The organism is Haloarchaeobius baliensis (assembly GCF_052060055.1).
Lineage (GTDB): Archaea > Halobacteriota > Halobacteria > Halobacteriales > Natrialbaceae > Haloarchaeobius > Haloarchaeobius baliensis.
The window spans coordinates 385,774-495,661 of record NZ_JBPPFR010000002.1 but is presented as its reverse complement, the minus strand read 5'-3'; the positions used below and the strand labels follow the sequence as shown (position 1 = coordinate 495,661).

Below are 109,888 nucleotides of genomic sequence, written 5' to 3'. Positions count from 1 at the left end.
AACCGATCCCCGGCGAACTGAACTCGCCGACCGCGAAGCTGGTCTACCTCTATCTCGATACCACCGGCCGGTCCACCGTCGACGAGATGCAGCAGTCGCTGAACGTCCCGAAGCTCGCGCTCTTCTCGGTCCTGGGCTCGCTCTCCGAGTCCGGCCTGGTCGAGTGCGACGGTGACTGCTACGCCGCCAGCTGAGGCCACCCACACCCCGCTGACGCGACTCCGCTTCGAAGCCTTTATTCGCGCGCTCGGCCTCAGTTGCCCGTAATAACCATGTCCGACAAACCGGCGTCGATGTACCGGGAGATCTCCAAGCCCGCGTACACCCGACGCGAGTACATCACCGGTATCCCCGGCTCGAAGATCGCACAGCACAAGATGGGCGACACCGCGAGCGACCCCGACGACTGGCCGGTCCAGATCAGCCTCGTGCTCGAGGAGGAGTGCCAGCTGCGTCACGGCTCGCTGGAGGCCTCGCGCCTCTCGGCGAACCGTCACCTCATCAAGACCCTCGGCGAGGGCAACTACTACATGATCCTGCGCAAGTTCCCGCACCACGTCATCCGCGAGAACAAGCAGGCGACCGGCGCGGGTGCCGACCGTGTTTCGGACGGTATGCGCCAGGCCTTCGGCAAGATCGTCGGTACAGCAGCACGAGTTCAGAAGGGCGAGCGCCTGTTCACCTGCTGGTGCACCGTCGACCAGGCCCCCGAGGTCAAGGACGCCTTCCGCCGCGCCTACAACAAGATCTCCCCGCCGTGTCGCGTCGTCGTCGAGCGTGGCGAGGAGAAGCTCATCGCGTAGGCTTTTCTTCCCGGGGTCGAACCCACTCGCATGGTCGACCTCGCAGTCGTCAACCGCGCCGAGACGTTCGAGCGGATGCGCGCGCCGCTCGCCGAGCGCGGGATCTCCGTCCACCACGTCCAGGTGAAAGAGCGCACGCTCGCGCTCTCGCCCGATGCAGCACCGTTCTCCCGCGGACAGTTCGACGCCGGCTTCGTCTATCCCGGCCGGATGATGGAGGGTGGCGTCGCCGACGCGCTGCTCGACGTGCCCTGGCTCAACGGCCGCGACGCGGTGCTCACCTCGCGGAACAAGGCCGCAGTCCTCGCACGACTCGAGCGTGCCGGGATTTCCGTCCCTCGGTCGGTGTACGTCTCGAACCCGGCCGACGAGTCTGCCGTCGCGGAGGCCGTCGAATCGCTCGACCCACCCGTGGTCCTCAAGCCGAACTCCACGACCCGGGGCATCGGTGTCGCGAAGGTACCCGACCTCGACTCGGTGCTCGGGGTCACGGACTACCTGAACCTCGTCCACGACTTCCGGGCCACGGGCGACCGCTCCTACCTCGTCCAGGAGTTCGTCCCCGAGGCGCGTGACTACCGGGTGATGGTGCTCGACGGCGAGTACGTCGGCGCGGTCGAACGCCGGCTCTCCGAGGCCGACCGCGAGGCCGGGCGCTGGAAGCACAACGTCCACCGCGGGGCCGAGGCGACGCCGGTCGACCTCGACGCCGAGTACCGGCGGCTCGCAGAACGTGTCGCCGACGAGCTCGGGGTTCGATTCCTCGGCGTCGACCTGCTCGTCGGGCCGGACGGCGTCGTCGTCAACGAGACGAACGCCCGCCCGACCATCGACGACGCGGGGAAGTACGAGGACGGCTTCTGGGACCGGCTCGCCGACGCGATCCGGGAGACGGCCGGCGCGTAGCCGCGGCTCGCGGCGTGAAAAGTGGGGGAAGTGGGGGTCGCTACTTCAGGTCGATGCCCGCGGAGGTGTCCAGTCGCTCGAAGACGACCTCGAGGACGCCGTTGTTGTAGGTCGCTGTCGCGTTGTGCTCGTCGACCCTGCTGGGGAGTTCGACGCGCTCGTGGTACTGTCGGTGCTCGCTCTCGGCACCGATGGTGAGTGCCTCGCCGTCGCACTCCAGCTTGATGTTCTCTTTCTCGACACCAGGAAGATCCGCCACCACACGGATCTCGTCGTCGGTCTCGTGGATGTCGACGTGCGTGTCCGAGCCGAAGCCTGCGTCGCCCTCGAACTGCATGTCGACCGACCGATCGCCCATCATCTCGTTCATCATCCGCTCGATCTCCTTGAAGAAGTCGTCGAACGGCTCGTCACGGTCGTCACGACGCATGGGACAGCCTTGCAGCCGTCGGGTCAAAAGCCTTCTGTCCCGGTCAACTTCACCGAAAACTTCGAAAACAGCCGGCGCGGGCGCCGGTGCTACAGCCCCATCCCCATGGCCTCGTTCGTCGTCTCGATGCTCTCCGCGGCGTCGCTCTCGCCGAGGATGGCCCGCACCGCGTCGACGTTCTCCGGCACCACGTCGGACTCCTGGTGGATGGCCTGGAACAGGTACAGGTCGTTGTCCTCCATCGTGACCGACTCGCCCCAGATGCAGTTCTCCCAGATGTCGGCGCGGGGCCGGCCCACGTCCTGTGCGTACTCCTTGAGCTTGCCCGCGCCGTCGATGGCCATGTGCTCGTCGATGACGAACGTGCGCGACTGGGATTCGAGCAGCTCGCGGACCTCCTCGGCGTCGGGTTCGGCTTCGAGCTCGACGTTGACGCTGTGGGTGTGCATCAGCGTCGCGGGCACCTTCAGCCCGAGCGTGTCGATGGCGAGGTCGGGGAAGATGGTGTTCACGTCGGGGCCGTGGTGGCTCGGCAGGCTGACCGGGTTCGGCAGGATGTCGTTTATCGGTCCGCGACCGGTCTGGGCAGGGTCGCCGCCGCGGCGAACCAGCGTCGCGCGCACCTTCTCGATGCCGTACTCCTCCTGCAGGGGCGCGACGAGGCGGGAGAGCCCGGTCGTGTTGCAGGAGACGACGCGGGCGACGTCCGCGCCGGTCGTCTCGTCGTAGTTCGCGCGGGCGTTGAAGCTCACGTCGGCGGCGTCGGCGTCCTCGCCGCCCTGGAGGAGCGCGGGCGTGTCGTGCTCGCGGTACATGGAGACGTTGTCCGCGCCGATGCCCGAGGGGCAGGCGTCGACGACCACGTCGGCGGCCGCGACGAGCTCGTCGACCGTTCCGGCGAGCTCGATGTCGGCGTCGTCGAACAGCGGGATGCGGTCCTCGATGGCGGCGTACAGCGGGTAGCCCTTGTCGACGGCCGTCTCGGCCTCGAAGTTCGGGCGCGTCTTCGCGACGCCGACGACCTCCATATCTGGCTGGGCGCGCACGGCGTCCGCGACGCGCTTGCCGATGGTACCGTAGCCGTTGATGGCCACCTGGATCATACCCGAACCTCGATAGCCCCGCGAGATAATCGTTTCGAGGCTCCTCCCTACTTCGGCGGCGAGTAAGTCCTCCCGCGGCGACGCCACGGCCCGGTGCCGTCCGACGCTAATCGGTCGTTAGGTGGGGAGTACTGATTTCCTTGATAGGTGTAACAGTTCATTTCTGCCGATATACGATGAAAGAACTTTTGTCGAGCGTCGTCGTACCCGGAATCGACCATGCTCTCCGCGGGACTGTTCGTCGCCGGGCTGGTGCTGTTCGTCGGCGGCGTGAGTGCCATCCGGACCACGCCCGGCGGCACCGAGCCCGCGGACACCTTCCTCACCGGGCGCGCCCGCCGCCACCACCGCGACGGCCCGATGGACTACGTGCAGGTCGACGGTGCCGTCCTCGGCGTCATCGGGCTGCTCGTCATGCTCGGGACGACACTCCTGTGACCGCAGACGGCAAGCCCTAACACGGCTCCCGCCGACCGGTCGGGTATGACCGACCTCCGCGAACCAGCCGAGACCGCCGTCCGACAGTGTCTGAACCTCGCCAGCGACGAGTCCTGCGTCGTCGTCACCGACGACAAGCGCCGCCCCATCGGCGAGGCGCTGTACGAGGTCGCCAGCGAGATCACCGACGACGCGACCCTCTGTTGCTACCCGCCGGGGAACCAGCACGGCGAGGAGCCACCCGAACCGGTCGCGGCGGCGATGGCCGCCAGCGACGTGTTCCTCGCGCCGACGACGAAGAGCATCAGCCACACCCGCGCCCGCGGCGACGCCTGCGACGCCGGCGCTCGGGGGTCGACCCTCCCCGGCATCACCGAGGAGGTGTTCCTGACCGGGCTCGACGCCGACTACGCGAACATCGCAGCCGAGTGCGAGGCGATGCTCGAACAGGTCGAAGACGCCGACGAGATCCGCGTCACCACCGAGCTCGGCACCGACATCACGTTCGAGCCGGGCGACCGCGAGTGGCGCTCGGACACCGGCATGGTCCACGAGCCCGGCGAGTTCTCCAACCTCCCCGCCGGCGAGGTGTTCGTCTCGCCCGAGAACGCGAACGGCGTCTACGTCGTCGACGGCACCATCGACCCCCACGGCCTGCTCGACGAGGGCGAGACGGTGACCATCGAGGTCGAGGACGGCTACGTCACCGCCACCGACTCCGACGAGATCGACTCGATGCTCGAGACCGCCGCCGAGGAGGTCGGGCAAGACGCCTACAACCTCGCCGAACTCGGCATCGGCACCAACGTCGCCGTCACCGAACTCGTCGGGAGCGTCCTCCTCGACGAGAAGGCCGGCGGCACCGTCCACATCGCCTTCGGCGACGACGCCGGCATCGGCGGCGACACCAGCGCGCCCCTCCACCAGGACGGCATCATCCGCGACCCGACAGTGTACGCCGACGGGGAGGAAATCGAACTGCCGACCGTGGAGTGACCCCGACGACGTGACAGTTCTGCCGACTTTTCACCACCGGCGTGCGCTGGCGAGCGTGTCGAACGAAGTGAGACCGCGAGCCGCCAGCGCGCGAGGGATGAGAAGCGCAGGGAGCGTGCGACCGAGCATCGGTCACGAAACGCTCGCGTTTCGTGAGCCCGCCAGAAATCTCTGATTTCCGGAGATGCAAGCGGGTGTGGAGGCCTGAGGGCGGTTGCGGTCGCGGTCGGGGTGGGACTGAAAGGGGCGACTCTCTCGGCGACCCCCGACGAAACAAGGACCGCAACGGAGTGAGGACCGCAGAGAGTCGTGGGAGCCGAGAGAGTCGGGGCTTTCTGGCTGGGGTCGTCTCCAGCGGTTCACACGACTGACGAAGCCGATCCACGGTCCACAGGTGCTTCAAATCGGAGCACGCCAGTCGTCCACAATTCTCAGTTCGACGGCCAAAGCTAGTAGTAGCAAGTCCGCGAATCACCGGCCATGGAGCGAATCAACCCAGCGACCGGTGAGCACGTCGAGACGGTCGCAGAGCACGACGACGCGGCGGTCGAGGAGCGGCTCGCGACGGCGGCGGACACGTACGAGTCCTGGCGCGAGGTGCCGATGAACGAGCGGCGGCAGCTGCTGGAGGAGGCGGCGGACGTCCTCCGGGAGAACGAGGACCGGTACGCGGAGCTGATGACGGTTGAGATGGGGAAACCCATCTCGCAGGCGAAGGGCGAGGTCCGCAAGTGCGCGTGGGTCTGCGAGCACTACGCGGAGAAGGCCCCGGAGTACCTGCAGGACGAGGTCATCGGCGGGGCGTCGCACGCGAAGACGTACGTGCGCCACGAGCCCATCGGGCCGGTGCTGGCGGTGATGCCGTGGAACTTCCCGTTCTGGCAGGTGTTCCGGTTCGCCGCGCCGAGCCTGGCGGCGGGCAACGTCGGCCTGCTGAAACACGCCTCGAACGTGCCGGAGTGTGCGCTGGCCATCGAGGAGGTGTTCCGCGAGGCGGGCTTCCCGGAGGGCGCGTTCCAGACGCTGCTCGTGGGGGGCTCGAAGGCGAACGACGTCATCCGCGACGACCGGGTGCGGGCGGTGACGCTGACCGGGAGCGAGTTCGCGGGCAAGCAGGTCGCGAAGACGGCGGGCGAGGAGCTGAAGAAGACGGTGCTGGAGCTCGGCGGCTCGGACCCGTTCGTGGTGCTCGACGACGCGAACCTCGACGAGGCCGTGGAGACGGCGGCGATGGCCCGGCTCCAGAACAGCGGGCAGTCCTGCATCGCGGCGAAGCGGTTCATCGTCCACGACGACGTGTACGACGAGTTCGTCGAGGCGTTCGTCGACGAGATGGACTCGTGGACGGTCGGTGACCCGATGGAGGAGTCGACGGAGGTCGGCCCGCAGGCCCGCGAGGACCTGATGGAGGACCTGCACGACCAGGTCGAGCGCAGCCTCGCGGACGGTGCCGAGTGCCTGCTCGGCGGCGAGCCGCTCGAGGGCGACGGCTACTACTACCCCCCGACGGTGCTGGCCGACCTCGAACCCGACATGGCGGTCGCCTGCGAGGAGACGTTCGGCCCGGTCGCCGCGGTGTTCCGCGTCGAGAGCGAGGACGAGGCCGTCGAGATTGCGAACGACTCGCCGTACGGCCTGGGGGCGTCGGTGTGGACCGACGACCTCGACCGCGGCGAGCGCGTCGCCCACCGCATCGAGGCGGGTGCGACGTTCGTCAACGAGATGACGAAGTCCGACCCGCGCCTGCCGTTCGGCGGCGTCGGCATCTCGGGCTACGGCCGCGAGCTGGCGGCCGACGGCATCCGCGAGTTCGTCAACCGGAAGACGGTGTGGGTGCAGGCGGCGGACGACGAGTAGGGAGCCGCGACGACGCTTCGGCAGGGCTAAATCGCCGGGGCGTCACGCCCGGGACATGAGCAGGCAAGAGCAGTTCGACCGCGCGAAGTGGCACCTCGCGGGCGTCATCGTCGCCTTCGTCGTGCTGGTGGTCGTGGTCGTCGCGACCGGCGCATCGGTGCCCGTGCTGGGGCTGGACGCCCCCTCGACGCGGTTCGCGGCCATCGGCGCGTTCCTCGCCGCCGTCGGCGGTGTGTACACGGTCCACGCGAAGATCGTGACCATCTGGCTGACCGCCCGGACGCAGGGTATCGACGACCTCGAAGCGGTCGAGGTGACCGACGAGGACGTGTCACAGCGCCGCAACGGTGCGCTGCTGATGTTCGTCGGCGGGCTGGTCGTCCTCCTCGTCGGGTTCCTGTAGCGGCCCGTTATCGACCGTCGATTTATGCCGCCACCGCCCCCAGCCATGGGTATGAACGTCGTCACGCTGCTGCCCTCCGCCACGGAGGTCGTCTTCGCGCTCGGGGTCGAGCCCGTCGGGGTGTCCCACGAGTGCGACCACCCGCCCGCCGCGGCCGACCTGCCGGCCGTCGAGTACAGCCGGGTCGACGCCGACGCGTCGACCGCCGAGATCGACCGACAGGTGCAGGAGGCCGAGGCCGCGGGCGGCGTCTACGGCATCGACGTCGACCTGCTGGACGAGCTGGACCCGGACCTCGTCGTCACGCAGGGCGTCTGCGACGTCTGTGCGGTCGACGAGGTGCTCGTCCACGACGCCGTCGAGCGCATCGACGCCAACCCCGCGGTGCTGACGACCGACCCCCACAGCGTCGGCGACGTGTTCGACGACATCCGGCACGTGGGCGCGGCGCTCGACCGCGAGGCTGCAGCGGCGGACCTGGTGGCATCGCTCGAAGAACGCGTGGCGGCGGTCCTCGAACGTGCGGCCGACTGCGAGCGCAGGCGCGTGGCGGTGCTCGACTGGACCGACCCCGTGATGGTCGCGGGCCACTGGGTGCCCGAACTCGTCGAGGCCGCGAACTGCGAGTACGGGATGGCCGACGTCCGCGACCCCTCCACGCCGCGGGAGTGGGCCGACCTGCGCGAGTACGACCCCGAGGCGCTGGTCGTCGCCCCCTGTGGCTACGACCTGGAACAGACCCGCGCGAACCTGTCGGACCTGACCGACCGGCCGGGCTGGGACGAGCTGACCGCCGTCGAGGACGGCGACGTGTGGGCCATCGACGGCAACCACTTCCTGAACCGGCCGGGGCCGCGCGTGGTGGACTCGCTGGAGCACCTCGCGGGCGTGCTCCACGAGGAGTTCGAGACGCCGTCGCGCGAGGTGGCCGCGCCGCTGTCGGAACTGGCGGCTGCGCGCTGAGGAGCCAGCCGGTCGCAGTCCGGTGACAACCCGGACCGGACGTGGCGGGCATCCCGCGGGTGAACCAGCGCCACGTCTCGGTGGTCCGTAACCAACGCCACCCCGCCTGTGTCAAAATTTAACAGCCCACACGACATGTGATGGTCCATGGACGACGAGACGGGGCGAGAGGCGACATCGGGGGAGCGACCGGGCGAAGACGTGGCGCTACCGCCGAAGGCGGTGCTGACGCTGGACCACGTCTTCGACGCCCTCGGGCACCCACGGCGGCGGTACATCTGCTACACGCTGCCGGCCGAGGACGAGTGGACGCTGACCGATCTCGCGACGAAGCTCGCCGCCTGGGAGCACGACGTGGCAGAGGTCGAGGTCACCCCGGAGCAGCGCGACCGCGTCTACGTCTCGCTGTACCACGCACACATCCCGAAGCTGGTCGACGACGGCATCGTCACGTTAGACGAGGTGACCGAGACCGTCGAGCCGGCCGAGAACGCAGCGCAGGTGCTGCAGGCACTGGCCGGCATCGGGAGCAGCGTCGACGCGGCACAGGAGGAACACGCACGGGGTGAGATAGATGCCGAGGAAGACTGACGGCCCGGAGGAACCGACGGTCGCGGAGGACCCATCCGTCGATGGCGGGACGGAGTGGAGGGAGGTCGCACAGCGACACTACGACCGCGACACGGACGCGGAGCTGACGACGGCCATCGTGTACGCCATCGCCGACGCGATGGACGTCGAACCGCGCACGGTGCGCTCGCCGCCGCTGTACGACTGCGTCGACGCCGCCGCGCTCGACGAGGCGTTCTTCGGCCCCAGCGTGGGCGACAGCCGCCGGAACAGCGTCGGGAGCGTCGAGTTCGAGTACCGACGGTACCGCGTCACGGTCCGGAGCGACGGCTGGATACAGGTGGCCGAGCCGGTCGAGCAGACCGGGGTGTAGCGGCGCGTCCCGTCGCTCCGGCTCCACGACCGAGGCCACACCGACCGGCAGCACCGGGAGTTACGACCCTCCCCTCCCAACTTCCACGCGATGACACGACGCGCGGCCATCGTCGACCTCGACGGGACCGTCTGGCGCGGCGAGGCGGTGATTCCGGGTGCGGCCGAGGGCATCGCCACCCTCCGCGGGGCCGGCCTCGCCATCCAGTTCGTCACGAACAGCACGAGCGTCGACCGCGAGGCGTTCCCCGGGACGCTCGAAGCCATGGGCATCCCGGGCGACGTCGGCGGCCTCTCGACGGCGGCGTCGGCGACCGCGACCTACCTCGCCGAGCACCACCCGGACGCCGACGTGTACGTCGTCGGCTCCGACGTGCTCTACGACGAGGTACGAGCAGCTGGACTCACCATCGTCTCCGACCCTGACCCGTCGTCGCGACCGCGTGATGTCGCACCGGCCGACGTCGTCGCCGCCGGGAAGGCCTACGACATCGACTTCGACCTGCTCACAGAGACGCTCTGGGCGTTCGACCAGGGCACGCTGTTCGTCGCGACCAACACCGACCGGACGTTCCCGACCGAGGCGGGGCTCAAACCCGGCGCGGGCTGCACCGTCGGCGCCATCGAGGGCATGACCGGCCGCGACCCGCTCGTCGTCGGCAAGCCCTCGGAGCACATGGCCGACGCCGTCACCGAGCGGCTGGGCGTCGCCCCCGGCGAGTGCCTCGTCGTCGGCGACAACCTCCACACGGACATCCTGATGGGCGAACGCGCCGGGATGGAGACGGCGCTCGTGCTCACCGGCACCACCCGGCGCGAGGAGATCGGCGGTGCGGGCGTCGAACCCGACCACGTCATCGACTCGCTCGGCGACGTGGGCGAGCTGCTCTGAGCTACTGCTTGTGCGTGAAGATGACCGCTTGGTCGTCGACGGTGCCGACACAGAGGTCGAGCTGCATCGTCAGGTCGAGGCTCGTCGGGTTCTCCTTGCAGACCACGAGGTCGTCGAAGGGCTCCTCGCAGGCCGGACAGGCGACCGCGACCGTGTTCTGGTAGCTCTTCACCGACCGGTTCTCCTCGCGCAGCGTCAGCGACGCCACGAGCTCGTCGAAGTCGACATCCTCCATACGGCTCCCTACCGAGCGACGGCACATAAAATCAGACGCGTTGCCAGTCGGACCGAGCCGGCTCAGTAGCCGAGGTCGTCGCGCACGAGCACGACCGTCGTCCGGCCCGCCTCGGTCTCCTGCCGGTAGATGAGCTGCTTGGCGACGACCGAGCCGGCGCCGTAGGCGTCCTGTGCGCGGGCGTCCTCCAGCGGGAAGACGAACTCCTCGAGCCTGTCGAGGGCGGCGTCGAGGTCGTCGACGATCTTGTTCACGCCGGAGACGAGCAGCAGGTTCCCGGCGGCGAACGGGTACGCGCCGATGCGGCTGCCCGAGGCGTCGGCGGCGACGAGCTCGCCGGTCTCCGCGATGGCGTTGACGCTGCCGAGGAAGTAGTCGGCGGTCTGGGCCTCGCGCCGGAACTGCTGGCGCTCCGCGTCGTCGTCTATCTCCCAGACCTGCCCGGCGAGGTTCTCCCAGCCGTGGTCGTCGCCGTTCAGGTACTCCACGAAGCCGATCTCCTCGAGCGTCGTCGAGTGGCCGTTCATCACCGACGCATCGGACGGGATGGCGTCGACGAGCACGTCGAGGGCCTCCTCGGCCGTATCGACGACGACGACGTCGAAGCCACGTGTTTCGAGGTTCTCGACCGTCTCTTCGATTGTCTCCTCGTCGGGGAGCTGGTCGTACGATTCGTCCGCAGATACCGTCGTGAGATACTCCGCTTTCTCGGACATGATGAGGTGTGGGTCTCGCGGCGATGGGTGTCGCCGCGCGTCGACTCACACTCGGGCCGCGACGCCCATAACTGCTCTCGGACGCCGGTGTAAGCAGGTTACAGCGGTGTTACGACACGTGTTCACGCGGGCCCCGACTCCCCCGTTCAGGCCTCGCTCTCTCCGCCCGACTCGACGAACCGGACCATCCGGTCGGTCTCGACGAAGCCGTCGGCCAGCGTCGCGACCTGCTCGCCGTCGCGGAAGAGGACGAACGTCGGCGTGCTCCGCACCTCGAACCGGTCGAGCAGCGTCATGTCGTCGCCGGGATTCGCCATCGCGACCGCCGCGTCGGTGACCCGGGCGACGGTACCGATGACCGGCTCCATCGCCTGACACTTGCCACAGCCCTTGGTGTACAGTTCGAGGAGGACCAGCGGTTCGTCGGCGAGGAGGTCGTCGAGTTCGTCCGCGTCGGCGAGCCGGACGGGTTTGCCGTCGCTTCGTGTGCTCATACCGCCAGTACCCGGTCGAGCAACGTAACGGCACCGCCGGTGGGTGCGGCCTGCGCATCACCGCCAGGGGGCACATCGACCGGGACTCACCGACTGGCCAGCACGGCCGTCGCGAGGTCGTCCCACGCGTCGGCCGCCCCCGGCACCGTATCCGCCAGCGAGAGGAAGCCGTGTGGTGCGTCCGGATAGTGGAGATGCTCGACCGACACCCCCGCATCGTCGAGCGCGTCGGCGTACCGCGCGCCGTCGTCCCGAAGGGGGTCCACTCCGGCGGTGACGACGACCGTCGGCGGCGAGTCGGCGAACGGCCGCGCCTCCCCGCCCACGGTCGAGAGCGGCGAGAGCCGCGGGTCGTCGACCGGTATCGCGCCGTCGTCGCGGTACAGCCGCCAGAACCAGTCGAGGTCGGCACGGGTGAGCAGGGGCGCGTCGGCGTGCTCCTCGTGGGAGGCCGAGCCGAGCGTCGGGTCGACCATCGGGTAGAACAGCACCGCGAGCGAGACGGACACCTCGGCCCGCCGGGCGGCCAGCGCGGCCAGGTTCGCGCCCGCACTGGAGCCCGCGACGCCGACCCGACCCGGGTCGACGCCGAGCTCGTCTGCCGACCCGACCGTCCACTCGACCACCACCGTCACGTCGTCCAGGCCCGCCGGACACGGGTGCTCGGGAGCGAGCCGGTAGTCGACCGAGACGACCACGCTGCCGGTGTTCGCCGCCAACCGACGGGCGAGGTCGTCCGCCGAGTCGAGGGTGCCGAGGACGAACCCGCCGCCGTGGGCGAACACCAGCGCGGGTGCCGGCTCCTCGAGGCCGGACGGTCGGTACACGCGAATCGGAATCGAGCCATCCCCGTCGAGACGGGCGACCGTCAGTTCGGTCGTCTCGGCCGGGCCGCCGCTCCCCCGCGAGAACAGCTCCGCCTCCAGCTCTCGTGCGCCCTCGACGCCGAGTTCGTGCCACTCGGGAACGTCGGGGAAGTCGTCGATAGCGCGTTCGTACGCGGGGTCGAGCTCGGTCACTGCGACGACGTACGCGTCGCCGTGCGTTAATCGTCCGGGTTCCGGCCACCCGCAGCCGGGCCTTTATCAGCGATGCCGGGGCCAGACGTGGCGTGACATGAGCCCCACCGCACACGGGCCAGCGGGTGCGCGACGCGTCCGTGTGCGACGACACCGCCGGTGAGTCCCCCGCCACGGCGGCTCACGCGTCGCCTGCTCGCCACACCACCGCCAGCGACGGCGCCCGGCGGCAGTTTTATCGCAGATACTGCCTTGTTTCCAGCTAGCTTGGCATGTCTCTGGGCATCACGACCGACGATGACGACGTTCACCGGGTGCTCGACGTCGACGGATCGCTCGTCGACGGGGCGTCCATCCCGCTCTCCGACGGCGAGCTCCGGGACCTGTACGAGGACCTCAAACTCGCCCGCCGGTTCGACCGCAAGGCCGTCTCGCTCCAGCGGCAGGGCCGGATGGGAACCTACCCACCCATCTACGGACAGGAGGGCGCACAGGTCGCGAGCGTCCACGCGCTCGACGACGAGGACTGGCTGTTCCCCTCCTATCGGGAGAACGGCGCGATGCTGGCCCGGGGCGCGCCCATGGCGGCGAACCTCGAGTACTGGATGGGCTCCGAGTCGGGCAACGCGAGCCTCGCCGACCGGAACGTGTTCCCGGTCGCGAACCCCATCGCGACGCAGGTCCCGCACGCCGTCGGCCACGGCTGGGCCTCCCGCCTCGACGGCGACACGCGCGTCTCGCTCGTCCACTTCGGCGACGGCGCGACGAGCGAGGGCGACTTCCACGAGGGGATGAACTTCGCGGGCGTGTTCGACGCCCCCGTCGTCTTCTTCTGCAACAACAACCAGTGGGCCATCTCGGTGCCCAGGGAACGGCAGACCGCCAGCGAGACCATCGCCCAGAAGGCCACCGCCTACGGCTTCGACGGCGTCCGCGTCGACGGGATGGACCCGCTCGCGGTGTACGAGGTGACCCGGGACGCCGTCGACGGGGCACGCGACCCACTCGACGGCGAGACGCGCCCGACGCTCATCGAGGCCATCCAGTACCGTCTCGGCGCGCACTCGACCTCCGACGATCCCGGCGTCTACCGCGACGAGGAGCGCACCGAGGAGTGGAAACGGTACGATCCCGTGCCGCGGCTGGAGTCGTTCATGCTGGAGAGCGGCCGCATCGACGAGGCGGGCGTCGACGCCGTCGAGGCCGACATCGACGAACGCATCGAGGCGGCTGTACGGGAGGCCGAGTCGTTCGAGCCGGACCCGGACAACATCTTCGAACACACCTACGCCGGGCGGCCGCCGAAGCTCGATCGCCAGCGCGAGCATCTCCGCCAGCTGCGCGAGCAGTTCGGCGACGACGAGCTGCTGGAGGATTAGAAGGGGTCAGTCGTCTGCGGCGGTCGCTTCAGCCTCGTCCTCGCCTGCGGGCTCGTACTTCTTGAACGCTTCAGCGACCAACAGTGGCGTGACGAGCGTCGCCTCGGCCTTCACCTCGACGTGGTTCGTCACCTCCTCCTTGATCTTGCCCCACGAGACGGCCTCGTCCGGCGGCGCACCGGAGAGCGAGCCGTCGCCCTCGACGCCGGTCGAGATGTAGACCGCGTAGTCCGCGCCGCCGCGGAACAGGTTCGTCATGATGGCGTGGTGCTTCGGGAGCCCGCCCCCGATGACGATGAGGCCGGTCTTGTCCGCGAGCAGGCCCTCCTCGATGAGGTCGTCGTAGTCCTGGAGGATCTCGATGCCCACGTCGGAGTCGTAGCCCTGCTTGTAGTAGTAGAGGAAGTTGCCGACCTCGGCGTCGGTGAGCGCGGGGCAGAAGATGGGGATGTCGTTGTCGGCGGCGTTCGCGAGGATCGAGTCGTCGTCGTCGATGGTCGCGCCGAGCTCGCGGGAGAACTCGACCGGCGTGCGGACCTTCTCCTCGGCGAAGAACTCGGGGAAGAAGTCGTTGAGGTACTCCTCCAGCCAGACGTAGCGGTCCGAGGGGACGAAGATGTTGCCGAGCCGGTTGATGCCGCGCTCGCGCATCTTGGCCTCGTCGACGTCCCACTCGCCCATCTTGAACGGCTTCTCGGTCTTGATGACGTCCTCGGTGATGGAGCCGGAGGTGGTTATCATCACGTCGACGAGGTCCTCGCGGGCGAGGTACGCGAGCGTCTCGCGCAGGCCCGAGGAGACGATGTTCGAGGTGTAGGTGCAGTAGATCGTCGCGCCGTCGTCGCGCATCCGCTTCACGATGTCGATGGCCTCGGCGAGGTGGGTCGCCTGGAAGCCCGTCGTCTCGTAGCTCGCCAGCAGCTCGGCGAGGTCGAACTCGCCGGTGAAGTCGTACCCACGGACGTCGGGTGTCGTGAGCTCCTCCTCGGAGCCCGGGATGACGTTCTCCTTGGTGTCGTCGTCGGTCATGGCCGGAAAATCGTCCCCGACAGATAAGAGCGTTACACTTGTAGGTGACCCATGAACGTCGCTATCGTGCTGTACGACGGGTTCGACGAGCTGGACGCCATCGGCCCCTACGAGGTGTTCCAGACTGCCGGCGACCTCGGCTGCGAGATGGAGGCGTCGCTCGTAACAGTCCGCGAGCCGACGACCGTGACCGCCAGCCACGGGCTCCGCGTGGAGCCCGACGCCGCGCTCGAGGACGTGGACCCCGACCTGATCCTCGTCCCCGGTGGGGGCTGGAGCGACCGCGACGCCCCCGGCGCGCGCCGGGAGTTCGACGACGGCACCATCCCCGACGTGCTCCGCACGCTCGCGCCGACGACACAGCTTGCGAGCGTCTGCACCGGTGCGATGCTGCTCGCGGCCGCCGGGGTGCTGACGAACCGCCCGGCGACGACCCACCACAGCGCGATGGACGACCTCTCGGTGTTCGCCGACGTACGCGAGGAGCGCATCGTCGACGACGGCGACGTGCTCACCTGTGGCGGCATCACGTCGGGGCTCGACCTGGCGCTCTACATCGTCCGCCGGGAGTGCGGCGACGAACTGGGCGACGCCGTCGCGACCGAGATGGAGTACGTCCCGCGGGTGTAGCGCCGACGGTCAGGGGTCGACAGCAGTGGCATCGGTACCGAAGTCCGTCATCGCGCCGTAGCCCTCGGTGTACCACGTCGCGCCGAGGAAGGCGACGACGCCGGTCAGCGCGAACCCGCCGCCGGTGAGGAACACCCAGTGCATCCCCGGGCCGGTCATGAGGAAGCCGCCGAGCATCGGTGCGAGCACGCTGCCGGGTCGCCAGACCAGCTCTCGCACCCCGAAGCTGGAGGCGACGCCCTTGCCGTCGCTGCCCTCGTCGGCGAACAGCGCCATGCTCGCCGGCTCGCGGAAGGAGTCGGCCACGCCGAGCAGCATGTTGAGGCCGACGACGACGGGGAACGCCGCCGAGAGCGTCCCGACGACGGGGTACGAGCCCGGGAGTCCGAGCCAGTCGCCGAGGAACGGCGAGAACGGGACGAGCACGGCGACGGTCGCGTACATCGCGCCGCCGAAGAAGACGAAGAACGAGCGGTTGAACCGGTCCGAGAGCCGGCCGGTGTGGGGCTGGAGCAGCATGTTCGTCGCCTTCTCGCTCGTGAGCACGATGCCGACGGCGAACACGGACTCGTAGCCGAGCCCGCCCTGTGCGACCGTGACGCCGGCGTAGATGGGGACCCACGTCCGGACGAGCGTGACCGCGAAGGCGTACTGCGCGCGGAAGCTGGTCAGCGTGAGGATGCGCTCGTTCAGCGCGAGGTCGGAGAAGGGAAAGCCCTCGATGCGCGTCTCGTCGGGTTCGAGGTCGAGCCAGAGCCACACCGACACGACCGCGAGCAGCACGACGATGGTGGTGTAGATAGGCGTGAAACCGAACGCGTCGTAGACGACACCCGCGGAGAGGCCGCCGACGATGGCCGCGGCGAACCGGGCCGCGTTGGCGGTGCCGATGCGGGTCGCGCGCTCGTCGTAGGCGGAGCGCTCGCCGACGAGCGAGAGCGTCATCAGGCCGGAGCCGGTGACGGCGATGCCCTGAACCGCCCGGGCGGCGATGAACGAGAGGCTCGCCCCGTCGAACAGCGCGATGGCGCCGAAGCCGGCGTAGGCGACGAGGCCGACGAGCAGGCTCGCGACGAGCACCGTGCGCTTGTCGTAGCGGTCGCCCGCCCACGCCAGCGGGACGACAGAGACGGTCTGTGCCAGCGTGAACCCGGTCGTGAACAGGCCGATCACCAGCCCGGACGGCTGGAACAGCCTGATGTAGGTCGGGAGCAGGGTCGCCAGCGTGACGAAGCCGAAGCCGGTGGCGAACCGGGCGAGGTAGAGCGCGTAGAACTGCCTGGCGTCGTCGGACACGACCGGGACTCGGGAGGACGCCCGTGAAACCGTTTCGATTCAGAACGTCTCCTCGAGCAGGGAGCCGACGGCCCGCCGGAGGCGCTCGGAGGCTGCCTGCCGTGAGATGTCGAGCTCGTCGGCGAGGTCGCCGAGGGTCATCTCCCGCGGGACCGCGAAGTAGCCGCCCTCGTTCGCCAGCCGGAGCGCCTCGGCCTGGCCATCCGTGAGGCTGCGCGGGGCCGGTGTATCCGACCCGGGGACCCGGTAGATGCGTTCGAGCTCGAACGCGATACCGACCTCCTGGCAGTAGTCGAAGAAGGCGGTGAGCACGGTCCGGTCCGGGCCCTGGACGCGGTAGCGCCAGTCACCGTCGTCGCTGGTGACGTCGAGGACGCGGAAGCCGAGGTCGCCGAGGACGCCCGAGACGCGCAGGCCGTCGACGATTCGGACCCGGTAGACCCGGTGGTCCGCGGTCGCCGTCAGGGCGGTCGGGTCGGCGACTGTCGGGTCCTCCCGGAGCGCCTCTTCGAGCTGTGCGGCCCCGTCCCCCGTGGCTGTGAGGAACACCATCCAGTCACCGTCGACGGTCGGTGCCTGTGCGGTCAGCTGTACGCTCAGGTCGGGGTGGGCGGCGATGGTGTTGTCGAGGAGGAACCGGTCGTGCGACAGGCGGAGCTCCGCGACGGTCTCCATCCCGTCCGGTCCGCCGGCGTCGGGTGACACAACTTGTCACATGAGCAGACGGAGAGGGGGACTATCGGTCTTCCGGAGGCGTCGTGGTCTCAGTTCGGCGTCGCGAGACGATCCTCGAGCACCGCGAACCCGCGCTCGAGGTCGGCCACGAGGTCCTCGACGTGTTCGACGCCGACGGAGACGCGGATGAGCGTGTCGGTGATGCCGAGCGCCTCGCGCTCCTCGCGCGGGACCGGCTCGTGGGTCATCGCAGCGGGGTGCTCGACGAGGGACTCGACACCGCCGAGCGAGACGGCGAGGGTGAACGTCTCGAGCTGCTCGAGGAACGCCTTCGCGTCCTCGAGGCCGCCGACGAGTTCGAAGCTGAGGACGCCGCCGTAGCCCGCCATCTGCTCGCTCGCGAGCTCGTGCTGCGGGTGGCTCGGGAGCCCGGGGTAGTAGACGGAATCGACGAGCTCGTGCTCCTCAAGGTACTCCGCGATGACGGTGGCGTTGGCCTCGTGCTGGCGCATCCGCATCGGGAGCGTCTTCGTCCCGCGGAGGACGAGGTAGCTGTCGAACGGCGAGAGCATGTCCCCGATACCGACCTGCTGGAGGAACACGACCTCGTCGGCGATGGCGTCGTCGTTCGTGACGACGGCACCCCCGATGGAGTCGGAGTGACCGTTGATGAACTTCGTCGTGGAGTGGGCGACGAGGTCCGCACCGAGCTCGAGCGGCGCCTGGAAGTACGGGCTCATGAACGTGTTGTCGACGCCGAACACCGCGTCGTGGGCGTCGGCGAGCTCGGCGATGGCCCCGAGGTTACAGAGCTTCATGCGGGGGTTCGTCGGGGTCTCCATCCAGACGAGTGCGGTCTCGTCGGTCATCGCCGCCCGGACGTTGTCGGTGTCGGTCGCGTCGACGAACGAGACGTCGACGTTGAGCCGTTTCTGGAACACGTTCTCGAACATCCGGCGGGTGCCGGCGTACAGGTCGTCGAAGGCGACGACGTGGTCGCCCGGCTCGACGACCGCGAGGACGCTCGTGAAGATGGCCGCGGTGCCCGAGGAGAACGCGTAGGCGTGCTCGCCGCCCTCGAGCGCCGCGAGGCGCTCCTCGAGCGCGTGTCGCGTCGGGTTCGAGAGGCGTGAGTAGAGGAACTCGCCCTTCGACGGATCGACGTCCTCGAGGCTCAGCTCCGTGTCCAGCCCCGGGAGTGCGAACGTCGAGGAGAGGTGGATCGGCGAGACCACGTCCCCGACGTCGGGCGCGCCGGGGGTCGCCTCCTCGCCGTGTGCGACTGCGAGCGTCTCGAACCGCTTCGGTGACCGTTCGTCGTCCATGCTTCACGAAAACGAGACGCCCGGGCTAATAACTTACCAATCCTTAGTAATTTGTCCGCAGGGATTTATTCCTCCGAGGTATCCCCACCGTCACTCGCGGATGTGGAGGGAGTACGCGATGCACGACAGGCCGACCAGCTGCAGGACCCGCACCCCGAGCCGGAAGTAGTCCATCCTCGACTTGCGGAAGCCGCGCCCGACGTGACCCCGGTCGACCGAGTCGCTGCCGGTCCGCCGAGGGGTCGTGTACAGCAGGTCGTGCCAGAGCGGGTGGTCCGTGTCGACGGGTCGGACCCAGCGTCGGTAGACGGGGTCGTCCGCCGGGGGACGTCGACGCGTCCGGAGCGTATCCCCTGTCCCAGCGGTGGCGTCGTCGTGGTACAGCCCGACAACGACGTGGTGGCGACCGTCGCCAGCGCTCCAGCAACGTCGGTGCTCGCCACGTTCACGACCGCCGCCTGCGCGGTCCCGTCACGGGCCGGTCCAGTGACTGACCCGGTCGCGCAGTACGAGCAACGACGGCAGGACCGTGAGGCAGCTGACGAACGCGAAGACGATGCTCAGCCCGGTGACGAGGCCGAAGCGGTGGAGCGGCGGGGAGAGCGCCAGGGCGAGCACCCCGAACCCTGCCGCCGTCGTCGCCGCGCTGCCGAGCAACGCACCACCGGTCCCCGTGGCGGCCGTCGCCAGCGTCGAACCGAGCGAGGGCTGCCGCTCGCGCTCCTCGACGAACCGCTCCGTGAGGTGGATGCTGTAGTCGACCCCGAGGCCGATCGCCAGCCCGGTGATGACCACCGTCTCGCTGTTGAACGGGATGTCGAGGAGCGCCATCGCCCCGAGGAGCCACGCGAGCGCCACGATGACGGGCAGCACCACGACGAACGCGAGCCCCGGTGTGCGGTGTCGCCACCAGTACAGGCCGAGGAGGAACGTCAGGATGACACCCAGCGTCACGACGAACCCCTGGGCGAGCGTCTTGAACAGCGCGCTCTGGACGACCGCCGTGATGACGGGGGCGCCCGTCGCGACGGCCGTGACAGGTGCCGTCGCCTCGACACCGTCTGCGATCCGACGTCCGTCGCGGGCGACAGACTGGGACGAGACGTCGCCCCGGACGCCGACGGTCATCCGGGCAGACGAGTACGAGCCGTCCGCCGTTCGGTGGAGGACCGACGACGCCTGTTCGGGGGCGGCGGCGTAGACGAGGTCGTAGATCTCGCCGACGTCGCTGTCCGGCAGTCCGTCGCCGTCGGAGTCGCGGTCCGCTACCGCCGCGGCGACCGTCTCGTTCCGCGCGGCGACCGCCCGCACGACCGACGCCGGACTCTCGACCGCGGGAGTGCCGTCCGGTTCCAACGTGACCGTCGTGTACCGACCACCCCGCAGGGAGCCGCCGTCGGTCGCCTCCAGCACCGATGGCTCCGTGAGGTTCCCGTGCAGCAGAACCTGCACCGTCGACCCCTCACCACGCTGGCGGAAGTTCTCGCTCAGGTACGAGAGGTCCTCACGGACGTCGTACTCGGCGGGGGCGAACGGTTCCGGGAGCGACTCCATCCACTCGGGGGCGTCCTCCGGGAGGAAGTCGGCCTGGTTGAACTCCGTGTCCAGCGCCGTCGCCCCGTAGGCACCGCCGGCAGCCATGAGCAGGGCGACGGCGAGGACGACCGCGGGCAGCCGTCGCGAGAGCGCCGCACTGCCGGAGAGGAGCCGGTTGACCGGTCCCGAGTCGACCCCGAACGCGCGCTGCTCGCGGTCCCGTCCGAGCCGGACGAGTAACCGTTCGACCTCGACCTTGACGGCCGGCACCAGCGCGGCGAAGACGACGAACATCGCGACGATGCCCGCGGCGCTCAGGAGGGCGAAGTCCTGGATCGAGGCGAGCGGGCTCCCGTAGTTCGAGAGGAAGCCGACCCCGGTGGTGAACGCGGCCGTGGCCAGCGTCCCGACGACGCCGCCGATTCCGACACGCATCGCGCCGGCGGGGTCCGGGACGCCCCCGTCCGCAGTCGCGCCGTCTCCCGCTGCCGTTCGGGCTTCGCGGTAGCGCATGACGACGTGCAGCGAGTAGTCGATGCTCAGTCCGACGAGGAGGAACGGGACCGCGATGAGGATCGAACTGGACGGGATGCCGAGCCAGCCCTGCACGCCCTGGAGCCAGACCAGGACGACGCCGACCCCGAACAGCCCGACGAGCACGTCGACCACGTCGCGGTAGGCGAGGCCGAGGGCCAGGAGGAGGAGCACCAGCGCGGCGGGGGCGATGACGAGGAAGCTGTCGCCGATGGCTCGCGAGGAGGCCTCGTCGACGATCCCCTGACCGAAGACGAAGCCGTCCTCGAAGCGCTCCTCGACGAGCGAGTCGATGGCGACCTGTGCGGCGTACGCCCTCTCCGGTGTCCCGTCCGACACCTCGGGCGACTGGAACACGAACGTCACCCTCGCGTCCGCGCGTGTCGTCCCCGGGTCGTAGTCGGTCGGCAGGAACGACGTCGGCTCGCGCCCCGCAGTCGGCGTGTCCGGGTCGAGCACGCGCGCGACGAGCGTCTCGACCTCGCCGGGTGACCGGGACTCGAGGGCCGCGATCTGCTGGTCGAGTGTCGGTTCGGACGGCTCCCCGGTTCGGTCGGTTCCGTTGGACGTCCGCCGGTCCTCGACGTAGGCCGCGGTCGCCACGACGTTCTCGATGCCGACGACGCCCGCCTCGGTACGGAGCGTCGGTCCGACGGAGTCGTTCTCCCGTATCGACCGCTGCAGGCGAAGGCTCTGCAGCAGGGAGTCACGGGTGAGTACGTTCTCGTCCCTGACGACGACCTGCGTGACCAGCGCGTCGTCGTCGCCGTAGGTTGATCGGATCTCGTCCAGGGCGGCCTGTTCGGCCGAATCGACCCCCGTCGCGCCGGTGTCGTCGGCCCCGTCGGTTCCGAACGCCGCGCCGGCGCCGACGAGCACGGTTGCCACGACAAGCAGGAGGACCACGAGTTTGCTCCGCGAGACGAGCGCGTCGGCGTACCGACGCGAGAGACCGCGGCTCATCGATCACACCCCCCGCCGAGCGGCGGGCGACGATACACTGGACGGCCGACCGGTACGGTGGAACGACACATCGACCGACTATCCGAGTGGGGGCGATAAGGAACGATGGAGGGCTCCCAGAACGTGGGAGAACCAGCCCGGTGGCGAGGCACGGGCCGGCAGCTGACCGTGGCTGCCCGAAAAGCGCTCGACGGAGAGCAAGAAGGTGCCGGCCTACTGGCCGTAGAGGCCGTAGATCATGATCAGGAATCCGCCACACGCGACGAGGCTCTCGTAGAGCATGCCCTGGAGGCTCGGAATCCCGAAGACGTGGTGGAGCACGCCCACGAAGAAGGTCCCGAGCGTTATCACCACCAGCCCGGCCGCGAAGTACTGGAGCCCGTCGAGCCTGGTCCGGAGGTACGCCCGGTAGGCCATGAGCGAGACGACACCACCGAGCACCAGAGCAGTGACCTTGACGATGCCGAGGACGAGGACGAGCTGGTCCGTCATGACTCCCTCCGCATCTCGGACCAGAACGACGCCATCCGGTCCTCCGGCTCCTCGGTCGGTCGGTCGACGGTGAGCGAGAACTCGTCGTTCTCGTCGATCCGGACCGAGATCTCCGTGAAGTCCCGCTCGTACAACGTCGCGTTCGGACCGTCGCGGCGAACCTCGGTGTACTCCCTGACCAGCCCCGCATCACGGAGCCGTTCGAGCTTCCGATACGCGGTCGAGTTCGCCAGCCCGCACTCGTCACAGAGGTCCGACGCGGACTTCGGCTCCCGCAGTGCGCGGAGTATCGCCCGACACTTCTCGTCCTCGAGCGACTGCAGCACGGCCGGAACGGGCGGTTCCTCGTCGCTCGCGGAATCCGTGTCCATCTCTGTCGCTTTCGACGTCGGGTTCGACCGCGTCGGGATCAACGAGAGCCGCCTGTGTGGGAGATAGTCCTCTGGCATCCGGGGTGGAGAGTCGTACGCTGGTCGTCGCTACGCGATGCTTCGTGGGTCTCGCTTGTCGCCCCGGTCCTAAAGCGGTGCCGGGTTGTCCCAGCCCGTGGGACTGGCGTGTCGGCCGGCAACGACCAGCGACCGCGTCGGGACCCGGACCGACCGAGGCTCGGACGGCAACTGTTCGCGCAGGGGATGCACTTGATATCGTGTTATGTAGTTTATCGCCTCGATGCATGGGAATCCTCCCGATGCCTCGAACACGGAGAAACGGCCGCCTCAGTCGCTGTGAGCGCGTACCGACTCGAACTCGCCGGCCTCGATTGCCGCAACGACATCCGCTTCGTCGATCTCCGGCACCTGTGCCGGGTACTTCCGGGCGAAGTAGCCGACGATGTTCCCCACGTCGCGCGCGAGGAACTCGGCGGCGTTCTCGTGGTCGCTCTCGACCGCCTGGGGCCAGTCGAACACCGTGACGCCGCCCTCGTCGACGAACACGTTGTACTCGCTCATGTCCGCGTGGACGAACCCCCGCCGGTACGCCTCGGCCATCTCCGCGAGAACCAGGTCGAGCACGCCGACGACCTGGGAAGCGTCTAGCTTCGCCCGGGAGAGCTCGACACCCTCCATCTTCTCCATCACGATGGCGTGGCGGTTCTGGTCGATGGGCCTGGGGACGGAGACGTCTGGGTAGAGCTCCTCGAGTCGCTCGTACTCGCGCTCGGCGGCCTTGCGCGCGGTGTAGAGCCAGGAGACGTGCTCGCGGTCGGAGGTGTAGTCGCGCTCTTTCATCACCTCCCGGAAGTTGGTGAACCCCTCCCGATGGTACTTCAGTGCCATCGGTCGATAGGACTGCACCTCGTACACGTCGGACTCCTTGCCGACGCCCAGCGAGGAGCCGAAGCCGGTGACGCTGTCGCGCTCCGCGAAGGTGTGCAGCGCGAGCGCGTCGTACCCTTCGAACTGGAGCTTGTAGCCCTCGTACTGGATGGTCTTTCGCTCCAGCAATCCACGGTCGAGACAGCGGTCGAGCCGATAGTCGACCTCCTCGGCGGTGAGACGGGAGAACTTCGGGATCTTCGAGCGCTGAACCCACTCGGAGAAGCGCATCCCCTGCTCGACGCCCGAGAGGAGGTGGAAGTCCTCGGGCTCCAGCTCGGCGACGAGCGGGGCGACGTTCTGTACCATGGCGACCCGTAACCGGTCGGGAGGTAAAAGCCCGATGTGTCCCCTGCCGCCCACACGATAAACCATATACTGCGATAGCAAATCGGTGATTCGCGGGGGACGGTCGCTCAGTGTGCGGTGTCGAAACGTCGTCCGAGGTACCGTGCTCGCGACGACGGGGGAGATGGGGGGAACCCAGAACCCTGCCAAGAAAACCCTCTGAGCAGGGGAGACCGATCCAGACGGTCTGTTCCCCGACTCAGTCGACGCGCTACGGTGCGCCGATGCCCCGCATCTCCCGGGGACGAGTGACACCGTGAACTCCAGACCAGTCCGGTTGCGTAGTCCACCCAGTTATGCCGGGGGTGGGTGACGAGAACGAGACCTGTGGGGACTCACGAACCCGAGTCACTGTCGAAGCGACGTGCGACCCCGGGCTGGCGGTCGACGGAACCGTAGCCCCCCAGCCAGCGGTTCGGTGGCAGGTCGACCGAAACGTGATTCGCCTCCCGGGCGTCGCGTGGATGTCGTTGCACCGTGATGTCGGTGCAATCCCCCCGCACCGGTCGCGGCGGTGGGCGGAGTCCTCATGCGAGTGCGGTCCTGCCCTCGCCGAGGCCGCCCCGTAGCGACCGGCTACTCCCCCATGCAGATGGATAGCCGGTAGCGGTGTGCAACCGGTCGTCACTGTCTGCACCTTCGGGTAGGAAGCATGCCATAGATTGGTTTGCCATTGTCTGGTCAACCCTTTTATACGGCGGGCAGGGCCATGACCACGCAGGGTCAGAAGTTGTCGGCCGAGGAGAGCAGCACGTTCTCGAGGATCTTCTCGTTGGCACCACGGACGCGAGCCGACACGGCCTGCTGAGAGATGTCGAGTTCCGCGGCCAGTTCGGCCAGCGAGACCTCCTTCGGCGTCGCGAAGTAGCCCCGCCTGACCGCGAGGACGATGGCCTCGCGCTGCTCGGGCGTGAGGTCGAACTCGTGGCCGATGTCGGCGTCCTTCGTCAGTGTGAACAGCCGGTCGATGGTGATGGTGATGTCGTTCTCCTGGCAGTAGTTGTGGAACCGCGCGACGGTGTCGTGGTTGGGGAACCGGAGGCGGAACAGCCACTCGTGGTTGCCACGGGCCTGCAGGATGGTGCCACCGGTCTCGGAGATCCCGTCGATGATGCCGCTGTGCGGGTCCGTCCACTCGATGCGGTAGAGGACGGAGTCCCCGACGCGGTCGAGGACGGTGAACTCCGCGATGCTGGGCTCCTCGAACAGCCGCTCTTCGAGTTCGTCGAAGCACTCCCCGATGGCCCAGAAGAACGGGAGTGCCTCGTTGCCCGTCGGGACGATGCGCTCGATCTCCGCCCGCAGCCCGTCCACGCTGGCGACGACACGGCCGAGCGTGAACTGGTCCGGGTCGACGCGGAACTCGACGATGACACTCATCTCGTGCTACCCATGCACGCTACTAGCGTGGGTCGGTCTTAGCCCTTCCCCGCGGAATCGCGCCGTCACGGCCTCGATCGTGTCGTTCCGGTGGTCGCGACGGCCCGTCGCGGCCGCCACTCGTGACCGATGTCCCGCATCAACAGCGCGTTGTCGAAGCTGACGGCGTCGTCCGGGAACTGCTCGAAGAAGCTCGCGTGCACGGAGTCGACCGAGAGCGGCTCGACGTGCCACTCGTCGGTCGCGAGCTCGACGCCCTCGAGCCGGTCGCCCGCTGGGGCCGGGCAGTAGCCGACCGCACCGCACTCGTGGTACGCCGAGGCGGCCGACACGTCGGCGAAGACGCTCCCCTCGGGTAGCCCGGTGGTCTCCGTGGCGTCGACCCGGACGGTGACGTCGTGGTCCGGATTGGTCATCCGGAGCTGGTAGCGACCGTCGCCCTCGCTGACCGCGAAGTCGGCGTGGTAGTGCCGGCCGAAGCTCCGCGAGCCGAAGACGCTGTTGAGCCGCGAGGAGGTGTCCCGACGCGGGACGTACACGCCCGAGCGCGTCTCCCCGTCGTCGTCGTCCCATTCGACGCCGATCCGGTGAGCCGCGTTCTCGGAGGTGACGCCGACGACGGCCGGCAGTCCCCGCGGGCGCATCGCCGTCAGGCGGATGCAGCAGATGCCACCGATGGCACGCTCGCCCGCCGGCCCGTCGACGGTCCGGGGACGGAATCGGTCGGGGAGCACCGGGTCCAGTACGTCGGGGTCGACCGCGAAGTTGACGAGGATACGGCGGTCGATGACGCCCCGGAACGTCGGTACCCAGCGCATGTCTCGTGCTGCGACCGGCAGCGTCAAACACCTTTGGGAAGCCAGGTGTCCGCGCCCGACCAAACCAGGTAGGCCGGACAGCCAAGCCGGTCCATCCGAACTGGAGGATACGGAGGAACCACCGATGTCAAAGACACAGTCAGGTTCGGACTACAGCGCACTGTTCCAGAAGGTGACCGGCGAGACGGAGTTCGTCGACGAGCAGGACGAGAGTGCGGCGGAGAGCAACCGTGAGGTCGACGACGAGCTCGAGTCGTACGTCGAGCGGACCGCCCGCGACGACGGGTTGGACGAGGCCGTCGAGGCGCCCGACACCGACGCCGGCTAGCATCCGGTCGCGTGGGGTGTCACGCAACGCCTTTGGCCTGACCCCACGAACCCGCAGGTATGACTGCGGACAGGGAGTGGCGACTGGTACGCGAGGAGTCCCGGGACGGCCCGACGAACATGGCACTGGACGAGGTTGCGGCGGCGTCGGCCACGACCGACGGCGTCCGCACCCTCCGCGTCTACCGGTGGGATCCCAGCTGTCTCTCGATGGGCTACCAGCAGGCCGCAGACAGCGTCGACTGGGCGTTCTGCGAGCGCGAGGGCATCGACGTGACCCGCCGGCAGACCGGCGGCGGCGGCATCTACCACGACAGCCACGCCGACGTCTCCTACAGCATCATCGCCCCCGCCGACGAGCTGCCGGGGTCGCTCATGGACTGCTACGAGCTGCTCTGTGAACCCGTCCTCGACGCCATCCGGGCCGTCGGTGTCGACGCCGACTTCGCCGACGAGGAGTACCCCAAGATCCACCAGCCGGCGTGCTATCTCCGGGGCATCCATCCCGCTCACGACGTGCTCGCCGACGGCGGCGACGAGCCCCGGAAGCTCTCCGGGAACGCCCAGTACCGACAGCGCGACGCCGTCATCCAGCACGGCTCCATCTCCTTCGACCTCGCACCCGACCGCCACCTCGGCGTGTTCGCCGACCACGACGTGACCCCCGCGCAGTTCCGCGAGCGCGTCACCGGGGTCCGCCAGCAGGCCGGCGTCGACCGCGAGACCTTCGTCGCCGCCCTGGAGGACTCGCTGGCGGACTGGGCAGGTGCGGACGAGGGGTCGTGGACCGACGGCGAACTCGACGCCGCCCGGGAGCTGGTCGAATCGAAGTACGACGCCGACGCGTGGGTGCGCGACCGGGACGATTCGCGCTAGCTCGTTCTCGTTCGAGGGTACGTGTTTTGTGAACTTGGGCTCCCTTCGGCTGTCGACCAGCCGGGTGGCGCGCGGACTGGCGAGCGTGCCGAAGGCCGCTCGCCTCACTCGTGCGAGGGATGAGGAGCGCAGGGAGCGCTAGCGACCGAGCACCGCAATCGGCTGGGGAGGCGTGAGGTGCGGTGCGGTCGCTGCGGGAGGACTGAAAGGGGCTGCTCGCTCGACAGGCGAAACGACGAAAGGACCGCAGCGGAGCGAGGACCGCAGCGAGTTGCAGCCGTCGAGCGAGCAGGGGCTTTCTGGCTGTTCTAGGACGAGCAGTTCACACGTCGTACCACCGTCAGACCGCAATCCGGGACATTCGGACATTCAGCGCAGTCACCCACGACGCGACATCCAACTCCCACGGTCGGTCGCTTCCGAAGCCACTTTGCCCCCCTACCCCCACCCCAGAATATGGTCAAGGTAGGCGCACACGTCTCCATCGCAGGCGGTGTCGACAACGCCGTCGGGAACCAGCTCGAGATCGGCGGCAACTGCGGACAGATCTTCACGCACTCCCCACAGGTGTGGGACCACGGCAGCATCGAGGACGAGGAGGCCGCGGCCTTCCGCGAGGGGACCGCGAAGTCCCTGGAGGGCCCGTGGGTCATCCACGCCTCGTACCTGGTGAACCTCTGCACGCCCAAGGACGGCCTGCGCGAGAAGTCCATCGACTCCATGCAGCAGGAGGTCGACGCCGCCGCCGAACTGGACATCGACTACGTGAACGTCCACCTCGGGGCCCACACCGGCGCGGGCGTCGAGGGGGGCATCGCGAACGCCGCGAGCGCGCTCGACGAGCTCGACGTGCCGGACGGCGTCACCGTGCTCGTCGAATCCGACGCGGGCTCCGGCACCAAGCTCGGCGGCGACTTCGAGCACCTCGCGAGCGTCCTCGACCAGTGCAGCCACGACCTCGAGGTCTGTCTGGACACCGCCCATATGTTCGCGGCGGGCTACGACCTCTCCACGCCCGAGGCCGTCGACGAGACGATGGCCGAGTTCGACGACGTCGTCGGCGCGGAGAAGCTCGCCTGCGTCCACCTCAACGACTCCAAGCACGACTGTGGCACCAACAAGGACGAGCACGCCCACATCGGCGACGGCTACATCGGCGACGACGGCATGCACGCGTTCGTCAACCACGAGCTCGTCCGCGACCAGCCGCTCGTGCTGGAGACCCCCACCGAGGACGGCCGCAGCTTCGCCTGGAACGTCGACAAGGTCCGGGAGCTCCGGGACGACGTCTGAACCGGGGGTTTCCGGTCGATTTCTGCGGCACCTGTTGCAGTGGAACCCGTCGGCAAGTCGTGTCTGTGATGGCCTACTCTGGAATCTCGAATAGCCAGACGGCCCCACCACCGACGAGAGCAACCGATTCCCACAACAGCCAGAAAGCCCCGGCGGGCTACGCTCCCGCGACTTGCTGCGCTCCTCGTTCCTGCGGTGCTTGCTGCGTCGGGGTTCGCGTAGCCCGCCGCCCCTTTCAGTCCCGCCCCGCACAGCACCGCACCTCACGCCTCCCCAGCCTCCTGCGGTGCTCGCTGCTCCACGGCTCGCTGGCGCTCGCCGTTCCGCGTGGAGACGCTCGCTGGCGCTCGCGTCTCCCACCCGCTGCGCTCCTCATCCCTCGCACGAGCGTCGGCTCGCGGCCTCGCTCTCGCTCGGCACGCTCGCCAGACCGCGCGCCACCCGGTTGGTTCGAGGACATCGCCAGCCCACCCCCGAACCGCTTCCAATCGCTTTTGAGCCGTGGCGACCAACGGCGGGTCGTGCGACGATTCGACGCGGAGTACCTCGAACACACCCGCAGCGGGATGTGGGCGGACTCGCGCGCGGCGCTCGACCCGCTGGAACTCGGGAGCGCCGACAGCGTGCTCGACGTTGGCTGTGGCACGGGCGAGTTCTCGCGGGTGCTCGCCGAGGAGACCGACGGGCAGGTGGTGGGCTGCGACGCCGACCCCGAACTGCTGGCGGTAGCGGGCGAGTTCGTCCCGGTCGTGGCTGGCGACGCGACGCGGCTCCCGTTCCGCGACGGGGCGTTCGACGTGGTGACCTGCCAGGCGCTGCTGGTGAACCTGCCCGACCCGGCAGTCGCGGTGGAGGAGTTCGCCCGGGTCGCGGCCGACCGGGTGGCCGTCGTCGAGCCGGACAACGCGGCTGTCACGGTGGACTCGACGGTCGAGCGCGAGGCCGGGCTGGCGCGGGCGGCGCGGGCGGCCTACATCGCCGGCAGCGACGTGGACCCGGCGCTCGGTAGCGACGCGGCCGGGCTCCTGCGCGAGGCCGGCCTGGTCGACGTCGAGATGCGCCGGTACGAGCACACCCGGACGGTTGCGCCGCCGTACGACGAGGCCGACCTGCAGGCGGTCGCGAAGAAGGCCAGCGGCGCGGGGCTGGCCAGCGACGAGGCGAGCCTGCGGGCGACCCTGTCCGACGCCGAGTACGACGACCTCCGGGAGTCCTGGCGCGAGATGGGCCGCGAGGCCGCCGCGCAGGCCGCCGACGGCGACTACCGGCGGGTCGAGACGGTGCCGTTCTACGTGACGACCGGGCGGGTGGGCGACGGGGACTGACCGCCGACCCCGTGCCGCACCGGCCAGCCAGACGCCGCGGGACTTTTGCTCGCTGCGGGAGCAATGTCGGCCATGAACGACGACACGACGGGGACCGTGGAATCGGCCGACGTGCGCGATGTCTCCGACGCCTTCGCCGTGCTGGGCGACGAGACTCGCGTCGCCGTCCTCGAGGCGCTCGTCGAGGCCAGACGCGAGGGGCCCGAACAGCGCGCCCTGACGTTCTCCGAGCTCCGCGAGCGCACCGGCGTCACCGACTCCGGCCGGTTCAACTATCACCTCGGGAAGCTCCGCGGGCGGTTCGTCGAGGAGACCGACGAGGGCTACGTGCTCACCTACGCGGGGCGCGAGGTCGTCGGTGCCATCCTCGGCGGCACGTACGACACGGACGTCCAGCTCGAACCGGAGCCTCTCGACGACCCGTGCCCGATGTGCGACACCGAACTCGTCGCCCGGTTCGACGACGGCGACCTCGACGTCACCTGCGAGAACGACCACACGGTCCTTCGGACGTCCGTCACGCCCGGTGCAGCCACCGACCGGTCGATGCACGAGCTCCTCTCGCTCGCCACGCGACGGACGTACGCCCGCATCGAGTTGCTCGCCGGCGGCATCTGTCCGGAGTGCTCGGGCAGGGTCGACCGTGAGATCGGCGAACCCGATGTCGACGTCCAGGTCGAGTACAGCTACGAGACGTCGTGCGAACGCTGTGGCGCGTTCACGCGCTCGTCCGCCGGCGCCGCGGTGCTCCGCGATCAGACCTTCATCGCGTTCTGCGACGCCCACGACATCGACATCGCCGACCGGCTCCCGTGGACGCTCCCGTTCCTCACCGACGGCGAGACCGTGCAGACGGGCGAGGACCCGCCACGCTATCGCGTCCGCGTCGAGGCCGACGACGAACGGCTCGACCTCACCCTCGACGAGCGTGGCGTCGTCGTCGACACCGAACGAACCACCAGCTGAACGACAGAACGTCTCTTCTGGAAACCGTTAACAACCGGACGCGAGTCCACTGGAACATGGACTCACGAATCCGAGAACACGCAGAGATCATCGTCGAACACTCCACGCAGGTCGAGGCGGACGACAACGTCATCGTCAGCGCCCCGCCGGTCGCGGAGGACCTGGTCGCCGCCATCGCCGAGAAGCTCGGCGAGAAGGGCGCGAACCCGACCTACACGATGAACAGTTCGCGTGCGAACCGGGCGTTCATGCGCGCCTCGGACCCCGAGGACTTCACCCTGCCCGAGCACAAGCTCGCGGAGATGGAGGAGGCCGACGTGGTCATCATCGTCCGTGGCGACGAGAACACGAACGAGGCGGGCGACGTGGCCCCCGAGACACGCTCCGCGCTGGCCCAGGCCTGGAAGCCGGTCCAGGTGGAGCGCATGGGCAAGCGCTGGGTCGGCACCCAGTACCCCGCGCCGGGCAACGCACAGGACGCCGAGATGAGCACCGCCGCCTACGAGGAGTTCCTCTACGATGCCGTCAACAAGGACTGGGAGGAACAGCGCGAGTTCCAGGAGCACATGGTCGAGATCCTCGACCCCGCCGACGAGGTCCACATCAAGAGCGGCGAGACGACCGACATCCGGATGAGCGTCGACGGCATGGTCACCGCGAACGACTACGCCGAGCTCAACCTGCCCGGCGGCGAGGTGTACACCGCGCCCGTGCCAGATTCGGTGGAGGGCGAGGTGCTGTTCGACAAACCGCTGATGGCACAGGGCCGCGAGATCGAGGGTGCCTGGCTCGCGTTCGAGGACGGCGAGGTCGTCGAGCACGCCGCCGAGAAGAACGAGGAGGTGCTCGGTGCCGTGCTCGATACGGACGACGGCGCACGCCGGCTGGGCGAGCTCGGCATCGGCATGAACCGCGACATCGACCGGTTCACCTACAACGTGCTGTTCGACGAGAAGATGGGCGACACCATCCACCTGGCCATCGGGCAGGCCATCGAGCACACCGTGCCCGACGGCCAGCCGTTCAACGAGAGCGCGATGCACATGGACATGATCGTCGACATGAGCGAGGACTCGTTCATCGAGGTCGACGGTGAAGTGGTGCAGCGCGACGGGACGTTCGTGTTCGAGGACGGGTTCGAGGAATAAGGCGGTTCCGAGCGCCAGCGAGGAACCGCCAACATCCGAACGGCGAGCGCCAGCGAGCCGTGAGGAGTAGGGAGACGCCGAGCGCCAGCGAGGCGTCTCCGACATGCGAGCGGGGAGCAATGCGACCCGCGAGCAGGAGCGAAGTTCTTAGCTGGCGCTCAGAACCTCGAACCGCAACGGCGAGCGCAGCGAACCGTGGCGCAGTAGGGCGGTTCCGAGCGAAAGCCGACAGCAGTCGGCGCGAGTTGCCCTGCTGCGACAGCTTACCAACGTACAGCGATAATTTATTCGTTCTGTTCAGTCCTGGCAGGAATATTTAATAGTGGACAGACAATTGCGTTTCATACTCACGGATTCGATTACAGATGACTGATACGAACGCACACGTCTCCGGTGTTTCGACACACGCGGACGGGAACCCCCGGCGCTGGCTCCCCCTGCTCGGCGGCGTCGGGTTCCTGGTCGGCGCAGTACAGGGAGCCGAGGTCGCGCTCAGTACGTATCCGGGGGTCCTCACGGGAGCACTCTCGTCCCAGCAGCTGGGCCTCCTGCTGGCACTGATGAACCCGTTCCTGCTGCTGGCCGTCGGCTACCTCTGGGCGACGGACGTCGCAGTGGAGTCCGAGTATCAGCACGCGCTCGTCGCCGTCACGGCGTCACATCTCCTCGGATTCGGGCTGGCCGTGCTTCCCCGGTTTCTGTTCCCCGAGCAGGCAGCCTACGGGTGGCCACTCGGAATCGCCGGCTTCGGCATCGTCGAGGTGCTGCCGATACTCGCCACACCGTTCGTCCTGCTCGGCGGTGCGTCTGTCGCGTCCGTCCGGCGTCGCGTGTCGGAACGGTCCGTCCGGGAGTCCGGCGCGGATTCGACGCTGACGCTCCGATGGGCGATTGGACTCGGTGTGGCAGGCCTCCTCGCCGGTCTGGCGCGGTGGCATGTCACCGGGTTCGGGCTCGTCTTCCTGCTCGACCTGCAGACGGACCCCGCGTTGCTGCGACTGCTGACCGCCACCGCCTTCCCGCTGAGCTTCGTCCTCAACTGGGTACTGCTGTTCGGTCTCGGCCACGTCTGGGGTCGGGAGCACGACCCGGCGAGCGAGTGGCGGTCGGTGTTCGGAATCGTACTCATTGCCACCGTGTTCGGGTACGTCTCCCTCTACCTCGGCCAGGTGCTGGTGGCATCGCCCGAACCCGGCTACCTCGTCGACCCGGAAGGGGTCCTCTACCACCTCGTCCAGACGGCTTCGTGCGTCGCCACACCCTGTGTCGTCCTCGCCGGTGCGATGGCCGGGGGGGCCGGAGCCGAACAGTCTGTGTAGTCGCACAGAAACGAATTTCTGCGAGCCGTTTTGTGGCCCCCGGCACAGCCACAGTGCATGGATCCCCGCATCAGGGAGCACGCCCGCATCGTCGTCGACCACTGTCTGGACGTCCAGCCCGGCGACCGGGTGCTCGTCGACGCAAAACCCGCAGTCGAGGAGTTCGTCGTGGCGCTGTACGAGGAGCTCGGCAAGCGCGACGCCATCCCGATGCGCATCGGGGCGAGCCCCCGGGCGTCACGAGCCTACCTCCGCGAGTTCGACCCCGAGGCGGCTGCGCTGAAGGACCAGAAGCTGGCGGCGCTCGAGGCGGCGGACAAGCTCGTCATGGCCTGGGGGATGGAGAACACCCGCGAGACGGTCGACGTGGCCGACGAGGTGTCGAACGCGCTTGGCGAGGCGAATCAGCAGATCATGGAAGCGCACCTCGACATGGACTGGGTCGGGACGATGCACCCGATGCCGGGCAACGCCCAGGCGGCCGAGATGAGCACCGACGCCTACGAGGCGTTCGTCTACGACGCCATCGAGAAGGACTGGGACGAGCAGCGGAGATTCCAGCAGCAGCTGGTGGACATCCTCGACCCCGCCGACGAGGTCCGCATCGTCAGTGGTGAGACGACCGACATCAGGATGAGCGTCGGCGGGATGGACGCCGGGAACGACTACGCGAAGCGCAACTTGCCCGGCGGGGAGGCGTACACCGTGCCGGTGCCGGACTCGGTCGAGGGAGAGGTGCTGTTCGACCTGCCCGTCGTCACCCGCGGCGAGGAGCTGGCGGACGTGTGGCTCCGGTTCGAGTCGGGCGAGGTCGTCGAGTTCGAGGCCGACTCCGGCGAGGGGACGCTGGAGTCCATCCTGAACCGGGACCAGGGCTCGCGACGGCTGGGCGAGCTCGGCATCGGCATGAACCGCGACATCGACCAGCTCACGAACCACATGCTGTTCGACGAGAAGATGGGCGACACCGTCCACCTCGCGCTCGGCCGCTGTCTCGACGAGGTGGTGCCCGAGGGGATGACGGGCAACGAGAGCTCGCTCCACGTCGACCTGCTCGTGGACATGAGCGAGGACTCGTTCATCGAGGTCGACGGCGAGGTGGTCCAGCGTAACGGGGTCTTCAGATTCGAGGAGGGCTTCGACCACTGACCAGCCGACAAACCATCAGCCACTATACAGAATTCCTCTTCTGAAAATCATTATCTCCCGTGCGGGACAGGCTCCGGTATGGACGAGAGAGTCCGCGAACACGCACGCATCATCGTCGACCACTCCATCGACCTGCAGGCAGGCGACGAGGTCCTCCTCTCCGGCGGCGAACTCGCCGAGGACCTCCTGATCGCCCTCCACGAGGAGATCGGCAAGCGAGGGGCCTTCCCCGTCGTCTGGAGTCGCCCGTCGCGGGCCCACCGGGCGTTCATGCACGCGATGGACCCCGAGAACTACGACGACGTGCCGGACACGCTCGCAGCGATGGTCGAACACGTCGACGCCACGGTCGGCATCCGCGCGGCGAAGAACACCCACGAGCAGGGAGACATCCCGCCGGAGAAGAACACCGCGATGGCGACGCTGTTCCAGCCCATCCAGTCCCAGATGATGCAGAAACGGTGGGTCGGCACCCAGTACCCCGCGCCGGGCAACGCACAGGACGCCGAGATGAGCACCGAGGCCTACGAGGAGTTCGTCTGGGGCGCCATCAACAAGGACTGGGAGGAACAGCGCGAGTTCCAGCAGCCGATGGCGGACAAACTCGACGAGGGCAGCGAGGTCCACATCGTGAGCGGCGACACGACGGACATCGTGATGAGCATCGAGGGCACCGTCGGGAAGAACGACCACGGCGAGAACAACCTGCCGGGCGGCGAGGTGTTCACCGCGCCGGTCCCCGATTCGGTCGAGGGCGAGGTGCTGTTCGACATGCCGCTGATGGCCCACGGGCGGGAGGTGCAGGACGTCCACCTCACCTTCGAGGACGGCGAGGTCGTCGACTTCAGCGCCGGGAAGAACGAGGAGGTGCTGGCCGCCGTGCTGGACACCGACGAGGGTGCAAAGCGCATCGGCGAACTGGGAATCGGCATGAACCGCGACATCGACCGGTTCACGTACAACATGCTGTTCGACGAGAAGATGGGCGACACCGTCCACATGGCGCTGGGGCGGGCCTACGAGGAGAACGTCCCCGAGGACTGCGACGTCGAGCGCAACGACTCGGCCATCCACATGGACATGATCGTCGACATGAGCGAGGACTCGAGCATCACCATCGACGGCGAGCTCGTGCAGAAAGACGGCACGTTCTGGTTCGAGGAGTAGGGAGACGGCGAGCGCCAGCGAGACGTCTCAGAAGTGCGAGCGGGGAGGAACGACCCGCGAGCAGTAGCGAGGTTCCGAGCGCCAGCGAAGAACCTCGTACCGGAACGGCGAGCGAAGCGAGGCGTGGAGGAGTAGGGAGACGGCGAGCGCCAGCGAGACGTCTCAGAAGTGCGAGCGGGGAGGAACGACCCGCGAGCAGTAGCGAGGTTACACCACGTCGCCCCGAACCGTCGCCCCGTCCTGCTGCTCGCGCCACTCGTGCAGCTCCGCAGCCCCTTCCTGGGCCTGTTCCTCCTCCAGCCCGAGCATCTCGAGCGCCCGGGAGAGCGTCGGCAGTGCGAGTTCGGACGCCCGGAGCTTGCGCATCGCCTCGTCGCTGCGCTGACCGTCGACCCAGAGGCAGACGCCGCGGGGGTCGAGCAGGGTGGACCAGTCCTCGCGGCGCTTCGCCCCGGCAAGGCGCTGGGTGACGTTGTCCTCGAAGCTGGCGTTGCACACCTCGAGGTGGACGGGTTCGTCCTCGTCGGGGAGCAGGTGCGCGCCCAGGCACTTCTCGGGGGCTGCGTGGCCGTTGGCGTTCGCGCGGAGGTACTCCGGGTGCTCGTCGGCCCACTCGGTGCGGACGGTGTGGCCGACGCCCTGGACGCCGTACTCGGCCTCGAACTCGTCGGCGCGGGTGGCGTCGCCGCCGAGCAGGATGTCCTTGGTGAGGTAGACGTCGAGGCGGTCGACGGGGTCCAGCCCGAGCGCAACGTCGCCGTACACCCAGACCTCGCGGACGGGCACGGGCATCTGCTCGTGCTCGATGGTGTCGAGGATGGACGCGACGCGGTCCAGCGCGTCGTCACGTGGGAGGCTCATACCGGCGGTTACTCGTCGGAGGTGGATAACGGCCTCGCTCCGTCGACGGGCGTCTCGGCCACGCTGGCAGCGGTGCCCCCGTCGGCACGGGGAAATCGGAGGGTGACGGTCGTACCGTCGTCGACCGCGAACTCGAGGTCGCCCCGGACCGAGCGGACGACCCAGATGACGAGCCAGAGCCCGACGCCGCTGCCGTGTTCGAGCGCGGTCTCCCGGCGGTTCCGCAGCGGGTCGAGCTCGTCCATCGGGATGCCCGGGCCGTCGTCGCGTACCTGCACGTGGACGGCATCGGGCGCTGCCGTCGCCGTGACCGTGATCGTAGGGTCGTCGTCGCAGTGCTCGACGCTGTTCTCCACCAGCTCGGTGAACACGACCTCGAACGCGTCGCCAGCCCGAATCGGCGGGAGGTCGCCGATGTCGGTGTCGACACTCACCTCGGGCGTCGTGTGCCGGACGGTGTCGACCGTCTCCTCGATGACCGCGGCCGGGTCGACGAGCCGTCGCTCGTCGGTCCTGAGTTCTGTGGTGACGCGCTGGAGCTTGTCGCTGCGCTCGACGACCTTCTCGACCCGTTCCTCGATGGCGTCGACGTACTCCGCGACGGGTGCGTCGGCAGGCGTCTCGTACGTGGCCGTGTCGCCCGCGTCCTCGGCGGCGGCCTCCGAGAGCAGGCCAGCGTAGCCCTGGACGACTGTCATGTCGTTGCGGAGGTTGTGCCGGAGGAGCCGGCGCATCACGTCGGTCTGTTGCTCGCGGCGCTTGCGTTCGGTGACGTCCCGGGAGTTGACGATGATGCCGTCGACGACCGGATCGTCGGTCCGGTTGCGAGCACGGGCCTCCAGCCAGCGCCAGGAGCCGTCGGCGTGCCGGAAGCGGAACTCGAGCGTGGCCTCCGAGCCCGGCTCGGCGAGCTGGCCGGCGAGCGACTCCGTGAGCTGCCCGCGGTCGTCCGGGTGGACGTACTCGATCGCGGAGTCGCCGACGAGGGTGGACTGGTCGTAGCCGAGCACCTCCTCGACCGACGGCGTCTCGTAGGTTATCTCACCGCGCTCGTCGATGACGGTGATGATGTCGAGCGACCGGTCGAGCAGCGTCTGGTAGCGCTCCTCCGTCTGTTTGCGCCCGGTGACGTCCCGGAGGGTGACGACCCGCCCCGTGACGGTGCCGTACCCACGGTCGAGTTCGGACGTCTGCAGGTCGTAGTGCCTGGTCTCGCCGTCGCGTTCGAGCGCGAGCATACGCGTCCCGTCTCCGAGCGCGCCGGCCAGCGACGGTGCCACCGCCGCCAGCGGCTCGCCGAGCCCACCCGGCGTGGAGATGTCGAACACGTCCGCGGCGGCCGGGTTCGCGTCGACCACCCGGTTCGACTCGTTGAGGACGACGATGGCGTCCGGGAGCGTGGCGATGAGCTCGTCGCGGGCGAGCTCCCGCGTCGCCGGCGACACGTCGAGCAGGCGCTGAGAGCGGATGGCCAGGAGCAGGAGCAGGCTACAGACGGCGAAGGCCATGTTCGTCGGGTCGAGTCCGGGCGGAGTGACGCCGGAGATGTAGGCGAGGTTCGCGACGAGGACGACGGTGACTCCGGCGACGAACGCGGTGCCCTGCACGAGGTACACCCCGCGAGAGAGCAGCGACGTGCGCACGATGAGTGCGACACCGACGCCGATGACGATGTAGGAGTAGGCGACGTGTGCGAAGAACGCTGGGCCGAGCGACTCGGTGATGATCCAGTAGCCGCCAGCGGCGAGGCGACGGCCGGTCTCCGGTCTGACGAGTCCGTGCCCCGCCGTCCAGACGAGCAGGGAGAGGACGACGGGCTCGACGGCCAGCGAACCGAGCAGTCGTCGGTCCACCCCGTCGAGCCGGCCGGTGTACTCCAGCGCGAGCAGCAGGAACGCCGGGGGGACCAGCGTCGAGGCCGTGATCTCGACGTTCGTCCACAGCGTCTTCGCCGCCGTCCCCGTCGTGCTGACGTTGCCGATCTCTCCGACGGTCCAGACCGCCGTCGCCACCGCGAACACCGCGAGCGGGGCACCGCCCGGTGCGTCGCGGTTCCGGGCCGCGAACACGGCGACCGTTACCGAGAGCACGAGCGAGCAGACGAGCGGCAGGTGGTACGGCGTCAGCTGCAGCGCCATCGCTCACCACCGTCGATGGCCTCGTCGGCCGTACGCGCCGCTGACGGTCGCTCGGGCAGCGACGACAGCCGTGGGGAACGAGGTTCGGTGATCGTCGGAACTGAGGTCCAGACACCCAAGAAGGTTGTTGCCGGTCAGTCCCGGCCGACGTACACCGTCTTCTCGACGGTCGCGTGCGTCGTCCCGTCGGCGGCGACGACGTCGACCTCGTACTCGCGGTCGAGGCTCTCCTCGTCGGCCAGCCGTTCCCGGATGGTCGCCAGCTCCTCGTCGGACACCCGGAACCGCGCGTACAGGTCCTCGGTTCCGGGCCGTCTGAACTGCACCGACGCCGACTTGTCCCACACCGTGTACTCGTCGGGCAGCGCCTGGATGAGCATCATCGCGTAGATGGGGTCGCACGCACCGTAGATGCTCCCGCCGAACGTCGTCCCCATGTAGTTCCGCGTCCGCAGGTTCCGGGGGATCTCGACCCTGACCTCCTGCCAGTCCTCCGCGATGTACCGGACCCGTCCGCCCGTGCCCCGGTAGGACGGCCACAGGTTGAACCCGAGCCGCTGCAGCCGGGTGCGCCACGATTCGCTCATTGCTACTGGTGCACGGTGGTCGGGGTTGTGAGTGCTGTGGAACCCGTGACGCGTCGTTCCGGGTTTTCGTGCTCGTTTGCACTGCCTTGCGGGAGCGAGAACATCAAGAACGCTCATTCATCGATGTGAGTGTCTGGAACCGCTAACGGCCAGAAAGCCCCGAGGCTCTCGACTCCCGGGACTCGCTGCGTTGTCAGACCGCTCCGCGTTCTGACTGCTTGCCGGGCGTAGTCCGGCAACGTGGCCAGAAATCTTCGATTTCTGGCTGCTGACCGGAACTCGTAGAGTTCCGGTAACGTCCCCGGAAATCGAAGATTTCCGGTGTGCTCACGAGACGCTCCGCGTCTCGTGACCGCTTCTCGCTTCGCTCCGATGCTCGTCCCTCGCGCGGAATGGCTCGCGGCCTTCGGCACGCTCGCCAGCGCGCGCCAGATTTGTCGCGTAAACACGCAGAATCGAGCACCTCACCCGTCGCAGGTCGTACTGCCGACGATGGTCCCCTGCGGGCCGACGAGGGTGACGCGACCGTCGGGGCAGAGCTGGTCGTCGCGGTTCGCGCCCCGGACGAACTTCGGGGGGTCTGAGCGGTCCATGCCCTCGAGGACGCTCGTCGACTCGACGGCGACCCAGCTGCCGGGTTCGAGCGTGAGGCGGTCGAACTCGTAGACGACGCCATCGTCGTACTCCAGCAGGTAGCCGCGCATCGGCACGTCGGTCGAGCCGTCGTTGTGGACGTAGACGCGCTCGCCGTTCTCGCCCGGGCGTTCGATGTCGAGGCGGAGCTCGGCGCCGGGCGGATGGGTACCGGGGGCCTCGACGGTGTCGAACGTGCTGAGACAGCCACCGAGGCTCGCGACGACGGCGGTCAGGACGGCACGGCGTGACGCCGGATGCATGGCACCGGCTTGCAGGGGAGGGCACAAATACGTGTCCGAGACGGTGGCGGGGGCCGGACCGCAGAAACCGGGAACAGCGGGCCACCGGTTCTGGGACGTTTATGCCGCGCCGGTTCGACGCCCGTGGTATGCAACCACGGGTCACGAACGAGGGCGGCGAGTCCGACCTCGTCTTCGTCCTCGGCTGGGGGAACCGGCACGAGCACGAGAACGTCGACTGGCTGGTCGAGCAGTTCGCGGACGCCGGCTACCGGGTCCACGCGCTCCAGATCCCCGTGTTCCCGGACGACTTCTATGCGGACTACGTCGAGCCGGTGCGGTCGTACGTCGCGAGCCTCGACGAGTACCGGCTCGCGGGCCACAGCACGGGCGGGCTCATCGCGGCGTACCTCGACGGTGCCGAGACGACGACATACCTCAGCCCGTGGTGGGACTTCCCGCCGGAGTCGAAGGGCGTGCTGTTCTCGCTCGTCTCGACGCTCGGGCTCGACGCGAAGTTCATCCCCTCCGGCGTCGACGACCGGCGCGCCATCGGGGAGCTGACGACAGACCGCCAGCTGGCCGACATCCCCGACAAGGTGTCGCCCCGGTTCATCCGGGAGGCGAGCCGCGGGCACGATGACCGTCCGACCGTCGACGAGGATTCCGTGGTGTTCTGCTCGCTCCGCGACCAGATCGTCAGCGTGCGAACCATCGGCGAGGCCGTCGACGCCCGCCAGGTTCGGCTCTACGACGGCGGCCACGAGCTGTTCTCCTCGCGCCGTCGCGACGAGTACGTGGACGACGTGCTGGCGGCGGTGGACGGTGGGCCGGACACCACCTGAGCGACAGCGAAACCCGTATCCCGCCGGACGAGGTAGGACCTGCCGATGACCGACTGCACCAGGTGCGGCCGAGAGGCCGTCATGCACGCCGCCTACTCCGGCGCGCACCTCTGCGAGTCCCACTTCTGCGAGTCCGTCGAGAAGCGGGTGCGAAAGCGCGTCCGCGAGGACGGCCTGGTGCCCCGAGACGCGACACCCGACGACCCCGAGACGTGGGTCATCGGGCTCTCCGGCGGGAAGGACAGCGTCGTCCTCACCCACATCCTCGACGAGACGTTCGCGGAGGACCCCCGCATCGAGCTCGTCGCGCTGACCATCCACGAGGGCATCGAGGGCTACCGCGACGAGAGCGTCGACGCCTGCGTCGAGCTCGCCGCCGACCTCGACATGCGGCACGAACTCGTCACCTACGAGGAGGAGTTCGGCGTCCGCATGGACGACGTTGTCGAGGACGACCCCGAGAACATGGCCGCCTGCGCGTACTGCGGCGTCTTCCGGCGCGACCTGCTGGAGCGCTACGCCGACGAGTTCGGCGCGGACAAGCTGCTGACCGGCCACAACCTCGACGACGAGGCTCAGACGGCGATGATGAACTTCCTGGAGGGCGACGTCGCCCAGATGGCCAAGCACTTCGACGCCTCCATCGGGGGGTTCGACGGCGAGGACGCCCGCAGCGAGCAGGACGAGTTCGTCCCCCGCGCGAAGCCACTGCGTGACGTGCCCGAGAAGGAGGTCGCGCTCTACTGCCACCTCAGGGACCTGCCCGCACACATCACCGAGTGCCCGCACTCGAGCGAGGCCTACCGCGGGGAGATCCAGCAGCTGCTGTACGAGCTGGAGGAGAACCACCCCGGCACCCGCCACTCCATCATGGCCGGCTACGAGGAGCTCGCGGGCGTGCTCGCGGACCGGTACGACGAGGACGGCGACGGCCCCGACCTGCACGAGTGCGAGGACTGTGGCGCGACGACGACGCGCGACCGCTGCCGGAAGTGCTCGCTGCTCGACTCGCTCGAGGTCGCCTGAAACCGCTGTTCTCGCGACTCCCGCCCGTGCGACCCAGGGGGCGCGTCGGTGTGTAAGACACGCACCCCGAAACCGATTTCCGACGCGCCCCGAAACGCCGACCATGGGACTGCTGGACACGCTACGGAGCCTGCTGCGGTCGTCGTCGTCGGACGACTCCATCGAGGACCCCGCCGAGCGTGCGACCCCGGCGTCCGACCCCGACCGGATGTACGCCACCGCACCGTCGGACGACGGCGACGAACCCGACCTCGACCCCATCGGGACCGACCGCCCGTCCGACCCGCCCGAGCTGTTCGCCCACGAGGCCGAGGACTGTGCCGACTTCTGGGGCGACTACGACCTCGACTTCACGACCGACTCGCTGTCGCGGCTCGACGACGCGGTCGACGAGCGGTTCGAGTCGCGACGGTTCGTCGGCGTCGAACCCGACGCCTCGGGCAGCCCCGACGCACGGGCGTTCGAGCGCGTCGTCAGCTCCTTCGGCAGCTACTGCGGCGAGACGCTCGTCCGCGACGCTGGCTGGGAGTGGACAGAGTCTGGCGACTGGGTCGTCACCGACGGGTCGGAGACGGTCGACCCGTTCGCCGTCGCGACAGACGCGTTCCGCTCCGAGACGGCGTTTACGTCCGTGCTGGACTGATTTCGGCCGGCACTACCGCTCGCCGGTCGGGTCGAAAGAATGGTGCGGATACCGAGTCAGCGGATGACGTCGAGGCCGTTGTTCTGCTCGATCTCCTCCTGGCCGCCGTCGCCCCAGGTGCTCCCGGAGCTCGAGCCGCCGTTCAGCGACTGGTTGCCGCCGTTCTGGACCGGCTGTCCGCCGGGCTGGGCTTCGAACTCGGCTTCGTCGACACCGTCGATCGCCTGGCGGGACTTGTTGGCCTGCTTCTGCGTACTCGGGCCGAGCACCTGCGCGCTCTGGACGCCGGTCATGATGGCCATGACGCGGACCTTGCCCTTGTAGTTCTCCTGGATGCGTGCGCCCCAGATGACGTTCGCACTGGCCTCCAGCCGCTCGGTGATGTTGTTCGCGATGCCCTCGGCCTCCTTCAGCGTGAGGTCGGGGCCACCCGTGATGTGGACGAGACCACCGGATGCACCACGGTAGTCCACGTCCAGCAGCGGGTGGTTCATCGCGTCGTTCACAACCTCGCGGGTCTTGTTCTTGTCCTGTGTCTCGCCGACGAGCATCACCGCGACGCCACCCTGGTTCATGATAGAGGTCATGTCGGCGTAATCCAGGTTGATGAGGCTGGGCTGGGTGATGGTCTCCGAGATGCCCTTGACGGTCTCTGCGATGATCTGGTCCATGACCGAGAACGCCTTGCCGATGGGCAGGTTCGGGACGTAGTCGAGCAGCCGGTTGTTGTCCAGCACGATGATGGAGTCGGCCTCGTCGCGGAGCTTCTCAAGCCCCTCCTCGGCCTTCACCGTGCGGGCGCGCTCGACGTTGAACGGCGTCGACACCATGCCGACGACGATCGCACCCTGCTCCTTCGCGATGCTGGAGACGACGGGCGCGGCACCGGTACCGGTGCCGCCACCCATGCCGGCGGTCACGAACACGAGGTCCGCGTCGCCGAGTACCTCCTTGATCGTTCCCTGCGCCATCTCGGTCGCGCGCTCGCCCATCGAGGGGTCGCCACCCGCGCCGAGCCCGTTGGTGAGGGACTTGCCGACCAGGATCTTCGTGTCGGCCTCGATCATCTTGAGGTGCTGCTTGTCGGTGTTGATGGCGACCGTGTCGGCACCGTCGACACCGATGTTGTACAGTCGGTTGACGGTGTTGTTGCCGGCGCCACCGCAGCCGACGATAACGATGCGCGGATCGCCGAACTCGTCACCTGTCGTGTCGGCCTGCTGTTTCTGCTCTCGTTCCTCGTGTTCGAGGGCTTCTTGGACGATATCCTGCATCGTTAGACCTTGGCCCAGGTTCGCTGGGACTTTTCGTTCGAGCGGTCGTTCTGCTCGTTGAGCATCTCACGGACTGCCGACCGGATCGCTTCGCTCCGGTTCGGGTACTCGCCCGTCTCGACCATCTGTTCAACCTCCTCGATCTGCTGCTTCGGTATTCGCAGTGTCACACGCTCCATGGTTCTGATTCCCCTTTGGGTAAGACGTTCCGCGTGGGATACTTTCGCACGCGTTTCGTCTTACACACCGAAATCGTACGCGGGAGCCCCGTATTCTCCCGAATCCCCGGTGTGTAAGACAACCGTCTTACGCGATTGTATGCACTGTGTCATACATAATAAAGGTACCGCCTATTTCAATGTCCGAGCCGTCGTCATGTGTGACGACACCTCGGATTTGTCCTACGCCGAGTCCAACACGTCCGCCGCAGGCGTCCGACGCCCGCAGCTCGGGCAGAACGCCCAGTCCGACCTGATCTCGTCGCCGCAATCACAGAAGACCCGACGTGAGGCCTTCTCCCCGCAGTTGGGGCAGTACACGTGGTCGCCGTCGAGCGACTCGCCGCACTGTCCACAGCTCGTGTCGACAGCCGCAGGCTCGGGCGTCGCGGCCGGTTCGTCGGATGCCGACGCGCGCTCCGGGGTCGCGCCCTCGAACCGGAGGTTCACGTTTACGTCCTGCTCCCGCGTCCGCATCCGATTCGCGATCCGCTCGTCGACGATCTCCGTCACGCGGTCGGCGAGGAACCCGTCGAGCGTGTCGGCCGGCTGGCCGGCCGGCCCCGTCGACGGCTCCGCGATCTCCCCGTCGAGGTACGCACGGAGCGCCTCTCGGACGAGCTGGCTCTTCGACTCCTCGCGCGCCTCCAGGCGCTCGACCAGCTCGTCGTCCGCACGCACGGTAATCTTACTCATACCCGCTTCGCCCACAATTCTGTGCGCCAACTATTTCAATCTACCTGCTGTGTCTGACACCGGTCGTACTACACGCCGACCAGCCGGCCGACGGAGCGCGAATGATAACCCTTAAATTGTACTCGGCGACTACGTGAGAGTGCGCCCGCCCTTAGCTCAGACTGGTAGAGCAGTCGACTGTAGATCGACTTGTCCCCCGTTCAAATCGGGGAGGGCGGACTCGAAATTAAGGAGAGGGCGCCGCCCTCTGTCGGGTTCACCGCCCGTCTTCTCCCGTGTTCTCAGAGTAGAGCGATAGCGCCGTTTACGGGGTGGTCTGCGTGCCAGAGGACGCCCCCGGAGACACCATCATCTGGCTCCGCGACGGGGCGGCGCCAGTTCGACGAGCCGCGGGCCCGCTCCAGGCGCGGCGGGCACAAGGTGTCGCAGTCTTCAGTCGCGGTGGCCGCCGGTAACCACGACTGGGCGGTCCGTCCCGAGGAGGACGGACTGCGAGATGCTCCCGAAGAGCACCTTCTCGGCAGGTGATCGCTTCCGCCCGCCGAGCACGATCAGGTCGACGTCTTCGCTGTCGGCGAGGTCGATGACGTCCCTGGCGGTGTCACCGCTGTCCTCGCGTGTCTTGACGTCGATGCCGTGTTCCTCGAGGTACTCGCTCGCCCGTCGAACGGAGTCGATCCGTTGTGGCGTGCCGAAGCGCTTGAGTTCGTCCGGCAGTTCGTCGGCCTCGCCGTGGAACACGAACAGCAGTATGGCTTCGACTGCCTCCGCCGCGTGGGGGAGCGATGCGACGAACTTCGCCTGGGTGAGTGCTCTGTCCTCGTTCGTGTCGACCGGCACCAGAACCCGATACATACGTGTACAATCGCTCTCTCGGGCAATATATCATCTGAAAACTGTCACTTCGACTGGACGACGTGCCGTGACGTGGCTCCGGGTGTCCCGACGACGAGGGCGAGCGACACCGCCCCGGGACCCATCGGAAGGGTCAGACGAGTCGTGCGACCGCGACACCGAGACCGGCGACGAGCGCGGCCATCGAGGCCTGGAGTGCGACGCCGAGGAGCGCGCCACCGCCGACCAGCGAGAGCGTCGCGGCGACTGCGAACACCAGCGCGACCGCGAGATGGAACGCGAGCGTCAGCGTCGGAACGTTCCAGCCGACGTCGATGCCGAGTGGCGCCGCCATGTCCCGTCCTTGGCGCTCCGGGGACAAAAGCGAGCGCCCCCGGGCCACCCGCAGGAGTTAGGCGGGTGGCACTCCACGGACCGCGTATGACGGAGCTGATCGACGTCGAGACGGTCCACGACGAGCGCTCGTGGCTGTTCACCGTGCGGGACCCCTACGGCGAGCCCGAGGAGGTCATCCTCGTCCCCTGCGAGGACGGGGTCGAGGCGTGGGTGAACCGGTGTACACACGAGGCACAGAAGCTCGACCGCGGGTTCGGTGCGGCGATGCGTGACGGCCAGATCGTCTGCCCGAAGCACGGTTCGATGTTCGACAGCTGCTCGGGCCACTGCGACAACGGCGAGGCGGCGGAGACGACGCTCGTCGGCGTGGACGTGACCATCGAGGACGGGACGGTGTACCTCGACGACGCGACCTACGAGTTCAGCCACGAGGGCGGCGTGGACGACGACGGCGACGACGATGACGACGACATGCCGAGTTCGACCTCGCACATCGGCCTGTAGGGCGGCAGGACCACACGGCACGCCGGGACCGCGTCGTTCAAGTAGAATTGCGCTAGTCTCAGGGTAGTGGCAGTCTCGTTCGACCTGTTCGGGACGCTGGTCGAACGCGTCGATGCGGGCGAGGATGACCCGGCGGCGCGTGTCGCGGCCGAGCTGACGGCCCGCGACGTGGCGGTCCCGGACGACTGGGCGGCGGCCTACCGCGAGAGACACATCGACGCGCCGGAGGGAGCGGAGGTTCCGCTCCCGGCGCACGTCTCCGCGGCCCTCGCGAGCCGTGGCGTCGACGCACCTGGCAACGCGGCCCGCCGGGCGGTCGTCGCCGCCTTCGACCCGGAGATCCGCACCCGCGACGGTGCGGTCGACGCGGTCGCGGCCGCTCGCAGTGAGGGACCGGTCGCCCTCTGCTCGAACTGTTCGGTGCCGGAGCTGGTCGGCCGGACGCTCGTCCGGTCGGCGCTCTCCCGGGACGACTTCGACGCCGTCGTCAGCAGCGTCGGCTGCGGGTGGCGCAAGCCCGCCGCGCAGCTGTTCGAGACGACGGCGGCCCGCCTCGAGGTCGCGCCCGCAGACCTGGTCCACATCGGTGACGACCCCCGGACCGACGGCGGTATCGAGGCACTGGACGGGCGGTTCGTCGACGTGGCCGACGTCCCCCTGACCGAGCTCCCCGGCGAACTGGGGTGGGAGCGGTGACGACGCGGACACTGCGTGGCGGGTGGCCGACGGACCGCGGGGCGCGAGCGAGGTGGTCGCCGTGCCGGTGACCGCGACCGTGGCGGTCGTCCTCGCGGTCGCGCTCGACGTGCTCGTCGGGGAACCGCCGAACCGGTTCCACCCGGTAGCGTGGTTCGGCCGGCTCGTCGCGCCCGTCGACCGGGAGTGGGACCGGCCACGGCTCGTGGGCGTGCTCGCGGCGCTCTTGCTCCCGCTGCTTGCGGCAGGCACGGTCTTCGGCTCCGTCTGGCTGGCGGCACGGGTCGACCCCTGGGCGGGCGCGGTCGTCGCCGGCGTCGCGCTGGCGGCCACGACGAGCCTCCGGATGCTCGTCACGGCGGCGCTTCGCGTGGTCGACCTCTCCACGGCGGACGTCGCGGCGGCGCGGGAGTCGCTCCTCGCGCTCGCGGGACGGGACGCCAGCGAGCTCTCCCCCGGCCTGCTGCGGAGTGCGGCCGTCGAGAGCGCAGCGGAGAACCTCGCGGACGGCTTCGTCGCCCCGCTCGCCGCCTTCGCGGTCGTCGTCCCGCTCGCATCGCTGGTCGCTCCCGACCCGATCTCGCTCGCGCTGGCTGCCGGGGCGGCGGCCTGGGTCAAGGCGGTGAACACGCTGGACTCGATGCTGGGGTACCGCTCGAAGCCGGTGGGCGGGCCGAGCGCGCGCCTCGACGACGTCGTGATGTGGCTCCCCGCTCGGATCTCCGCGCTGCTGCTCGCGCAGGTCGCGGGGCGGCCGCGTGCGGTGCTCCGGGCCCGACGGTGGCTCCGCGAGGTGCCGTCGCCGAACTCGGGCTGGCCGATGGGCACCGTCGCGGCTGCACTGGAGGTCAGACTGGAGAAACCGGGCGTCTACGTGCTCAACGCCGGGGCGTCGCTCCCGTCGACGCGGACGGCCCGGCGCGGTGTCCTGCAGGTCGCCTCGTCGGGCGTCGTCGCGACGGTCCTCGCGGGGGTGGTCGCGTGGCTCTGAGCGCACTCCGGGGCGCGGTCGGCTTCCTCACGCGGTTCCCCGTCGGCCACGACGAACGCGCCTGGGATGCCTTCACGTCCTCGCCCGCCGCAGCCGTCCCCGTCGGCTACCTCGTCGGCGCGTGCGTCGCCGTCCCGTTCGTCGCGGCCGGGAGCGCACCCGTCACCGTGCCCGCGGCTGTCGTCGCCTTCGCGTACCTCGGCGGGACCTACGGTCTCACCGGCATCACCCACCTCGACGGCGTCGCGGACTGCGGCGACGCGGCCGTCGTCCACGGCGACCCCGAGCGCCGACGCGAGGTACTGAAGGACACGACGATCGGCGTCGGCGCGGTCGCGGCCGTCGCGCTCGTCGTCGCCGGGGTCGCGCTCGGCGCCGTCGCGGTCGCCGGGCTCGATGTCGGGCAGGCGGTCGCCGTCGTCGTCGCCAGCGAGGTCGGCGCGAAGGCCGCGATGGCGACGCTCGCCGCGGTCGCGGACCCCCCGCACGAGGGGCTCGGGAGCGCGCTCGCCGATGGGTCCGGGTGGGTCGGTGTCGTCACCGCAGTCGCGCTCGCGCTGCCGGTGGCGGGGCTGGGCTGGTGGGCCGGCAGGGGTGCTCTCGGGCTCCTCGTCGCTGCCCTGCCCGTCGCCGCCGCGCTCGTCGTCGCCGGAGTCGCGACCGGCTGGGCGCGCGGGCGGCTCGGCGGCGTCTCCGGCGACGTGTTCGGGGCGACGAACGAGCTCGCCCGGGTCGTCGGGCTCCACGTGGGGGTGATCGCGTGGACGCTCTCGTGATGTGCGGTGGCGAGGGCAGCCGGTTCGGGGGCGACGTGGAGAAACCGCTGTACCGGGTCGACGGCGTCCCGATGGTCGACCGGGTCTGCGACGCGCTCGCGGCCAGCCGGGTCGAGGAGGTGTACGCGGCCGTCTCGCGGAACGCACCCGGAACCCGGACCCACCTCGCTTCCCGGCCCGACGTGACGATCGTCGAGACGCCCGGCGACGGGTACGTGGCGGACCTCGGCGTGGCCATCGACGCCGCCGGTGGGGAGCCACTGGTGACCGTCGCCGCCGACCTGCCGCTGCTCGCGGCGGACCCGGTGGACCGTGCGCTCGACGTCGCGACGACGGCCGCCGACGAGGCCGCCAGCGATAGCCCGGCGCACAGCCTCGCCGTTGTCGTCCCCGCCGCGCTGAAGGAGCAGCTGGGCGTCAGCGTCGACGCCGCGACGGACGGCCTCGCACCCACGGGACTCAACGTGGTCGGACCCGAAGCCGCCGACGAGACGCTCGTGAGCTTCGACGCCAGACTCGCCGTGAACGTGAACAGAGCCACCGACGCCGCCGTCGCCGAGGCGCTCGCCGGGGAGGTGGACAGCCGTGACGCGTGAGCCGGGGGTGACCCGACGTGGACCGTGAGTCCGTCCGGGACGCCGACCGGGTGCCCCACGGCGGCACGACCGACCGGGACGTGCTCGACCTGAGCGCGAACACGAACCCGCGCTCGCCACCCGGTACGACCGCCGTCTACGACGCGGCGCTGGCCGAGTCACGACGCTACCCGGACGACGACTACCCGGCGTTCCGCGAAGCCGCGGCGGCGGTCGTCGACGTGGCTCCCGAGCAGGTGGTGCCGACCCCGGGCGGGCTGGCGGCGATCAGGCTCGCGCTCGCGACCGCCGTCGACCCGGGCGACCGCGTCGCCGTCCCGTCCCCGAGCTTCGGCGAGTACGCCCGCGAGGTACGCCTGCAGGGCGGCACCCCCGAGTTCCTGCCGGTCGACGGGGTACTCGACGTCGACCCCGCCGACTACGCCGTCGTCGTGGTCTGCACGCCGAACAACCCGACCGGCGCCCTCCCCGACCGTTCCGAACTCGTCGCGCTCGCGGACCGCTGTACGGACGCCGGCACGCGCCTGCTCGCCGACGAGGCGTTCCTCGGGTACACAGAGCAGGCGTCGCTCGCGGGACATCCGGCCGTCGTCGTCGCACGCTCGCTGACGAAGCTGTACGGACTCCCGGGACTCCGCGCTGGCTACGCCGTCGCGACCGGTGCAGCGCTCGATGACCTGACGACGGCACGCCGCGCGTGGAACCTCGGTGCGCCCGCGGCCGCCGTCGGCGCCCACTGCCTGCGCCAGGACGAGTTCGTCCGCGAGACACGAGCGACGGTCCGACGGGAGCGCCGCCGACTCCGCGACGGACTGGAACCCGCGTTCGACGTCCACCCCTCGGCCGCACCGTACCTCCTGCTGGACTGCGGCGACCGGGACGTGGACGCGCTGCTCGCGAGCGCTCGCGAGCGGGGGGTGGTCCTCCGGGACGCCCGGACGTTCCGCGGGCTCGACGCACACGTCAGGGTCGCGGTGAAGGACGCCGCGGCGACCGACCGAACGCTGGAGGTGTTGGATGTTCACGACGACCACGCGTGACGGGGTGGTCCGCCTCGGTGCGCCCGACATGCCGTGGCTCTCGACGGGCTGGCAGGGCGGGCGTCGGGTCGCCGACGCGGCCTACAGCGTCACCGTCCCCGAGGACTGGCGCTGTGACGACGTCGAGGGGTTCGTCGGCGACCGGGTGGCGTCCGCGGGCTTCGACGCCGGCGAGATCCACGACGGCGCACCGGTGCTCCTGACCGGCGTCGCTGCCAGGCACGCCCGCGGTGCGCGTCTCGGCCCGGTCGTCGCCGTCGCCACGGCCGGCGTCTCGAACCCCGCCGAGCTGCCGATGGACCCGCCCGGCGGCGAGCTCCCGGACGGCGAACTCGTCCCCGGCACGGTCAACGTCGTCGTCGGGACGACCCGCAAACTGGCCGACGGCGCGCTCGCGAACCTCGTCGCGGTCGCCGCCGAGGCGAAGGCCGCGACGCTGCTCGATGCCGTCGGGGTCCCGGGCACCACGAGCGACGCGGTCGTCGTCGCCAGCGACCCCGACGGCGAGCCCGCGACCTTCTCCGGGAGTGCCACGCGCGTCGGCGCGGCCGCTCGCGCGTGCGTCCGCGAATCAGTGTCGAATGCGCTAGCCGCGAGATACGACGAGACGGAGCCGCCGACAGGTGTCGAGGACGCACGCTACGGCGTCAGCACCGACGCCCGGGCGGACGTCTTCGAACTGTAGTCGGCGTCACCAGAGGTCAGGCCTGCTCGGTCGCCGGCTCGTCCTCGTTGTCGGACTCCTCGGCGACCGTCGCGTCGACGATCGCGGTTTCTGACAGGCCGGCTGCCAGCCCGCCGTCACCGCTGACTGCCTCCCGCGCGTCCGCGTCGTCGAGCAGTTCGTCCAGCCGGGAGGGGATGCTGGAGCGGTCCAGGGCCTCCTCCTCGCGGTGGAGCTGCTCTACCTTGCGCTCGAACGTCGCACCGGATATCTTCCCCTCCACGTAGTCCTCCTTGACCTGTGCGAGCTTCTCTTCGGCCGTCGGCTCGGGCGGTGCGAGCCAGCCCGAGAGGTCCGCCGCCCGCGCCGCCGGGACGTAGTACTCGACGGTCGCGGCGGCCCGCGAGAGGCGCTCGCTCTCCAGCCTCGGCGACGGGAGAGAGATGCGACTCGCCAGCGTGATGACGAGCCAGAGCAACAGCCCGCCCGAGAGGAGGACGAGGAGCACGGACGCCAGCAGCCACGGCGCGACGGCTCCGACGACCGCCGCGAGCAGGGGCTGGCTGCCGGGCGCGAGCAGCGCGAGCAGGCCCTGGAGCAGGCCCCAGACCGTCGTGCCGACGAGGGCGAACAGGCTCAGCACCAGCCCGATGGTGAGCGCCTTGACCTTGGTGCCGCCGAAGCGTCCCATTGGAGAAGGGTATGCCGTCGTAACACTTCAACTGGGCGGTGCCAGCGTCACGCGACGGTTCCAGCGCGGTCAGTCGTCGGCCTCGTACTCGCGCTTCAGCTCGCGGAGGGCGGCCGCCAGTTCGTCCTCGTTGGGGTCCGGCTCGTGCTCGCTCAGCACGTCGTGCACGTCGATGGCCGCACCCAGCGAGTCGAGCTCTCGAACCAGGTCGTCGATCTCGGGGCTGTAGATGTCCCGCCCGTGGGTCACGATGTCGGTGTAGGGGCTGTCGCCCGGTTTGCCGTTCGGCATTGTATTTGCACGAACTCGACGAGGGAATAAAACTGTGGCCGCTTCTCGGTCGTGCCTGAAATCGCGCGAGACGGTCACCCTCACTCCCTGCGGTCGCTCGGCCGCTGCGACTCGCTGACTTTACGCACTCCTTCGCTAGCGCTCAATCGTGTCTAAAGCACCGCTGGCCGGTCAGGACCATCGTCATCCCGAGCTCGTCGCAGGCCTCGATGACCTTGTCGTCGTTCTTCGAGCCGCCCGGCTGGATGACGGCCTCGACGCCGGCCTCGGCAGCCTTCTCGACGGCGTCCGGGAACGGGAAGAACGCGTCCGAGCCCATCACGGCGCCCTCGGCGGACTTGCCCTCGGCGTCGCGCTCGGCCTTCATCGCGGCGATCTCGACCGCGTCGACGCGGGAGACCTGGCCGACCCCGAGGCCGACCGTCTCCGTGTCCTTCGCGAACACGATGCCGTTGGACTTCACGTGCTTCTGGACCTTCCAGGCGAACAGCATCGACTCCAGCTCTGCCTCGGTGGGCTCGCGTTCCGTGACGACCTCGAGGTCGCGACGGGTGACGGGTTCGAGGTCGCGCTCCTGGACGAGCGTGCCGCCGACGAGGTCCTTGCTGGTCATCGGCTCCGAACGGTCGCGGAGGTCGGCCGGTTCGCAGCCCAGGTCGAGCACGCGGAGGTTCTTCTTCTCGGTCAGGATGTCGAGCGCGTCGTCGGTGTAGCCGGGCGCGACGACGACCTCCTTGAACGAGTCGATGATGAGTTCGGCCGTGTCGGCGTCGCACTCGCGGTTGAGGGCGACGATGCCGCCGAAGGCCGACTTCGCGTCGGTCGCGAGCGCGTCGGCGTAGGCGTCGGCGAGCGTGTCGGCCGTGGCGCACCCGGCGGGGTTGGTGTGCTTGATGACGGCGGCAGCGGGCTCGTCGAACTCCTTGATGAGGTTCAGCGCGCCGTCGGCGTCGTTGTAGTTGTTGTAGCTGAGCGCCTTCGCGCCCTCGTTCAGCTGGTCGGCGTGGACGACACTGGGCTCCTCGCAGGTCGTGTCGGCGTAGAGCGCGGCGTCCTGGTGGGGGTTCTCTCCGTAGCGCAGGTCGGCCTGGCGGTCGCCGGTGACGACGCGGCGTGCCGGGAGGGGGCCGCTCTCGTCGCCCTCGACGGAGACCGTGTTCGATTCGCCGTCGACCGTCGCGCGGTCCTCGGCGAACCACTTCACGGCGCGCGGGTACGCCTTGAACTCGCCCTCGTAGAGCACGCGCTCCTTGAGCGAGTCGCGGTCGTCGCCCTCGTAGACCGGGACGGGCTCCTGCGTGACGATGGGGCCGCCGTCGACCTCGCTCTCGACGACCGCGCCGTCGTCGTCGGTGGCGTCGGTGACGACGTGGACGGTGCAGCCGACGGTCTTGACGCCCGCGTCGAGCGCGTCGCCCCAGGCGTCCATGCCGGGGAACGAGGGCAGGAGGCTCGGGTGGACGTTCAGCGTCGTCGGGGTCTCGTCGAGGAACGTGTCGCTGAGGATGCGCATGTAGCCGTCGAGGCAGACGAGGTCGAACTCGTGGGCGTCGAGGGCGTCGAGCACCCGTCGCTCGTGGTCGCGTCGGGACTCGTCGTCGCCCAGCGGGACGACCTCCGTGGGGATGCCGCGCTCCGCTGCGGCGTCGAGCACCGGTGCGTCCGCATCGGTCGCGAGCACGACCGCGAGGTCGGCGCCGCCCGGTTCGAGGTCGTCGATGTGCAGCAGGTTCCGGCCGCGGTTGCCGGCGAGGCCAGCGATGCGTGTCATACCTGAACTGGGTCCGCCCCGGGCAAAAGTAGTTGCGGTCCAGAGCGCGATTCTATGCACCCACCAACCAGTCTCGGCGTCAAATCCCACCATGAATATACATAAACGTGCATAGAAACGTGCCGTCCCCCGGCGCACATCCGACACGCTTTTTCCGGGTCGGAGAGCAGAGTGGCGTATGCCCGACCCCCTCGACGCCGTCTCGCCGCTGGACGGTCGCTACGCCGGTCGCACACGCCCGCTCGCGCCGTACGCCAGCGAGTCCGCGCTCCTGCGCGCTCGCGTGCAGGTCGAAGTCGAGTACCTGCTCGCACTCGCCGACCTCGATGCCACGCCCCTGACCATCGACGACGAGCAGCGTGCCGAACTTCGCGCGCTCTACGAGGACTGGGACGGCGAGGACGCCCAGCTCGTCAAGACCATCGAGACGGAGGGGTACGAGGACCTCTCGGCGACGAACCACGACGTGAAGGCCGTCGAGTACTTCCTCCGCCTCAATCTGCCCGCGGACCTCGATGCCGCGCAGTGGATCCACTTCGGCCTGACCAGCGAGGACGTGAACAACCTCGCCCACCGGCTGCTGGTGCGGGGCGCCGTCGAGGACGTGCTCCTGCCCGAGCTCGAGGCCGTCCGCGAGACGCTCACCGAGATGGCCCGCGAGTACCGCGACGTGCCGATGCTCGCACACACCCACGGCCAGCCCGCCACGCCGACGACGTTCGGCAAGGAGTTCGCCGTCTACGCCGCACGACTCGGACGGTCGGAAGCCCGAATCCGGGCCGCCACGGAGGACATCGCGGGCAAGCTCGGTGGGGCCTCCGGCACGCTCGCAGCGCACGTCGCCGCCTACCCCGACGTGGACTGGCGCGCGTTCAGTCGCGAGTTCGTCACCGCCCTCGGCTTCGAGCACGAGCCGCTGACCACACAGGTCAACCCCTGCGACGACCTCGCCGCCGTCTTCGATGCGGTCCGGGGCGCGAACAACGTCCTCGTCGACCTCGACCGCGACGCCTGGCTCTACGTCTCCAAGCGCTACCTCGGTCAGGAGGCTACCGAGGGCGAGACCGGCTCGTCGACGATGCCCCACAAGGTCAACCCCATCGACTTCGAGAACAGCGAGGGCAACCTCTCGAAGGCGAACTCCGACCTCACGTTCCTCGCGGACTACGTCACCACCTCGCGGCTCCAGCGCGACCTCTCGGACTCGACGGTCAAGCGCAACATCGGCGCGGCGTTCGCCCACTGCCTCGTCGCCTACAAGAAGACCCGGAGCGGGCTCGCGAAGGTCGTCCCCAACGAGCAGGTCGCTCGCGATGACCTCGAGTCGACCCCCGAGGTCATCGGCGAGGCCGTCCAGACCATCCTCCGGCGCGAGGGCGACACCGCGGCCTACGAGCGCGTCAAGGAGCTCACCCGGGGCAAGCGCGTCACCATCGCGGACTTCCACGACCTGTTCGACGACCTAGCCGTGGACGAGGACGTGCGCGAGGAGCTGAAGGCGCTCACGCCCGCCGGCTACGTCGGCGTGGGGAGCGAGCTGGTCGACGAGCTGGAGTGAGGCAGAGTCACACACCCCCACAAAACCTTTGATAGCGGTTCTCGACGGTTCGGGCAACGATGAGTTACTGAACTCGCCCGGCCGTCGAGTCCGTCTCGCCGACTATCGCGTAGTCCAGAGTCGACTCGACGCCGGTTCCCGCCGACCGTGACGTGCCGCTAGCGTCAGCATCGGCGGTTCTCCTCGACAGTCGCGCCAGCAGCCAGCCGACCGGCCGTTCCGTCGACTGGCACCGTTCCACACCGACCCGCAGCGACCAGCCAGCCATGCACGCATCGACACGCGACAGATCACCCGACGACGGATGCATCGCCCCGACGACCACGCACAGCAGACAGCTACGTACCACGGAGACACACGACCCATGAACGACGACAGAACCGTAGACAGCGAGACGATCCAGCGGATGGTACAGCACGTCGAACCGAACTGGCGAGTCGCGGCGGCCACACCCGCGACGGCGGGCCAGCACATCGTCTACCTGCTCACCGTCGAGACCCCAGCCGGGACTCGCGACTGCGTCCTCAAGGCGACGCCCGACGGGAAACCCGCGACCTGCGACGTGGAGGCGCGGATGCTCGCCATCGTGGCCGAGCACACGACCGTCCCGGTCCCCGCGATGTTCGGCGCCGTCGACGAGCACGAGACGCTCCCCGCGCCGTTCTTCCTCTCGTCGCGGGAGCCCGGCGCGGACTCCGACCGGACCGGACTGGGCGACCTGTCCGGCGATCGGGTCGACGCGCTCGCGCGCTCGTCGGGCCGCCAGCTCGCCAGCCTCCACGCGATGGCTGCCGTCGACGGTTACGGCTACGTCGACGTCGAGTACGACGAACCGCTCTCGGGCGGCCGCCCCAGTGCGGACACCGACCAGCTCGTCGTCACGGACGGCGCCGACGACTGGATCGACTGCCTCCGGGCGTCGGTCGAGGGCGTCGTCGGCGGACTTGAGGAGACACGCTTCGCCGACCTCCAGACGGTGGTCGCGCCGGCGGTCGAGGCCGCCATCGAGACCGTCGAGGACCCCGACGACCCGGCCGTCTGTCGCATCGACCACTCGCTCGACAACGTGCTCGTCGACCGGGAAACGGGCGCAGTGACGAGCTTCCTCGACTGGGAGTTCCAGTTCGCCGGGACGCCCGCGTACGACCTCGCGTTCGTCGAGCGCAGTCTGGCCGGCGGCACCTGGTCGTTCACGCCCGACGCGCCCGACCAGCACGAGCGCATCCGGGCCGCCCTCCTCGACGGCTACCGCGAAGCCGGCTCCGACGTGGCCGCCGACCGCTTCGAGTCGAACCGCGACGCCTACGCGCTGCTCGTCGACTGCCACGAGCTGTTCAACTTCGACGCCGCACTCGACGTGTTCGACGTGGGCGTGCCCGACCGCGAGGCGGCCGCCGACCGGCTTCGGGCAACCGTCCGCGAACGCTGCGCCCGGTGGGAGACGTAACGCCTACGCCGTCAGTCCCTTCGCCACCGCCCGGATGACGAGGTCCCGGGTCTCCCGGTAGCGGTCCTGTCCGATGTCCTCCTGGTGCAGGGTCAGGAACGACACCGACCGGATGGCGTTCGCGACCACGACGGGGCTCGGGCCCTCGACCTCGCCGGCCGCGTACCACGCCTCGACGTACGGCAGGAAGTACGCGAGGCTCTGCTCGCGGTCCTCGTGCAGCTCCGCCTCGGTGTGATGCTCGCGGAGCCGGTCCAGCTCGTCGGTGTCCATCACCAGCTGTCGCAGCAGGGGGTTCGTCTCGATCTCGTCCATGAGGCCGGTGAGGAACCCGACGATGGCGTCCTCGGGGTCGTCGTGCTCCTCGAACGGGGCGAGCATCCGGGGCAACAGCTCCTCGCCTTCGCGGTCGAGAATCTCGAGGTAGAGCGCCTCCTTCGAGTCGAAGAACTGGTAGAAGGTGCTCGGCGCGATGCCCACCGGGTCGGTGAGCTCCGCGATGGTCGTCTTCGAGAGGCCGTACCGGCTGAAGAGGCCCCGACCCTCGGCGACGAGCTGCTCCCGGATGCGTTCCCGTTCGCTGTCGCTGAACCCGCCGCTCATGCGAGGTCCTTCCGCCGGAACAGTTCACGGCTCACCAGCACGAGCACCACGGTCGCACCGAGCAGGATGCCGGCGCCCTGGAGGTCCCAGGTGCTCCGCACCAGGATCGCGGCGGGGTCGTAGTACCGCGTCGGCGAGAGCGCACCGAGCCACGCGAAGTCGGTCCCCGAGGTGACGGAATCGACGAGGAACAGCCCGAAGACGACACCCATGCCGGCGCGCTGGGCGATGCTCGCACGGTCGAACGCGACCGACGCGAGGAGCCCGACGGACGCCGCGGCGAGCAGGTACGGGATCGACAGCGCGTGCACCATCACGAGGTCGGCGACCGAGATGGACTCGTCGATGGACAGCACGCCGACGTAGACGATGACGGGCATCGCCAGGTTCACCAGGAGCACCGGGACGAGCATCGAGGCGAACTTCTCCAGCAGCACGCGCGACCGGGTGACCGGCAGCGAGAGCGTCATGTCCATCCGGCCGTGCTCCACGTCGTCGGCGACGAGCGACGCCGCGCTGTAGGCGACGTACAGCCCGAGCAGGATGACCCAGCCGAACGCGTACAGCTCCGCCGCGAGGAACCCCTCGATGGTGCTCAGCGACTCCACGCCGAACGCCTCCCGGAGCGCCGGTGGCCACGCCTCGACGTACTCGTCCAGGTTCACCTCGCCCGTGATGGTCGGGAACATGTAGACGTACAGTGCGGTCATCAGCCCGAGGCCGACGGTCAGCGCGCCCGCGCCCTTGATCCGGCGACGGCCGTGGTACCACGCGAACTCGAACATCAGGCCGTCACCTCCTCGTCGTCGTAGAAGCGCATGAAGACCTCCTCCAGCGGTGCCTCCTCCACGTCGAGTTCGAGCACGTCGAAGTCGTCCGCGAAGTCGACGAGCGCGTTGAGGTCGCCGGTGAACGTGAAGGTGAGCTCCGTGCCCGTCGCCGCGACGGTGCCGCCACCGCCTGCTGCCGCCCCCGCGGCGACGCCGTCGAGGGGCTGGACGGAGACGTCGTGCACGCCGTCGAGCGCGACGTCCGTCGCCGCCACGTCGCTGGCGACGGCGAGACGGACGAACTTCCCGCTACGGTCGAGCAGGTCGCCGACGCGCTCGACCGTGACGATGCGCCCGTCGCGGATGATGCCGACCCGGTCGCAGACCCGCCGCACCTCGCTCAGGACGTGCGAGGAGAGGAACACGGTCGTCCCGTTCGCCGTCTCGTCGCGGATGAACTCGTTGAACCGCTGCTGGACGAGCGGGTCGAGCCCCGCGGTCGGTTCGTCCATCACGACGAGGTCGGGGTCGTGCATGAACGCCTGCACGAGTCCGAGCTTCTGCTTCTGGCCGGTCGAGTAGCTGCGGATCTTCCGTTCGACGGGCACGTCGAACAGGTCGAGCAGTTCCGCCCGCCGTGCGTCGCCCTTGACCGACGCGTGGAGGTCGAGTATCTCCGTCCCGGTCGCCGTCTCGTCGAAGCCGGGGTTCGACGGGAGGTAGCCGACGTCCGCCTTCGCCTCGACCAGCGCGGCCTCGTCACGAACGTCCGCACCGAGCATCGTCGCCGTCCCCGCGGTCGGGGACTGGAAGCCCATCAGGGTCCGAATCGTCGTCGTCTTGCCCGCACCGTTCGGCCCCAGATAGCCGAACGTCTCGCCCTCGGCGACCTCGAACGATACCGCGTCGTTGGCGAGGACCTCGCCGTACTCCTTCGTCAGCCCGTCCACCGTGATGGCGCTCATTACTCGGACGTTCGATACGTGAACCCATAAATATTCTGTTCGAATATTTTCGAGCATCTATACAGCCTCTACTCCCTCTTTCCAGATCTGAAGAACAGTACGACAGTCTGTCTCGCCTCGAATAGTTCCCGAACGGCGATCGTCGTTCGCGGACGAGCGTTCAAGTACCGGGACGAGGCCAGGGTAGGCGTGAACTGAACACCGCCGTACCGTGGCCCGGGCGGGAGCGTGGCACACCCGGTACGGAGGAACGCAGGTGCCGCCTGTTCGCCACGCCGCTGAGCGGCCGCGCCGTCAACCCACCAGCGCGTCCACCGCCCCGGTCACCACCGCAGCCGCCTCCTCGACGGCGTCGACGGTGACGTACTCCCGTGGCGCGTGCGCGACTGCCCCCTCGTCGTCGGCCAACACCCCCGGACCGAAGACCACCGTCGGCGCGTGCTCGGCGAAGTACGACGCCTCCGTCGCGGCGGTGAAGGGTCGCACCTCGCCAGCGCCAGCCGCGCGCATCGCGCCGACCACCGCGGCGTCCTCGTCGGTCGCCCACGGGCCGAGGAACGGCGTCTCGCGGTCGGTGAACGCGAACTCGACCCCCACGTCGGCGGGCACCACGTCGCGGAGGTGGTCGAGCAGTGCCGCCCGGAAGCCGTCGGCCGTCTCCGGCGGGACCGACCGCCGGTCCAGCACCAGCCGTGCCGCAGCAGGCACCTGGTTCGTCGCCGACCCGCCCTCGACCGTCGTCGGTGTCAGGGTCGCCCCGCCGAGCTGCGGGTGTGTCCCGGGCGCGTCGTCCCGCTCGTCGAACGTCGCCAGCGCGTCGAGGACGGGTGCGAGCGCGCTCACAGCGTTGACTCCGGAGTGGGGTTCGGCAGCGTGGGCGTTCTCGCCCGAGAGGGTGACGGTGCCCTGGAACCGGCCCTTCGCTGCGGTGCAGACGTCCAGATTCGTCGGCTCGCCGACGACGAACGCGTCGGCGTCGGCGATCGCCGGCACCGGCTCGCCGTCGTTTCCGGTGACGAGGTGGTGCGCGCCGGTCGACAGCACCTCCTCGTCCGGTGTCACCGCGAGCGTCACCCGGCCGTCGTCGGGCTCGATGGAGAGAAAGGCCGCGAGCAGCGCCGCCAGGGGTCCCTTCGCGTCGCAGGAGCCACGTCCCCGGATGACGCCCGCGTCGGCGTCGTACTCGTAGGGGACGTGCGGCGGGACCGTGTCGATGTGCGTGTTCAGGACGACGTGCGGGTGCCCCGAGCCGCGTGTCGCCAGTGTGTTGCCGGCGTCGTCGACCGTCGCGTCGACGCCGTGTGTCGCCAGCTCGTCCACGAGGAGCGTCCGCATCTCGGAGACGTCCTCGTGGGACGCGACCGGCACCGCCCGCTGCAGGAACTCGACCGGGTCGAACCCGTCCATCAGTCGGCGGTCGGCGGCGTCACCGGCACCTCGCCGTCGAACTCGTGCGCGACGGGGCCGTAGAGGACAGCCGGTCCGTCGTCGGGGACCTCGACGCGGAGGTCGCCACCCGGCGGGGAGACGGTGACGACGTCGTCCTCGCAGCGCCCGAGGTGGGCGGCGACGGCGGCGATGGCGACCGCGCCGGTGCCACAGGAGAGGGTCTCGCCCTCGACGCCGCGCTCGAAGGTGCGCTGGTCGTAGCCGCCGTCGTCCCGCGGTGCGGCAAACGTGACGTTCGCGCCCTCGGGAAAGACGTCGTGGTGCCGGATGGGCGGCGCGTCGGCCGCGAGGTCGACCCCATCGACGTCGTCGACGAAGATGACGGCGTGCGGGACGCCCGTGTTGATGCCGGTGACGGCGTAGCCCTCCAGCTGGCCCTCGACGAGCGGCTCGTCGCGGTCCAGCGGGACGACCTCCGGTGCGAAGGAGGGCTCGCCCATCTCGATGGCGACGAGCTCCTCGCCGTTGGGGAGGGTGGCCTGCCGTGCGTGGCGGGTGCCGGCCTGCGTGTCGATCATGACCTCGCTCGCGCCGGTGCGGGCCATCGCCCACTCGGCGGCGACGCGTGCGCCGTTGCCGCACATCTCGGCGGTCGAGCCGTCGGGCTGGACGAGGGTCATGACGACCCGGGGCGGGCTGTACTTGTCCTCCAGTGCGAGGAACAGCACGCCGTCAGCGCCTGCCCGCTCGCCGTCGCCAGCGATGCCGTCGGTGCGGTCGCAGTGGTGCGCCGCGAACGCGCCCCGGTCAGGGACGTACTCGTCCGCGTCGACGACGATGAAGTCGTTGCCGGTGCCGTTGTACTTGCCGTATCGTACGTGTCGTTGTGAGATGCTCATTCTGGTACCTCCGGTCTCGTGACGTCGGCGAGCGTCTCGCGCCGTCGCGCGAGCGTCGCCGTCCCCGCCGCGACGGAGACCGTGGCTGGTCGCGGGCGGGAGTTGTAGTGGCTCGCCATCTCGTAGCCGTACGCGCCGGCGTTGCCGACGGCGAGCGTGTCGCCGCGCTCCGGGGCGGGGAGCGGGCGGTCCGTACAGAACGTGTCCGAACTCTCGCAGATGGGGCCGGCGACGGTCTGGGCGACCGTCTCGCGGTCCGCTCCGGAGAGATTCCGAATCGCGTGGTACGCGCCGTACATCGCCGGGCGCGCGAGCGTCGTCATGCCGGCGTCGACGCCGGTGACGACGGTGTCGGGCGTCTCCTTCACGGTGTTGACCGTGGTCAGGAGCACGCCCGCGTCGGCCACCACGTAGCGGCCGGGCTCGACTCTGAGCGTGGCCTCGACGTCACCCAGGGCGTCGCGGGTGGCTGCGGCGACGGCGTCGAGGTCGAGCGGCTGGGCGTCCTCGTGGTAGGGGACGCCGAAGCCGCCGCCAACGTCGACGAACTCCAGGTCGACGGGCGCCCCGCGGACGAGGTCGCCCATCCGACCGACGAGTTCGCGGTGGGCCGCGAGGTCCTCGGCGTCGGTGATGCCCGAGCCGGCGTGGGCGTGGATGCCGACCACGTCGAAGCCGTCGGCGTCGGCGGCGGCGAGCGCGTCGACCGCGCGGTCGTAGGGCACGCCGAAGGTGGCGTCGCCGCCGGTGCGGACCTTCTCGTGGTGGCCCGCGCCGACGCCGGGCGTGACCCGCAGGCAGAGGCGGCCGTCGTAGCCGCGCTCGGCGAGCCGGTCGAGCGTGTCGAGCGCGCCGACCGTGACGGTCAGCTCGGGGTGCTCGCGCCAGCGGTCGACGACGAGGTCGAGGTCGCGCGCCGGCGGGTTGACCGCGGTGTACTGCACCCGTTCGGCGGGAACACCTGCGTCGAGTGCCCGGAGCACCTCGCCGGCGCTGGCGCACTCGACGCCCGCGCCCTCGTCGGCGAGCGCGGCGAGCGCCCGGCCGAGCGCGTTGGCCTTCGCGGCGTAGTAGACGTCCGCGTCGGGGAACGCAGCCGCGAGCCGGCGGTAGTTCTCCCGCACGCGGTCGATGTCGAGGACGTACAGCGGGCCGCCGAAGTCGGCGACGAGGTCGCACAGGACACCGGCATCCCAGTCGTCGAGCCGGCGGATGTCGGGACCGCCGTCGGCCGCGGGGCCGTCGAACGGTGCGCCAGCGGCGGCGCTGTCGGGGGCGTCGCCGTCGCCTGCGTCGCGGTCGTCCCGCGCGACCTCGCCGTTCATTCGCGCAGCACCTCCTCGCGCTGGGTCGCCTCGAGCGTCTCCGCCTCCAGTCCGGTGGCGACGACGGCCGGCTTGTACGCACCGCCGTCGATGAGGTCGTGGTCGCCCAGCGAGGACTCGACGAACCGCTGGAACGCCCGGCGCTCCGGCGGGAGCTCGCCGTACAGGATCTCGTCCTCGACGAGGTCGTAGACGGGGATTCTGGGCGTGAGCAGCGTGTTCTCGCCCACGACCGAGTTCTCGCCGACGACGAAGCCCGAGGTGACCCGGCAGCCAGCGCCGAGCGAGACGCCGTCCTCGACGACTACCGGTGCGCCCTCGACGGGTTCGAGGACGCCGCCGATGAGCGTGTTCGCGCCGAGCTTGACGTCGGCGCCGATCTGCGCGCAGGAGCCGACGGTGTCACAGGAGTCGACGAGCGTGCCGTCGCCGACGTGCGCGCCGATGTTGACGAAGCTCGGGCTCATCAGGATGCAGTCAGCGCCGATGTGCGCGCCCGCCCGGACGACCGTGCCGTCGGGCGTGTTCCGGCTGCCGCGCGCGCCGAGGTCGCTGGTGTCCTGCAGCGGGAGTACGTCGTTGTAGGTGACGCCGCCGTAGTCGTACGCCGAGATGTCGTGGCAGACGAAGGTGAGCAGGACGCCCTGCTTCACCCACGCGTTGGCCCGCCACTCGCCGTCGCGCTTCTCGGCGGCCCGGGCCTCGCCGGACTCGAGTGCGTCGAGCAGCGCGTGGAGCACGTCGTGGGTCTCGGTCGCGTCGGCGTCGAGGTCGCCGGCCTCGTGCTGCGCCCAGAGGTCCTGGATGTCGGACTGGAGGCTCATGCGGCCACCTCCGTCCCGTCGGTGGTCATTCCGAGGACCTGGGCGAAGCTGTACTGCCCGGCGTCGCGCCCGGCCAGCCACGCGGCGGCGTCGAGCGCGCCCTCGGCGAACACCCGGCGCGACTCGGCTCGGTGGGTGAGTCGCAGTTCCTCGCGACCGCCGGCGAGCCAGACCTCGTGCATACCGGTCACGTCGCCCGCGCGGACGGCGTGGACGCCGATCTCGTCCTCGGTCCGGGGTGCCTCGCCCTCGCGGCCGTGGACGCGCGGCGAGTCGCCACGGGCGCCGTCGACGGCGTCGAGCAGCGAGAGCGCGGTGCCGGAGGGGGCGTCGGTCTTGCCGTTGTGGTGGGCCTCGACGAGCTCCACGTCGTAGTCCGCGAGCGCGGCGGCTGCGTCTCCGACGAGTCGAGCGAGGACGGCGACGCCCTTCGAGAAGTTCGGCGCGTGGAGCACCGGAACGGACTCGGCCGCGTCGGCCAGTTCGGCCCGGTGGTCGTCGGTCAGCCCGGTGGTGCCCGTCACGAGCGCGACGCCCGCGTCGGCGCAGGCGGCGGCGTAGTCGGCGAGGGCGTCCGGCGCGGTGAAGTCGACGAGTGCGTCGACCTCGTGCTCGGCGAGTGCGGCGGCGAGGTCGGCGTCGGCGACGACGTCGGTGTCCTCGCCGACCGCGTCCGCGTCGACGGATTCGGGGTCGGAGGCGGCGACCAGCACCACGCCGTCGGCGCGGTCGGCCGCGGCGGCGAGCACCTCGCCGCCCATCCGTCCTGACGCGCCCGTGACGGCCAGTCGCATCAGTTGCCCACCTCCGCGATCTCGGCGTCGTCGGCCGTGCCGTCCTCGAGCGCCGCGAGGCGGTCGGCGAGCGACTCGACGTACTCCTCGGAGAGGCGGGTCAGCGGCAGGCGCAGGTGCGGGGGGGCGTGGCCCCGGATGTGCAGCGCCTCCTTCACCGGGATGGGGTTGGTCTCGACGAACAGTTCGCGCGTGAGCGGGCCGAGTTCGTGATGGATGTCCCGGGCGCGCTCGTAGTCGCCGGCCAGCGCCGCACCGACCATCGCGCAGGTGCGCTCGGGCTCGACGTTGGCGACCACCGAGATGGTGCCGACGCCGCCGACCGAGCAGATGGGCAGCGTCAGACCGTCGTCACCCGAGAGGACGGCGAACTCCTCGTCGCGGGTGCGTTCGGCGATCTCGCTGATGTCGCCGAGGTCGCCGCTGGCGGCCTTGAAGCCCGCGACGTTCTCGTGGGCGGCGAGCTCGACGACGGTGTCGGGGGTGAGCCCCTGCCCCGTGCGCGAGGGGACGTCGTAGACGATCTGGGGGACGTCGACCGCGTCGGCGATGGTGCGGTAGTGCTCGACCAGCCCGTGCTGCTCGGGCCTGTTGTAGTACGGCGAGATGAGCAGGAGCGCGTCGGCGCCGGCCTCGACGGACCGGCGCGACAGCGAGAGCGCCTCGGCGGTGTTGTTGCTGCCGGAGCCCGCGATGACGGGCACGTCGGAGACGGTGTCGGCGACGGCCGCGACCACGTCGACGTGCTCGTCGTGGCTGAGGGTCGCGGACTCGCCGGTCGAGCCGACGGGCACGATGCCGTCGACGCCTGCGGTCTCGAGGCGTTCGACGTTCGCGCGGAGTGTGTCGTAGTCGATGCTGCCGTCGTCGTGGAACGGTGTCGTGATGGCGGGGTAGACGCCACTGAGTTCGATTGTCGTCATTTCGTTCGGGTTTCGTCGGGAGTCGTCGGTCGTCACACGGTTCAGAAATCGAGTGCACCCGGGACGGGGTCGCCACGCCCGCACCGAGCACTTACCGTGTATAGAATTTCCCTGTAAAGCCGAAACCGAACGCGCCGCTCATCTCGGGTCGAACCCGGCGTAGAGCGGCGACGGTCATCACATGGTTCACGGAGCGCTACCAGTATAACGCTTGTGCTGACCGGCAGAACCTGTCGCGGGTCGAAACGAGTGCCATGGGTCGGGGTGACGTGGCGGTAGTTCACACCGTACCGTGGACCCGTATCACGTTTGGACGATATTTAAGGGGGACGCGCCGTTACCGGCGGCTATGCAACACACAGGTCTCAAGCTCAGGATGGCGTTCGTCGGGACCATCCTGTTCGGCTTCTACTCGGCGCTGGCGCTCGTCGCCCTCAGCATCTTCGGCACGGGCGTCTGGCCGTTCGTCGCCGTCGGGACGCTGCTGTTCGTCGGCGTCCAGTACAAGATCGGCAAGTGGGCCGCGCTCCGGAGCGTCGGCGCACAGGACATGCCCGAAGACGAGTTCCGCGAGATACACCGCATGGTCGAGGACCTCTCCGAGGACATGGACATCGAGAAGCCGAAGCTCAAGCTCGCCCGGATGGGCGTCCCCAACGCCTTCGCCACCGGCCGGAAGGGCGCGGGCGTCGTCGTCGTCTCCACCGAGCTCCTCCAGGTGCTCGAACCCGACGAGGTCGAGGCCGTCCTCGCCCACGAGCTCGCGCACATCAAGAACCGCGACGTCGTGACGATGGTCGTCGGGCAGTCCATCGCCGCGATGATCGGCATGGCCGTCCAGTGGGTCGTCATCCTCGCCGGCGACAACGCCATCGTCGACTGGATCCTCGGCTGGATCGCCGGCATGGTCGCCCAGATGCTCGTCATGGTGTTCGTGCTCGCCATCTCGCGCTACCGCGAGTACGTCGCCGACGCCGACGCCCGGCGCTACGTCGGCAGCGGCGACCCGCTCGCCCGCGCGCTCCAGAAGATCCAGGTCTCCAGCGAGAACGTCGAGGACACCGCCATCGACAACAGCACCGCCGCGCTCTGCATCTTCGACGGCGACAAGAGCCTCCTCCGGCGGGTTCTCGCGACCCACCCGCCCGTCGAGAAGCGCATCGAACGGCTGCAGAGCTGAACGCGGCTTTTCTGCTGTTTTTCGCCGCCCGATCAGCCGTTCGTGACGCGCTCAAACCGCCCAGAGTTCACATCCGTTGTAAACTTTCCACCACCGGCGCGCGGCTGGCGAGCGTGCCGAGCGCAAGCGAGGTCTCCGCGAGCTTGCGAGCGGAGGGCAGCGAGACGACGGAGGAGTCTCGCCAGGCCGCGAGCCATCCGTGCGAGGGATGAGCGAGGGAGCCTGCGACCGAGCGAAGAGGCTGGGGAGGCGTGAGGTGCGGTCCGGTCGCGGGGTGGGACTGAAAGGGGCGGCGGGCTACGCGAACCTGGACGAAGTAAGCACCGGAGCGGAGCGAGGAGCGCAGCGAGTCCCGGGCGCGTAGCCCGCCGGGGCTTTCTGGCTGTTCGAAGTCGAGTCTCTTCACATGGTCGACGGAACTTTCTGGCTGTTCGCAGCTCAAGCGAGTTCCACGGCAGCTAGAGAACAGTTCCCGAAATCAGATCGACGCGAAAACAGCTACTCGAATCGCGCGAACGTCAGGTAGCCGGTGTGACCGACCCCTCTCGTAGAAGGCCGCGACCCCCTGTCGTCGAACTGCATCTCGCGCTGGATGGTCTCGTAGGTGGTCACACCCGACAGGCCGGCCTCCCGTGCGGCCTCGGCGGCGGCCCGCGTCTGCTCGACGAACGGGGAGTAGACGGCGACGAAACCGCCGCTGTTCAGCAGGCCGGGGGCACGCTCGACGACGTCGGCGGCGTCGCCGGTGTCGAGCGTGATCACGTCGAAGTTGCCGAGGTCGTCGAGGTGCGGGCGGACGTCGCCGCTGCGGACGTCGACGCGGTCGTCGACGCCGGCGAGGCGCATGTTCTCGCGGGCGACGTCGGCGAACTCGTCGTTGCGCTCGAACGTGACGACGTGGGCGCCGGCGCGGGCGAGGTAGGCGGCGAGGACGCCGGTCCCCGTGCCGGCGTCGAGGACGCGGTCGCCCTCGCCGACGCCGGTCTCGCCCATGACGAGTCCGATGTCGCGGGGCATCATCGGCGCGCCGGTGCGCTCGAAGTGGCTGAAGAGGTCGGGGCCACGGAGTGCGCGGACGGTGAACGGCTCGCCGAGATGCGTCTCCAGCGTGGTGCCGGGCTCCGGGTCCTCGGGGACCTCCAGCACGCCGAGGTCGGTCTGGAGTTCGTCGCCCGGCGCGACGAGGTACTCGCGGTCGTCGTGGACGAGGACGACGCTCACTCTAGCTGGCTGACCGCGGCGGCGAGGTCGCCGTCGTTGGCCTCGAGCGCGGCGCGCGCGTCGTCCTCGCTGGCGCCGGTGCGCGCGACGACGATGTCGATGTCGTCCTGCGGGATGCCGCCGTCGTCGCCGTCGTCGGCGTCACCGCCGTCGTCGGCGGACTCGAGCTCGCCGTGGGCCTGCTCCGAGGGCTCGCCGACGATCTGGTAGGTCTCCTGGCCGCGGGCGTCCATCTTCGTGACCTCGGCGCCCTCGAAGACGAGGTCGTGGTCCGCCGTACGGATGATGACCTCCTCTGCGTCGATCTCTGTGACGTCGATCCCCATCTGCTTCATCATCTGCTTCATCTTGCGGGGGTTGAGCCCGCCGCCTCCTCCGAACATACCCGGAACCACTGCACGTATCGGCAAAAACATGACGAACTACCGGGAGGCGCGGCGGTGGACGACGCCGATGGCGGCCACCGGTACGGGCGGCCACCGGTACGGGGGGTCACCCCGCCGGCGTCCCCGTGGCGTGGTCAGTCGCCCGCGCCACTCCGGACCGTGACGGCCATCCCGCTGTCGAAGTCCAGCATCGAGCCCGCGTCGAGCTCGGCCCGGCCGACGGCGAGCAGGTGACCCTCGTGATGGACGACGCAGACCTCGTCGCCGGGGCGGACCGCGGGGTCGACCTCGCGGACGAACTTCGCGAACACGTTCTTGCCCTCGCGGACGAACGGCTCGCTGTCGTCGCCGACGACCACCCGCGCGGTGGGGTGGTCGAGGGCGTCGTGCAGCCGGCGGCCGCCGGCGAGCCCGAGCGTGAACCGGCCGTCGATGCCGTGGCTCACCAGCCGGCCCTCGTCGGCGATGACCTGCTCGGGGCGGCCCGAACTCGTGCGCCGGACCTCCAGGTCGTCGGTGGCGGGGAACAGCGCGGCGCCGGCGTCGGCCCCGAACTGGTAGTCCGCGAGCGTCCGCAGGTCGGGGACGTCGTGGTCCTCGTCGCTCATACCCCGGCGTTGCGCGGCCGCGGATAAACGCGTGTCGGACCGGTCCTGTGTCGGCGCGACCGGCGACGGCGACACCCGAGAGATTCGTCATCGTGGACCATGGGTGCTGCTACCATTCTTCGAAGCTGAGGCGGAGAGAAACATATATGCAGGCGCTCTCCCAGTCACTACACGAAATGAACACGACCAAGATCGCGCTCGGGGCGGTGCTCCTGTTCCTGAGCTCGGCCATCCTGCTGCTGCTCGGTACCCCCGGGAGCTCCATCCCGGTGCTCGCTGGCGGTGCTGCCTCGCTCGCGATGGCGGCCGGCGCGCTGCTCGTCGGCACGTCCGAGGGCGGTCGCCCCGTCTGAACGGGCGATTCTTCTCCGGTCCGCAGACTCAGAGTAGAAACGTCTCCGGCCGCTCCGAGAGGTCGATGAACCGGTCGGTGGCCTCGACGAGCTCGTCCGCCGTCGAGCTCTCGAAGCCCATCACCTCGACGCGCACCCCTTCGTGGCGCAGGTGCGAGCAGAGCCGCGAGAAGTCGCCGTCACCCGTACAGAGGATCATCGTGTCGACCTTCTTCGCGAGCGTCACCGCGTCGAGACTCAACCCCACGTCCCAGTCGGCCTTCTTCGAGCCGTCCGAGAACGTCTTGATGTCCTTGATCTTCGGCTCGAAGCCGATGTCCTCCAGCGCCTCGAAGAAGCTCTCCTCCTCGGGTGAGTCCGCCCGGATGACGTAGGCGATGGCCCGCGTGAGCTCGCGGCCCTGGACGCCCTTCTCCAGCAGGGCGGAGTAGTCGATGTTGCGCGTGTAGATGCTCTGGGCCGTGTGGTAGAGGTTCTGCGCGTCCACGAGCATGGCGACGCGCTGGCCCGGATGGATCTCGGTCATGGCTGACTCTCGTGTCCACTCCCTGAAAGCCCTTTACCTCGGTGTCCGGGGTGCCCGACGGCGGGGCCCGCGACAGCAACCCCTTTGCCCGCTGTCCACGACAGCCAACTCGTGCCCTCGACGATACTGGTGGCCGGCACCGCGAGCCACGTCGGCAAGTCGACCGTCGCGGCGGGGCTCTGCCGGCTCCTCGCGGACCGGGGCGTCAGCGTGGCGCCGTTCAAGGCCCAGAACATGTCGAACAACGCGCGGGCGGTCCCGGCACCGCACGCCGACGAGCCGTGGGGCGAGGTCGGCGTCTCGCAGTACGTCCAGGCCCGGGCAGCCCGCGTCGAGCCGACGACGGACCACAATCCGGTGCTGTTGAAACCGAGCTGCGACGGCGCGTCACAGCTCGTCGTCGACGGCCGCGCGGTCGGGACCTTCGAGGCGGGCTCGTACTACGACGAGCACTGGGAGCAGGCGCGGGCGGCGGCGGAGCAGGCCCACGGGAGACTCGCAGCCGAGCACGACGTGGTCGTCGCCGAAGGAGCGGGCAGCATCGCGGAGATCAACCTCCACGACCGCGACCTCGCGAACGTCGAGACGGCCCGCTTCGCCGACGCGAGCGTCCTGCTCGTCGCGGACATCGAGCGCGGCGGCGTGTTCGCGTCGCTCGTCGGCACCCTCGAACTGGTGCCCGACGACGTGCGCGAGCGGGTGGTGGGCGCGGTGGTGACGAAGTTCCGCGGCGACGCGTCCATCCTCGAACCCGGGTTGCGGGAGTTCGAGGCCCGGACCGACGTCCCGGTACTCGGCGTCGTCCCGTACGACGACCCGGGGCTCCCCGAGGAGGACAGCGTCGCGCTCCCGCCGGTCGGAGAACGGCGAGTCGTGGGCCGGGACGACCACGCCGACCACGACACCGACGGCCACGACGACCTCGCTCGAATCGGCGTCGTCCGGCTGCCCCACGCGTCGAACGTCACCGACGTCGAACCCCTCGCCCGCGGACCCGGCGTCCGGCTGGTGTACGTCCCGGCCGGCGACGACCTGCGAGACCTCGACGCCGTCGTCCTCCCGGGGACGAAGAACACCGTCGACGACCTGCTGACCTGCCGCGAGGCCGGACTCGGCGACGCCCTCGCCGACTTCGACGGCCCCGTCGTCGGCCTCTGTGGCGGCTACCAGCTCCTCGGCGAGCGCATCGAGGGCGCGAGCGTCGAGGGCCGCGGCGAGTCCGTCGGCGCGGGCGAGGCCGATTCGGTGCCCGGCTTCGGCCTGCTCCCGGTCGTCACGCGCTTCGACCACGAGAAGGCGGTCCGGCAGACCACCTCCGAGCTCGACGGCGTCGGGCCGCTCGGGGACGCCACGGGGACCGTCTCGGGCTACGAGATACACATGGGCGAGACGCGCGCGGTCGGCCCGGTGGAGACGCCGTTCGTCGTCGACGGCGAGGCGAGCGCCGCGGTCGGCGCGGCCACGGGAACCGTCTGTGGCACCTACCTCCACGGCCTGTTCGGGAACGCGGTCGCACGGCGCGGGCTGCTGGCCGCGGTCGGCGTCGCCGACGGGCGGCTCGGGACAGCGACGGCCCCGGAAACCGACGGTCCGTACGACCGTGCGGCGACGCTCCTCCGCGACTCGGTCGACGTGGACGCCCTCTTGTCTGCCGCCGAGGCGCGTGTTAATTACTGACACATCGGCCACAACAGTTACTAGCCAGGAACGTCTCGGGGCGAGTGGTTGGGGCCGCACCCTGGCCAGTCACACGCTCGACGTGGATGGCAGTTTCTCCCCCCTACCGATTCCCCCAATCGGTTTTCTTTCGGCCCGCAGCGACGCGTAACATCTTTGTACGGTCGAGCAGCAGTCGTGGTATGGTCGAAGCCGTCGCCGTCGCCAGCGGAAAGGGGGGCACGGGCAAGACGACGGCCACGCTCGCGCTCGGGATGGCGCTCGCGGAGCGCTACGACGTGACCGTCGTCGACGCCGACACCGGCATGGCGAACCTGCTGTTCCACGCCGGCCTCGCCGACGCACCCGTCACGCTCCACGACCTGCTGCTCGGCGACGCCGACGTGGCCGTCGAGGACGCCGTCTATCACCGCTTCGGGATGGACGTGGTGCCCTGTGGCACCTCGCTCGACGCCTTCCGCGAGGCCGACCCGACGCGGCTCCGCGACGTGGTCGCCGAACTCGCCAGCGACACCGACGTGCTCCTGCTCGACTCGCCCGCCGCCCTCGGGAGCGTCAGCGCAGTCCTCCCCGTCGTGCTCGCCGACCGGGTCGTCGTCGTCCTCCAGCCCACGGTGCCGGCGCTCTCGGACGGGCTGAAGGTCCAGGAGTACGCGCGCTCCTACGGCACCGACGGCGCGGGCGTCCTCTTCAACAAGGTCCACGACGACGACAGCGTCGCACGCATCGCCGACCAGACCGAGCGGTACTTCGACGGGCCGGTGCTCGCGAGCGTCCCCGACGCTGACGCCGCCCGCGAGGCCCGCGACGCCGGCGAGCCGCTGCTCGCACACGCACCGGAGTCGGCCGCCGCGGAGGCGTTCCGCGAGGCCGCCGCCGGCATCGAGATCCGCGACGAGGCCGCCGACGACGTGGCCGCACGCTTCCGGAGCGCGGTCGTCCCGGAACAGCCATGAGGCTCCCGCGCGGCGACCTCGTGCGCTCGCGCACCGCGGTGGCCCCCGCCGACACGCTCGCGTGGGCGCTCGACGCGGACCACACGGGCTACCTCGTGCTCGAACCGGCCGACGCGCTGCTCGGCGGCGACGACGACGCCTGCGTGCTCACCCTCGTGGACGGCGTGCCCCGGCTCGCGTACCACACCGGCACGGAGCGTGGCGGCTCGGGCGCACTCGACGACGCAGCGGGCGCAGGCCCGTACAGCGTCGACTGCTACGCGGTCGAGCGGCCCGCCATCGAGGCCGTCCCCGACGCGGACCAGCTGGTCGTCTCGCCCGGCGCGCCCGCGGAACGCCTCGCCGGCGACGCGGCACTTGCGGAACGGGCCTGTGCGGCCGCCCCACCCGGGTGGACCGACGAGGACGCAGCTCCCGCGGACCCGGTCGAGGCGTTCCTCGCCGACGAGGAGCGGCTGGACGCCATCCGGGACCGGGCCCGCGAGGAGGCCCGCCGGAAGGCACGAGAGTGGGACCTCACTGACGCGCTCGTCGACGACGAGAACTGAGCGGTGGTGCAGCCGGCGGCCTCAGAGCCGCCGCCGGCGTGTGTAGATCGTGTGTGCGAGTGCGACGACGAGGAAGAGTCCGGCACCGACCGCCGCCGTGGCGAAGCCGTTGCCGGCGAAGAAGGGCACGACGCCCGTCGCCGCCGCGAGCACGAACGCCGCGTTGACCGCCGCGACGCCGACCGCGAAGTCGCTCCAGGGGATCTCGTCCCCCTCGAGCACCTCCAGGTAGACGTCGAGTTCGTCGACGGTCTCGGTCCGTTCGATGGTCCCCCGGTTGCAGTCGTACTCCACCACGTCGAGTTCGTGCAGCTTCGGCAGGTGCGACTGGTACAGCGAGGTGTACACCCGCTTGCGCTGCTTGTAGGTGACCTCCTCGACCGGGATGTCGTTCTCCCAGGCCGCGATCTGCTCGGCGAGGTCGCGCAGCTCGACGCGTTCGTCCGTCGCGTGCTGGTTCAGGTACTTGATCGCGAACCGACGCCGTGCGTTCGACAGGACGGTGAAGACGCTGTCCTGCGAGAGTGTCGTCTCTCTGTTCGTCGGTTCGGCTCCGCCTGTGGTAGATAGTTCGGGCTGTTCGAGTTGCAAACTAGTTCCCCCCAAGATTCTGGGGAACGTACGTCGTGATAAAGGGGGTCAACTGTTCACCTCTCACCACTGTTCACGACCACGACAGGTCGGCTCTAACACCACGTTACGTCGTTCGCTCCGTGGCGAGATCAGCAGCAGGCGACCATCTATCGGGCGCTATCGATGACTCCGGAGCGCTCGTCCCCGGACCGACCGTCGGGACCGGTCACCGGCGCCACCTCGCTCCATGCAGCCCGTCGGCGACGGGACCCGAGATGTTTCGCGTCGGTCTATATGGTGGCGGTCCGCACCGCGGCCCCGGCGTGCTCGGGCGCGGCCTGTCGGCTCAGCTCCGCAGGCTCTGTCGGATGTACCAGCGGTTCGACCAGAGCTGGTACGAGACCAGCAGCGCGAAGCACGCGAGCGACAGGCTCGTCCACAGCACGGGGTCGACCGCGGAGACGACCGGGAGGTCGACGAGCGACCAGAGCACCAGCGTGAGCGAGGCGACGCCGAGGCTCCGGTACACCTCGCTCCAGGTGACGCCGTGGCTCGTGACGACCTCCATGTACTGGTCGACGTCGCGTGCGTGCTCGCTCGGGTGGACCTCGCGCGCATCGCGGTCGTAGTCCACGACGCCGAGCTCCTCCAGCTTCGGCAGGTGCGTCTGGTGCAACGAGTTGTAGACGCTCTCGCGGGCGGCGCGCGGCGGCGGCGACTCCCCCGTCTCGCTGGCCGCGATCTCCTGTGAGAGCTCGTGCAGCGTCGTCGGCTCGCCCGACGACTCGACGGTGAGCCGTCGGATCGTCTCCCGTCGCCTTCGGTTCGCCAGTACCTCGTATATCGTCCCCTCTGATAGTGTGTCCGTCCTGAACATATCTCCCCCTCCCCAGGGTCTGCTGTCTTGACCCACGGGAGAGACCACCGTCATCATGATGTGCGTACGGGACCGGTATGCGGGTCCTAGCATCGGCCGTCCAGCGCCTGTCGCGACTTGTGACCGATTACGCCCTGCGTGGTCAAGGTGGCCGGGGAGCGGAGCAGCGGCGTCGAGGGGGTGCACCCAGACGAGCGGGCACGTCGTTGCAGCCGCGAACGGGGCGTAACCAGACATTTGGCCCATCGAGCACCCCAAATTCAGCCGTTGAACGGTGACGTGGCGACGGATAACTACGGGTGTTGGGGAGAGACGGTCGACCGACCGAGCGACCCGTCTCAGGGGGGCGTTCGGGGGAGAAACATGACAGACGACGACTTCACGGGTCTGTCCCGGCGGCGCATCCTCGGTGGCATCGGAGCCATCGGGGCCGCGTCGGTCGGGGCCGGACTCGGCACGAGCGCGTACTTCAGCGACACTGAATCGTTCGAGAACAACGTCCTCACGGCGGGCCAGCTGGACCTGCTGGTCGACTACTACTCCTGGTGGGACCAGGGGATGGCCGGGTCGGGGAGCGTCGGCGGCACCGCCGACGGCGCGTCGGTCAGTGCGGAGCTCACCGACGTGAAACCCGGCGACAACGGGCTGCTGGCGTTCTGCCCGCGGAGCGTCGACAACCCGGCGTACCTCTGGCTGTGTGGCGACCTCGTCGCGGACGACGAGAACGGCATGACAGAACCCGAGATGGCGGTCGACGACTCCGACGACGCGGGCGAACTCGCCGACTCCATCGAGCTGGTCGTCAGCTACTGCGAGCTCGACGACGACGTCCCGGACGACGAGGACGAGGACGGCATGGACGGCTTCGAGCCGGCGGACGTCGAGAGCTCGACCGAGGTCTGGACCGGCACGCTCGCCGAGTTCCTCGCGGAGAGCGCCGACGGCCTCCCGCTGGACGGGAACGGAGAACAGCCCGACAGCGACGGTGGCTTCTTCGCGCCCGGCGAGCAGGCCTGCTACGCGGGGACGGCCGACGCCGAATCGGACGCCAACCCCTGCTTCTGCATCGAGTGGGAGCTCCCGACCGAGGTGGGCAACGAGGTCCAGACCGACTCCGTCGAGTTCGACCTCACCTGGCACGCCTACCAGTGCCGGCACAACGACGGGACGACGCGGCCCTGTGAGGCCGACGACGGCCCCGAGTGCACCGAGTGCTCGTTCGAACCGGGCACGCCCGGTGACGACGAGTCGAACCTGCTCTCGGTCGGGCCCGACCCGAACACTGGCTTCCCGGACATCGACGCACGCGTGCGGGTGGATACACCCGACGGGAACAACGGGGACCTCACGGCGTCGAACTTCGCCATCTGCGAGGACGGCTGTGCCCAGAGCCTCGACGTCGAGTTCGAGTCCGGTGGCATCGTCGACATCGTGGTCGTGTTCGACGACACGTTCAGCATGGACGACGAGATCGCGACGTTGCAGTCGGAGGTCACCTCGCTCACCAACGACATCGAGAGCGCCGGCATCGACGCCCGGTACGCGCTCGTCTCGTTCAAGGACGAGGCCGAGCTCGACCAGGACTTCACCGACGCCTCGACGTTCAACACCGCCGTGAACAGCCTCGTCGCCAGCGGAGGCGGCCTCATCGAGGAGGACAACCTCGACGCCCTTGCGGTCGGCACCGGGAACGCCGCCGGGCAGGACGGTTCCGGGGCGTCGCTCTCGGCGTTCCGGTCCGGTGCACAGCGTGTCGTCATCGACATCACGGACGCGAACGCCTGGGGCGAGGGCGGCCACAGCAGCGACCCGGGCACCACCCGGTTCTCGCAGGCAGATGTCGAGGGGTTCCTTGACGACGGGAACTTCTCGTACTACGCCGTGAGCCCGCCCGCAGCGGAAACGGGCCCGGTGAGCAAGGAGACAATCGCGGACAACGTCAACGACGGAACGTGGATGGACATCGACGGTGCGGACTTCGGTAGCATCCTCACCGACATCGTGAACTCGATCACGGACCCCGCCTACATCCTGTCGTACACGACGACCAACCCGGCGACGGATGGGACGACCCGTACGGTCGACATCCAGATCACCGACCCCGACGCCGGCACCCTCTACGAACAGGGCAACTACAACGCCCCCAGCTAGGAGGGCAGGCACCGCATAACCTCTCTTTTCGGTCCGGTATCGTGTCGTTCGATTCTGAACTCGACCCTCAATTCCGGCGTTCAAGCATGACGTGGCGACGGATAACTACGGGGCTATCCCGAGACCTGTTCGACAACCGAACGCCCCCGCAACCGGCGGGGGGTTCGGGGGGATACACGATGTCAGACAAGAACACACTCGGACTGTCTCGGCGGCGCTTGCTCGGTGGCCTCGGTGCTATCGGTGTCGCGTCGGCGGGCGCAGGACTGGGCACGAGCGCGTACTTCAGCGACACGGAATCGTTCACCGACAACATGATGACAGCGGGGTCGCTGGACCTCAAGGTCGACTACGTCGTCCACGAGGACCAGGGCAGCGCGGGCAGCTACACCATCAACAGCTTCACCGACACGGTCAACGGCAGCTCGGCCGACGTCCCGACGCTCGACGGCGACGGCTCCACGATGAGCCAGGACCTCGACGACATCAAGCCCGGGGACTCCGGCCACTCGTACTTCTGTTTCACCATCGACACCAACCCGGCGTACCTGTGGGCCTGTGGGGAGCTGACCGCGTCGAACGAGAACGGCTACACCGAGCCCGAGCCCGTGGACGACAACGGCGAAGGTGAGCTCGAGGAGGCCATCCAGGCCACGATGAGCTACTGCGAGGTCGACGACGAGGGCGGGCTCGTGAGCACGGGCGAGGAGATCTTCTCCGGGAGCCTCCGCGAGCTCCTCGACCAGCTGCACGGGGGAATCCCCCTCGACGGCACCGGCGACAGCACGGCGATGCCCGGGGGGCAGGCACCCTTCGACGGCAGCGGCGACGACGAGGTCGACAACCCCTGCATCTGCATCGAGTGGGATGTCCCGACCGAGGTCGGGAACGAGATCCAGACCGACGGCATCGAGTTCGACCTCAGCTTCTACGCGATCCAGTCCCGGCACAACGACGGTTCGGAGAACCCCTGCCTCGAGGGCGAGACCGGGCCCGGCTTCTCCAAGGAACGGACCGACCTGGAGCCGACCTGGAACGCCCGAGGCATCATCGCCGACAACGACGACGGCACCGGCGACGCCGGGCTCGCGGAGCTGGACATCCGCGACGCGAGCGACAACGACCTCGGCGACGCCGGTGCGGACTACGAGAACGGCGTCGCACAGGACTTCGAGGTGTCGTACAACGGCGGGACCGCCAGCATCGAACTCGGCGACGACTCGCTGAGCGTGAGTGGCCCGGAACCCACGGACGACGACGTCGCGATCACGGTCAAGACATCGAACGTGGACACGTCCGTCTCGGTCGAGAACGTCCAGGTCAACGGCGCGAGTCCCAGCGGTGCCACGAGCGTGAGCGCGGCCGACGGCGACAGGGCGTACCTGTTCATCGCCGGCGGCGGCATCCGCGACGGCGACTCTATCACCGGCGAGGTGACGTTCAGCTGGACCGGCGACGCACCGACCGGCGAGCGGCTCGGCTTCCGCGTCGACGCCTGATCACCCAGCGCAGTGCTGGGCACCACCCACGCGGGTGCCACGCGCGACGACGTGCGTGACGGCGGTTCGACTCCGCCGGTGGGCCTTCCCTGAGGGGGGACAGAGAGATGACAGGACGATTCGAACTCTCACGACGGAAGCTGCTCGCGGGCGTCGGTGGCGCGGGGGCCGCCAGCGTCGGCGCAGGACTGGGCACGAGCGCGTACTTCAGCGACACCGAGTCGTTCGAGGGGAACGTGGTGACGGCGGGACAGCTGGACCTCGCGGTCGACTGGGAGATGGAGTACGACGGGCCGGGGGCGGTGGAGATGGAGTCCGGCACACTCGACGGCGAGCCCGCCGTCCTCGTCGACCTGAGCGACGTGAAGCCCGGCGATACGGGCCTGTGCACCTTCTCGTTCAGCGTGGTCGACAACCCGGGCTACCTGTGGCTCGGTGGTGGGATGACCGCGAACGCGGAGAACGGACAGCCGGAGCCGGAGGCCCGGGCCGACCTCACCGCCGGCGACATCGGGACCGGGAAGGGCGAGCTCGGGCGCGCGATGGACGCGACGATGGCCTACGACGGTGGCCCGGAACTGTGCACTGGCTCGCTGAAGTCGGTGCTGGAGGACGTGCAGTTCGGGATGAGTCTCGACGCGGACGCGGACACCGGCCCCCGGAACTGCTACCAGCTCGACGAGGGCGACGACATCGTCATGGAGTGGGCGCTCCCCGAGTCGGTGGGGAACCGGGTCCAGACCGACGAGATGGGGTTCGCGGTCACGTTCTACGGCGAGCAGTGCCGCCACAACGACGGCGACGGGAACCCGATGGTCGACGCGGTCGTCCCCGCCGGCGACTCCATCCAGGCGGCGGTCGACGCGGCCGCTCCGGGCGACGTCGTCCAGCTCGCGGCCGGGACGTACGTGGAGCAGGTCGTGCTCGACAAGCCGGTCACCATCACGGGCGCGGGGCCGGGCGCGACCGTCGTCAGGTCGCCGTCGAGCCTGTCGTCCCGGTTCGTCCGCGACGGCGACGACACCCATCCGGTCGTCTCGCTGGAGGCTGGCGGCGCGGAGCTGTGGAATCTGACCGTCGACGGCGACCGGCAGGGCGGCGGGAACCACGAGTTCGTCGGCGTGGGCGCGTACAACGCCGGCGCCCACCTGGGCAACGTCGAGGTGACGAACGTCAGCGAGGACCCGCTCAACGGCGTCCAGCACGGACTCGGCGTCTTCGCGTACACCGACGACGGCGCCGAGCGGACGGTGACGGTCGACGGCTGTGACATCCACGACTATCAGAAGGGTGGCGTCGTCGGCGAGGGTGCGGGGCTCGACCTCTGCGTGACGTACTCGACGGTGACCGGCATCGGGCCGACCGACGAGATCGGGCAGAACGGCGTCCAGGCCAGCGGCGTCGCACAGGCCGCCGTCGTCGGGAACACCATCACGGACAACTACTACACCCCGAGCAGCCAGTCGGCCGGCCTCATCGTGTTCCAGACCGAGGACGTGCTCGTCGACCGCAACGAGCTCCGCGACAACAACAACGGCATCGGCGCGCTGGCGGCGTCGAACCTCACGGCCCGGCGGTGCAACATCGTCGGCAACGACACGGGAGCGCTCGCGATCAGCTCGAGCGACATCGACGTGACCCGGAACTGGTGGGGGGCGCCCGACGGCCCGGCACCGTCGTCGATCTACACTGGCGGCGCGACCGACCCGGTGACTGGCGCGGTCGCGGACGGCAGCGGCGACCCGGTGTTCCAGGTGCACTGGGACGACTACGCGGACAGCCAGTTCGACAGCTGACGACACCGGCCCACTCGGAGCACGGCGGTTCGACTCCGCCGGTGGGTCCTCCCCGAGGGGGGGAGACAACCATGACCAGGGAATTCGAACTATCGCGGCGGAACATCCTCGCCGGCATCGGCGCGGCGGGCGTCGCCAGCGTCGGCGCAGGCGTGGGGACCAGCGCGTACTTCAGCGACACCGAATCGTTCACCGGAAACACGCTCACGGCGGGCGAACTGAACCTCAAGGTCGACTGGCAGCAGTCGTACTACGGGGCGTCCGAGAGCTGGGCGTTCGTCAACGCGCACCCGGACCACGACGGCGACGGCGAACAGTCCATCCAGCTCGACGGGGAGACCTACCGGTACAGCGACGAGAGCCGGAACATCGTCGACGTGCTCACCTGCGACAACTTCGACGAGTCGTACGCCGACAGCTTCGGCGACCAGGACAGCCTGATCTCGTTGGACGACGTCAAGCCCGGCGACGAGGGGGAGGTCACGTTCAGCCTCCACCTCTGTGACAATCCGGGCTACCTCTGGATGCAGGCCGCCAACGTCGAGGAGGACGGCGGCGAGAACCCGGAGCCAGAGCAGGTCGCCGAGGGGGACGCGGAGAACGACGCGAACCTCGCGGAGAACATCGACGCCCGGCTGTGGTACGACGAGGACTGCGACAACCGACTGAACCGGGCGGATATCATGCTCACCATCGACGTCTCCGGCTCGATGCTGTACAACCAGTTCGGCGGCGTCGTCAACAACGACCCCATCCTCAGCTACGACGAGACGACGAAGATCGACCTCGTCGAGGTGGGCGCGAAGAGCCTCGTCCAGGAGCTCATCGATACGGGCGCAGACGTCACGGTCGGCGTGGTGTTCTTCAACGGCTCCTCGGACAACACGCCGCACCTCGAGCTGGCGTCCGGGCTGACGGACGACCTGTCGTCGCTCATCGCGTCCGGTGGGGCGCTCGACGGCCTGCGCCAGACGCTCGCGGACATCGTCGGCGCGGGCACCACCGACCCGTACGCGACCGTCGACATCGCGACCGGGACGTACATCGGTGAAGGTGTCGGGCTCGCGCAGGACGAGCTCGCCGACAACGGCCGGATGAACACGTCGGCGATCAACCTCGTCCTCTCGGACGGGAACTCGTTCTCCGGTGGCGACGGCAACCCGTTCATCTCGCCGACCGACGCGGCCGACGAGGCGCGTGCGGCGTCGCCCGCACCGGCGACCGACCTCTACACCATCGGGGTCGGGGGGGACGCCAACGACGCGGTCCTCACCGAGATGGCGGGGGCGGCGGAGTCGGCCGGCAACGACCCGGCGTACTTCCGGGACGTCGAGATGCCGCTCGACCTCACGGAGACGTTCGCGGAGCTGGCGATGCTGCTGACCTCGGAGGTCGCCTTCTTCGAGGGGAGCCTCGCCGAGATGCTCGCGATGCTCTCGGACGGGAACGGCATGGCGCTCGACGGCGACCGACTGACCGACGAGCGCGACTGCTTCGCGCCCGAGGTCGGCCACTGCATCGGCTTCGCGTGGGAGCTCCCGTCCGACGTGGGCAACGAGATCCAGGGCGACGAGGTCAGCTTCGACCTCGCGTTCTACACCGAGCAGTGCCGCCACAACGACGGCAGCGGACCGAGTGACGGCGACGACGGGATGACCGCCTGAGCGGTCGACGGACGAGGCGGTCGACCCACACCGGTGTCCGCACGCGCGGCGGCGGTTCGACTCCGCCGGTGGGTCCTCCCCGGAGGGGGGTTACGATGACGAGAGACGACATCACACTATCACGGCGGAAGATACTGGCCGGCATCGGCGCGACGGGGATCGCCAGCGTCGGGGCCGGCGTCGGCACGAGCGCGTACTTCAGCGACAGGGAGTCCTTCGGCGGCAACACCCTGGCTGCCGGCGAGCTCGACCTGAAGGTCGACTGGGAGGAGCACTACGCCTACCCGCAGACGTACGGCTTCCCGGACCCGACCGAGGTGCTGGACCACGACATCCTGTACGAGAGCCCCGAAGGCGACGACGGCTACGTCGGCTTCCCCGATCCGGAGAACCCGCACGTCTGGATCCACGAGGACGACATCCCGGCGTACATGGCCGCGACGTCCATCGAGGCGTTCCCGGACCCGGACGACGACGGCCAGCAGGGGTCGGCCGAGAACGACTTCGAGTACGTCCCCTGCGACGACGGGGCGGACCTCCCGATCCACCTCGACCCGAGGGCGGAGGGCGCGCTCCGGACGGACAACGCCGACACCTGGGACGAGGAGGCCGAGACGTACAGACCGCTCGTCAGCCTCGACGACGTGAAGCCAGGCGACTTCGGCGAGCTGACGTTGAGCTTCCACCTCTGCAACAACCCGGGCTACGTCTGGCTCCAGGCGAGCAACGTCTCGGAGTCCGAGAACGGGATGACCGAGCCCGAGATGGCGGTCGACGACGACGACAGCCCGGACCTCGCCGAGAACATCCAGACCGTCTGGTGGTACGACGCCCTCGGCGACAACGTCGTCCAGACCAACTGCGAGGAGACGCTGTACCTCATCGAGAACGTCGGGAGCGGGACCGCCGGCGACGGCCAGACGCCCGACCCCGACGACCGGCCGTACATCTTCGAGGTCGAGCTCTCCGACGGCGTCGCCACGCTCACCGACGTCACGGCGGTCGAGGTCGACGGCATCAGCGCCGGCCACATCGCGGCGGCGTCGAACGGTGACACCATCTACATCGTCGACCGCGACTCCGGCACGCTCGGCGCGTACGACATCGAGGACGACTCGTTCACCAGCCTCGGGACCATCGCGAACCACCCCGGGGGCGTCGTCCTCGTCTCGTTCTCGCCCGGCGGGACGCTGTACATGGCGAGCAACGACACGGACTCGCTGTACGTCGTCGAGGACCTCGACAGCGCGCCGACCGCGACGCTCGTCGGCGACACAGGCATCGACGTGCAGGGCGCGGACATCGCGTTCACGGCGGACGGGACGCTGTACCTCTACAGCAACGGCGAGGGCAGCGGCACCCTCTACACGCTCAGCACGCTCGACGGGACGGCGACCGAGGTCGGCGAGACCGGGATGCAGCTGACCGGACTCGCCGTGCGCGACGCGGGCACCGGCGACCTCGTCGGCTCGGCGACCGACCCCGACGACGAGGTCATCGTCATCGACAAGACCGACGGTTCCATCGTCGACGAGTTCACGATGGAGCGCGACGGCGAGCCCTACGACTACGACTTCGGCGACATGACCGTCGGCCAGATCTGCGGCGAGGTGTTCCACCGCGGCACGCTCAAGGAGGACCTCGCGGCGCTCGAGTCGTCGCCCGTCCCGCTCGACGGCAACCTCGCGACCAGCTTCGACGAGTTCTCCGGCTCGCCGGACAGCCCGGACCGAGAGTGCTTCCAGCCCGGGCTGACGTACTACATCGGCTTCGCGTGGTGGCTCCCGCGCGACGTCGGCAACGAGGCCCAGACCGACTCGGTGAGCTTCGACCTCGGCTTCTACACAGAGCAGTGCCGCCACAACGACGGCTCCGGCTCGATGGGGATACCCGAGTAGGCCGGCGGGACCGACCCACGCGGGTGCCCGAGCGTCGGCGACGGTTCGACTCCGTCGGTGGGTCCTCCCCGAAAGGGGGGGTATGGAGATGGCACGCAGATTCGAACTCTCACGGCGGAAGATACTCGCTGGCGTCGGCGCCGCAGGCGCCGCGTCGGTCGGCGCGGGACTGGGGACGAGTGCGTACTTCAGCGACACCGAGTCGTTCGCGGGTAACGAGCTCGTCGCCGGCGCGCTCGACCTGAAGGTGAACTGGACGGAGCACTACTCCGACTGGTCCGAGGACGAAGCCGAGGGCATCGACACGGTGTCGATGTCGCCCGGAGACGGGCTGACGGGGTTCCCGTCGACGGCCCCGTCGAGCGAACGGATGGTCTACGTGAGCGACCCGGACCAGTTCATGAAGAACACGGCCATCGAGGCGTTCCCGGACGTGCTGGACAACGACGACCCGGGAGCCGGCGACTACGACGGCCACCAGGCGACACTCGACCCGGACGACGCTATCTGTGACCTCCCGGCGGACCTGGACGGCGTCCTGAGCCATCGGTACCGGACGGGTGGAAACCTCGAGGAGGGCGTCACGATTGGAGACCCGCCGAACGCACAGACGACCGCACCGGGGGACCCGCTCGTCTCGATCTCGGACGTGAAGCCGGGCGACTTCGGCGAGGTCACGTTCGGCTTCCACCTCTGTGACAACCCGGGCTACGTCTGGCTGACAGGCGGACTCGACGAGGCGAGCGAGAACGGCTACACGGAGCCCGAGCTCGACTCGGAGAACGAAGACGGCCCCGACGGGGAGACGGTCGAGCTCCTCGACGCGGTGCGCGCGGCGGTCTGGTACGACACGGGGGCAGACAGCGAGTACGGGGCCGACGTCGAGGACGAGGACGACGGCGAGGGGGACAACGTCTTCGGGCCCGGCGAGGTGCTCCTGCCGCTGACCGGCTCGCTCCGGAACGTCCTCTCGATGCTCGAATCCGGGATGTTCCCGCTCGACGCCACGCCGGTCTCGACCGACGGGGACGGGGTCGCCGTCGCCACCGACGCGTCGGTCCCGTCCGTGTCGGGGTCGGTGGCCGCCGGTGACGACCACGTCGACGAGGTCGTCGTCACGGGCGACGACGACCGGTTCGGCGACGCCGCGAGCAACTACCAGTGTGCGGACTACGCGGCGGCGTTCGGTCTCGATGTCGTCGGGACCGAGATACTCAACCCCGAGACGGCGCCCATCGTGCCGGGGACCAGCTACAGCGGCTGTACCACCATCACGGTCGACGCGCTGGACGAGTCGACCGGGACGATAACGCTCTCCTCGAGCGGCCCGGTGCTGGTGGTCAGCGTGAAGGGCGGACCGGACGGCGAGCAGGTGTACGTGTTCAGCGAGCCCGTCGTCCTCGACGGCGCGGTCGTCACGACGCCGGGCGACCACGAGATCAGCAACGTCGACGTCTGCTGTCCGGTCGACGGTGACGACGGTGACGACGGTGATGGCGAAGGCGAGGGTTCGGGTACCCCGTCCCGCGACTGCTTCCCGAACTCGACGACCGCCTACGTCGGCTTCGAGTGGTGGATCCCCGCGGACGTCGGCAACGAGATCCAGGGCGACTCGGTGAGCTTCGACATCGGCTTCTACACCGAGCAATGCCGCCACAACGACGGTTCGGGACCGAGTGACGGCAGTGACAGCGACGGCGACGACGGGACGACCGAGCCCTTGTAGGCCGGCGCGGCACGACCCACGTCGGCACCCGTCCGATCGCGGGCAGACGGCGACGGTTCGACTCCGTCGGTGGGTCCTCCCCGGAGGGGGATACCATGTCAGAGAACCCGATTGCATTCTCACGACGGAAGCTGCTGCTCGGCGTCGGCGCGGCCGGAGCCGCGTCCGCCGGGGCAGGGCTGGGAACGAGCGCGTACTTCAGCGACACCGAGTCGTTCGTCGGCAACGAACTCGTCGCCGGCCAGCTCGACCTCGTGGTCGACTACTACACCGACCGCGAGCAGGGCTCGTACGGCGTCGCGAGCGACCAGGGCGAGGTGAACGGCGACGGCGAAGCGACGTACACGTACGCGGTCGAGGACCTCAAACCGGGCGACAGCGGAACGCTGGTGTTCTGCCCGAAGCTCGTCGACAACGACGGCTGGCTCTGGGTCGGGGGCGACGGCGTCGTCGACTACGAGAACGGCCAGTCCGAGCCGGAGGCGTCGGTCGACCCGTCCGGTGGCGGGAGCATCGGCGGGGAGAACGACGGGATGAGCGCCGGCGAGCTGAGCGACGCCATCGAGGTCGACCTCGCCTACTGCGAGGACGTGGGCATCGCGGACGGGGTCGTCGACATCGGCACCGTCGTTCGCGAGTTCGACAACCCGGACGGCTACAGCCTCGCGGACCTGGCGAAGGACCTGGAGAGCGGGGTCCTGCTCGACGGCGACGGGACGGGGGCGACCGCCGACCCGTACCCCGGCTCGCCCGACGCCGACACCCAGAACGGGCCGTGCCTCTGCGTCGAGTGGACCGTGCCCGAGCACGTCGGCAACGAGATACAGACCGACGCCGTCGCGTTCGGCTTCACGTTCGCGGCGGTCCAGTCCAGACACAACGGCGACCCGGCGAACCCGTTCGTCGACATCACGGTCGGACCCGGCGACGGCTTCGACTACACGTCCATCCAGGATGGTGTCGACGCCGCGAGCGCGGGGGACGTGGTCGGCGTCGCGGCCGGGACGTTCAGCGAGCAGGTCACCATCACGACGGAAGACCTCACCCTGGCGTCGGCACGGGGCGCGATGCCGGTGGTCGAGGGGCCGGGTGGTGGCTCGACGTCGGCGACGATCAGCATCGCAGCCGACGGCGTGACCGTCGACGGCTTCGAGGTGACGAACCCCAGCGGGCTGCTCGGCGTGAAGGTCGAGGAGAATGTCGACGACGCGACGGTCTGCAACAACCTGATCCGCGACGTCGGCCCGACGGGGAGTCTCGGCGTGACCGGCATCGTCGTCGGCAACGGCGACCACCGGAACGTCAGCATCGTCGGGAACACCATCGAGGACCTGTACCAGACCGACGACGGGAGCTTCGCGACGCTCAACGGCATCCTGTTCGACGCGGCCGGCAGCCCGGGCACCGTCACCGACACCCGGATCGAGCGCAACGTCGTCCAGAACCTCCAGAGCACGACCGCACCGCTCGGCATCGTCGTCCAGCATACCGTCGAGAGCATGGAGATCGCGGACAACGTCGTCTCCGGCCTGACCGCCGACAACAGCCTCGGTCCGGGGAGTTTCACCACCTTCGCGCAGGGGCTCAGCGTCGACTCGACCTCGATAACGGGCATGCGGTTCGTCGGCAACGTCGTCGAGGACGTCGTCAGCGAGGACGGTTTCTTCGGCGAGGCCATCAAGCTGGAGCCCGGTGTCGAGGTCGGCGGCATCACCATCCAGGGCAACGACCTGCTGTCGGCCATCGGGCTCAACAACGCCGACGGCGCGAATCCGACCGTGACCGCCGAGGGGAACTACTGGGGTGCGTCCGGGGGCCCGCTGGTCATCCAGAACAACTCCGACTCAGGGACTGTCCCAGTCAGCGGCGGCGGGTCCGTCGACCTCGACACCGTGACCGAGAGCGCCGTCACCGAGAACGTCGACTTCGAGCCGTTCGAGAGCGGCTCGACCGCGTAGTCGTCTTTCTCGCGGCGAGAGCCACCGTTTTGCGACTAGTTATCGTCCCCAAAACAACCGATTACCGTCGTGCAGGAACCGGATACCGTGACGGTATGCTGTCGTTGCTGCCCGGTACGTCGCTCATTCATATCCCCCTGCTTCGGGTACGTTGGCCCACGAACGCAGCCGTCCGGTGGGGGCCGGGCGGGCATGGGGGGGAGACCTGTGAATCCAGGCAAATCCGACGACGACGACGGCCGACCGGGTGGGACAGGACACCTCGCGGGAGGTGAGACATCGTGAGCCGCGAGCGCGCCTCGCTGAGTCGACGGCAGCTCCTCGGGAGCGTCGGCGGCGTCGGCGCGCTGGGCGGCGCCTCGGGGCTCGGGACGTGGGCGCTCTTCGAGGACGGCGAGACGTTCACCGGGTCGCTGGCGGCCGGTGCGGTCGGCGTGACACTCGACTGCGATGGCTGCACGACCGCGAGCGACGGGTCGGTGTCGTTCGACTTCGCCGACCTCGGGCCCGGCGACCGGGGCGTCGAGACGTTCACCGTGAGCGCCGACGCGAACCCGATGCGGGTGTGGCTCCGGACGAACTGCCCGGCGCCGGTGGACCCGCTCGGTGACGCGGTCGAGCTCCGGCTCTTCCACGACGGCGACTGCGAGGGGCCCGCGGCGGGCACCGCGGCCTACCCCGCGGACGGCTCCTGGGTCAGCCTGAACGAGTTCCGGACCGCGCTGCGGGGCGGGCTCCGGCTGGACCACCGCGACGCCGAGGCGTGTCTCGACGGCACGCTCTGTCTCGATTTCGAGTACCGGCTGCCGGACGACGCGACGTGGGCCGCGGCCCTCTCGACCGACCTGACGTTCGAGGTCGTTGCGGAGCAGTGCCGGCACGTCCCCGAGGACGGCGTCGCGTCGCCGTTCCCGCCCGCCGACTGTCCGGAACTGGACTGTCCAGACTGCGTGGACCTCGGCAAGCTGGAGGTCGAGGGCGACCTGCTCATGCCGGGTGTCTACGAGTTCGACGAGCTGTACGCACCGTTCGACGACGGGACGACGTACGCGCTGGAGGTCCTCACGGCGACGAACAAGGCCGACGACGCCGAGGAGGAGACGGTCTGCGTCTCGTTCCGGCTGCTCGCCGGCGAGAGCGGGGACGGTCTCGCAGAGTCGAACGCGCCGGCGATCTGCTCGGTCGCGGTCAAGGGTGGCCCGCTGACGGCGACGTACGACGTGGCCCCGCCGTCGACCCGGACTCGGGGCGAGGTCTGCACCGTCGCCCAGGACGGGGACACTGCACCCGGCGGGCTCCCCGCGATCAGCAACCTCGTCGTCTCGGTCTGCGACGACGGGGAGGACGGTGACGGTCCCGGCGACGACTGTTCCGCCTGCCCGTCTGCGGACGGCGAGGGCGAACGGATCACGCAGGCGACGTTCGGCTACACGGGCCCCGACGACGTCGACGTCGTGTTCGGCCAGCAGTCGTCGGGCGGTTCGTCCGGGGACGACGCACAGGTGACCGGCGTCGAGGACGGCGACTCGTTCACGGTGTCCCTCGGCAGCTCCGGGCGGCCGGACTTCGTCGTGAGCGTGGCCGACGGCGACGCGAGCACCGACCTCTCGGTGCCTGCGCAGTCCGACCCGTCGGTGCTGCACACCAGCTGTTCGCAGGTGTTCGCCGTCGGGATGGAACTCGTAGACGACATCGACAACCCGACGTACAGGCTGACGGTCGAATCGGCGCTGAACGCGGCCGGCGAGAGCCTCTGTGAGGTGAGCGACTGATGGTGGACGCGAGACGCGCGCTGCACGTCGTCGGCCTGCTCGTGCTCATCGTGGTCGTCGTGCCGTTCGTCGTCTACTCCTTCCCCGGCGCCGTCGGCGCGGACCACAGCTTCGTCGTGCTCTCGGGCAGCATGGAGCCCGAGATCGCCCCGGGCGACGTGGTCGTCGTCGACGAACGCTCGACCGACGCCATCGCCGAAGGCGACGTCATCACGTTCGTCAGGGGCGAGAGCGGGAAGCCGGTGACCCACCGCGTCGTCGGTGTCGAGGAGCGTGGTGAAACCACGGTGTTCACGACGAAAGGGGACGCGAACGAGGACGTGGACGCCCAGCCGGTGCCCGCGGGCAACGTCATCGGCGAGGTCACGGTCACCATCCCGTACATCGGTCACGTCATCCAGTTCGCCCAGCGACCGGTCGGCTTCGTCCTGCTCGTGCTCCTGCCGCTCGGGCTCCTCGGACTCTCGGAGGTCTGGACCGTCGTCCGCGACCAGGGTGGCGACGGGGACACCGAGGGCGGCACCGGTGGGGGGACCGTCGCGACGGGCGCGACCGCTGTCGACGCGACGGACGCCCCGGCCACCGGCTCGGCGACCGCCGCCGAAGCGGGAACGGCCGACGAGGGTGAGATCACCCTGACGGCGACGGACCTCACGCTCGCGACCGGCATCCTCCTGCTGGTGGCCCCGTACACGGTGTACGTCGCCCTCCAGCTCCGGAATCCGGTGACGTTCACGGCCGCCTTCGCCGCGGGATTCTCCTTCGTCGGGGTGGCCGGGCTCTGGCTCACTGCTCGACGCGAGGGCACGGACGAGCCAGCTGGACCGCCCGACTCGTCGGACGACGACGGGACTCCCGGCGGAGATGCTGACGGTGGGTTCACCTTCGACGACGGCGGGGAGACCGACACGGACTGGGAGCTCCCGGATACCGACGGCAGCTTCGGATTCGCCGACGACGACGGTGGTCGGGCGGCCGGCCTCAGCGCAACGTTCGAAGACGGGACGGCACCGACCGGTGGCGGGACGACGGCGACCAGCGGCCCCGCACCGGACGCCGACCAGGGCGACGGCGCGTCGGGCGACGGCGGGTTCTTCGACGAACCGGCGACCGGGACCGAGCCCACGGAGACCGACGTGTTCGACGACACCACCGGCGGTCCGGAGGAGGTGGACTGAATGGACCGACGCGCCCTCTTCGCGCTGTGCTGCAGCGCGCTGCTCGTCTCCGCCGCGTACCTCGCCGGCTTCGGGACCGTCGCGACGTTCACCGACAGGGCCACCGCGGACGGGAACGTCTCGAGTGCGGCCGAGTTCGCCGACGACGTGACCGTTGTCGACGCCGCGGCGAACAGCCAGTCGACCAGCGATGGCAGCAGTGCGGACCAGCAGTGCGGGTCGGGAGGAGCGGGTAACGCCGCCGGCAACACAGAGACCGACAGTGCCGGCAACACGTCGTCCGGGGGCGGGCTCGCGGGCTGTGGTGGCAGCGGCGGTAACGACGGGACCGACGGCGGTCGCTACGTCGCACCCGCGGCCCGACCACTGACGGTCGGAGGGCGGCGATGAACGCACCGCCCCACCCATCAGAGCCGTCGACGGCCGACGAGGACGAACCGCGGGGCGGTCGCGCGACCGTCGCGCTACTCGTGCCGTCGCTCCGGGTCGACAAGCGCTCCGTCGTGCTGCTGCTCTGGCTCCTGCTCATCCTCGCGGTACTGTACGGGCTCGTCGTCGGCCACTGACTCAGTCGTCCGGGTCGTCGCCGTTGCGGTTCACGTGTGCCGCCACGACCTTCGAGAGCGACTTCCGGAGGTGGCTGTGGAACGTCGAGGAGGCGATGTCCATCGCGTCGGCGATCTCCTCGGCCGTGCTCTCGCGGGGCCACTCGAAGTAGCCGGCGTTGTGCGCGGCGAGGACGGCCTCGCGTTGCCGGTCGGTCAGTCCCTCGACGGTGGCCGCACGGGCCTCCGCCTCGCCGGCCGGCGGCCGCTCCTGCTTCGAGCGCAGGCTCACCGGCCCGACGCACTCCTCGAGCGCCTCGGTCAGCTCACGGACGGCGTTCCCGGTGGCCGTCTCGGCGACGAACGTCAGCTGCCCGTCGGTCGCGCTGGCCTCCCCGAGCCGCGCGCCGCGGGCGGTCACGACACCGAGGGCGGACGGCACTCCGAGCCGGACCTCGACGGTGTCGCGGTTCGGGACCCGTCTGGCGCGTTCGACCTCCACGGCGTCGGAGAGCGTGGCGATGACCGCCTCGATGTCGTCGCAGTCCGCGACGTCGACGTAACACAGCAGTCCGGAGTCCTCGACGGGGACGGTGCCCTCGACGGTGAGCGTGCAGTCGTGCACGGCGCTGACGCGGGCGAGGACCGACCCCTCGGCGGGCACCCGGTAGGTGAGCGCGACGAGGCTGTCCGAGAGCAGCGTCTCGCGCGTCTCGATGGCGTTCAGCGCCATGCCGACGCTGGCACACAGCTCCTCGAGGATGGTCAGCTCGTGGTCGTCGAACGCGCTCTCGCGCTCGCTCTCGACGGCGAGCGTCCCGTAGCCGACGGAGGCGAAGTCTATCGGGACCCGTGCCCGCAGCCGGCCGGCATCGGTCTCCTCGACGGTGGTCTCGGCGACCGTCTCGTCGTCGACGGTCGGGTGGACGTACCAGGACGTGGTCGCGAGGCGGTTGGTGACCCCGTCCAGGAGTTCGGGTCGGGACTGCGCCCGGACGATGCTCGTGAGCACGCTGCGGATGGACTGGTTGATGGCGTCGAGCTCGCGAAGCTCGGTTCGCTGGCGCTCGAGCTCGTCCTGTCGTCGTTCGAGCTCCGCGAGCCTGTGCTCCCGCTCGGTCACGTCGTGGAGCAGGTAGGCGGTGCCGACGGAGCGCCCCCGGCCGTCCTCGACGGGTGACGCCGACACCTCGAACTGGCGGTCGTCGACGGCGATGAGCGCGGGCTCGTCGCCGGGGTCGGGACGTTCCGGGAGGAGCGCACCGATGGCGACCCCGATGAGACCGCTCCCGCGCTCCTCGTCGGGCCACGTCGACGGGACCGAGAGCGCGTCCCGTGCAGCCCGGTTGTCGGTGACGACGGTCCCCTCGCCGTCGGTGATGAGGACGGGGTCGTTGAGCGTGCCGAGTGCGGAGGTGCGCCCGAGCTGGAGGATGGATGGTGGCCGTTCGAACAGGTCGTGCTCGAAGACGGCGATGGCGAAGGCGAGGCCGGTGATGCTGAACGCGTACGGCGTCATGTCGTGGCCCTCGTAGATGGCGTAGCCCAGCACCGAGAGCAGGTTCGCGACGGTCGGCGTCCCGATGCCGACCAGCAGTGCCGCCGACGCCGCGGAGAAGGACTGCTCGGAGCGCCGGATGGTGTACAGGAGCAACGCGACCCCGCCGCCGAGCAGGAGGTAGGTGTACAGCAGGTTGATGCGGTACCACGGGCCCTGCTGCTGGGTGGCGACGGTGACGCCGTCGACGAGGTTGAAGCTCCAGTCCTGCCAGACGAGCGGGTGGTACTGGCTCGTCCAGACGAGCACCAGCGTCACCGCCGGGACGATACAGAGACCCGCGACGACGGCCGGGCGCTGGAGCTCCTCGAACCCGGTGTACTCCGCGAAGAACAGCAGGACGAAGACGGGCGCGAGAACGATGCCGAACCACTGGAGCTGCTCGAAGAACAGTCGGAGTCCGAACTGCTCGGCGGGCGTGAGCAGGCCGGCGGCGTAGCCGGCGCTCCACACGCTCGCCACCGCCATCATCCCGGTGAACGGTGTCGCACCGGGACGTCCACGGTTGCGCCAGCCCACGACAGCGAGCCACGTCGTCAGAAGGGCCGAGAGCCCGAGCAACGAGACGTGGAACGCCGCAGCCAACCCGACCATCTGTCGTCCCGAACGTATTCGAGCCCCGAGTGATAGCGTTTGTCATCGGTCCACGAACGAAGTCGTGGACTTGTCCGTGGACTCCTGGTCTGACGACGAAACGTCGTAGGCGGTGTAATCGCCGTTCCCGTTCAACATCCCGGACTTGAGGGCGAGATGACCGTCACCCAACCCATCGGAGCGTTCGTCCGATGGTACAGTTATGAGTCTGAATCCGATGTTCTTCGCGGCGTTGTAATCCCCATCTATCGCGTAGCCACACTCCTCACACTCGAACCATCCGCCCGAATCGCGGTTCGAACTGGACTTGTAGCCACACTTTGAGCAGATCTGACTCGTATACGCAGGGGACACGCATTCGACTCGGATACCGTACTGTGCGGCTTTGTACTCCAACATCTCTTGGAGTTCGCGAAACGCCCAGTTGTGCATCTGCCGTTTCACTCTGTCGTTCCTGCTATCCATCCGCTCGCGGATGTGAGTCAAGCGTTCAACAGCGATGTACGAACAATCGTGGGCATCGGCTTCCTCTACGATGCGCCGAGAAATCGTGTGCAGGCGATTCAACACGAAGCGGGTTTCTCGCCCCGACAATCGCCGGAGTACCTGCTTTGCGGTGCGAGTGCCTTTGTGCTGAAGGCTTCGACGCACGCGGAAGAAGTGATTTTGCCCCCATAGTAGTTCTCCGCCGTCGTAGAACGACGCCGTGCTGGTCACGGCGACGTTCTTCAAGTTCAAATCCACACCGAGAACCTTGTTACCGTCCCGTTTTTCGACCTCTTTCTGGATGACTACGTGAAGGTAGAACGCATTCTCATCCTCGCGGTAGTGGAGCGTTCCCATCCGCCTCTCGTAGTCTTGGTCATCGAGGTATGACTTCTGGTAGTCCCCGAGAACGTAGTCCACAGCGACTCTACCGTTAACCGTGGAGATGGTGGCCGACCTGTCTTTGATAGTCAACGTACGTTTGTCGTACACTGCAGACGGTTCGTTGAACTGAGGGAGTGTTCGACTGTTGCCCTTTTTCCAATCTGCAACCGTGGATTTCATCGCTTCGAGGGCCTTCGAGTAGGCTCGCACACAGAGGTTCGCGGGTAACTCCGTCTCCTCACGGAGACCGTGATACACACGGTCGTGTATCTTGGCTTTGGTCAGGATGAGATAGCCATCATCATTCCTGCCATGCTGGACAGTATAGTTGGCGGCAAAATTGAACTGCTCAATGGTTCGATGAAGGTCTTCCCGACGGTTGGCGGGAACATCAATTTTGATACAGGTGGTGCGTGTGACCTTCATCGGCACCTCTGACTGGCCCCCTTCTCGTATTTAAACCTCAGCTGAAGGCCAGTCATCGATTGCTCAGTAGTTGATGTATCGACGGGCAGGATCCCTCCGCAACTGAGATTGCAACACACCATATTACACAGCCGTGATACGAGCGATTGCGAAAATAACGCCGACGGCGTCGAGATGCACGTTAACATATCAACCGGGCCCTATACCACGGTTCCTCATGCAGTACTAGCCATGACAGCAACCGACGACGGCGTCGAGCCGCCGACGCTGACGGGCGACGACGTCCTGCGGATCGACGACGCCGACTTCGACGCCGACCGGGTCGCGCTCGTGACCGGCGCAGCCTCGGGGATCGGCCGCGCGACGTCGCTGGTGCTCGCGGCCAACGGGCTCACGGTCGTCGCGACGGACGTCGACGAAGAGGGGCTCGAGGGGACCCGCGAACGCGGCAAGGAACTCGGCTTCCCGGGGGAGATCCACCCGGAGCCCGCCGACCTCACCGACGACGAGCACCTCGAGTCGGTCGTCGAGGCCGCCGCCGGCTACGGCGACCTCGCGTATCTCGCCAACATCGCCGGCATGCAGCACATCTCGCCGCTGGAGGAGTTCCCCATGGAGGTGTACGACCGGATGCAGGACGTGATGCTCCGTGCGCCGGTCTACCTCTCGAAGCTCGTGCTCCCGCACCTCCGCGACAGCGGTGGGGGCTGCGTCGGCAACATGGCGTCGGTCCACGGCCACTACGTCACCGCCGACAAGGTCGCGTACAACGTCGCCAAGTTCGGCCTCCGGGGGCTCACGCAGTCCATCGCCGCCGAAGGAGCCGGCACCGTCCGGTCGTTCTCGGTCAGCACCGGCTACGTGAAGACGCCGCTCGTCACCGACCAGATTCCCGATACGGCGGAGCAACGCGGCATCTCCGTGCAGGAGGTCGTCGAGGACGTGATGCTCGGACAGTCCCGCACGAAGGAGATGATGGAGCCCGTCGACGTGGGCAACCTGTTCGCGTTCGGCTTCTCGAAGCACGCCCACCACCTCAACGGCGGCGACCTGCTGTTCGACGGCGGGATGACGCTGACCTACGAGTAGCCCGGTCGAGCCCCCCTCAGGCCCGACGTATCCCGTCGACGCCGTACGCGAACAGCGCGACGCCCGCCAGCAGGTAGACGACGGGCGGGAGCGTCCACGTGATGGTGTCCGTCAGGTTGCCGACTCCGAGGACGAGCAGCCCGACTGCCAGCCCGAGCTGGAGGGCGACCCGGACCCGATGGCGGCGTCTCCCACGCGTTCCCGTATCGGAACTCGTCATACCTCGTGTATCGTCCGTGACTCGTATAAATCACCGGCCTCAGGTGATTCTCGGGGGCAAAGTACTTGACCGACGACTGTGTCAGATGTCGGATACAGATTCGTCATGGTCGACATAGACGCCGTCCTGACGGTGCTCGCAGTGGTCCTCCTCTCGGTCGCCGCGGTGGTCGGCGGGGTGTTCGTCTTCGCGACGGTCGACCCCGGCCCACCGCCGACGGACGACCCGGGCGTACAGCACGTCCTGATCAACGAGGTGGCGTCGCCCGAGAACCGCACCGTCCTCCACTTCGAGAACCTCTCCGCGGAGCAGCAACGCGAGTTCCGGCGCGTGCTGAACGCCTCAGACCGGGCCCTCGCGTTGCCGGAACCGGTCGAGCTCGAATCCATCGACAGCTACCGCTTCTACATCGAGTACGAGGGGACGCTGTACGACGTCTCGTTCCCGACGCCGTGACCGTCGACCGCTCGTCTCGAGTTTCATATCGCTTACGAGCCCCCCGGACCCCACAGTAGCCGTCTCAGCGCATCTCCCGTCGCTTCATCTGGTCCCCACGGCACAAACAAGAGGTTCATATAACATGAACGATGTATGTACTGGGGAGATGCGGCAGTCGCGTCTCGGTGACTCTCAATGGACCTCGACGAATTCAAGACACAAAATGCACCGAAGGAGGGCGGCGACGTCTTCCAGCTGGAGAACTCGAAGCTGCTCGACGTGAACGTCAACAGCTCCGTCATGGCGAAAGCGGGCTCGATGGTCGCCTACGAGGGCGACATCTCGTTCGAGCAGAAGTCGAGCGGCGGCCTGACGGGGATGCTCAAGAAGAAGGCGACGGGCGAGGGCTCGACGATGATGCAGGCCAGCGGCAACGGCCAGCTGTTCCTCGCGGACGACGGCAAGAACGTCCAGGTCATCGAACTCGACCCCGGCGAGGAGATCAGCGTCAACGGCAACGACGTGCTCGCGTTCGAGGACCGCGTCAGCTGGGACATCAAGACCATGAGCAGCATCAGCGGCGCGAGCGCCGGCGGGATGTTCAACGTGTTCCTCGAGGGACCGGGCTTCGTTGCAATCACGACCCACGGCGACCCGCTCGTGCTGGAGACGCCCGTCCGGACCGACCCCGCGGCGACCGTCGCCTGGAGCGGGAACGTCTCCCCGGGCTCGCACCGTGACATGAACCTCAAGTCGTTCATCGGGAAGTCCTCCGGCGAGACCTTCCAGCTCGACTTCAGCCAGCCCGGCGGCTGGGTCATCGTCCAGCCCTACGAGGAAGTCGGCCCGCAGCAGTAACCCGGAATCGTTCTCGCTGTTTCTTCTCGACGGCGCCGTCCGTGGAGCCGTCGCTCAGTCCGGTCCGTCGGGCCCGTCGCCGCCGTCGGCCTCGACCGTGCGACCGTCCGGCGTGCGCGTGGCCAGCCGCGACCGGACGGCGGTCGCGACGGACGACCGGACCGGCCGGGAGAGGCCCACCGCCGCGTAGACGGCGATGGCGACGAGCACGATGGACCCGCCGGCCGCCACGTCGTAGACGTACGAGAGCGTCGCACCGGAGACGGTGGCGACCAGCCCGGCGAGGACGGCGACGCCGACGCTCCGCCGGAACCCGCGCATCGAACCCGCCGTCGCGACCGGGACGACGAGCATCGCGGCGACGAGTATCACGCCCATGATCTGCATCGCGGCGACGACGACGACCGCCGTCAGCACGACGAGCAGGAGGTTGTAGCGACCGACGTGGAGGCCCGCCGCACGGGCCCCGACCTCGTCGAACGTCGCGTAGAGCAGCGGCCGGTAGGCGACGGCCACGACCGCGCTCACGAGCAGCGTCATCGCCAGCAGGATGCCGACGCTGTCCCGGGTCACCGTCGCCAGCGAGCCGAACAGGTAGGCGTTGATGCCGACCGCGATGCCGCCGTCGGTCGCCGTCACGAGCACGCTTCCGACCGCGAACGCGCCCGTCAGCACGACCGCCAGCGAGGTGTCGGTGTAGGTACCGACGCGGTCGACGAGCAGCTGGACGAGCACCGCGGCGACGACGGCGACGACCAGCGCGGTCAGCAGCGGCGGCACTGACAGGGCGAACGTCGCGTTCACGAACAGGCCGACGGCGACCCCCGCGAACGCCGAGTGCGCGAGCGTGTCGCCGATCATCGCCATCTCCCGGTGGACGAGGAAGCTCCCGACGAGCGGACCGATGACCGCGATACAGACCGCCGCGAGGTACGCCCGCTGCATGAACGGGTAGCCGAGCATCTCGACGCCGGTGAGCGCCGCGAGCGCGTCGAGGAGGGTCCCCCACACGTCGTCGAGGACCCAGTCGAGCAGCCCGGTCAGCACGAGTGGTATCCCGACACCGCCGGTCGCCCCGATCATGGGTGGTCGTGCGCGAGCACGTGCTGGTTCCCGCCGTAGGCGTCCGCGAGGGCGTCCGTCTCCACGAACGTCTCCGGGTCGCCGTGGAAGAACAGCTCGCGGTTGAGACAGGCGATCTCGGTCGCGTGGCTCGTCACGACGCCGATGTCGTGTTCGACGAGCACGACCGTGAGCCCGGACGCGTTCAGCTCGGCCAGGAGGTCGTAGAACGCCTCCCGGGACTCGGCGTCGACGCCGACCGTCGGCTCGTCGAGCGCGAGCAGGTCGGCCTCGGCGGCGAGCGTGCGCGCGATGGCGACCCGCTGGCGCTGCCCGCCCGAGAGCCTGTCGACGCGTCGGTCGGCCAGCTCGCGGATGTCAACGCGGTCCAGCGCCGACTCGATGGCCCCCCGGTCGTCCGCGGTGAACCGGCCGAACGGGCGGTGCGGGTACCGGCCCATCCGGACGGCCTCGCGCACGGTCACAGGCATCCGGCCGCCCGCCTGGGTCGCGTCCTGTGCGACGTAGCCGACGCGCTCGCCGTCGGCGAACGAGTGCGCGGGCTCGCCGAACAGCGAGACGCTGCCGGCGTCGGGGCGGCGCAGCCCGACGAGCAGTTCGAGCAGCGTCGTCTTCCCGGAGCCGTTCGGGCCGACCAGCCCGAGGAACGCACCCGGCTCGACGGTGAGCGAGACGTCCTCGACGACGGGCGTGTCGCCGTAGCCGAAGGTGACGTCGCGCGCCTCGACGACCGCCATCAGGCCTCCAGCGCCCGCTCGAGCGTCGGGCGGTTCACGTTCTCGACGATGTCCACGTAGCCCCAGTCCCGGTCGGCCCAGTCGGCGTGCAGGCCGGGCAGTGCGGTCAGCGGCAGGACCGCCTCCGCGTCGGTCTCCGCGACGAGCTGCTCGGCGGCGCGCTGGGACTCGAGCGGGTCCGCACAGATGTACCGCAGGTCGTGATGCTCGATGACCTCCTGTGCCCGTTCGATGTCACGCGCCGTCGGCTGGGAGTCGGGCGAGAGCCCGGTGAGCGCCTCGACCTCGAGCCCGTACCTGTCGCCGAGGTACGAGAACGCGTCGTGGCCGGCGACGAGGAGCGTCCCCTTCGACGCGTCGGCGACGGTCGCCTCGAGGTCGGCGTGGAGCGAGTCGAGTCGTTCGCGGTACGCCGTCGCGTTCGACTCGTAGACGTCCGCGTTCGCCGGGTCGATGGCTGCGAGGCCCTCGCGGACCGTGTCGACGGCCGTCTGTACCCGGAGTGGGTCGAGCCAGAAGTGGGGGTCGAACTCGCCGCCGTGGTCGTGTCCGTCGTGGCCGTCGTCGTGGTGTTCCTCCTCGTGATGTTCGGTGCCGTCGTGGCCGTCGTCGTGGTGTTCCTCCTCGTGGTGCTCGGTGCCGTCGTGGTCCTCGTCGTGGTGTTCGGTTCCGGTGTGCTCGTCGTGGTGTTCTGTCCCGTGCTCCGTCTCGTGGTCGCCATCGTCGTGGCCGTGGCCCCCGTCGAGCGGAAGCAGGTCGACGTCCGCGCTCGCGTCGACCGTCTCGACCCCGGCACCGTCGGCGGCCAGGTCCGTCGTGATGTCGTCGACCCAGGGCTGGAACCCGTTCATGCCGTGGACCAGCAACGACGCGTCGCGGATCGACTCCCGGACGCGCGGCCCGGGCTCCCAGCCGTGGCCGTGCTGGCCGATCGGGACGAGGACCGAGGCGTCGGTCGCGTCGCCGGCGACCGCGGCCGTGACCGCGCCGAAGACGAAGAACGAGGACTGCACGCTGTTCGTCTCGGTGTCGCCGCCGGCGTTCACCCCATCGAGGCAGCCAGCGACCGCGCTGAGTCCTGCCAGTCCGGTTCCCGTCAACACTCGTCGTCGAGTGAGTTCCTGCATATTGCTAAGATAGAATCTAGATTTAATAAGAATTGTGTTTCCAATTGTTGTTCTTGTTAAGGCCGTCGACCGACGGCCGGTTCGGCCTGCAGGGGTACCGTTTTGTCCCCGCCGGCGCAACGACGCAGCAACAGTCGAACCGATGCACGAGCCACCGACGACACCCCAGCTGGCCGACGCACCAGCCGCCCTGCTCGACGGCGGCCACCTCTGGCTCCGCGAGCTCGTCACAGGGAGTCCGTTCCGGTTCCAGCTCCAGCCGTCGGGTGTGCTCACGTTCGGCGACCACGAGCGCGAGTTCGGTCCCGACGACGTGCCGCTCCCGTACGCCCACGCGGTCCGGCACGTCAGGGAGCGGTTCGACCGCGAAGCCATGCGGGCGTCGGTCGACGACGTGGCGTCGGTGACGTTCGTCGGCGTCGCGGTCGACGGTAGCGACGTCGCCTACGACTGGGCACGCACACCGTCGTTCCTCGGCACCGAGGTGTACGACGCGGACCGAGGGGCCTACCTGCCGCCGGACTCGGTCCAGGCGATCTACGACGGGCTGGGGCTGACACCGGTGACCGCGCTCGCGAAGGAGGTCCGCGCGATCGACTTCGACCCGGACAGCTACGTCTTCCCGGCGTCGAACTGGCGCGACGGGCCGGTCGCCGGCGTCCTGCTGGCGGACAAGACGGGCCACCGCGCCCTCCTTCGGAACCCGGCCGTCGGTGACGTGGACGGATCCGGAACGACGGCCTCGACCCCGGCGGAGCTGGTCGAGCGCCACGCCACGGACCGCTGGCTCGACGGGGTGGTCGGCAGACTCGACGTGACCGGCGAGGGACTCGGCTTCGACCTGCTGTTCGAGCGGGCCGTCGAGGCGCTGGCCCGCGAGCACGTCCGGGCGTTCCGCGACGGCTCGGTGGACACCGACGAGTCCGCGCTCCGGAGCGCCATGGCCGACCGGGTGGAGGCGTATCTGGTCGACAGACGGGGGTAACGCTTTTCCTGTCGGCGGTCCGACTGCAGGGTGCATTGAACATGAGCCCGCGGTCGACTCGGACTCGCGTCGCGTGACGCGAGGGTCGGCCGGCTCGCCGGCTGTGGGCACCGTGACGGACCGACCGGAGGGGTCGGCACCCGGCGCGGGGTCACGCTGATCGGCACTCCGGTTCGCGCGCCCCGCCCAGCGGAGCGTGGACCGTTCTCCGGTTCTCGAACTCGCTAGCGGAGCGCGTGGGAGGTTCCGCCCGCCGACCGCCGCCGGTCACGACCCACGTCGATGCACGATACACCCACGATCCGTCCGCAGTTCCACCAGTCGCACCGCCCGCAGATTCCCACGACGGCACGCACCGTCACCGTCGACTCCGAGCCGGAGACGGGAGGTGTCCGATGGCGCTGAGCCGCCACGAGCCGGACCTCGCCCTCGGTTCTCGGGTCGAGGACGGCCCGCCACGGTACGAGTTCCACACCACCGACGGGCTCTGCTCGCCCGACGCCTTCCGCCCCGCCGAACTCGCCCTGCTGGAGGCCTGCTGGGGCGACGACCTGGGCCGCCTGCTCGTCCCCCAGGCGAACTACGGCGTCGTCGGCTGCGTCCTCACCGGCGTCGCCGAGACGATCACGATGACCGAGACGAGCGCCCGCGCCGCCGCCTGCGCCGAGCGCAACGCCGCCACCAACGGCGTCGACGCGACGGTGGCGACCACCGCCCACCCGGCCGACCGCGACGACGAGTTCGACACCGTTGCGTACGCGCCGAAGCCGTACACACCGATTCCAGTCGGGAAGCAGCACGTCGCGAACGCGCTGGCCTCGCTCGCTCCCGGCGGCACCCTGTTCGTCGCCGGTACGACCGAGACGGGGCTCGCCCGCTACGAGGACTGCCTCGCAGACCTCGCCGGCCGGGTCGAGACGGTCCACGACGGCGACGCACGCATCGTCGCGGCGACGCCGTCAGGGACGGGCGACCCGCCGGCGTTCGTCGAGCCGCGCGAGTTCTCGGCGACGGTCGACGGCGTCGACCTCTCGCTCGTCTCCGTGCCCGGGACGTTCTCCGCCGGCCACCTCGACCACGGCACGCGGCTGCTGCTCGAGACCGCCACCATCGCCGACGGCGCGCACGTCCTCGACTGCTGTTGCGGCTACGGGCCGGTCGGCGCGTACGCCGGTGCGACCGCCGACGTCGACCTCTGGCTGACCGACGACGACGCGGTCGCGGCCGCGTGTGCCGAGCGGACGCTGGCCGCCACCGATGTCGACGGGACGGTCGTCGCTGCGGACGCGGTGTCTGGCGTCGCCGACCGGCGTTTCGACCACGTCCTCTCGAATCCGCCCACCCACGCCGGCGACGGCGTGCTCTCCGACCTCTTCTCGGGGATGGCGCGCGTGCTGGCCCCGGCCGGTCACGCAACCGTGGTCCACCACCGGGGTCTGGATCTCTCGCGGCACTTCGCGCGGTTCTCGACGGTGGAGACGCTGGCGATGGGGGAGGAGCACGTGGTGGTCCGGCTGTCGGGAGTGCGTTCGTAGCACCGCTGGGACCGGCCAGGCCCGACCGGCGACCCACCGGTGCGTGCGGACGACGGGCAGCCTCGGCGAGGTGACGACTTTGCGTGACACAACTTGGCATGTCATGCCGAATACGCAGTTCAGGGAGCCCCTACTGCCTATTGAACAGTTCATTGCCATCACACTAAAATAATTGGAAACCCAACCCTTTCTCGCCCATGGGGGTGGGCACGATGGATGTACGCAATGGGGGAATCACAGTCACGAAGTTCGTGAACAGCGCGGATGACCAGTCTCGTGACGACGGCGTCGTCGTCACGTATCGCATCGAGTCGGAGCGCGCCGACGACGCGACGGTCCGGCTCGTCGACGACTGTCTGGAGAACGAGGCACTGGCCAGGGGCATCACCTTCCGGGAGGAGCACGACCCGGAGAACTGGGCCGTCGAGGACGGCCGACTGGTGTGGACGCGTCGCGTGAACGGGGAGAGCCAGCTGCTCACCGGGTACGACGTCCACCCGGACGCGGTCGAGGGCATCGGGCTGGAATCGCCACCGGAGATCGCGTCGGTCGAGACGGCACATCCGGTCCTGCACGCCGGCCGTGGAAGCGGGACCGCCGAATCGGGGGCGGAGGCGACGGAACCCGCTTCCGAGGGCGAGGCGGGCGACCTCCCCGGTGACGGGGGCGGAGAGACCGTCGAGCCCGAGCCGGACGTCGGTGATACCGAACCGCCCGACGACGGTGTGGGCTCCGGCGCGACCGACGACACCGAAACCGAGGTCGAAACCGACGACAGCACCGACGCCGACGCCGCCGAGGGCGCAGCCGCCGGCACCGAAGCCGCCGAAGCGGGACCCGACGACGATTCGGCGTCGGAAGGCACCGACAGCGAGGCCATCCGCCGAGCGCTGGCCGGCGGGCTCGAGGACTCCGACACGCCCTCGCTCTACCACCTGCACGTGGGCACGGTGCCCGAGGCGACCGCCGAGGACGGCGAGCGCGTGCTCCGGTCGCTGGAGAACGCCTTCTACCTGCTCGGGAGCGACCCGACGCCGTCGGACCTCCGACGTGGGTCGTTCGACCGCAGCATCGACCTCGTCGTCGGCGCACGACTCGAAGCCGCGACGGTTCGTCGTGCCGTGGCGATGCTCGACCCGGTGTCTGAGGTGACGCTGACGCGGGTCGACGAGACCGTCGTCGAGGAGCTCGACCCCGCCGCGCTGGTGATGGCCGCTGGCGACGCGGGCTGTGGCTCTGACGACGCGGGCGAGCGGTTCGCGTCGCTGGCCAGCGAGCTCGACACGGGATTCAGCGGCGAGTTCGAGACCACGACGCCGGAGGCGGTGTCCGAGACGACCACGCTCGACATGACGTGGGACGAGTTCTCCGTCGAACCCGGAGCCGACGACGCGCGGGTGGAGTCCGGCCCCGGGCGGGGGAGCCCCGACCGGCAGCGCTCCGACGAGTCGCGGCTGCTCGACGAACTCGTCGCGGAGCTCCAGACCGGCGTCTCCGAACGGCAGCGCACCACCCTCCAGCGCGCGCTCGGCGTCGGGCCGAAGCCGAGCGTCGCCGTCCGGCTGCGCTACCTGAGCGGCCGGGTGTCGGATCTGGCGGCGTACGCGGACGCCATCGAGGAGTTCATCGACGAGGACGGCACCGCCCAGCAGGTGCTCGACGACCTCGACGACCGGCTCGAATCGCTCGAAGCCGAGCACGCGGAGCTGTCCGACCAGCTCGACCGCGTCGAGGGCGAACTCGGCGAGACCGAGGAGACCGTCGCGGACCTCGGCGACTCGCTCGGAGCCGTCGAGGACGCTGTCACGGAGCTGGAGGACTCGCTGGCGGACCAGCACGGGCGCCTCGAGGAGACCCGGGACGCCATCGACGCCCAGGGGCAGAAGGTCGAGTCGAACGCGGCGAACATCGACGAGAACACCGACGCCATCGCCGAGGGCGAGCGCAACATCGCGCTGAACGCCCGCGACATCCGGCAGAACGCGGCCGGCGTCGAGGAGAACGCCGAGGCCATCGCCGAGACGGAGGCCGCCGTCGTCGAGCTCCGCGAGGAGGAGGTCACGGCCATGGTCGAGCGGCTCGACCGGCTCGAATCCGCGGTCGAGGACAACACCGAGTGGCGCGAGCGGATGCGGTCGGCGCTCGATACCTAGAGCCCGTACAGCGTCTCGAACTTCTCGCGGGAGTAGTCGACGAAGTACTCCGCGGTCAGCGGCTCCCCGGTCGCGACCTCGACCAGCTCCTCGGTCTCGTAGCGCTGGCCGTGCCGGTGGACGTGCTCGGTCATCCACTCGTGGATGGGCTCGAACTCGCCCTCGCGGACGAGGCCGTCGACGTCGAGGTCCTCGCGGACGGCCGCGTCCAGCTGGGCGGCGACGACGCTGCCGAGGGTGTAGCCCTGGAAGCCGGCGAAGCCGGAGGTCCAGTGGATGTCCTGCAGGCAGCCCTCGCTGTCGGTGTCGGGGACGACGCCGAGGTACTCGTCCATCTTCTCGTTCCAGATGCGGGGGATGTCCTCGGCCTCGATGTCGCCACGGACGAACGCGCGGTCGATCTCACACCGGAGGATGATGTGCATATGGTAGGTGAGCTCGTCGGCCTCCACGCGGATCAGGTTCTCCGGGTAGATGCGGTTCGCCGCCTCGTAGGCCGCCTGTGCGGTGAGGTCGTCGTGGCCGTCGAGGTGCTCTTCGAGCGTCGGCAGGAACGCCTCCCAGAACGGTTTCGTCCGACCGATGTGGTTCTCCCAGAAGCGGGACTGGGACTCGTGGATGCTGTAGCGCGGTTGGCCCATCGGCTCGGCGTAGCGGTCCTCGCGCAGTCCCAGCTGGTAGCTCGCGTGGCCGAACTCGTGGACGGTCGCGGTGAGCGCGTCCATCGGGTCGTCGGGTTTGTACCGGGTCGTCACCCGGGCGTCGAACTGGTTGCCCGCCATGAACGGGTGGGGTGCGCTGTCGAGTCGGCCCCGGTCCCGGTCGTAGCCGAGGAAGTCCAGGGCGGCCTCACAGAGCGCCCGCTGGTCGGCCTCCGGGTACTCGCCGTCGAAGGGGGTGGCGAGGTCGCTGCCGGACTCGCGGATCTCGTCGACGAGCGGCGGAATCTCGGCGCGCAGCGTCTCGAACAGGTCCTCCATGCGCTCGATGGGGAGGGTCGGCTGGCCGTCCTCGTACAGCACCTCGTAGGCGGGCTTCTCGGGGTCGATGTGGCCGGCGCGCTCGACGCTCAGCTCGCGCAGTTTCTCCAGGCGCGGGGCGAACGACTCGAAGTCGTCCTCGGCCTTGGCGTCCTGCCAGATCTGCTGGTTCTCGGAGCCGACAGCGGTCAGCTGCTCGACCAGCTCGTCCGGCACCGACTCGTTGCGCTCGTACTCCCGGCGGATCTCGCGCACCGAGGCGGCCTGCTCGTCGTCGAGGTCGGCGCCGTCGAGCTCGTCCAGCCACGCCTCCACGTCGTCATCGACGAGGAGTTCGTGGCTGGTCGCCGAGATGGCCGAGAGCTGCTTGGCGCGGCCGGGTGCGCCGCCCGCCGGCATCGTCACCTGCTGGTCCCAGTTGAGGAACATCGACGCCTGCCTGAGGTTCGACACGCGTCGGTACCGGTCGAGGAGGTCGTCGTAGGCGGTGGACATGTCGCTCGTGGACATACCACGAGGGCTCGGCGGCCAGCGCAAAGAACCCGGGGAAGCGGAAATCGAGTCGCCTGCGCCGGTGTCAGAACTCCCCGTTGACGATGTCTGCGACGCGTTGCCGGTCGAACAGCTCCTCGTCGCCCGTCACCGCGCCGAACTCGTCGGGGTAGAGCTGCTGTGCGGCCCGCTCGGTGAGGAACAGGTTCTGGATCGGGCCCTGGTAGAGGTAGCCGCCACGGTAGACGCGGCCGTTCTGGACCGCGGTGAGCTCACGGCCGACCGGGTGGTCCTCCATGTACGCGAGGACGGTGTCGCGGAACTCCGCGAGCGACTTCCGCTCGTGTCCGCGGACGAGCATGACGTCGGGGTCGATCTCCAGCAGGTTCTCGTAGTCGAGTTCGTTCCGGTTCGAGGTGCTGAGGTTCTCGATGTCGGTGCCGGCGAGGGCGTCGGTGACGCCGAGGTCGCGCCACTGCTTCTTGCTCGTCCCGGCGTCGACGAGGCGGTACGGGGAGAACGTCTCCGGCTCGGTGGTGCCCTCGTAGGTGAGGAACACCTCCGGCCGCTCCTCGGCGGGCGGGAGCCGGTGCTGGAGCGATGCGACGAACTCGTCGTGCAGTTCTGCGAACGCCTCGTAGCGCTCGGGTTCCTGGAACAGCTCGGCCAGCTTCTCGAACGCCTCGTACAGCGTGTAGTAGCGGTAGTCGTGCCACTCGTCCGACCGCCGGAAGATGAGGTTCGCGAAGAAGGGCGCGACGTCCCCCGAGACATCGTCGACGTCCGACTGGTCCCAGTCGAACCAGTTGATCAGCATCTGCGGGTCGTACAGGTGGACGTCGGCGTCGATCGCGTAGAACTGCTCCTTGGTCCGGACCTCCGGGTTCGTCTCGAGCGCGTCGCTCGGGACCTCGACGCCCGGTAGCTCGTCGTAGACGGACGTGTAGTATCGGCCCGCGTAGCCGATACCGTTCAGGCCGTCCGCGTGTCCGAGTGCGACGGCCATGTCGGCGTATCCGCCGTCGTATGCGACCCAGCTCTCGGGGACGGCCTCGAACTCGACCTCGCCGACCGGGGCCATCGAGACCGTGTACGGGTCGGCTTCCTGGCTCGTCGTGGTGCCGTCGTCCGCCGTGGGGCTGTCCGTCGCCGCCGTCGTCGAGTCAGCGCTCTCACCGTCGCTGCCGAGACAGCCGGCGAGCAGTGCGCCACCCGCGACGGAACCGCCGTAGGTCAGGTACTCTCTCCGTGTCGGTTCGCCACTCCAGGCGTCGTCTCTCGCCATATGTTTTAGGCCAACCTAAACCAATAAAGCCGTTCCGATTTTTAGGCCAGCCTAAAACAAGCTGTTCGCGTCAGACCACCACGTCGGTCACTCGTCGGCCTCCATCCGTGGCGGGTGTCCGCGGTCCCCGTCGGGCTCCTCGTCGGGGTCCTCGTCGTGCCGTGCGCGGATGGGCTCGACCCGGGGCCCCCGGTCGGTGTGGTCCACGGCGGCCTCGATCCGGAACACCTCCGCCAGCAGCTCCTCGGTGACGACCTCCTCGGGCGTCCCACGGGCCTGTATCTCCCCGTCCTTCAGTGCGACCATGCGGTCAGACAGGCGCGCCGCCTGCTCGATGTCGTGGAGGACGACCACGACGGTGATGTCGCTCTCGTCGCGCAGCGTCTCGATGATCTCCATCACCTCGAGCTGGTGGTGGAGGTCGAGGAACGTCGTCGGCTCGTCCAGCAGGAGCACGTCGGTCTCCTGTGCGAGCACCATCGCGATCCAGACCAGCTGCTTCTGGCCGCCGCTGAGACTGCCGACCTCGCGGTCACGGAGGTGGTCGACGCCGGCGAGTTCGATGGCACGGTCGACCGCCCGCTCGTCCTCGCCGGTGACGGTCTCGAAGAAGCCACGGTGCGGGTAGCGCCCGTGGAAGACGAGGTCCTCGACGCTGATGCTGCCCGGCGAGGTGCTCTCCTGGGAGAGCAGGCCGAGCTTCTTGGCCATCTCCTTCGTGCCGAGGGACTGGATGTCCCGACCGTCGAGCAGTACCGAGCCGGCCGTCGGCTCCAGCTGGTTGGCGAGACCCTTCAGCAGCGTGCTCTTGCCCGACCCGTTCGGCCCGACCAGCGCGGTCACGGAACCGGGGGTGGCGGTCATCGACTCGCCGTCGAGCACCGGCTCGTCGCTGGCCGGATAGCCGAGCACCAGCTCCTCACCAGCGAGTTCGCTGGTGTCCCCGGCTCTCGCCCCGGTCGTCGACTCCTCGGTCCAGTCGGCGACGGTCCCTCCGTCGGACCGTCGCGTCGCGTCGTCGGTCCCAGTGTTCTCGCTCATATGTTCCCCAACGCCTCCTGTTTGCGCATCAGGTAGAGGAAGTACGGCCCGCCGATCAGGCCGGTGACGATACCGGCCGGAAGCTGGCCGCCAGCGCCGATCATCTGGAAGAACAGCCGCGCACCCACGTCGGCCGAGACGACGAGCGCCGGCCCGGCGAAGAGGCAGCCGACGACGAGCTTCTTGTAGTCGCTGCCGACGATGTTCCGGACCATGTGCGGGACGATGAGGCCGACGAAGCTGACGATACCCGCGACGGCGATGGTCGCGCTGGCGGCCAGCACACCCACGCTCGAGAGGCCGAACCGGACCCGCTCGACGTTCATGCCGAGAGACTTCGCGGTCTGTTCGCCGAGGAGGAGGACGTTCAGCTGCCGCGCCCCCGCGAGTGCGAGCACGACGGCGAGGAACGACCACGGGAGCACCGTCCGTACCTCCTCCCAGTCGGTGCCGATGAGCGAGCCGACGGTCCACGCACGGGCGGACTTCGCGACCGCGATGTCCTGCAGGAAGAAGAACATCCCATGCTGGAAGGAGGTGAATATCGTCCCGACGATGACGCCCGCGAGAACGAGCCTGACCGGGGACGTGCCGTTCTTCCACGCGATCAGGTAGACGATGAGGAACGCGAGGGCTCCGCCGGCCGCTGCAAAGAGCGGCAGGTACATCGTCAGCCCGCCGAGGAAGACCAACGTCAGCAGGATGGCGGCCCCGGCTCCGGACGAGACGCCGAGGATGAACGGGCTGGCGAGTTCGTTCCGCGTCACCGCCTGGAAGATGGCCCCGGAGACGGCGAGGTTCGCACCGACGAAGATACCGACGACCACGCGGGGCAGGCGCATGTACCAGACCACGAGGTTCTGCCGGCTCATGTCGGGGAGTTCGTGCCCGAGGAGGAACGCCTGCCACACCTGGACGTCGAAGAGGACGCGCTGGTCGGTCAGCGACCGCCAGACCTCGGCGTAGCTCATCCGGAACGGCCCGTGACTCACCTGCACGATACCACCGACGACGACGATGAGCACGCTCACGGCCGCGAGGCCGACGAGTTTCGGGTCGAGCAGCCAGCCGAACCGGGAGTCGGCGACGACGGATGCCGGCCCGAATCCGACAGCCGATCGGTCGTTGCTCACGGCGGCTCACCTCCTCCGGCGTCGGAAGCGACCGCGACGCTGTCGTCGAGGTACGACCGGATGTACTCGTCGTCGAGGTGCTCCAGGAGACGGTGCTGTGCTTGCTCGGTCCGTCGCTCGACCTCGTCCTCGCCCGTCTTCGTCTCGAACGCCCGGTCGAGGTACCGCTCGCGGAGTTCCACGAAGCGCTCGTCGCTGAGGTCGTGGTCGCCGGCCTCGTTCTCGAAGTACTCGCGCCAGCGGTCGCGGTCGCCCCACTCGCCGGTGAACTCGCTCGCGGGGCGGAGCCAGTCGTAGTGGGCCGCGATGTCAGCGGGGTAGCCCTGCGCGATGCGGTGGTCTTCGAGCAGACAGCGCGCGACGTGGGCGCCGTTGCCAGCCGCGACGACGGCCTGCGCGCTGCGCTGGTCGGCGGGCGAGGCGACGTAGAGGCCATCGACGGGCGTCCGGCCGTCGTGGTCCGGGTATTCCGGGTCGAACCGTTCGTGCTCCTCGCCGTGGTGCTCGTGCAGTTCGAACATCGCGTCCGCGTCGTCCAGCGGTTCGAGATAGGAGCCGTCGTACCACGCGGCGGCGACGACGGAGTCGGCGTGGACCCGCCGGTCGTCGGCGGTCTCGACGACGAAGCGGGCGTCGTCGGAGGTACCGTCAGCCGTCGCCTCGTCGGCCACCCCGTCGGCGGCCCCTGCACGCTCGACGGCCACGACGGAGTCCTCGATCAACTCCGCACCCGCCGTCTCGAGGTGGTCGGCGAGCATCGCCTGGAACGTCTCCACGTCGATGCCCGCGGGGAACCCGGGGTAGTTGGAGAGGAACGCACAGCGCGGGAG

110 protein-coding genes and 1 tRNA gene (2 of these 111 running past the window's edge) are annotated in these 109,888 nt (G+C 69.2%); 57 read left to right on the top strand and 54 right to left on the bottom strand.

All coding sequences use genetic code 11. The annotated features are described in order from the left end of the window. The 3 genes from ACSG06_RS13375 to ACSG06_RS13365 all read left to right on the top strand — a co-directional run. Nucleotides 1-194, top strand: the 3' portion of a protein-coding gene (locus tag ACSG06_RS13375; protein WP_440990779.1) for a TrmB family transcriptional regulator. Its footprint begins 37 nt before the window's first position; the window shows 194 of its 231 coding nt (coding positions 38-231); its start codon lies beyond the left edge, outside the window; it ends in the stop codon at nt 192-194. A 78-nt stretch (nt 195-272) separates the two neighbouring features. Next, nucleotides 273-803 carry a 50S ribosomal protein L16 gene (locus ACSG06_RS13370; RefSeq protein WP_440990189.1) on the top strand — a complete coding sequence of 177 codons (531 nt, stop codon included), beginning with the start codon at nt 273-275 and terminating at the stop codon, nt 801-803. A gap of 30 nt (nt 804-833) precedes the next feature. Next, complete coding sequence (locus tag ACSG06_RS13365) at nt 834-1,709, top strand: ATP-grasp domain-containing protein (RefSeq protein ID WP_440990778.1); 876 nt, start codon at nt 834-836, stop codon at nt 1,707-1,709. Between the two features lie 40 nt (nt 1,710-1,749). Here the strand turns inward: ACSG06_RS13365 and ACSG06_RS13360 are convergent, their stop codons facing one another. After that, nucleotides 1,750-2,139 (bottom strand): Hsp20/alpha crystallin family protein, encoded by a 390-nt coding sequence (locus ACSG06_RS13360; protein ID WP_089732030.1) that lies wholly within the window; start codon nt 2,137-2,139, stop codon nt 1,750-1,752. An 89-nt stretch (nt 2,140-2,228) separates the two neighbouring features. Then, nucleotides 2,229-3,242 (bottom strand): type II glyceraldehyde-3-phosphate dehydrogenase, encoded by a 1,014-nt coding sequence (locus ACSG06_RS13355; protein ID WP_440990777.1) that lies wholly within the window; start codon nt 3,240-3,242, stop codon nt 2,229-2,231. Between the two features lie 219 nt (nt 3,243-3,461). Between ACSG06_RS13355 and ACSG06_RS13350 the strand changes: the two genes are divergently transcribed. From ACSG06_RS13350 to ACSG06_RS13315, 8 genes are all read left to right on the top strand, one after another. Then, nucleotides 3,462-3,680 carry a hypothetical protein gene (locus ACSG06_RS13350; RefSeq protein WP_440990776.1) on the top strand — a complete coding sequence of 73 codons (219 nt, stop codon included), beginning with the start codon at nt 3,462-3,464 and terminating at the stop codon, nt 3,678-3,680. A gap of 45 nt (nt 3,681-3,725) precedes the next feature. Continuing rightward, nucleotides 3,726-4,676 (top strand): aminopeptidase, encoded by a 951-nt coding sequence (locus ACSG06_RS13345; protein ID WP_440990775.1) that lies wholly within the window; start codon nt 3,726-3,728, stop codon nt 4,674-4,676. Nucleotides 4,677-5,156: 480 nt separating this feature from the next. Beyond that, nucleotides 5,157-6,533 carry an NAD-dependent succinate-semialdehyde dehydrogenase gene (locus ACSG06_RS13340; RefSeq protein ID WP_440990774.1) on the top strand — a complete coding sequence of 459 codons (1,377 nt, stop codon included), beginning with the start codon at nt 5,157-5,159 and terminating at the stop codon, nt 6,531-6,533. A gap of 55 nt (nt 6,534-6,588) precedes the next feature. After that, entirely contained in the window at nt 6,589-6,936 is a 348-nt protein-coding gene (locus ACSG06_RS13335) for a hypothetical protein (protein WP_440990773.1), read from the top strand. A 51-nt stretch (nt 6,937-6,987) separates the two neighbouring features. After that, on the top strand, nt 6,988-7,899 hold the full coding sequence (locus tag ACSG06_RS13330; RefSeq protein WP_440990772.1) for an ABC transporter substrate-binding protein: 912 nt from the start codon (nt 6,988-6,990) through the stop codon (nt 7,897-7,899). 147 nt (nt 7,900-8,046) lie between these two features. Further along, on the top strand, nt 8,047-8,490 hold the full coding sequence (locus ACSG06_RS13325; RefSeq protein WP_440990771.1) for a DUF7344 domain-containing protein: 444 nt from the start codon (nt 8,047-8,049) through the stop codon (nt 8,488-8,490). Beyond that, the gene (locus ACSG06_RS13320) at nt 8,474-8,842 is read left to right on the top strand and encodes a HalOD1 output domain-containing protein (RefSeq protein ID WP_440990770.1); all 369 of its coding nucleotides are present in this window, start codon (nt 8,474-8,476) and stop codon (nt 8,840-8,842) included. Before ACSG06_RS13325 ends, ACSG06_RS13320 begins: the two co-directional genes overlap by 17 nt. Nucleotides 8,843-8,932: 90 nt before the next feature. Further along, complete coding sequence (locus ACSG06_RS13315) at nt 8,933-9,733, top strand: HAD-IIA family hydrolase (protein ID WP_440990769.1); 801 nt, start codon at nt 8,933-8,935, stop codon at nt 9,731-9,733. Between the two features lies 1 nt (nt 9,734). Here the strand turns inward: ACSG06_RS13315 and ACSG06_RS13310 are convergent, their stop codons facing one another. The 4 genes from ACSG06_RS13310 to ACSG06_RS13295 form a co-directional block, all read right to left on the bottom strand. Beyond that, nucleotides 9,735-9,968 (bottom strand): DUF7385 family protein, encoded by a 234-nt coding sequence (locus ACSG06_RS13310; RefSeq protein ID WP_440990768.1) that lies wholly within the window; start codon nt 9,966-9,968, stop codon nt 9,735-9,737. Nucleotides 9,969-10,030: 62 nt separating this feature from the next. Then, a complete protein-coding gene (locus ACSG06_RS13305) occupies nt 10,031-10,684 on the bottom strand; it encodes a lactate utilization protein (protein ID WP_440990767.1) in 654 nt (217 codons plus the stop codon). A gap of 146 nt (nt 10,685-10,830) precedes the next feature. Continuing rightward, on the bottom strand, nt 10,831-11,178 hold the full coding sequence (locus ACSG06_RS13300) for a thioredoxin family protein (protein WP_440990766.1): 348 nt from the start codon (nt 11,176-11,178) through the stop codon (nt 10,831-10,833). 86 nt (nt 11,179-11,264) lie between these two features. Then, nucleotides 11,265-12,197: an alpha/beta hydrolase gene (locus tag ACSG06_RS13295; protein ID WP_440990765.1), complete on the bottom strand. Its 933-nt coding sequence runs from the start codon at nt 12,195-12,197 to the stop codon at nt 11,265-11,267. A gap of 272 nt (nt 12,198-12,469) precedes the next feature. Between ACSG06_RS13295 and pdhA the strand changes: the two genes are divergently transcribed. Next, entirely contained in the window at nt 12,470-13,576 is a 1,107-nt protein-coding gene (gene pdhA / locus ACSG06_RS13290; RefSeq protein ID WP_440990764.1) for a pyruvate dehydrogenase (acetyl-transferring) E1 component subunit alpha, read from the top strand. A 6-nt stretch (nt 13,577-13,582) separates the two neighbouring features. Here pdhA and ACSG06_RS13285 read toward each other — a convergent pair whose 3' ends face one another. Then, complete coding sequence (locus tag ACSG06_RS13285) at nt 13,583-14,605, bottom strand: deoxyhypusine synthase (RefSeq protein ID WP_440990763.1); 1,023 nt, start codon at nt 14,603-14,605, stop codon at nt 13,583-13,585. 51 nt (nt 14,606-14,656) lie between these two features. On the opposite strand from ACSG06_RS13285, the gene ACSG06_RS13280 reads away from it, so the two are divergent. Continuing rightward, the gene (locus tag ACSG06_RS13280) at nt 14,657-15,235 is read left to right on the top strand and encodes a DJ-1/PfpI family protein (protein ID WP_440990762.1); all 579 of its coding nucleotides are present in this window, start codon (nt 14,657-14,659) and stop codon (nt 15,233-15,235) included. Between the two features lie 9 nt (nt 15,236-15,244). On the opposite strand, the gene ACSG06_RS13275 is transcribed toward ACSG06_RS13280, so the two are convergent. The 9 genes from ACSG06_RS13275 to ACSG06_RS13235 form a co-directional block, all read right to left on the bottom strand. Beyond that, the gene (locus tag ACSG06_RS13275; RefSeq protein ID WP_440990761.1) at nt 15,245-16,531 is read right to left on the bottom strand and encodes an MFS transporter; all 1,287 of its coding nucleotides are present in this window, start codon (nt 16,529-16,531) and stop codon (nt 15,245-15,247) included. Nucleotides 16,532-16,570: 39 nt separating this feature from the next. Next, nucleotides 16,571-17,236 (bottom strand): helix-turn-helix domain-containing protein, encoded by a 666-nt coding sequence (locus ACSG06_RS13270; RefSeq protein WP_440990760.1) that lies wholly within the window; start codon nt 17,234-17,236, stop codon nt 16,571-16,573. Between the two features lie 59 nt (nt 17,237-17,295). Further along, the gene (locus tag ACSG06_RS13265) at nt 17,296-18,531 is read right to left on the bottom strand and encodes a trans-sulfuration enzyme family protein (RefSeq protein WP_440990759.1); all 1,236 of its coding nucleotides are present in this window, start codon (nt 18,529-18,531) and stop codon (nt 17,296-17,298) included. Nucleotides 18,532-19,002: 471 nt separating this feature from the next. After that, entirely contained in the window at nt 19,003-21,564 is a 2,562-nt protein-coding gene (locus tag ACSG06_RS13260) for an efflux RND transporter permease subunit (protein ID WP_440990758.1), read from the bottom strand. A 213-nt stretch (nt 21,565-21,777) separates the two neighbouring features. Beyond that, on the bottom strand, nt 21,778-22,056 hold the full coding sequence (locus tag ACSG06_RS13255) for a DUF7521 family protein (RefSeq protein ID WP_440990757.1): 279 nt from the start codon (nt 22,054-22,056) through the stop codon (nt 21,778-21,780). After that, on the bottom strand, nt 22,053-22,427 hold the full coding sequence (locus tag ACSG06_RS13250; protein ID WP_440990756.1) for a helix-turn-helix domain-containing protein: 375 nt from the start codon (nt 22,425-22,427) through the stop codon (nt 22,053-22,055). Before ACSG06_RS13250 ends, ACSG06_RS13255 begins: the two co-directional genes overlap by 4 nt. A gap of 348 nt (nt 22,428-22,775) precedes the next feature. After that, nucleotides 22,776-23,684 carry a serine/threonine-protein kinase RIO2 gene (locus ACSG06_RS13245; protein ID WP_440990755.1) on the bottom strand — a complete coding sequence of 303 codons (909 nt, stop codon included), beginning with the start codon at nt 23,682-23,684 and terminating at the stop codon, nt 22,776-22,778. Nucleotides 23,685-24,446: 762 nt separating this feature from the next. Next, the gene (locus ACSG06_RS13240; protein ID WP_440990754.1) at nt 24,447-25,103 is read right to left on the bottom strand and encodes a helix-turn-helix domain-containing protein; all 657 of its coding nucleotides are present in this window, start codon (nt 25,101-25,103) and stop codon (nt 24,447-24,449) included. 65 nt (nt 25,104-25,168) lie between these two features. Continuing rightward, nucleotides 25,169-25,921, bottom strand: a complete 753-nt coding sequence (locus tag ACSG06_RS13235) for a DUF2071 domain-containing protein (protein WP_440990753.1) — start codon at nt 25,919-25,921, stop codon at nt 25,169-25,171. Between the two features lie 124 nt (nt 25,922-26,045). Between ACSG06_RS13235 and ACSG06_RS13230 the strand changes: the two genes are divergently transcribed. The 9 genes from ACSG06_RS13230 (at nt 26,046) to ACSG06_RS13190 (ending at nt 35,491) form a co-directional block, all read left to right on the top strand. Then, nucleotides 26,046-26,249 (top strand): hypothetical protein, encoded by a 204-nt coding sequence (locus tag ACSG06_RS13230; RefSeq protein WP_440990752.1) that lies wholly within the window; start codon nt 26,046-26,048, stop codon nt 26,247-26,249. A 59-nt stretch (nt 26,250-26,308) separates the two neighbouring features. After that, nucleotides 26,309-27,124 carry a lipoate--protein ligase family protein gene (locus ACSG06_RS13225; protein ID WP_440990751.1) on the top strand — a complete coding sequence of 272 codons (816 nt, stop codon included), beginning with the start codon at nt 26,309-26,311 and terminating at the stop codon, nt 27,122-27,124. 456 nt (nt 27,125-27,580) lie between these two features. Next, entirely contained in the window at nt 27,581-28,417 is an 837-nt protein-coding gene (locus tag ACSG06_RS13220) for a deoxyribonuclease IV (protein ID WP_440990750.1), read from the top strand. Nucleotides 28,418-28,938: 521 nt separating this feature from the next. Beyond that, entirely contained in the window at nt 28,939-29,742 is an 804-nt protein-coding gene (locus ACSG06_RS13215) for a methyltransferase domain-containing protein (protein WP_440990749.1), read from the top strand. A gap of 72 nt (nt 29,743-29,814) precedes the next feature. Further along, nucleotides 29,815-30,708 (top strand): ArsR/SmtB family transcription factor, encoded by an 894-nt coding sequence (locus ACSG06_RS13210; protein WP_440990748.1) that lies wholly within the window; start codon nt 29,815-29,817, stop codon nt 30,706-30,708. Nucleotides 30,709-30,764: 56 nt separating this feature from the next. Further along, nucleotides 30,765-31,856: an aminopeptidase gene (locus tag ACSG06_RS13205; protein ID WP_440990747.1), complete on the top strand. Its 1,092-nt coding sequence runs from the start codon at nt 30,765-30,767 to the stop codon at nt 31,854-31,856. Between the two features lie 365 nt (nt 31,857-32,221). Beyond that, nucleotides 32,222-33,175, top strand: a complete 954-nt coding sequence (locus tag ACSG06_RS13200) for a hypothetical protein (protein ID WP_440990746.1) — start codon at nt 32,222-32,224, stop codon at nt 33,173-33,175. A gap of 57 nt (nt 33,176-33,232) precedes the next feature. Next, nucleotides 33,233-34,324, top strand: coding sequence for an aminopeptidase (locus tag ACSG06_RS13195; RefSeq protein ID WP_440990745.1), 1,092 nt, complete (start codon nt 33,233-33,235; stop codon nt 34,322-34,324). Between the two features lie 78 nt (nt 34,325-34,402). Next, nucleotides 34,403-35,491 (top strand): aminopeptidase, encoded by a 1,089-nt coding sequence (locus tag ACSG06_RS13190; protein WP_440990744.1) that lies wholly within the window; start codon nt 34,403-34,405, stop codon nt 35,489-35,491. Between the two features lie 207 nt (nt 35,492-35,698). Here ACSG06_RS13190 and ACSG06_RS13185 read toward each other — a convergent pair whose 3' ends face one another. The 4 genes from ACSG06_RS13185 to ACSG06_RS13170 all read right to left on the bottom strand — a co-directional run bounded on the left by ACSG06_RS13185 (nt 35,699) and on the right by ACSG06_RS13170 (nt 39,973). Continuing rightward, a complete protein-coding gene (locus tag ACSG06_RS13185) occupies nt 35,699-36,352 on the bottom strand; it encodes a DUF7095 family protein (RefSeq protein ID WP_440990743.1) in 654 nt (217 codons plus the stop codon). Nucleotides 36,353-36,360: 8 nt separating this feature from the next. Beyond that, complete coding sequence (locus ACSG06_RS13180; protein ID WP_440990742.1) at nt 36,361-38,490, bottom strand: histidine kinase N-terminal 7TM domain-containing protein; 2,130 nt, start codon at nt 38,488-38,490, stop codon at nt 36,361-36,363. Nucleotides 38,491-38,624: 134 nt separating this feature from the next. Continuing rightward, nucleotides 38,625-39,077 (bottom strand): DUF4442 domain-containing protein, encoded by a 453-nt coding sequence (locus tag ACSG06_RS13175; protein ID WP_440990741.1) that lies wholly within the window; start codon nt 39,075-39,077, stop codon nt 38,625-38,627. 464 nt (nt 39,078-39,541) lie between these two features. Then, nucleotides 39,542-39,973 (bottom strand): lamin tail domain-containing protein, encoded by a 432-nt coding sequence (locus ACSG06_RS13170; RefSeq protein ID WP_440990740.1) that lies wholly within the window; start codon nt 39,971-39,973, stop codon nt 39,542-39,544. 128 nt (nt 39,974-40,101) lie between these two features. Here ACSG06_RS13170 and ACSG06_RS13165 point away from each other — a divergent pair, with 128 nt between their 5' ends. The 3 genes from ACSG06_RS13165 (at nt 40,102) to ACSG06_RS13155 (ending at nt 42,466) form a co-directional block, all read left to right on the top strand. Continuing rightward, a complete protein-coding gene (locus ACSG06_RS13165; protein WP_440990739.1) occupies nt 40,102-40,797 on the top strand; it encodes an alpha/beta fold hydrolase in 696 nt (231 codons plus the stop codon). Between the two features lie 45 nt (nt 40,798-40,842). After that, nucleotides 40,843-41,823 (top strand): tRNA 2-thiolation protein NcsA, encoded by a 981-nt coding sequence (gene ncsA / locus ACSG06_RS13160; protein ID WP_440990738.1) that lies wholly within the window; start codon nt 40,843-40,845, stop codon nt 41,821-41,823. A gap of 103 nt (nt 41,824-41,926) precedes the next feature. Next, on the top strand, nt 41,927-42,466 hold the full coding sequence (locus ACSG06_RS13155) for a hypothetical protein (protein ID WP_440990737.1): 540 nt from the start codon (nt 41,927-41,929) through the stop codon (nt 42,464-42,466). 56 nt (nt 42,467-42,522) lie between these two features. Here the strand turns inward: ACSG06_RS13155 and ftsZ are convergent, their stop codons facing one another. From ftsZ to ACSG06_RS13140, 3 genes are all read right to left on the bottom strand, one after another. Further along, nucleotides 42,523-43,740: a cell division protein FtsZ gene (ftsZ, locus tag ACSG06_RS13150; RefSeq protein ID WP_440990736.1), complete on the bottom strand. Its 1,218-nt coding sequence runs from the start codon at nt 43,738-43,740 to the stop codon at nt 42,523-42,525. A 2-nt stretch (nt 43,741-43,742) separates the two neighbouring features. Further along, a complete protein-coding gene (gene cdrS / locus ACSG06_RS13145) occupies nt 43,743-43,919 on the bottom strand; it encodes a transcriptional regulator CdrS (RefSeq protein WP_089735902.1) in 177 nt (58 codons plus the stop codon). Nucleotides 43,920-44,141: 222 nt separating this feature from the next. Further along, a complete protein-coding gene (locus ACSG06_RS13140) occupies nt 44,142-44,654 on the bottom strand; it encodes a double zinc ribbon domain-containing protein (protein ID WP_440990735.1) in 513 nt (170 codons plus the stop codon). 145 nt (nt 44,655-44,799) lie between these two features. Here ACSG06_RS13140 and ACSG06_RS13135 point away from each other — a divergent pair. Continuing rightward, a tRNA-Tyr gene (locus ACSG06_RS13135) sits at nt 44,800-44,873 on the top strand. A gap of 213 nt (nt 44,874-45,086) precedes the next feature. Here ACSG06_RS13135 and ACSG06_RS13130 read toward each other — a convergent pair. After that, complete coding sequence (locus ACSG06_RS13130) at nt 45,087-45,509, bottom strand: universal stress protein (RefSeq protein WP_440990734.1); 423 nt, start codon at nt 45,507-45,509, stop codon at nt 45,087-45,089. 133 nt (nt 45,510-45,642) lie between these two features. Further along, entirely contained in the window at nt 45,643-45,843 is a 201-nt protein-coding gene (locus ACSG06_RS13125) for a hypothetical protein (RefSeq protein ID WP_440990733.1), read from the bottom strand. Nucleotides 45,844-45,929: 86 nt separating this feature from the next. Between ACSG06_RS13125 and ACSG06_RS13120 the strand changes: the two genes are divergently transcribed. From ACSG06_RS13120 to ACSG06_RS13090, 7 genes are all read left to right on the top strand, one after another. Continuing rightward, nucleotides 45,930-46,349, top strand: a complete 420-nt coding sequence (locus ACSG06_RS13120; RefSeq protein ID WP_440990732.1) for a Rieske (2Fe-2S) protein — start codon at nt 45,930-45,932, stop codon at nt 46,347-46,349. A 66-nt stretch (nt 46,350-46,415) separates the two neighbouring features. Further along, on the top strand, nt 46,416-47,045 hold the full coding sequence (locus ACSG06_RS13115; RefSeq protein ID WP_440990731.1) for an HAD family hydrolase: 630 nt from the start codon (nt 46,416-46,418) through the stop codon (nt 47,043-47,045). Nucleotides 47,046-47,067: 22 nt separating this feature from the next. Further along, on the top strand, nt 47,068-48,036 hold the full coding sequence (gene cbiB, locus ACSG06_RS13110; RefSeq protein ID WP_440990730.1) for an adenosylcobinamide-phosphate synthase CbiB: 969 nt from the start codon (nt 47,068-47,070) through the stop codon (nt 48,034-48,036). Then, a complete protein-coding gene (gene cobS / locus ACSG06_RS13105) occupies nt 48,027-48,812 on the top strand; it encodes an adenosylcobinamide-GDP ribazoletransferase (protein WP_440990729.1) in 786 nt (261 codons plus the stop codon). The genes cbiB and cobS overlap by 10 nt, the downstream gene beginning before the upstream one ends. Beyond that, complete coding sequence (locus tag ACSG06_RS13100) at nt 48,797-49,408, top strand: NTP transferase domain-containing protein (protein ID WP_440990728.1); 612 nt, start codon at nt 48,797-48,799, stop codon at nt 49,406-49,408. The genes cobS and ACSG06_RS13100 overlap by 16 nt, the downstream gene beginning before the upstream one ends. Nucleotides 49,409-49,425: 17 nt before the next feature. After that, entirely contained in the window at nt 49,426-50,448 is a 1,023-nt protein-coding gene (locus tag ACSG06_RS13095) for an aminotransferase class I/II-fold pyridoxal phosphate-dependent enzyme (protein ID WP_440990727.1), read from the top strand. Further along, nucleotides 50,426-51,133 (top strand): adenosylcobinamide amidohydrolase, encoded by a 708-nt coding sequence (locus ACSG06_RS13090; protein ID WP_440990726.1) that lies wholly within the window; start codon nt 50,426-50,428, stop codon nt 51,131-51,133. The genes ACSG06_RS13095 and ACSG06_RS13090 overlap by 23 nt, the downstream gene beginning before the upstream one ends. Before the next feature lie 16 nt (nt 51,134-51,149). Here the strand turns inward: ACSG06_RS13090 and ACSG06_RS13085 are convergent, their stop codons facing one another. The 3 genes from ACSG06_RS13085 to purH all read right to left on the bottom strand — a co-directional run bounded on the left by ACSG06_RS13085 (nt 51,150) and on the right by purH (nt 53,865). Continuing rightward, entirely contained in the window at nt 51,150-51,803 is a 654-nt protein-coding gene (locus ACSG06_RS13085) for a hypothetical protein (RefSeq protein WP_440990725.1), read from the bottom strand. A 69-nt stretch (nt 51,804-51,872) separates the two neighbouring features. Beyond that, nucleotides 51,873-52,094, bottom strand: coding sequence for a hypothetical protein (locus ACSG06_RS13080; RefSeq protein ID WP_440990724.1), 222 nt, complete (start codon nt 52,092-52,094; stop codon nt 51,873-51,875). 142 nt (nt 52,095-52,236) lie between these two features. Then, entirely contained in the window at nt 52,237-53,865 is a 1,629-nt protein-coding gene (purH, locus tag ACSG06_RS13075; RefSeq protein WP_440990723.1) for a bifunctional phosphoribosylaminoimidazolecarboxamide formyltransferase/IMP cyclohydrolase, read from the bottom strand. A 178-nt stretch (nt 53,866-54,043) separates the two neighbouring features. On the opposite strand from purH, the gene purB reads away from it, so the two are divergent. Next, on the top strand, nt 54,044-55,423 hold the full coding sequence (gene purB / locus ACSG06_RS13070; protein WP_440990722.1) for an adenylosuccinate lyase: 1,380 nt from the start codon (nt 54,044-54,046) through the stop codon (nt 55,421-55,423). 364 nt (nt 55,424-55,787) lie between these two features. Continuing rightward, nucleotides 55,788-56,870, top strand: a complete 1,083-nt coding sequence (locus tag ACSG06_RS13065; RefSeq protein WP_440990721.1) for a phosphotransferase family protein — start codon at nt 55,788-55,790, stop codon at nt 56,868-56,870. Nucleotides 56,871-56,873: 3 nt separating this feature from the next. Here ACSG06_RS13065 and ACSG06_RS13060 read toward each other — a convergent pair whose 3' ends face one another. The 9 genes from ACSG06_RS13060 to dapA form a co-directional block, all read right to left on the bottom strand. Continuing rightward, nucleotides 56,874-57,473: a TetR/AcrR family transcriptional regulator gene (locus tag ACSG06_RS13060; protein ID WP_440990720.1), complete on the bottom strand. Its 600-nt coding sequence runs from the start codon at nt 57,471-57,473 to the stop codon at nt 56,874-56,876. Then, on the bottom strand, nt 57,470-58,258 hold the full coding sequence (locus ACSG06_RS13055) for a DUF2705 family protein (RefSeq protein WP_440990719.1): 789 nt from the start codon (nt 58,256-58,258) through the stop codon (nt 57,470-57,472). The genes ACSG06_RS13060 and ACSG06_RS13055 overlap by 4 nt, the downstream gene beginning before the upstream one ends. After that, entirely contained in the window at nt 58,258-59,208 is a 951-nt protein-coding gene (locus ACSG06_RS13050; protein ID WP_440990718.1) for an ABC transporter ATP-binding protein, read from the bottom strand. Before ACSG06_RS13050 ends, ACSG06_RS13055 begins: the two co-directional genes overlap by 1 nt. Nucleotides 59,209-59,502: 294 nt before the next feature. Next, nucleotides 59,503-60,615 (bottom strand): M20 family metallopeptidase, encoded by a 1,113-nt coding sequence (locus tag ACSG06_RS13045; protein WP_440990717.1) that lies wholly within the window; start codon nt 60,613-60,615, stop codon nt 59,503-59,505. Next, entirely contained in the window at nt 60,615-61,496 is an 882-nt protein-coding gene (dapF, locus tag ACSG06_RS13040) for a diaminopimelate epimerase (RefSeq protein WP_440990716.1), read from the bottom strand. The genes ACSG06_RS13045 and dapF overlap by 1 nt, the downstream gene beginning before the upstream one ends. Continuing rightward, complete coding sequence (lysA, locus tag ACSG06_RS13035) at nt 61,493-62,821, bottom strand: diaminopimelate decarboxylase (RefSeq protein WP_440990715.1); 1,329 nt, start codon at nt 62,819-62,821, stop codon at nt 61,493-61,495. The genes dapF and lysA overlap by 4 nt, the downstream gene beginning before the upstream one ends. Then, the gene (locus tag ACSG06_RS13030; RefSeq protein WP_440990714.1) at nt 62,818-63,645 is read right to left on the bottom strand and encodes a 2,3,4,5-tetrahydropyridine-2,6-dicarboxylate N-succinyltransferase; all 828 of its coding nucleotides are present in this window, start codon (nt 63,643-63,645) and stop codon (nt 62,818-62,820) included. The genes lysA and ACSG06_RS13030 overlap by 4 nt, the downstream gene beginning before the upstream one ends. Continuing rightward, nucleotides 63,642-64,439: a 4-hydroxy-tetrahydrodipicolinate reductase gene (dapB, locus tag ACSG06_RS13025; protein ID WP_440990713.1), complete on the bottom strand. Its 798-nt coding sequence runs from the start codon at nt 64,437-64,439 to the stop codon at nt 63,642-63,644. The genes ACSG06_RS13030 and dapB overlap by 4 nt, the downstream gene beginning before the upstream one ends. After that, on the bottom strand, nt 64,439-65,362 hold the full coding sequence (dapA, locus tag ACSG06_RS13020; RefSeq protein ID WP_440990712.1) for a 4-hydroxy-tetrahydrodipicolinate synthase: 924 nt from the start codon (nt 65,360-65,362) through the stop codon (nt 64,439-64,441). Before dapA ends, dapB begins: the two co-directional genes overlap by 1 nt. Before the next feature lie 349 nt (nt 65,363-65,711). Between dapA and ACSG06_RS13015 the strand changes: the two genes are divergently transcribed. Beyond that, on the top strand, nt 65,712-66,542 hold the full coding sequence (locus ACSG06_RS13015) for a M48 family metallopeptidase (protein WP_440990711.1): 831 nt from the start codon (nt 65,712-65,714) through the stop codon (nt 66,540-66,542). A 498-nt stretch (nt 66,543-67,040) separates the two neighbouring features. Here ACSG06_RS13015 and ACSG06_RS13010 read toward each other — a convergent pair whose 3' ends face one another. The 3 genes from ACSG06_RS13010 to ACSG06_RS13000 form a co-directional block, all read right to left on the bottom strand. Next, nucleotides 67,041-67,763, bottom strand: a complete 723-nt coding sequence (locus ACSG06_RS13010) for a methyltransferase domain-containing protein (protein WP_440990710.1) — start codon at nt 67,761-67,763, stop codon at nt 67,041-67,043. After that, entirely contained in the window at nt 67,760-68,146 is a 387-nt protein-coding gene (locus ACSG06_RS13005) for a nascent polypeptide-associated complex protein (RefSeq protein WP_440990709.1), read from the bottom strand. The genes ACSG06_RS13010 and ACSG06_RS13005 overlap by 4 nt, the downstream gene beginning before the upstream one ends. A 137-nt stretch (nt 68,147-68,283) precedes the next feature. Then, a complete protein-coding gene (locus tag ACSG06_RS13000; protein ID WP_440990708.1) occupies nt 68,284-68,757 on the bottom strand; it encodes a PUA domain-containing protein in 474 nt (157 codons plus the stop codon). A gap of 176 nt (nt 68,758-68,933) precedes the next feature. Here ACSG06_RS13000 and ACSG06_RS12995 point away from each other — a divergent pair, with 176 nt between their 5' ends. After that, nucleotides 68,934-69,110: a hypothetical protein gene (locus ACSG06_RS12995; RefSeq protein ID WP_256399712.1), complete on the top strand. Its 177-nt coding sequence runs from the start codon at nt 68,934-68,936 to the stop codon at nt 69,108-69,110. A gap of 28 nt (nt 69,111-69,138) precedes the next feature. Here ACSG06_RS12995 and ACSG06_RS12990 read toward each other — a convergent pair whose 3' ends face one another. Further along, the gene (locus ACSG06_RS12990; RefSeq protein ID WP_440990707.1) at nt 69,139-69,636 is read right to left on the bottom strand and encodes a LabA-like NYN domain-containing protein; all 498 of its coding nucleotides are present in this window, start codon (nt 69,634-69,636) and stop codon (nt 69,139-69,141) included. A 111-nt stretch (nt 69,637-69,747) separates the two neighbouring features. Between ACSG06_RS12990 and ACSG06_RS12985 the strand changes: the two genes are divergently transcribed. The 3 genes from ACSG06_RS12985 to ACSG06_RS12975 all read left to right on the top strand — a co-directional run bounded on the left by ACSG06_RS12985 (nt 69,748) and on the right by ACSG06_RS12975 (nt 72,817). Beyond that, nucleotides 69,748-71,313: a cobyric acid synthase gene (locus ACSG06_RS12985; protein WP_440990706.1), complete on the top strand. Its 1,566-nt coding sequence runs from the start codon at nt 69,748-69,750 to the stop codon at nt 71,311-71,313. A 182-nt stretch (nt 71,314-71,495) separates the two neighbouring features. Next, entirely contained in the window at nt 71,496-72,269 is a 774-nt protein-coding gene (locus ACSG06_RS12980; protein WP_440990705.1) for a nucleotide-binding protein, read from the top strand. Next, nucleotides 72,266-72,817 carry a DUF8054 family protein gene (locus tag ACSG06_RS12975; RefSeq protein WP_440990704.1) on the top strand — a complete coding sequence of 184 codons (552 nt, stop codon included), beginning with the start codon at nt 72,266-72,268 and terminating at the stop codon, nt 72,815-72,817. The genes ACSG06_RS12980 and ACSG06_RS12975 overlap by 4 nt, the downstream gene beginning before the upstream one ends. Nucleotides 72,818-72,838: 21 nt before the next feature. Here ACSG06_RS12975 and ACSG06_RS12970 read toward each other — a convergent pair whose 3' ends face one another. Beyond that, nucleotides 72,839-73,408 carry a DUF7344 domain-containing protein gene (locus ACSG06_RS12970; protein WP_440990703.1) on the bottom strand — a complete coding sequence of 190 codons (570 nt, stop codon included), beginning with the start codon at nt 73,406-73,408 and terminating at the stop codon, nt 72,839-72,841. Between the two features lie 328 nt (nt 73,409-73,736). Next, the gene (locus ACSG06_RS12965; protein WP_440990702.1) at nt 73,737-74,267 is read right to left on the bottom strand and encodes a DUF7344 domain-containing protein; all 531 of its coding nucleotides are present in this window, start codon (nt 74,265-74,267) and stop codon (nt 73,737-73,739) included. Nucleotides 74,268-74,630: 363 nt separating this feature from the next. Here ACSG06_RS12965 and ACSG06_RS12960 point away from each other — a divergent pair, with 363 nt between their 5' ends. The 11 genes from ACSG06_RS12960 (at nt 74,631) to ACSG06_RS12910 (ending at nt 90,475) form a co-directional block, all read left to right on the top strand. Next, nucleotides 74,631-76,418 carry a SipW-dependent-type signal peptide-containing protein gene (locus tag ACSG06_RS12960; RefSeq protein ID WP_440990701.1) on the top strand — a complete coding sequence of 596 codons (1,788 nt, stop codon included), beginning with the start codon at nt 74,631-74,633 and terminating at the stop codon, nt 76,416-76,418. A 179-nt stretch (nt 76,419-76,597) separates the two neighbouring features. Then, nucleotides 76,598-77,917 (top strand): choice-of-anchor W domain-containing protein, encoded by a 1,320-nt coding sequence (locus tag ACSG06_RS12955; protein ID WP_440990700.1) that lies wholly within the window; start codon nt 76,598-76,600, stop codon nt 77,915-77,917. 107 nt (nt 77,918-78,024) lie between these two features. Further along, nucleotides 78,025-79,713: a right-handed parallel beta-helix repeat-containing protein gene (locus ACSG06_RS12950; protein WP_440990699.1), complete on the top strand. Its 1,689-nt coding sequence runs from the start codon at nt 78,025-78,027 to the stop codon at nt 79,711-79,713. A gap of 71 nt (nt 79,714-79,784) precedes the next feature. Then, nucleotides 79,785-81,377 (top strand): SipW-dependent-type signal peptide and vWA domain-containing protein, encoded by a 1,593-nt coding sequence (locus ACSG06_RS12945; RefSeq protein ID WP_440990698.1) that lies wholly within the window; start codon nt 79,785-79,787, stop codon nt 81,375-81,377. A gap of 95 nt (nt 81,378-81,472) precedes the next feature. After that, nucleotides 81,473-83,275, top strand: a complete 1,803-nt coding sequence (locus ACSG06_RS12940; protein ID WP_440990697.1) for a YncE family protein — start codon at nt 81,473-81,475, stop codon at nt 83,273-83,275. 88 nt (nt 83,276-83,363) lie between these two features. Beyond that, nucleotides 83,364-85,001 (top strand): SipW-dependent-type signal peptide-containing protein, encoded by a 1,638-nt coding sequence (locus tag ACSG06_RS12935; RefSeq protein ID WP_440990696.1) that lies wholly within the window; start codon nt 83,364-83,366, stop codon nt 84,999-85,001. Nucleotides 85,002-85,096: 95 nt separating this feature from the next. Beyond that, nucleotides 85,097-86,959 (top strand): SipW-dependent-type signal peptide-containing protein, encoded by a 1,863-nt coding sequence (locus ACSG06_RS12930; RefSeq protein ID WP_440990695.1) that lies wholly within the window; start codon nt 85,097-85,099, stop codon nt 86,957-86,959. A 281-nt stretch (nt 86,960-87,240) separates the two neighbouring features. After that, nucleotides 87,241-88,731, top strand: a complete 1,491-nt coding sequence (locus ACSG06_RS12925) for a hypothetical protein (RefSeq protein ID WP_440990694.1) — start codon at nt 87,241-87,243, stop codon at nt 88,729-88,731. After that, nucleotides 88,731-89,909, top strand: coding sequence for a signal peptidase I (locus tag ACSG06_RS12920; RefSeq protein WP_440990693.1), 1,179 nt, complete (start codon nt 88,731-88,733; stop codon nt 89,907-89,909). The genes ACSG06_RS12925 and ACSG06_RS12920 overlap by 1 nt, the downstream gene beginning before the upstream one ends. Then, nucleotides 89,910-90,299 carry a hypothetical protein gene (locus ACSG06_RS12915; protein WP_440990692.1) on the top strand — a complete coding sequence of 130 codons (390 nt, stop codon included), beginning with the start codon at nt 89,910-89,912 and terminating at the stop codon, nt 90,297-90,299. Then, the gene (locus tag ACSG06_RS12910; protein WP_440990691.1) at nt 90,296-90,475 is read left to right on the top strand and encodes a hypothetical protein; all 180 of its coding nucleotides are present in this window, start codon (nt 90,296-90,298) and stop codon (nt 90,473-90,475) included. Before ACSG06_RS12915 ends, ACSG06_RS12910 begins: the two co-directional genes overlap by 4 nt. A 1-nt stretch (nt 90,476) precedes the next feature. Here ACSG06_RS12910 and ACSG06_RS12905 read toward each other — a convergent pair whose 3' ends face one another. Together ACSG06_RS12905 and ACSG06_RS12900 are read right to left on the bottom strand one after the other, a co-directional pair. Then, nucleotides 90,477-92,606 carry a histidine kinase N-terminal 7TM domain-containing protein gene (locus ACSG06_RS12905; RefSeq protein ID WP_440990690.1) on the bottom strand — a complete coding sequence of 710 codons (2,130 nt, stop codon included), beginning with the start codon at nt 92,604-92,606 and terminating at the stop codon, nt 90,477-90,479. Between the two features lie 42 nt (nt 92,607-92,648). Beyond that, complete coding sequence (locus ACSG06_RS12900) at nt 92,649-93,902, bottom strand: RNA-guided endonuclease InsQ/TnpB family protein (RefSeq protein ID WP_440990689.1); 1,254 nt, start codon at nt 93,900-93,902, stop codon at nt 92,649-92,651. A gap of 231 nt (nt 93,903-94,133) precedes the next feature. Between ACSG06_RS12900 and ACSG06_RS12895 the strand changes: the two genes are divergently transcribed. Next, the gene (locus tag ACSG06_RS12895; protein WP_440990688.1) at nt 94,134-94,991 is read left to right on the top strand and encodes an SDR family NAD(P)-dependent oxidoreductase; all 858 of its coding nucleotides are present in this window, start codon (nt 94,134-94,136) and stop codon (nt 94,989-94,991) included. Between the two features lie 16 nt (nt 94,992-95,007). Here ACSG06_RS12895 and ACSG06_RS12890 read toward each other — a convergent pair whose 3' ends face one another. Continuing rightward, a complete protein-coding gene (locus ACSG06_RS12890; protein ID WP_440990687.1) occupies nt 95,008-95,211 on the bottom strand; it encodes a hypothetical protein in 204 nt (67 codons plus the stop codon). A gap of 105 nt (nt 95,212-95,316) precedes the next feature. On the opposite strand from ACSG06_RS12890, the gene ACSG06_RS12885 reads away from it, so the two are divergent. Together ACSG06_RS12885 and ACSG06_RS12880 are read left to right on the top strand one after the other, a co-directional pair. Further along, on the top strand, nt 95,317-95,667 hold the full coding sequence (locus ACSG06_RS12885; protein ID WP_440990686.1) for a DUF7979 domain-containing protein: 351 nt from the start codon (nt 95,317-95,319) through the stop codon (nt 95,665-95,667). A gap of 177 nt (nt 95,668-95,844) precedes the next feature. After that, nucleotides 95,845-96,507, top strand: a complete 663-nt coding sequence (locus tag ACSG06_RS12880) for an AIM24 family protein (RefSeq protein WP_440990685.1) — start codon at nt 95,845-95,847, stop codon at nt 96,505-96,507. Between the two features lie 54 nt (nt 96,508-96,561). On the opposite strand, the gene ACSG06_RS12875 is transcribed toward ACSG06_RS12880, so the two are convergent. The 3 genes from ACSG06_RS12875 to ACSG06_RS12865 are packed head-to-tail and all read right to left on the bottom strand — an operon-like array spanning nt 96,562 to nt 99,454. After that, nucleotides 96,562-97,590 carry a metal ABC transporter permease gene (locus tag ACSG06_RS12875; RefSeq protein ID WP_440990684.1) on the bottom strand — a complete coding sequence of 343 codons (1,029 nt, stop codon included), beginning with the start codon at nt 97,588-97,590 and terminating at the stop codon, nt 96,562-96,564. Next, nucleotides 97,587-98,327 (bottom strand): metal ABC transporter ATP-binding protein, encoded by a 741-nt coding sequence (locus ACSG06_RS12870; RefSeq protein WP_440990683.1) that lies wholly within the window; start codon nt 98,325-98,327, stop codon nt 97,587-97,589. The genes ACSG06_RS12875 and ACSG06_RS12870 overlap by 4 nt, the downstream gene beginning before the upstream one ends. Continuing rightward, nucleotides 98,327-99,454, bottom strand: a complete 1,128-nt coding sequence (locus tag ACSG06_RS12865; protein ID WP_440990682.1) for a metal ABC transporter substrate-binding protein — start codon at nt 99,452-99,454, stop codon at nt 98,327-98,329. Before ACSG06_RS12865 ends, ACSG06_RS12870 begins: the two co-directional genes overlap by 1 nt. 142 nt (nt 99,455-99,596) lie before the next feature. Here ACSG06_RS12865 and ACSG06_RS12860 point away from each other — a divergent pair, with 142 nt between their 5' ends. The 3 genes from ACSG06_RS12860 (at nt 99,597) to ACSG06_RS12850 (ending at nt 104,127) form a co-directional block, all read left to right on the top strand. Further along, a complete protein-coding gene (locus ACSG06_RS12860) occupies nt 99,597-100,439 on the top strand; it encodes a hypothetical protein (RefSeq protein ID WP_440990681.1) in 843 nt (280 codons plus the stop codon). 395 nt (nt 100,440-100,834) lie between these two features. Continuing rightward, complete coding sequence (locus ACSG06_RS12855; RefSeq protein ID WP_440990680.1) at nt 100,835-101,974, top strand: class I SAM-dependent methyltransferase; 1,140 nt, start codon at nt 100,835-100,837, stop codon at nt 101,972-101,974. A 212-nt stretch (nt 101,975-102,186) separates the two neighbouring features. After that, entirely contained in the window at nt 102,187-104,127 is a 1,941-nt protein-coding gene (locus ACSG06_RS12850; RefSeq protein ID WP_440990679.1) for a hypothetical protein, read from the top strand. Here the strand turns inward: ACSG06_RS12850 and ACSG06_RS12845 are convergent. From ACSG06_RS12845 to ACSG06_RS12825, 5 genes are all read right to left on the bottom strand, one after another. Next, on the bottom strand, nt 104,124-105,617 hold the full coding sequence (locus ACSG06_RS12845) for a carboxypeptidase M32 (RefSeq protein WP_440990678.1): 1,494 nt from the start codon (nt 105,615-105,617) through the stop codon (nt 104,124-104,126). The genes ACSG06_RS12850 and ACSG06_RS12845 overlap by 4 nt on opposite strands. A gap of 67 nt (nt 105,618-105,684) precedes the next feature. After that, nucleotides 105,685-106,884, bottom strand: a complete 1,200-nt coding sequence (locus tag ACSG06_RS12840; protein WP_440990677.1) for an ABC transporter substrate-binding protein — start codon at nt 106,882-106,884, stop codon at nt 105,685-105,687. Between the two features lie 87 nt (nt 106,885-106,971). Further along, a complete protein-coding gene (locus ACSG06_RS12835; protein WP_440990676.1) occupies nt 106,972-107,925 on the bottom strand; it encodes an ABC transporter ATP-binding protein in 954 nt (317 codons plus the stop codon). Then, nucleotides 107,922-109,058 (bottom strand): FecCD family ABC transporter permease, encoded by a 1,137-nt coding sequence (locus ACSG06_RS12830; protein ID WP_440990675.1) that lies wholly within the window; start codon nt 109,056-109,058, stop codon nt 107,922-107,924. Before ACSG06_RS12830 ends, ACSG06_RS12835 begins: the two co-directional genes overlap by 4 nt. Then, nucleotides 109,055-109,888, bottom strand: partial view of an FAD-dependent oxidoreductase gene (locus ACSG06_RS12825; RefSeq protein ID WP_440990674.1) — the 3' portion only. 135 nt of this gene lie beyond the right edge of the window; 834 of the gene's 969 nt are visible here — the last part of the coding sequence; its start codon lies off the right edge, out of view — the gene reads right to left on this strand; the stop codon is at nt 109,055-109,057. Before ACSG06_RS12825 ends, ACSG06_RS12830 begins: the two co-directional genes overlap by 4 nt.

Bases quoted from the DNA above. Each gene is read 5' to 3' on its own strand.
- ACSG06_RS13195 (WP_440990745.1), top strand. From the start codon at position 33,233: ATGGATCCCCGCATCAGGGAGCACGCCCGCATCGTCGTCGACCACTGT.
- ACSG06_RS12960 (WP_440990701.1), top strand. From the start codon at position 74,631: ATGACAGACGACGACTTCACGGGTCTGTCCCGGCGGCGCATCCTCGGT.
- ftsZ (WP_440990736.1), bottom strand. From the start codon at position 43,740: ATGCAGGATATCGTCCAAGAAGCCCTCGAACACGAGGAACGAGAGCAG.
- ACSG06_RS13140 (WP_440990735.1), bottom strand. From the start codon at position 44,654: ATGAGTAAGATTACCGTGCGTGCGGACGACGAGCTGGTCGAGCGCCTG.
- ACSG06_RS13330 (WP_440990772.1), top strand. From the start codon at position 6,988: ATGAACGTCGTCACGCTGCTGCCCTCCGCCACGGAGGTCGTCTTCGCG.
- ACSG06_RS13055 (WP_440990719.1), bottom strand. From the start codon at position 58,258: ATGTTCGAGTTCGCGTGGTACCACGGCCGTCGCCGGATCAAGGGCGCG.
- ACSG06_RS12880 (WP_440990685.1), top strand. From the start codon at position 95,845: ATGGACCTCGACGAATTCAAGACACAAAATGCACCGAAGGAGGGCGGC.
- ACSG06_RS13060 (WP_440990720.1), bottom strand. From the start codon at position 57,473: ATGAGCGGCGGGTTCAGCGACAGCGAACGGGAACGCATCCGGGAGCAG.
- ACSG06_RS12980 (WP_440990705.1), top strand. From the start codon at position 71,496: ATGGTCGAAGCCGTCGCCGTCGCCAGCGGAAAGGGGGGCACGGGCAAG.
- ACSG06_RS12845 (WP_440990678.1), bottom strand. From the start codon at position 105,617: ATGTCCACGAGCGACATGTCCACCGCCTACGACGACCTCCTCGACCGG.
- ACSG06_RS13080 (WP_440990724.1), bottom strand. From the start codon at position 52,094: ATGCCGAACGGCAAACCGGGCGACAGCCCCTACACCGACATCGTGACC.
- ACSG06_RS13030 (WP_440990714.1), bottom strand. From the start codon at position 63,645: ATGAGCCTCCAGTCCGACATCCAGGACCTCTGGGCGCAGCACGAGGCC.
- dapB (WP_440990713.1), bottom strand. From the start codon at position 64,439: ATGCGACTGGCCGTCACGGGCGCGTCAGGACGGATGGGCGGCGAGGTG.
- ACSG06_RS13305 (WP_440990767.1), bottom strand. From the start codon at position 10,684: ATGTCCGAGAAAGCGGAGTATCTCACGACGGTATCTGCGGACGAATCG.
- cdrS (WP_089735902.1), bottom strand. From the start codon at position 43,919: ATGGAGCGTGTGACACTGCGAATACCGAAGCAGCAGATCGAGGAGGTT.
- ACSG06_RS13225 (WP_440990751.1), top strand. From the start codon at position 26,309: ATGACTGCGGACAGGGAGTGGCGACTGGTACGCGAGGAGTCCCGGGAC.
- ACSG06_RS13045 (WP_440990717.1), bottom strand. From the start codon at position 60,615: ATGGACGGGTTCGACCCGGTCGAGTTCCTGCAGCGGGCGGTGCCGGTC.
- ACSG06_RS13190 (WP_440990744.1), top strand. From the start codon at position 34,403: ATGGACGAGAGAGTCCGCGAACACGCACGCATCATCGTCGACCACTCC.
- ACSG06_RS13315 (WP_440990769.1), top strand. From the start codon at position 8,933: ATGACACGACGCGCGGCCATCGTCGACCTCGACGGGACCGTCTGGCGC.
- ACSG06_RS13280 (WP_440990762.1), top strand. From the start codon at position 14,657: ATGAACGTCGCTATCGTGCTGTACGACGGGTTCGACGAGCTGGACGCC.
- ACSG06_RS12855 (WP_440990680.1), top strand. From the start codon at position 100,835: ATGGCGCTGAGCCGCCACGAGCCGGACCTCGCCCTCGGTTCTCGGGTC.
- ACSG06_RS13180 (WP_440990742.1), bottom strand. From the start codon at position 38,490: ATGGCGCTGCAGCTGACGCCGTACCACCTGCCGCTCGTCTGCTCGCTC.
- ACSG06_RS13200 (WP_440990746.1), top strand. From the start codon at position 32,222: ATGACTGATACGAACGCACACGTCTCCGGTGTTTCGACACACGCGGAC.
- ACSG06_RS12850 (WP_440990679.1), top strand. From the start codon at position 102,187: ATGGATGTACGCAATGGGGGAATCACAGTCACGAAGTTCGTGAACAGC.
- ACSG06_RS13170 (WP_440990740.1), bottom strand. From the start codon at position 39,973: ATGCATCCGGCGTCACGCCGTGCCGTCCTGACCGCCGTCGTCGCGAGC.
- ACSG06_RS13050 (WP_440990718.1), bottom strand. From the start codon at position 59,208: ATGAGCGCCATCACGGTGGACGGGCTGACGAAGGAGTACGGCGAGGTC.
- ACSG06_RS12870 (WP_440990683.1), bottom strand. From the start codon at position 98,327: ATGGCGGTCGTCGAGGCGCGCGACGTCACCTTCGGCTACGGCGACACG.
- ACSG06_RS12865 (WP_440990682.1), bottom strand. From the start codon at position 99,454: ATGCAGGAACTCACTCGACGACGAGTGTTGACGGGAACCGGACTGGCA.
- ACSG06_RS13120 (WP_440990732.1), top strand. From the start codon at position 45,930: ATGACGGAGCTGATCGACGTCGAGACGGTCCACGACGAGCGCTCGTGG.
- ACSG06_RS12975 (WP_440990704.1), top strand. From the start codon at position 72,266: ATGAGGCTCCCGCGCGGCGACCTCGTGCGCTCGCGCACCGCGGTGGCC.
- lysA (WP_440990715.1), bottom strand. From the start codon at position 62,821: ATGAACGGCGAGGTCGCGCGGGACGACCGCGACGCAGGCGACGGCGAC.
- ACSG06_RS12935 (WP_440990696.1), top strand. From the start codon at position 83,364: ATGGCACGCAGATTCGAACTCTCACGGCGGAAGATACTCGCTGGCGTC.
- ACSG06_RS13245 (WP_440990755.1), bottom strand. From the start codon at position 23,684: ATGGTACAGAACGTCGCCCCGCTCGTCGCCGAGCTGGAGCCCGAGGAC.
- dapA (WP_440990712.1), bottom strand. From the start codon at position 65,362: ATGACGACAATCGAACTCAGTGGCGTCTACCCCGCCATCACGACACCG.
- ACSG06_RS12860 (WP_440990681.1), top strand. From the start codon at position 99,597: ATGCACGAGCCACCGACGACACCCCAGCTGGCCGACGCACCAGCCGCC.
- ACSG06_RS12875 (WP_440990684.1), bottom strand. From the start codon at position 97,590: ATGATCGGGGCGACCGGCGGTGTCGGGATACCACTCGTGCTGACCGGG.
- ACSG06_RS13320 (WP_440990770.1), top strand. From the start codon at position 8,474: ATGCCGAGGAAGACTGACGGCCCGGAGGAACCGACGGTCGCGGAGGAC.
- purB (WP_440990722.1), top strand. From the start codon at position 54,044: ATGCCCGACCCCCTCGACGCCGTCTCGCCGCTGGACGGTCGCTACGCC.
- ACSG06_RS13125 (WP_440990733.1), bottom strand. From the start codon at position 45,843: ATGGCGGCGCCACTCGGCATCGACGTCGGCTGGAACGTTCCGACGCTG.
- ACSG06_RS13285 (WP_440990763.1), bottom strand. From the start codon at position 14,605: ATGACCGACGACGACACCAAGGAGAACGTCATCCCGGGCTCCGAGGAG.
- ACSG06_RS13230 (WP_440990752.1), top strand. From the start codon at position 26,046: ATGTCAAAGACACAGTCAGGTTCGGACTACAGCGCACTGTTCCAGAAG.
- ACSG06_RS12930 (WP_440990695.1), top strand. From the start codon at position 85,097: ATGTCAGAGAACCCGATTGCATTCTCACGACGGAAGCTGCTGCTCGGC.
- ACSG06_RS12840 (WP_440990677.1), bottom strand. From the start codon at position 106,884: ATGGCGAGAGACGACGCCTGGAGTGGCGAACCGACACGGAGAGAGTAC.
- ACSG06_RS12945 (WP_440990698.1), top strand. From the start codon at position 79,785: ATGACCAGGGAATTCGAACTATCGCGGCGGAACATCCTCGCCGGCATC.
- ACSG06_RS12885 (WP_440990686.1), top strand. From the start codon at position 95,317: ATGGTCGACATAGACGCCGTCCTGACGGTGCTCGCAGTGGTCCTCCTC.
- pdhA (WP_440990764.1), top strand. From the start codon at position 12,470: ATGTCTCTGGGCATCACGACCGACGATGACGACGTTCACCGGGTGCTC.
- ACSG06_RS12920 (WP_440990693.1), top strand. From the start codon at position 88,731: ATGGTGGACGCGAGACGCGCGCTGCACGTCGTCGGCCTGCTCGTGCTC.
- ACSG06_RS13090 (WP_440990726.1), top strand. From the start codon at position 50,426: ATGTTCACGACGACCACGCGTGACGGGGTGGTCCGCCTCGGTGCGCCC.
- ACSG06_RS13365 (WP_440990778.1), top strand. From the start codon at position 834: ATGGTCGACCTCGCAGTCGTCAACCGCGCCGAGACGTTCGAGCGGATG.
- ACSG06_RS13165 (WP_440990739.1), top strand. From the start codon at position 40,102: ATGCAACCACGGGTCACGAACGAGGGCGGCGAGTCCGACCTCGTCTTC.
- ACSG06_RS13255 (WP_440990757.1), bottom strand. From the start codon at position 22,056: ATGACGGACCAGCTCGTCCTCGTCCTCGGCATCGTCAAGGTCACTGCT.
- ACSG06_RS13185 (WP_440990743.1), bottom strand. From the start codon at position 36,352: ATGAGCCTCCCACGTGACGACGCGCTGGACCGCGTCGCGTCCATCCTC.
- ACSG06_RS13325 (WP_440990771.1), top strand. From the start codon at position 8,047: ATGGACGACGAGACGGGGCGAGAGGCGACATCGGGGGAGCGACCGGGC.
- ACSG06_RS12890 (WP_440990687.1), bottom strand. From the start codon at position 95,211: ATGACGAGTTCCGATACGGGAACGCGTGGGAGACGCCGCCATCGGGTC.
- ACSG06_RS12965 (WP_440990702.1), bottom strand. From the start codon at position 74,267: ATGTTCAGGACGGACACACTATCAGAGGGGACGATATACGAGGTACTG.
- ACSG06_RS13335 (WP_440990773.1), top strand. From the start codon at position 6,589: ATGAGCAGGCAAGAGCAGTTCGACCGCGCGAAGTGGCACCTCGCGGGC.
- ACSG06_RS12900 (WP_440990689.1), bottom strand. From the start codon at position 93,902: ATGAAGGTCACACGCACCACCTGTATCAAAATTGATGTTCCCGCCAAC.
- ACSG06_RS13370 (WP_440990189.1), top strand. From the start codon at position 273: ATGTCCGACAAACCGGCGTCGATGTACCGGGAGATCTCCAAGCCCGCG.
- ACSG06_RS12910 (WP_440990691.1), top strand. From the start codon at position 90,296: ATGAACGCACCGCCCCACCCATCAGAGCCGTCGACGGCCGACGAGGAC.
- ACSG06_RS12995 (WP_256399712.1), top strand. From the start codon at position 68,934: ATGAACACGACCAAGATCGCGCTCGGGGCGGTGCTCCTGTTCCTGAGC.
- ACSG06_RS13260 (WP_440990758.1), bottom strand. From the start codon at position 21,564: ATGAGCCGCGGTCTCTCGCGTCGGTACGCCGACGCGCTCGTCTCGCGG.
- ACSG06_RS12940 (WP_440990697.1), top strand. From the start codon at position 81,473: ATGACGAGAGACGACATCACACTATCACGGCGGAAGATACTGGCCGGC.
- ACSG06_RS13300 (WP_440990766.1), bottom strand. From the start codon at position 11,178: ATGAGCACACGAAGCGACGGCAAACCCGTCCGGCTCGCCGACGCGGAC.
- ACSG06_RS13355 (WP_440990777.1), bottom strand. From the start codon at position 3,242: ATGATCCAGGTGGCCATCAACGGCTACGGTACCATCGGCAAGCGCGTC.
- dapF (WP_440990716.1), bottom strand. From the start codon at position 61,496: ATGAGCATCTCACAACGACACGTACGATACGGCAAGTACAACGGCACC.
- ACSG06_RS12955 (WP_440990700.1), top strand. From the start codon at position 76,598: ATGTCAGACAAGAACACACTCGGACTGTCTCGGCGGCGCTTGCTCGGT.
- ACSG06_RS13220 (WP_440990750.1), top strand. From the start codon at position 27,581: ATGGTCAAGGTAGGCGCACACGTCTCCATCGCAGGCGGTGTCGACAAC.
- ACSG06_RS13265 (WP_440990759.1), bottom strand. From the start codon at position 18,531: ATGGACGACGAACGGTCACCGAAGCGGTTCGAGACGCTCGCAGTCGCA.
- ACSG06_RS13240 (WP_440990754.1), bottom strand. From the start codon at position 25,103: ATGAGTGTCATCGTCGAGTTCCGCGTCGACCCGGACCAGTTCACGCTC.
- ACSG06_RS13065 (WP_440990721.1), top strand. From the start codon at position 55,788: ATGAACGACGACAGAACCGTAGACAGCGAGACGATCCAGCGGATGGTA.
- ACSG06_RS13235 (WP_440990753.1), bottom strand. From the start codon at position 25,921: ATGCGCTGGGTACCGACGTTCCGGGGCGTCATCGACCGCCGTATCCTC.
- ACSG06_RS13155 (WP_440990737.1), top strand. From the start codon at position 41,927: ATGGGACTGCTGGACACGCTACGGAGCCTGCTGCGGTCGTCGTCGTCG.
- ACSG06_RS13345 (WP_440990775.1), top strand. From the start codon at position 3,726: ATGACCGACCTCCGCGAACCAGCCGAGACCGCCGTCCGACAGTGTCTG.
- ACSG06_RS13085 (WP_440990725.1), bottom strand. From the start codon at position 51,803: ATGGGACGCTTCGGCGGCACCAAGGTCAAGGCGCTCACCATCGGGCTG.
- ACSG06_RS13310 (WP_440990768.1), bottom strand. From the start codon at position 9,968: ATGGAGGATGTCGACTTCGACGAGCTCGTGGCGTCGCTGACGCTGCGC.
- ACSG06_RS13015 (WP_440990711.1), top strand. From the start codon at position 65,712: ATGCAACACACAGGTCTCAAGCTCAGGATGGCGTTCGTCGGGACCATC.
- ACSG06_RS13350 (WP_440990776.1), top strand. From the start codon at position 3,462: ATGCTCTCCGCGGGACTGTTCGTCGCCGGGCTGGTGCTGTTCGTCGGC.
- ncsA (WP_440990738.1), top strand. From the start codon at position 40,843: ATGACCGACTGCACCAGGTGCGGCCGAGAGGCCGTCATGCACGCCGCC.
- ACSG06_RS12990 (WP_440990707.1), bottom strand. From the start codon at position 69,636: ATGACCGAGATCCATCCGGGCCAGCGCGTCGCCATGCTCGTGGACGCG.
- ACSG06_RS13005 (WP_440990709.1), bottom strand. From the start codon at position 68,146: ATGTTCGGAGGAGGCGGCGGGCTCAACCCCCGCAAGATGAAGCAGATG.
- ACSG06_RS13250 (WP_440990756.1), bottom strand. From the start codon at position 22,427: ATGGACACGGATTCCGCGAGCGACGAGGAACCGCCCGTTCCGGCCGTG.
- purH (WP_440990723.1), bottom strand. From the start codon at position 53,865: ATGACACGCATCGCTGGCCTCGCCGGCAACCGCGGCCGGAACCTGCTG.
- ACSG06_RS12950 (WP_440990699.1), top strand. From the start codon at position 78,025: ATGACAGGACGATTCGAACTCTCACGACGGAAGCTGCTCGCGGGCGTC.
- ACSG06_RS13130 (WP_440990734.1), bottom strand. From the start codon at position 45,509: ATGTATCGGGTTCTGGTGCCGGTCGACACGAACGAGGACAGAGCACTC.
- ACSG06_RS12835 (WP_440990676.1), bottom strand. From the start codon at position 107,925: ATGAGCGAGAACACTGGGACCGACGACGCGACGCGACGGTCCGACGGA.
- ACSG06_RS13210 (WP_440990748.1), top strand. From the start codon at position 29,815: ATGAACGACGACACGACGGGGACCGTGGAATCGGCCGACGTGCGCGAT.
- ACSG06_RS12895 (WP_440990688.1), top strand. From the start codon at position 94,134: ATGACAGCAACCGACGACGGCGTCGAGCCGCCGACGCTGACGGGCGAC.
- ACSG06_RS13360 (WP_089732030.1), bottom strand. From the start codon at position 2,139: ATGCGTCGTGACGACCGTGACGAGCCGTTCGACGACTTCTTCAAGGAG.
- ACSG06_RS13340 (WP_440990774.1), top strand. From the start codon at position 5,157: ATGGAGCGAATCAACCCAGCGACCGGTGAGCACGTCGAGACGGTCGCA.
- ACSG06_RS12915 (WP_440990692.1), top strand. From the start codon at position 89,910: ATGGACCGACGCGCCCTCTTCGCGCTGTGCTGCAGCGCGCTGCTCGTC.
- ACSG06_RS13205 (WP_440990747.1), top strand. From the start codon at position 30,765: ATGGACTCACGAATCCGAGAACACGCAGAGATCATCGTCGAACACTCC.
- ACSG06_RS13000 (WP_440990708.1), bottom strand. From the start codon at position 68,757: ATGAGCGACGAGGACCACGACGTCCCCGACCTGCGGACGCTCGCGGAC.
- ACSG06_RS13175 (WP_440990741.1), bottom strand. From the start codon at position 39,077: ATGAGCGAATCGTGGCGCACCCGGCTGCAGCGGCTCGGGTTCAACCTG.
- ACSG06_RS12905 (WP_440990690.1), bottom strand. From the start codon at position 92,606: ATGGTCGGGTTGGCTGCGGCGTTCCACGTCTCGTTGCTCGGGCTCTCG.